The sequence below is a fragment of the Rhodococcus sp. 06-418-5 genome (genome assembly GCF_002258285.1).
In the GTDB taxonomy this organism is placed as follows: domain Bacteria; phylum Actinomycetota; class Actinomycetes; order Mycobacteriales; family Mycobacteriaceae; genus Rhodococcoides.
In genome coordinates, this window is record NZ_NOYE01000025.1 from 285425 (window position 1) to 400767 (window position 115343).

Consider the following 115343-nt stretch of genomic DNA (forward strand, 5'->3'; position numbering starts at 1 on the left):
GCGACCGCCACTAGGTTGTCATCGGAAGCATCCGGTGACGTGTTCACGAGTCCGAAGACCTGCCAACGCGGCCGCACCACCGGTGCGGTCGCTTGTCGACTCCGTGGGACATGGTCGACGAGGTGCAGACCGTGTTGGGACAGGTCTGTCGTCTTCGTCTGCGCTCGTGTCACGAGAGCCGCAACGCCTGACGTCGACGACCTGCAAGGAACGTGCCAACGAGATGCGCCGAATGTCGGTGACTGCTCTGACCGCGACCGCCCTCCTGGTGTTGGTAGCGGTGTCGGTGATCGCGTTGATGCTCGGCACCGCACATGTCCCGTGGCGCGAGGTTTGCCACATCGCATGGGCAGAGATCACCGGTGGCACCATCGCTACGGACGATGTACCCAACTACCGCATCATCGTCGATTCACGCGTGCCTCGAGTGCTGCTGGCCATTCTCATCGGCAGCGGCCTCAGCGCTGTCGGACTGGTTGTTCAGGCGATGGTGCGCAATGCCCTCGCGGACCCGTACGTGCTGGGCATATCCTCCGGTGCGTCCGTCGGTGCGACGTCGGTGGTGCTGTTCGGTACCTTCGGTGCCCTCGGGATCTACGCCCTCTCCACGGCCGCGTTCGTCGGTGCGTTGGCTGCGACGTTGCTGGTGTACCTCATGGCCAGATCTGCGGCGGGGCTCGTTCCTCTGCGGCTGGTTCTCACCGGAACTGCTCTTGGGTACGGCTTCTCGGCCATCACCACTGTCTTGGTGTTCCTCGCCCCATACGGCGACGGCGCACGCAGCGTCATGTTCTGGCTCCTCGGAAGCCTGTCGGCGGCAACCTGGCAGATGGTCCCGCTCGCGGCCGTCGTCACCGTAGTGGGCTTGGTGATCATCGCTGCCTGCGCCCGCCGCCTCAACGCATTGTCGATGGGCGATGAAGTCAGCGCCGCTCTCGGACTCGATGCCTCGAAGTTTCGGATGCTGTTGTTCGTTGTCGCGGCGGCGATGACCGGATGTTTCGTATCCATCTGCGGCGCAATCGGATTCGTCGGACTCGTCGTCCCGCATGTCGCCCGAATGCTCGTCGGTGCCGACCATAGACGCTTGATCGTGGTGACCCCGGTCCTCGGATCGGTCTTTCTGGTCAGCGCCGACCTTCTCGCCCGAACCTTGGTGCCTCCGCAGGAACTTCCGCTCGGCGCGATCACCGCGGCGGTCGGAGTCCCGGTGTTCGTGCTGCTGATGCGCCGCCGCGGTGCCCTGATGGGCTCCGACTGATGCGCGTCGAGTACGACGCTGTCGACGTCACCATCGATGGTGCCACGATCGTGCACGACGTCACCGTCTCGATCCCGTCGGGACATTTCGTCGGGATCGTAGGACCCAACGGCAGCGGAAAATCGACACTACTGCGATGCCTCTACCGGGCGCTGACCCCGTCGGCGGGGGCGGTGCGGGTCGATGGCGTCGACAATCTGACTGTCAGCATGCGCCTGAACGCTCTGCAGGTGGCCGCGCTCACCCAGGATTCGCCCCTGCAATTCGACTTCACCGCCGCAGAAGTCGTTGCGACGGGCCGACTTCCCCACGGACGTGCATTCTCGAGAGACCGGGCACACGATCACCTCGTCTGCCGGGAGGCGATGCTGCTCGCCGACGCACAACATCTGTCGGAGCGGAGCTTTCTCTCACTGTCCGGCGGGGAGCGGCAACGAGTCCTGATCGCACGCGCGTTCGCGCAGGAACCGAAGGTGCTGGTACTGGACGAGCCGACCAACCATCTCGACGTCCACCATCAATATGCCGTGCTTTCCGCCGCGAAAAAGCTCGGTGTCACCGTCGTCGCCGCCCTGCACGACCTCAACCTCGCAGCCCAGTACTGCGACCAGCTGTTCGTGCTCGGTGCCGGGCGGCTGGTGTGCTCGGGCACCCCCGCCGAGGTCATCACCGCCGACGTTCTGCGCCGCTGGTTCGAGATCGGTGGCCACATCATCACCCACCCCCGACTGGGCGTCCCCCAGATCATTTTCGACGAGAAAGAGTACCGATGACACATCCGAGACGGACCTGGGCACTGATCGCTGCAACCACCCTGGCGGTGAGCGCCTGCGGCGCGGAGGTGGAGACCGCAGCAGAACCAGGCGGCGCGGTCGTCACCGTCACCAACTGCGATGAGCCGTTGACCGTCGATGGCGTTCCGAAGCGCGTGGTCACCAACGACACCGGAATCACCGAGATGATGTTCGCGCTCGGCCTGGCCGACCGAGTCGTCGGCTTCTCCGCGCAGGCCTCCAAGGACGGGGACATCGAATCCTCGCCCTGGAAAGCCGATTTCGAGGTCACACCCGATATCGGTGACACCTTCACCCGTGAAGCGGTCCAGGCCGCGAATCCGGACTTCGTCTTCGCCGGCTGGAACTACGGATACAAGGAATCGACCGGTCTGACACCGGACTGGGTGCGCAGCATCGGTGCCACCCCGTATCAGCTCACCGAGGCATGCCGTCAACCCGGCACCACACAGCGCGGAATCATGGACCCGCTCGACGCGCTGTACGCCGATATCGAAAACCTCGGCGATATCTTCGACGTCCGTGACCGCGCCGACGATCTCGTCGCCGGGTACCGCGAACAAGTTGCAGAAGCGAACGCGACAGCACCGGCCGGGCAGGATCCGGCACGAATGTTCCTGTTCGACAGTGCGACCCCGGAACCGTTCACCTCCGGCCGTACAGCAGCCCCATCGCAGATCTTCCGAGAAGCCGGCGGCAGCAACATCTTCGACGACATCGACAACTCGTGGACCACCGCCTCCTGGGAGGCCGCAGCTCAGCGCGACCCGCAAGCGATCGTCATCGTCGACTACAACTCCGACGCGGGGGAGACCGTCGAGGCGAAAATCGAACAGCTACGGCAACATCCGCTGATGTCGGGTACGACCGCAGTCCGTGAGAACAACATCACGGCCCTTCCCTACGCGGCACTCGTCGAAGGCCCACGCAACCCGCAGGCGGTGACTTTCGTCGCGGATTTTTTGCGGTCGAAGGGTCTGTAACAGCGATCACGGCACGCGACGCTTTCACCCTGGTGACCGGTACATCGGAGCAACTCGAAACGCCGTGGATAGGAGATGGACACAGTGGCATTGGATCGATCCAGACCGACAGTCATCGTATGCCGCGGATGCTGCTGCGGCACTGGCGACAAGCATCCGGACATCGACCACGACGCCGAACTCGAGAGTTTGCGTCACCTGGTCGATGGTGTCGCTGACTTTCGCGTCACCGAGTGCCTTGGACCATGCGAACGATCGAACGTTGTCGTGGTTGCCCCATCGAGATGCGGACATCGAACCGGTGGCCGACCAACGTGGCTCGGTTTCGTTCTGGGCGCAGGAATGAAGGAGCAGATTGCAGGTTGGCTCTGCAACGGAGGACCTGGGCTTGCCGAGATTCCGGCGTCTCTCGCTTCGCACTGCTTCGAGCAGCGTCGAAAATAAGCTCAGGGCGACCGACTTCCCTGACAGTGTCCTCCCCGTCGCTGCGATCAGCTGTTCCGTCGAGTCTGCCGAAGAAGTCGCTGAAACACTCAGTTGCGCAATCGCGTTCGTCGACGCAGACAAGCTCTACCCGAGTAGAAATTGCGGTATGGCCCCACTCGACCGACGCGTCGCACGAGACAAGATGGTCGCGCTCGCAGCTGGCGCGGAATTCCTGCGACGTCAGTTGTCCGAGTAGTACGACCGCGCCGACGGTGAGGGCGGCTCTGCGCAGGGACGCGGACAGCCGCTCGCGGTCGCCCCTGCCGTCCGAAGAAGCCAGGAGCGGTAGCACGCCCAGAGTCACACCCATGACCAGAAATCCGGAACCTGCGCGATACGGACCGCCGCACTCGCTGTAACGAGTGAGCCACGTGACAAATACGCGACGGCAATGACGTTGGCCAGACCGACGGCCGCGGCACCCCATACCGCAGGGGAGGCAACGTGTTTGATTTCTTCGGCGAGTCCGCTCGACGTTCCTCCGAGCCGTGGAAGAGATCATCGGAGTGTTCCGGAATGCGACGCGCACTCGAGTCGATCAGGTGCGGGGGAGTTCGATCGACAAGTCGTGCCGGAACAGGTTGCCGGGATCCCACGCCGCCTTGATCTCCTGCAGCCTCGAGTAGTGGTCCCCGTAGTACAGCGTGGACCACGGTACCCCCGAGGTGTTCCAGGTGGGATCTTTCAAGTCGGAGTCCGGATAGTTGATGTAGGCGCCGGCGTTGGCGTCATTAGGTACCGGAACGCCACCGGTGTCGGCGTAAATGTCGCGATACATGTTTCGGGACCACTCGACATGGGCGGCCTCGTCCGCAGGATTACGCCAGGCGGCGACGAAGACGGCCTTCATGAACGAATTTCTGGTCGGCATCGCCGTCGCGTCGGCGGATCGTTCGTTGATTGCACCACCGGCAGGGAAGAGCTCGATCCCCGAGTCCAGGCTCTGAAAACGCGGGTCCGACAGGTACCTGTGCAGGGTGCGCAGCTGATCGTCGGTGTGTGCCCGACGCAAGTTCGCACTCTTGTATTTACCCGAGAACGGTGCCCGGCCACGGGGTGCCGACAATTGTGTCGAAACATCCAGAAACGGTCCTTGCGAAGCGGGCACTGCGACGGGTGGTGGCCACACACCCTCGCCCAGTGCGGCGACGAATTCGTCGAGCAGCGCGCGCGCGTTGGGCAGGTCGGCATCGAGCCGTGGGGTGAGTTGGCACAGGTGTGCGCTGGCGAAGAACTGCGCGTAGAGGGTCGCAAACCTCGACCCGGGTTCGCTGTTCCGCTCGAAGAATCGTTGAAAATTACCGACGAACCGCACGAAAGCGTCTTCGCTGACCACGGGCAGTACGACCTGTGTGCTGAGCAGGTTCGCCGGAGGGGTCGGTAGGGCCAGTGTGGGGTCGGACCCATCCACGTCGTGCGTGCGGAGGAGGTACCGGGTCACGACGCCGAAGTTTCCTCCGCCGCCGCCCGTGTGCGCCCACCACAGATCCGAGTTCCGACCGTCGCGAGTTGCCAGGACGGACGAGGCGCGTCCGTCGGCGTCGACGACGACAACTTCCACACCGTAGATGTGGTCGACAACAGACCCGAAGGCGCGCGACAGGGGACCGAAGCCGCCTCCCGCGGCGTGGCCTCCCATGCCCACGCCCAGGCAACTTCCGCCGGGCAGCGACACACCCCAGCCTCGGTACAGCTGCTCGTACACTGTGCCCAGATCGGCTCCGGCCCCGACGGAGAAGGCGCTGTTTTCTGCATCGAACTCCACAGTTGTGAGCCGACTCAGATCGATGATGGCCTGAGTAGAGGCGTTGTCGACGAAGTTCTCGACGCAGTGTCCACCCGATCGCACGGCGATGCGTAGACCGCGCGCGACCGCCGTCCCGACCGCGGCCACGGTCTCTTCGGTGTTCACGGGCACGAAGAGAGTTTCGGGCTGCGCGAGGAATCGTGGGTTGTAACCGCGCTGCACCAACCGCAGGAATTCCGGGTCCGGCGGGTTCAATTCCGTGACGGTTGTCGACGCGACGAGCGGATCGGCGGACGCGCCGAGGGGACGCAGGTTCGGCAAAGCGCCTCCGGCCAGGGCGGCAGCACCGAACAACAGGTGGCGTCGCGTCAGTTTGGGCATCGCACGAGTGTACTTCCGACGCGTATGCAATCGGTCGTTACTCTTCGTCAGCCGAACAGATCGGCTGACGCACGGCACCGATCGGTCTACGCTGCGGGTATCCCTATGCGCAGTCGCATCCTGCGACGGCCAGCGCTACCGGTTGATGCTCGGTTTCGACGCTCGGCGTCCTCGGGGGCATGGTGGTTGGTTCCATTCGGGGGAGTGCACGTGACATTGTCCGTCTAATCGGCAAACTATCTAGTCGGTGGTTCGGTAGTCGCCTCCAGGAATTGACGGCTGTGCGGATCCTGTCGTTTTGGACCCGATCAGTCGCTGTGGGTATTCGACGCTGTGCCTTGGCGGGCTCTCGGGCCGACACGCTGATCCGCGCGGTCCCTGAATGTCGTGAATCCGGTTCGAGCTAGCACTGTCCTTCTCGGTCCAGGGCGGTCCGAGCGTGCCGATGCGAGAGAAGTTCGGTGTCACGAGAGTGTCACAAGTCGGTACGATCGAGCATGGACTCGTCCGGACGACGATGCACGAAAACCGTTGCAAATAAACAAATTCAAGGTCCATCGAAGTTCATGCAGATCCACTTCTAGGGACTTAAAATCCGCACAGTGTCGGTTCGAGTCCGACTGGGGGCACCAGAGTCCATGTGGATCCGTTCTCGATTGCAGCACAACGTATTTCGAGAGTGTCGATGTACTGGGTGGACGCTAGCGGATGTGTACGGACCCCGAGGAGCAGCGGATTCTGCTCGTTGTCACAGAAATCGTGCGTTCGGCCGAGTTTGTGCTGCTCAGAGCGCTTTCGCAGGAGTGGGTATTGCCTCGAGTGTCATGGCTCGGTGTCACAGAATGTCACAAGTCATCACGAACTGGACGCGTGCGGCATTAGTCCGATCTGGCAAAAGGCTGCGCCGGTGACTCGATCTGTCGCGGCGCGGCAACGTCATCCGGAAGTGTCATTCGAGTAGATGAAGGGGCCGCTGGCCGAAGTCGAAGGGCACCGGATTTGTCTGGATGGGTCGCTACAGTGCAGGAACTCGCAACGATCAGAACAGAGGTGTCACGGGTGGCGAAGCGTCGAGGTTTTTTCGCGGAGATGCAGCACCAGAACCGGCTACGCGAACAACGTGACCGCCAGCAAGCACGGGCCCACGCTCAGGCGACTGCTCGAGCGGTGCGGTTGTCGGAAAAGGCGAGGCGCGATTGGGAGCGCGCGTGCGCCTCCGCCGACCGCGCGGCGAATCAAGCTTCGGCAGCCGCGGTCAAAGAACGCGCCCGCTTGCACGTGGAGGCGCAACTGGCAGAGGTCGAGGCGCGCAACGCCACCTTGGCAGAGAAGTACGAGGCGATCGACGGCATCCTGGCGGCCACACTGGACGTGGACGATTACGTCGACCTGAACGCTTTACGACAGAAGATCGAGCATCCGCCGTTCGATCGACCGGATCTGACTACACCGACACTTCCGCCTCCACCCCTACCGCTCCCACCGGAGCCGGTCTACGTCGAACCAGCTGCACCCGAGGGTCTCGGCTCCCTACTGGGGGGACGAAAACGCCATGTAGCAGCTGTGGAGCAAGCGCAGGCGATGTACTGGCAGCAGCGACAGGGATGGGAACATGTTGTCGCTCAACGCAATCACGCCCAGGAGGCCAACGAGCGCGCACACGGTGTCACCGAAGCGAACCGGCTACGGGCCCTTTCTGTCGCTCAGTCCGAGTACGAGGCGGAGTGTGCTGAACGCCGCAAACAGGTGATGCAGGCGAATGTCCAGTTGGAACGGCTGATGGTAGGGCTGCAGGAGGGTGAACCGAATGCGCTCGAAGAGTATGTTTCCATCGTGCTCGGGAATTCGGTGTACCCGGAATGTTTCGAGGTCCAACATGACTTCTTTTTTCACGGCCAGGATCGAGAACTCGAACTGACCGTTTCAGTACCCATGCCCTCGGATCTACCGACCGAGAAGTCGTTCAAGTACACCAAAGCAAGTGACACGATCACCAGCACGCCACTACCGCTGAAGGCGCGCAAGGATCGATATGCCACCGCAGTGGCCGAGGTCGCAGTCCGCACCGCACACGAAATTTTCGAGGCGGACCGTGACGGTGTGGTCAGCACGTTGTCGATGACAGTCGGGGTCGACACCGTGGACCCCGCCACTGGCCACCCCACTCGAATCACACTGGTTGAACTGGCGACAGACCGAACTGTCTTCGAGCGGCTCAATCTATCGGGCGTTCAGGCGGCCGCTACGCTCAAGCACTTGAATGCCGGTGTATCGAAGAATCCACATGACCTGATACCCGTGGGCAACACACGGGGAGTTCGCGGGTGAGTACCTATCAGAAAGACCCTGTCTGTGATCACACGTCTAGGACGCGATGACAGGCCCAGACGACACTATCCGGGCTCTTCGAACCACTCTGGTAGCCAAAGAGCGCGAGCTCAACGATCTGTTGGATCGGCTCAAAGTGGTCGAGCAAGAACGCGACGAGGCGCGATTGCACGCTGCGCGATGGGGCTCCTCACCAGAGCCAGCTTCGGGGCCCGCGCCTACTGGCGTGGTGGAGACCGACGACCGGATCGTGTTGCAGGAGGTGGGCATCTACACCTACCAGCACCCCCTGGAGAACGCCGAGCAATTCCGTGAACGATTGGCCACGGTTCGTGACGAGATCAAGGCTGCGGTCGTCGGCGGAGGGGCCATAGTCGCGTCGGACATGTTCAGCTTCAACAACTCTCTCGTCAAAGGCCGCAAGATGACTTCGGATCTGTCGAAGCTCATGCTGCGCGCCTACAACGCCGAGGCCGACATTTGTGTTCGTACCATCCGGGCGGGAAACCTCGCGACGGCCGTGAACCGTCTGGAGAAGGCTGCCGCGACGATCGCCAAGCTCGGAGACATGATGCAGATGCATGTCGCCGAGACCTATCACAGGCTTCGGGTAGAAGAACTCGAGCTCACAGCCGACTACATGATGAAAGTACAGGAAGAAAAACTCGCTCAACGTGAAGAGCGCGAGCGTCTCCGAGAGGAACGCAAGGTCGAGCAGGAACTGGCGGCGCAGCGGGAAAAGCTCGACAAGGAACGAGCGCACTATCAGAACGTGCTCGACTCCCTCGCCGGCCGCACCGATGCGGAGTCTCAGCGTATTCGAGACAAGTTGGGCGAACTCGACCAGGCCATCGCACAGAACGACTATCGTCGTGCCAACATTCGCGCTGGCTATGTTTACGTGATCAGCAACCGCGGTGCATTCGGACCGGATGTGGTCAAGATCGGTATGACGCGGCGGCTCGAACCGATGGACCGGGTCCGCGAGTTGGGGAGCGCCTCGGTACCGTTTCCATTCGATGTGCACGCGTTGTACTTCTCCGACGATGCCGTTGCCCTGGAGGGAGCGCTCCACGCTGCTTTCACGACTCGTAGACTGAACCACGCAAACCTCAGGCGAGAATTCTTCTTCGCCGAACCCGGCCAAGTGCGAGAGGTGTTGGCTCAGAAAGTGGGGAACCTGTTGGAGTACACGGAGGAACCCGAAGCGACGCAGTACTTTCAGAGTCGTGGTTCCTGGCCGACCAGCGTGCTGTCGCGGCCGGAAGTGTGATCAAGGCTTGGTTGGTGTCCGGTGAAACCGGCGCCAATAACGCTGTCCTGGTGCGCCCTTAGTACATGACGTTTCGTTCGTCGAGGCTGCACATGCATTGCTTTTCGTTGTGCTCGGAAGTCCGGGCGTGTTTACTGGTGTCTGGTGATCTCGCGCCCGTCGGCTTCGTTCGGCGGTTTCCCTAGTGCGCGGGCTTTCATATGTGGTTGCAGGAAGTCGAGGGTCGAACCCTCGAACAATTCGTGTACGACGGCGGGTCAGTGGCCGGTGCAGATTCGATGCGGCGATTACCGCCGTTCCATCGAGATCTGTTCGACGACTTTGTCTTCACCGCGTCGGCGGTAGCGGTGGGGGAGAGCGACTGGAGTAGATTCCCTATCGCGTGTATGGGCTATCTGTCTGCTGTCCACGGTGATCTTGCGTTGGTGCCGCCGCTGATCCCACCCGATACCGCGGCTGTGGTGGCGGGGGTGCTTTCCCGATTCACAAGGTTCAGATCCGGTGACAAGCGCGTCGCGGACGGGTCGCGCATCAACGAGGAACAGTATCGACTTGCCGAGGAGTTGTTCTTCGGTCTCGGTGCTGATCGTGGAGACGGCGTATGCGCGGCGGGGGCGCGTGCGCACAGCCGGATGTTGTCGGCGCGCATCGCGGACGGGTTCGTCCACCCGGCGATTGGGGCTCACCTGTGGAGTGATGTCCCCGCCGCACCGATGGCGCACCCGAACAGCGGTCCCGAGATCACCGTGCTCGAATCCGTGCAGACATTCGTCGCGACGTGGCGCGACTTCCCGGCCGAACGACCAGGCACCGAACGCGACATACTCACCGCCGCAGGGTGTGTGGGTTGGGCGGGCGTTGTGGCACCGATGGCTGCCGGTGACTCCAGCGGGTGGTTCGTACGCTCACCCGAGGGTGCTGGGACCGTCGGGGCTGAGGGCACTGTCGTTGGTGACCATGCCTCGGTCGATGCGGGCGATGACCCGGAATGAGGCCGGCGTCGTACTCAGTGATCGTGCAGTGACGGCAAACCGTCTCGGCTCCGGTACCGGCCGGGGAGGCTTCATCGCTCTTGTCGGTCAACTCGTCGATGCGATCGACCGGCAGGATCGGTGGGCAGTGGCGCGCCGCGCGACAGGTCGTTTGCTCGACGAGTTGTTGTCCGGGCAGTACGACGAATACTTCGGGGTGCATACCACTTCGGCGGAGTGCCTCGGTCTCGACAATGCGCCGGTTGTGCTCGTCGACGACGGTCTGGCTATCGTCACTGCGCCTGTGATGCGCCGACACGTCGGTGTGGTGGGTGCCGTGTCGGCGCTTCTGGTGCAGGCCGAGGGTCGTGATGGCCCGTGGTTGGTGGCGTCGTTGACGCAGGACACGCTGTTGGACAGTGCGTTTCGGGGGCGGGTTCAGCACGAGGCGTTCGAGATCGACGCTGACCTCGAGATCATCGCTGCCCATGGTCCTCTCGATGCTCGCGCATCATCTATCGACTGGGTCGACGGCTCGGTGCTCCTGCGGCAGAGCGACACCGGTGTGACGACCGTTGCCGATGCGCGCGCCGAGGCCGCGACGTGGCCGCGGGAGAGTTGGCACTGGCTCGCCGACGACGGTCTCACGTTCGCGGGGTTGTATTTGCGTAGGTGCCACCCGGAACTGGTGCGTGAGTTCCCGCACCGCCGCGCCGGAGGTCGACGCCATGACTGACGGGATTTGTCCGACCGATCCGATGAACGTGCCGGCGGCGACCGCTCCGGGCGAGCTCACCGCCGCGCAGATGGACGACGTCCGCATGGCGGCGCACTTCGGGCGTCGCAGCCATCTCGCCGTGATCACGAGATTGCGCAACCACATTGAACTGCTGGTCACTTCTCGAGGCCGTTCCGATGATCGACTGGGTCCGCACGAGCGTCTTCAGGGACCAGCGTCACGGGACGAGACGATCCGCGTTGTCGTCGCGTGCAGCTTTCGTCCGTACACCGACGATCTCGGCACCTTCCCGCCCGAGACCGGACCGGTCTTCGTACGGGTGCGTGTTGTCGGTCGACGACTACCGCCAACGGAACCTCCGCTGCGGACTGTCGGTCCTCCGGATGCACCGAGCCCGGTGACCGAAGCGGAGGGTTGGGTCCGTGCCGCGCTCGGTGTAAGTGGGCCGACTACGCCTACGAATACAGCGACCACCGAGAACCGACTGCTCCGGCGGCTTGGTTCCGGTTCGGGGTGATCCTCGACCGCACCGCCGCGCCGATGCTCGCGCCCGATAACTTCGACTGTTCTCGGATCGACGGCCCGACCGAGAACGGCGTTCGCAAACTCGCGCCCAGTGCGGGCAATACGTTTCTGCAACAACATCTCTCGGAAGCCGGTCCGTATGCGGCTACCGCCCGTTATCTTGACCCGAGGACAACTGCCGACGGTAGATGGCGAGTCCGTGTCGACAGCCACAGCGCCTACCCCGCCACCCTCGATACGTTCACTGCTCTCGCGAACAGGCTCCGTATCCGCGGTGTGGTGGACACCCGCTTCGTGCCGCTCTCGCTCGACCTCGAAGGCAGGACTGCAACGTTGGTTTACCAGCTCACCGGCAGCCCTGCTCTCTACGACGCCCACGTACCCATCCCGACCAAACCTGAACTGCGCGTACCGCCGACTGACCAAACGTGGGGCGCGCGGTATGGATATCACCCGCCGGTCTTTCACTCACGGCCGATCAATGGGCGTCCGGCCTGTGTGCATTCTGGAGTGAGATGGTGGCCTATGGACGCATCGGCGACGTACGTGCTCCATGGGCAGGGCGGGGGTAGTGTCGACGCAAATTTCCGTCAAGGTTCCTTGACGGCGCGGTAACTGAGGCCCGACTGCCCGGATCTACCGTGTGGTTATCGATCATGCGGACCGATCGAGCACATGGAGTCGGATGACCGACTCCTGGATGAGTGGACCTTCCGAACCGCGAGGCCGGTCAGGCTGAACTATTTTCAGAACCAGCCGGTACACTTCACCAGCCACCGGCATCTCTTCACGAGTTCGATTCGAGGGAAGCTATGTAGGGCTCGAGCGTCCGCTCGACGAGCACGTGCCGTTCTGATCGAGGCAGCATCAGGCACTGCACGGTGAGCCCATCGATCAGCGCGAAGATCTGCGCGGCTTGAAGTTCGGAGAATTTCTGGCCGACGAACCATTGGCGAATTTCGCAGTCGAGCTTCGCCGAGGCTGCAGCCAGTTGAGGGTCGACAGCCGAGATGGCTGCATACGCAAGCCAAACAAGCGCACGGCGTTCGCGCCGATCGTCGAGGGGGAGCCACTGCTTCACGAAGTCCGTAAGCGTGCCCGGCCCCGCGGCCTCCACGTCCGCAAGGAACTGCTCTCCTGCATAGTCGAAGCCGGCGCGCACCAATTCGTTCTTCGTCCGGTAGTAGTACTGCACCTGCGCGGGCGACACTCCCGCCGCGGCGGCGACACTACGAACGCTCAAGGCTCCGATGCCTTGTTCGGCCAGCACTGTCAGCACACCGTCGAGAAGTCGAGCTTCCTTCATCTGCCGTGCTGTCGTCGTCTGGATCCGAGCCACGACCAACCGGTCACGGCGACCTCGATTGCGCCGAGCGCCGCGATCACCACACCGGCCTGACGAAGCCCAACGATGGGTGTCTCTACGTCACGGAAAGCGAAGAACAGCACTAAACCTCCCATGATCATGACTGCTCCGACGGCTGGTGACGCAGTGTGCTTGCCCATTGTTTCCTCCTTCTCTGTACGAGCGTATTGTACGAATGTACAGTCAGTTTAGGATGGCAGTCAACAGCTCGGTCGGACGGCTGAGCCCAGAGTGAGTGGCACACCTCGGCGTCGACGCCCCTGCGTGAGCGGAGGCGCTCGTGCGAGCGGGTGAAGTCAAACTCCTTTGTCGAACAACGCTTTCTAGCGTCCACTGGTAACCCTCCACATCGGAACTCGCCCTATTCCCGCGGGCATCGTGGCCTCAACAGGAGCTGCCGAACTCCGATCGGGCAATTGGTTTCGCCGACGACACGAGAACGAATCCCTGTGGCAAGGCATCGACCTGATGGCGTGTTGCCGAGACTTGAGCAGCTTGCGTGCTCGTATCACCGTCCGTGGAGGCGATGACGATGAATAGCGAACGGGGATCGTCGGGTAGTCGAACCACGGGGTCGGCCGTCCAGGGACCTTCGGGCGCAGCCAGGGATACTTGAACGGACCCCGATCGCGGCTTCGATGCGTGCAGCTCACCAAGGGTTGTGTTCTGCTGGTCCTGGGCATCTCGCAGCAAGCAATTGTGTCACAGGAACTCCTTAGCTCTTGGCGTTGGTCATGGCGTCACGCGTACCTCAGGGCCGGGACAGTTCGACAACGGTCGCCGAACGAAGCCACTTCGGGGGAGGTGTACGCGTTGTTTTCGTTGCGCCGCAAACTGATAGGCCCGACGCAGTACCTCTGCGACGATCAGATTCGGAGGTGGCTTGACGGGTCGCCGTTGCACAGATAAAAAGACCGAAACCGGATTCTCAGCGATCGAACCGGGGGATCAATCGATCACGGGCGCGAATACGGGACGTTGTGCCGGTAACGACGGTGCCAAAGCTGTTACGGACCGCGCTATCTCGCTGGAAATCGACTTTCGTCACCCCACGGAAAGATTGTCCGTTGGCCGAATTGTTCGACAGTGCTGAAGCATTCGCCTACTTGACTATGGTCCTGGCATCAACTCCGCCAGGATTTGTTCAACCGTCGATGACTCCACAAACTGGTTCATGATCTGAAATAGTGATGGCTATCATCCAGTACAAGGAAGGTCTACTTAGACCGTTGACACGGACGACAAACCGCGGCAGCACAGGGCGCATCGGCACCGCCCGCCCGTCGACCATCGATTCCTGGGCTTCGACACGCGCGTATTCCCGTACGCACTGGTCATTCTCACTGTGTGGCTGGTGTGGGCCGTCATCGTCCCGGCCGTCGACTCGGCAGTATCGAGTGAAAATCCCACGGTTGCCGGAGACAGAATCTCCGTCACCGAGACCTTGTCTTTCGTCCCGGCGGCCGATTGGAACATCGATTCGGGCTTCCGAGTCGGTGAGCGCGGTGCCGACCCGACTTCGTTCCCGTCTGTCGGATTGACCCGCAGCAGCGTGAATTTCTCGGTCGTAGCCGACTCGTTCGACGGAACGCCGGACGAACTACTGACACAAATCGACGCGGTCAGCGCAGGCGAAACCGGCTACTCGTTCCTTGCGATCTCGGGGGCACGGCGCAACGTCGTCACCGACGGTGGGCTCACAGGTGTACAGGTCGATTTCAACACTCCGACCTCCGCCGGATCGGTCACCACATTCGTCGTCGACGGCACCGGAATACGAGTACAGATCGTGGGCCCGCCCGATCAGATCGCCAATCGAAGTCAAGAATTGCAGGACATGCTGTCCAGCATCGGAACAACCGAGGGGGAGCAGCGATGAGCACCGACCTCGTGAATGTACGTGCGGCGGCACTGGAGAAGACCGCGTGGGGCGAGAAGTTTCGTTTCTTCCAACCGCGCAACATCGTGTTCTGGATGTTCCTGTGGCTGTGCGGAACGGGTGTCGTCAAGGCATGGCAGATGCTCTCGCCGCTCTCCGGATACTTCGGACGTGCGCTGCTCATCGCCAGCATCATCGGTGTGATCAGCGCGGTGATCTGGGGTTGGTGGTTCCGTCACGTCGACCGATACGAACGCCAACCCGTCAACCTTGTGCTCACCGGATTCGTTTGGGGCGCAACAGCAGCAACGTTTGCCATCGCGGTACAGGCCAACGACGCGCTCGGCTCGTTGTATGCCAAGTGGTTCGGTCAGGTCTGGGCGCAGGACTGGCATGCCGGACTGTCGGCACCGTTCGTCGAGGAAACCGCCAAGGGCGTCGGGATCGTTGTCCTGATCGCGCTCGCGCCGAGGTTGGTTCGCACACCGACCGATGGTCTGCTGCTCGGTGCATTCATCGGCCTGGGATTTCAGACCAGCGAGGATCTGTTGTACTCGATCTCGGGCGCGACACAGGGATTCGGCTCGCATCAAACCGACGGCCTCATCGGGTCCATCGCAACTCGCACCTTCTCGGACATCGTCTCGCACCCGCTGTTCACTGCATTGTTCTGTGCAGGGGTCATCTATCTACTGGGCAGTCCAGCTCAACCGAGGCGAATCGGGCGCGGCATAGCTCTGATCGTTGCTCCGATCGTCGTTCACGCTGTGTGGGATTCGATGACGGCGCTCGCCGGCGGCACTGCTGTCGTCGTCGTTGTGCTCATGGTGGGAGATTTCCTCTTCGCTGTCACTGCGTTGTGGATCGCTTTCGTCTGGGCCCATCCGCGGGAGGCGCACTTCGTACGCGATGTTCTCGGTCCGGAAGTCGACGCAGGAGTTCTCACCGATGACGAAGTGACAGCAGCGGGAGGCTGGCGGCAACAGCGTCAGTACGTGAAAGCAAGCACCGATCGAGCAGACAAGAAGAAGCGCCGTCACCTCGTTCGCGCCGCACTCGATCTCTGTGCGGATCTCGCAGTCAGCAAAGGTCTCGACAGTGACAGAGTCGTTCATTCACGGGCCGAGATCGCGCGCCTGCGCGAGGGCACCAAGGCGGACCCGCTGACCTCGGATCGACTCGCGTCGAACTGATTGGCCCAGGCGGGGACCGCATCGCGGTCGGCACGCCGTCGACCAGGTGCTCTCGCCGGCCGACAGTGCGGACAATGATTCGGTCAACCGAGATTGACGCTGCGACAACTGCCGTTCGCGCTGTGAATGCGGCCACGGGCTAGGTGATGCTTGTGTATCGCGAGGGGCGTTACCTGCAGTACAGCCATGGTCGCCGATGGACGGTCATTGCGCCTTGGTCGAGCGTTTCTGTGTCTGCTCGTCGAGGCGTTGTCGTTGCCGGATCCCGTAGGCGGCGTCGGTGACGGCGGTGTCGTCCTCGAGTCCTGAACCGAGTGCACCGCCGATGGTGGCGATCGATGCCAGCAGCCAGGCGAGCGTGAGGTAGTCGGAGAAGCTGACCGCATGTCCGAGCGTGCTGGACAGCAGCGGAGGGGGTAACGCGATCGATGCGGTGAGCAGAAGCAACCCGAACAAGGCGACGTGCAGAACGAGGACACCGATGACCAGGGTGACGACGGTGGCGGTGTTGTACAGCACGGATCGCTCGCGCTCGTTCGGCGATGTGGGCCGCTCCCACAACTGGTGATCGAGGACCAGCCACAGAACCATGGCCGTGATCGACAGCAAGGTTGCTGCGCTCATGCGCCACGGGCCCATCGTGTCGGCGAACTGCCAGATCGTGTTCGTCGCCAAGGCGAACGCACCGGTGGCGAATGCGCCGACGAGAACTTTCGACAGCCCGGTGACCAGTCGCCACGGCCGGTTCGCACGCACCATCCCCGACAGCAACCGCAGCCGTCGCAGACCCCGGGGAGCGAAATATCGCGTACCGCTGTCGATCTGCTGGGAGGGAAATCGCCGCTGCGCACCGGCCGGCGCGAGTGTCGGTTCACCGAGGACGAACGCGATCGCGAGTTCGGCGACGGCACGCACCCGGTCCTCGATGCGAATCCCGCCGACGGCGGCGATGGAGACGAGCGCGAACAGATGTGCGGCGCTGACGTCGGCGACCACCGGCACGGTGTCGTCGCGCCGCGGTAGATCAGTGAGGTAGACGACGACATCGTCGTTCTCCGCAGACGCCATCGACTGCGTCGATGGCGTCTGCGAAGTCGGCCTGCTCATCGGAGAGGTACGGCTCGCTGCGCACGGACACAGTCCATCGGCGCTCGTTGCGGTCTCGGTGTCGCAGGCGTTCCGGCAGCTTTTTTGCGAGCTTGTGAGCGAGAGCAGTGGGTTTGCCGGGGTCGGCGATCAGCAGGACCGAGATGGCCTCGGCAATTTCAGGTGGTCCTGCTCGTGGCCCTTGATCGTGTTCGTTACCCGACATCGTGTGAGCGTACGCGCGTCTACCGGCTGAGGGTGCGGAACTGCAGCAGGCGGCACACAGAGCCCGCGGGACACTGTCGTGTCCATGAATTCGATTGTTGCTCAGAGGGATTGGAGACGGTATCGGCGCATCCGCTATCGACTTGATGTATACGCGCAGCGCAGCTTGCAGGTCACCTTGATGCCACACCACCGCCACAGACCCGTCCGCGTCAGGTACGAGATGCGGGCGGCGTAGAGAATCGACAGGTACCGCCCATTCGTCGTGTGCATCAGCATGTCGAGGTCGCCCGGCAAAACCCGAAATGTCGCGTCGATCGAATCCAAGACGAGCGCCGGCTCGCGGGAGCGCGACACCGGGATCATCGCCCGCACCCATCGCAGCGCCATCAGCACCTCGATCTCCCGTCGTCTTCGCTCACCCAGGCTTTCGATGTCGTGTTCATCGTGGAGGACATGAACCGACGGCGACAGGGTCAACAAGGCGCGTGAGAGGTGCGACCGGTCTGCACGGCGCGCAAGTGCACTGGCGAGTCAGGGCATGCCGCGTTGGGCTCTGCGAGCGAGTCGAACGCAGACACCTTCCAGGACTATCTTTGCAGTGCGTAGGGACGGGATGGTGACGCGGCAAGACTTCGGTGCGTGAGAAACGGTCAGCGATTGAGGAATTCGACCACACGGGGTGCGAACTGCTCGTGGAACTGAAAGATGCCGCCGTGTCCGGAGTCGGGGTAGATGACGAGTTCGCTGCCGGCGATGCGTCGGTGCATGTCTTCGGACAGGACGCTGGGCACCATACGGTCGTTGTCTCCGTTGGCAATCAACGTCGGTTGGGTGATCTTGGACAGATCGGACGGTGCCGACCGACCGTATTTCTTGATCGCGGACAGTTGCGTGCGAAACGCCGAGATGCTGACGTCCTTGTCGCGGTTGTGGGTGCGCTCTTTCAAGCGTTCGACGAAAGCCTTGCCCGCGCGCTTGCCGGTTGCGTTGCGGTTGAAGAACAAGAACTCTTTCGGGTCCGATCGGGTGAGTGTTGCGCGCAGGATGTCCCAGTAGGTGACGCCGGCGACCTTGTCGATGTGCTGTCCACCACGGGGTCCGGTTCCGGTGAGGACGAGTTTGCGGACGAGTTCGGGGTGCTTGACGGTGAGGTCCTGGGCGATCATTCCGCCGAGTGAGAAGGAGAAGATGTCGACGGTGTCGAATCCGAGTGCACGTATGAAGGTGTAGGCGTCGGCGGCGGCCTCCTCGATGGTGCTGGGGACCCTGCCGGAGGATGCACCGACGCCGGTGTTGTCGAAGGCTATGACGTGTCGGTTCTGGGCGATGGGATCGACGATGCGCGGATCCCAGTTGTCGAGGTTCGCGGCGAGGTGGACGAAGAACACGACGGGGATGCCGCCCGTCGGTCCGAGTTCTCGGTACGAGAATGTGGTGCTGCCGGCGGTCACCGAACGGACAGGAGCCTGCGCGTAGGACCTGATGATCGAGGTGTTGTCGTTGCTCATTGGTCTTTGGCTTTCTGGTTGTGGGGGAGGGTGACGACGGTTTTGCCGCGGACCCCGCCTTGGCCGAGTACACGCAGGGCCTGCGGTGCCTGTTCGAAGGGATAGGTGGCTCCGACGACGGGGCGGATGGTGCCGTCGTCGACCAGTGCTGCGATACGGCGGAGCTGTTCGCCGTCGGAGTGCATGAACATGAACTGGTAGTGCACACCCAGTTTCCGAGCCTGTTTCCGGATCTTGCGGCTCAACGCTGTGATGGCCAGTCGTAGAACGGGATTGAGGCCGGCGTCGCGGGCGAAATCGGGATCGGGAGGGCCGGTGATGCCGATGGCCTTGCCGCCGGGCTTCAGGACGCGCAGGGACTTCTCGAGGTTGTCACCGCTGAGGCTGTCGATGACGAGGTCGTATCCCGAGAGGAGGGTCTCGAAATCCTTTGTGTGGTAGTCGATCACGAGGTCTGCACCGAGGTCGTGCAGGAAGTCGGCGTTCGAGGCACTCGCGGTGGTGGCGACGGTCGCTCCCAGGTGCTTCGCCAATTGGATCGCAACGGTGCCGACTCCGCCGGAGCCGGCGTGGATGAGGACTTTCTGGCCGGGTTGTACCTTGCCGTTCTCGACGAGAGCCTGCCAGGCGGTGAGAGCGACGAGTGGGAGCGAGCCGGCTTCGGCAGTGGTCACCGTCGTGGGGCGCAGCGCGATGTCCGTTTCCGCGATGGCGACTCGTTCGGCCAGCGTGCCGACGTGGTCGGTGCCGACCCGCGAATAGATCTCGTCGCCCGCGGCGACGCTGCGCACTTTCGCTCCGACCTTCAGGACGGTGCCGGCGACGTCGTATCCGAGTGTGCGCGGAAGCGAATACGGCAGGATCTGTTTGAACTCGCCCAGACGGATCTTCTCGTCGAGTTGGTTCAGTCCGACGGCCTCGACGCGGACGAGGACTTCCTTCTCGCCGATGGTCGGCTCTGCGACGTCGCGGAGCTCGAGAGGCTGCTTGTACTTGGTGAGAACGAACGCTTCCATGGTCGACTTCCTATTTCGGATCAGGCTTCGCTGGAACGCAATTGGGGGTACATGGCCTCGATGGGCCCACTGAGTCCGGCCTTCACTCCGGCGGTGAGGTCGTCGGCGACAACCTCGAACCGATCTGCTTCGACGGCGTCGAAGACGGACCGCACCAGTTCCTCGGGGGTCAGTTTCGGTCCGTCGGCGTGGGCGGCCATCGCCGTGTCGACGTAACCCATGTGCACGCCGGTGACATGCACCCCGCGAGGTGCGAGTTCGAGTCGAAGTGAGTTGGTGGCCGACCACAGGGCGGCCTTCGATGCGCTGTATGCGCCGCCGAACGCGGCCCAGCTCGCCACCGAGTGGAGATCGACGAGTGCGGATCCCGAGTGTGCGGCGAGGATCGGGGCGAATGCGCGGGCGAGCAGGACGGGGCCGAAGAAGTTGGTGTCGAAATTGGCTCGAATGTCGGCTTCGGTGACGTCTAGCAGACTTGCGCTGGGTGGGATCGCTCCAGCGTTGTTGATCAGTACCGTGACGTCCGGGGCGTCCTGCACTGCGCCGGCGATGGAGGTCGGGTCGGTGACGTCGAGGGTCAGTGGGACGATGCGGTCGTCGTCCCAGGTGCGCGGCGAGCGAGCTGTGGCGTAGACCTTGCGGGCACCGCGTTCGAGGGCGTCGTGCACCAGCTGGGTGCCGATCCCGCCGTTGGCACCGGTGACGAGTACTACTGAGTTGGAGAGTGTGGGCATGCTGTGTGCTCCTGAGTGTGTACGCAACAAGGTTGACTATACTTATAACTGAGTGCAATCAGAAATATTCCTGGAGGGGTTGTCGATGTCGAGTCCCCACGACGGGCCTGTGAGCCGGCGGGAGCGGAACAAGCAGGACAAGCTCGCGCGCATCACCGCGGCGGCGAGCGAACTGTTCGCTGAGCGGGGGGTCGACGAGGTGACGACGCAGCAGATCGCCGAGAAGGCGGACATCGGGACCGGAACGTTGTTTCTGTATGCGAAGACGAAGGGTGAGCTATTGCTCCTGGTCCAGAACTCGACGTACGGTGAAGCTCTCGAGCGCGGTCAGGCGGCGGCGTCAGTCATCGAGGACACGCTCGATGCTGTGATGGCTGTCGTGCAGCCCGTTGTCGAGTGCAATCGGAAGCAGGTCGACAACGGGCGAACATACTTGCGCGAGATCGTGTTCGGTAATCCGGAAGAGCCGCATCACGCTGTTGCTCTGGGACTGATCGCGGAGACAGAGGGCGAGATAGCCTCGATCCTGACGCGCGACGGCACCGTCGCCCCACAACGGGCGGCTCTGGCAGCCCACGTCGTGTCCGCCATCATGTTCGCCGCCATGGCCGCGACGATCAACGTCGACAAGTCGGTCGAGGACGTGGTAGCCGAGATCGAGGCCCAGGTCGCTGTGCTCCTGACCTGAGCAACCCCGTCCGCGGAAATTTCGTCTGTATCGATGGATCCGGCGGTGACTTATCGGCGTGGATATTGTCCTTATCCACATGATCATCGTTGCCGGATACCTCACCGTGAACCCGACCGACCGCCAGCACTTTCTCGACGACTGCGCCGAGGTGGTCCGCGTCGCTCGCGCCGCCCCCGGGTGCATCGACTTCGCACTCGGGGCGGACCTCGTCGAACCAGCTCGAATCAACGTGTACGAACGCTGGACGACCGAGCAGCAGATGCACGACTTTCGCGGATCCGGTCCGGACCCCGAGCAGACCGCCGCGATCATCGCCGCCGACGTTCGCGAGTTCACGTTGCTCGACGCATAGCTCGCTCCAGCCGGCTTCGACTCACTCGGCTACCGGACGATCCATGCTTCCGACGTCGAAGAGAATGTAACTGGGCCAACGCAACCAAACAACGAAAACTGCTGCAGCACAGAATATGCAGACGTCTACGTGATATTATCCGTCGTATCGGCAGTCTCCTCTAGTCGGTCGTGCGTACTCGCCTCCAGGATGTGATGACGGTGCGCAAACTGTCGTTTCCGCGATGTCGTGGGCACCATCTGGTCGGTGTTGAAGATTAGTTAATCGTTCGGCTTCGCCGGCATCATCGCCGCCAGCAAATTCCCAACCTCCTTTTTTGACATCGCTGTGTATCACCGCGACGGCCTCGTGGTCCGGCTCCGCAACTTCAGGACGGATCGCGCAGGTAGCCGGGTAGTGAAATCCCGGCCGCACAGTGGCAGTGACGAAACCTGCCCATTCGACACCGAAATGCGCAAACGCGGTGGAGCCTCCAGTTGCACGGTCCTAGTGACTCGAAGGCGATGTGGGTTCGTGACGACTGAGACTCGTTGTCACGGGCCCGCACGCAGCCTCGATCGTCAGGACGCTCTCCGTCCACCCGATACCGTGGCTGTCCGGCACCGATCGGGACTGTCCGGTGTCGGAGGATCGGCGGCAGTTCGGTGTCACGAGAGTGTCACAAGTCGGTACATTCGGACATGGAATGGCACAGACGGTGATGTACGAAAAACGTTGTGGGTAAACAACTATCGAGTCCAGTGTAGTTCAGGTGAATCCACTTCGAGGGACTTAATCCGCACAGTGTCGGTTTGAGTCCGACTGGGGGCACCAGAGTCCATATGGATCCAGATTTCTGGATCGGGACAGTGCTTTCGGGTGGTTGCGTGGACTTCGGTGGCTTCCCACAGATCTGAGTGGACAACCGAGACAGCGGATTTCAGATCCGCGTACTCACTTCCCATCGTAAAAACTTCGTACTCGTGAAGGTCAGGCCTTAGTTTCCTGGCGGACCGTTTTCTTCGCGTGTGGCTCGGTGTCACGAGGCTGTCACAACTGGACCTGGCTGAACTGTTCAACCTCCTCGACTCCCCCGGCCTCTCATCTTCACTCATCGAAGAATTTGCCACTGTTCCCGCCACGGTAAGCACGAACCCAGCGAGGATGATCCATGACGCGCAGCCGAGGCGTGCGGCAGTCCACGCCGATGCGATTGCGGCAGTTCGCGATTGATTGCCGGTACGGCTGAGCCATCGAGCGGATCACGGCCGCTCGATGGCTCAGCAGGGTCAGATGGTGCAGCGCGCACCTTCATCCGGCAGTTCGAGATCGATCAGGTAGTCGGCGACCGCTCCGTCGACACAGGCGTTGGCGGAGATGATCGTCCCGTGCTGGTTGGCCTCGACCGTGAGCAACCGCGCCCCGAGGGTGTCGGCCAGGCTGATGCCGCCCTCGTGAGGCGTCACGGGGTCCCCGGTGGCCGAAACCACGAGCACCTCGGGAAGCCCGTCGATGTCGGTGGCGTAAGGGTATCCGAGTGTTGGCTCGGCCGGCCAGAACTCGCACCCGTCCTGCACAGGGGGAGTGGATCCGGGGTCGAGGAACGGCACTGCCTCGTTGAGATCGTGGCCGAGCTGGGTCATCTCTTCTTCGGTGAACCGTTCCTCGTCGAGGCAGTTGATGGCGAAGAGCGCCTCGAACGAATTGGTGTACTCCCCATTGTCGGACCGGCCGTAGTACCCGTCGCGAATCGCGAGGAGAGCGTCGGGTCGTCCGGCTTCGAGCTCCGTCAGCCCCGCGATGATGGCGGGCCAGCTGGCTTCGGAGTACAGGCCGGAGACAATGCCTTCACCAGCGGCGAGGAAGCCGACCTCTCGTCCGTCGGCGGCCACCAGCGGCTCCTCCTCGAGAGGTTGGAGGAGCTCTTGCGCTGCGGCGGTCGCCTGCGCCGGGTCGGTTCCGAGCGGGCACGCGGCCTGCGTCATGCAGAAGTCGGCGAAACGCTGGAACGAGGCCTGCAGTCCTTCACTGAGCTGGATCCTGCGATCCGCGGTGTCCATGAGCGGATCCACCGCGCCGTCGAGAACGAGAGCACGGACATTGTCGGGGAACATCTCGGCGTACACCGAGCCGAGTCGAGTGCCATAGCTGACTCCCGCATAAGTCAGTTTGTCGTCGCCGAGCGCGGAGCGGAGCACATCCATGTCGCGAGCGACATCCCGGGTCCCGAGATGGGCGAGTACCTCTTCGCTTCCGGAGCCGTCGGCGCATTTGTCGACGATGGCGCGCGCGGATTCTTCGGTCCACTCGCCGAGAGCCGACAGGGGTGCGTCGGCGTCGCGCTCCTCATCGGAGTAGCAGTCGATTGCCGGTTGGCTGAGACCGACTCCGCGGGGATCGAAACCGACGATGTCGAAGCGCTTGGGTATCGGGCCTCCCGTCCACAGGGCATTGACGAGCGGGGCGAGCGTCGTCCCCGCCGCTCCGGGACCGCCCGGGTTCAGCAGGACGGAGCCGATCGGGTTGTCGTCGGTGGCGGAAATGCGCGAGACGGCGATCTCGATGGTCGTGCCGTCGAGGTTCTCGTAATCCATCGGCACCGTGAGCATCGCGCATTCCGCCTTCTTTGCCGCCTCAACGATCTCGGGAACGGGAGGCTGGGAGTCCACGATGCCGGCATCGCACGCCCCGAACTCGAGCTCCTGCTTCATGAACCGGTCAAGGCCCACCTCGCTCTCGCTGTCAACATTGTTGGGTGCCACACCGGAGCATCCGGCGAGCAGGAGCACTGAGGCAGCAGCGGCAGCCGCCGCCATCACCGGCTTCGGCCATCGCCGTCGTTCGTCGTCCTTCGGTCGGACATCTGTGGGAGTCCTGTGGGTCATGGTGGTGTTCCTTCGGTTGGGATCAGCTCGCGAGTTCGTCGATCCAGCTCGATCGCATCCGTAGAGCTCGCTCAGTGCTGCCGATGACAGCGGCGAATCCGATGAGCAGGTTGACGTGGAGCGGCAGTCGGATGGGTGAGGTGAACACTCCGATCGAGTCGGCGATGGGGGGAATAAGAGAGAGGGATGCGATGATCTGCGGCACCTCCACGCAGAGGCCGCCGATGACGAACACGATCGAGATGAGACCGATGACGCGGCTCGGACCGGGGTGCCGGTGGTGCAGTCGAGCGCGGCGCCCCTCTGCGGATGCGGGATCGGGAGTCAGCTGCTGTTCGGTGCCGTCCTCACGCACGTAATGGCAGCGCTTGAGCCCGAATCCAGTGGCCGCGACCTCGATGCGTCCTCCGGGGACGGGGAAGCGGGTCGGCATTTTCGCGTACGACTGCAGTGCGCCGTCGACGTAGAGGCGAGCGCGCACCTCACCGTCCTTTGCGTCACCCATGTGCCGCACATCGACTGCGTAGACCGACGTCGTGCTGTCGGGTGCGGTGAGATTGATCGACCGGAGCGATCTGCCGAACATCTGCCACCAGCGGTACCGGCGGAGCGGTTCACCCGATCCGGCGCGAATGCGGCGGTAGCGCCACTGGTTGATTCCCATCTGCTCGATCCTCGATCTTTCTAGTACAGCGTGATAGTCGATGATGACGCTAGCACACTGTGATGGAACATGGTCGCGGAAATGCAGACGCGAATGCTGAGGAGGAGCAACCAGGCGCGTGCCCAGATCCGCTGGGCCGCAGCGATGCTGGGCGAGACACCCACGGTGTGCTCGAGCATGGCTCTACAGAGCGCAACGTAAGTCGCCGTGGTCGGCAATCGCGTAACCGAGCGGTACTTCGAGCGTCGTGCATTCAACCCTGGCGTCGGCAGTGCCTGTGGCAGCAGGGTCGCACGAAGAGAAGTCGAGCATTTGCTGTTCGTAACGTGTCGGTGCAGGCGAAGGCTGCGGCTCGACCGGGGACGGTGCGCTGCACGAGGTGAGTGCCCGGAAACCGGCCATCGTCACTGCGGCGGTTTCGAGCATTGCCGTCCGGCGGCCCCGATCCTTCTGGCTCCGGTGAGATCGACTGTGAAGCATCGTAATTCCTCCCTCAGATGCTCGGCGGCGTAGGTGCGAGCGCTGTGTGGTTCTCGTCCAACGACGCCACTAGCACAGCGTGATAGATGGCTTGAGGTATCACGCTGTATTAGGGTCGGGAAGGTGTCGGACAATGTGGAAACTCGAAACAGCGAACCCAGCACCAAGGACCGAATTCTGATCGCAGCCGCGACGATGGTGTCCGAGGATCCGGGTACCCGGATCAGCGTCCGAGCGGTCGCCGCGCGAGCAGGGGTCAGTACCGGATCACTGCGTCACTTCTTTCCCACGCAGCGAGCGTTGATGGACGAAGTCGCCGCGGGAATCACCGGACTGGTGGCGAGCAAAAATGTCATCGAAGACGCCACTGTGCCTGCCGAGGAGCGACTGTTGGCGTGTATGCAGCAGGTGTTGTCGGCCACCGGGACCGGTGAGCAAGCCCGAGATACGTGGCGACGGACATTCGGCACCTACCTCAGCGCGGAGCTCAACGCCGATGCCATCGACACGTATCTCGCTTTCAGCGCGGCCGGACTCCGGCACATAGAACACTGGCTGGACGTCCTCCACAAAGAAGGTGCCCTGCCGCCGGGTGATAACACCCAGCGCGCCGCCTATCTCAACGTGATACTGGACGGGCTCTCCGTAGCACGAGCCCTCCCGACCGACGCTGCTCGACTTCGCTCGGAAAAAGACGTTCTGCACCACGCCATTTCGATGCTTTTTAACACCGCTGCACCCATACCGAAGGGCGACTCGGACTGACTTCGACGACGAGCTTCCGATCCACATCCACTGTGCTTCCGCATCATTGCTGACTGCGGCCGCCGAGGTGTTGGGCGAGAAATTTTTCCACCGCGCGGTAGTAGCGAATACTGTTCTCCGGGTTGACGAATCCGTGGCCCTCGTCGTCGAACACGAGGTAGTCGACGTCGACGCCACGTGACCTCAGGCGCTCGACGACGTTGTCCGATTCTGCCTTGACGACCCGAGGATCGTTGGCACCCTGTGCAATCAGGAGTGGCGCGCGTATCGCGTCGAGCTTGGAGATGGGGGATCGTGCGAGCATGTCGGCCAGCTGATCGGGGTCGGCGGGGTCTCCGACGAAGCGGTGCCAGCTGTTGATGATTCCCGGGCCGATGAAGGCCGGTTGGGTGCGCATGAAGTTCGACAGGTCCGAGATGCCGACGCAGTCGATCGCCGCGGCAAACGTGTCGGGGGTGAACGATGCGCCCACCAGCGCCGCATAGCCGCCGTAGGAACCACCCATGATGGCCACTCGCTCGCGATCGGCGTATCCCGCCTCGACCGCCCAGTTCACTGCATCGATCAGATCGTCGTGCATCGCGCCCGCGAATTGGCCGACCCCGGCGTTCGTGTGCGCTGTGCCGTATCCGACGGACCCGCGAAAGTTGACCTGCAACACTGCATATCCGCGGTTCGCCAGCATTTGCGCGATGGGATCGAAGGTCCACGAATCCCGATACCAGGGGCCGCCGTGCACCAACAGAACCATTGGCAGACTCTCGGGTTGCACGCCTACCGGAAGCGTCAGATACGACGGCAGAGTCAGCCCGTCACGCGCCTGGACGTTCACCGGTGCCATCGGGGCCATGTCTCCGGGATCCAGGTGTGGGTAGGGGCGGAAGAGTCGGCGACTCGATCCGGTGTTGTGATCGTAGTAGTAGGTGACGGACGGATCGCGGTCGTGGACGAAGCTGACAATCCACTTCTGTCCGCTCTCGTCGGAGGACAGTGCTCCGATGTCACCGTCGAACAGTTGCTCCAGATTCTTCAGGATGTCTGCGAAACCCGGTTCCAATGCATGGATCACCTGGCGTTCTCCCAGGTACCGAACACCGATGAGCTCTCCGGTTGCACTGTCGCAGATCAGCGGTGGCGAGGTCTGCTCGACGGCTCGTCGCGCACCGTCGAGTTCGAGTGTCGGGTGACTGTCGACGACGGTCTCCTCGCCGGTCTCCAGGTCGAGTCGAATCAGATGGGCCAAGTCGCGCCCGCGGTTGGACCCCAGCCACATGCCGGTACCGTCCGCAGTGATCTGCATCGGGCTGATGCCCATCGGGTAATCGGTGCCATCGAACGAGGCCACCGTGGCTTCTGCACCGGACTCGTCCAACCGGGTGATGTCGATGGTGCCGTCGGCGGTCATCGCGAAGACGAACACCTTGCCGTCGGCACCGAGCATCGGATACCGGCCGACGCCCGGGCTCTGCCGGATCATCGTCAGTTCACCTGTGGCGATCTTGATTTCGTACAGATCGAACTCGGCGATGCTTCTCGCATTGATCAGGACGGTATACACCCCGGCCCGACCCCGCACCGGTTCGATGGCCACTGCGCGGGAACCGGGAAACGGCGTCAGATCTACTGCCGCGGCATCGGAATCCTCCAGGTCGACGCGGAACACGTGACTGTTCTCGTCACCACCGGTGTCCTGCAGATACAGCAGCCAGCGGGGGTCGTCCGTCCACCGGAAGTCGTGCACACTGCGAGTCTCGTCGGCTGTGACGCAGCGTGGTTCGCTTCCGGGCAAGAGGTCCTCGATCCACACGTTCAGACGGTTCTTCCACGGCGCGAGAAACGCCAGCCTGGTGCCGTCCGGTGACAGCGTGGCACCGGAGCGAACGGGTGGGCCGAAGAAGTCCTCGACCGAGATCAGTGGAGGTGCAGTCATGATTCGTCCTTTCGTTCAGCTGTTATAGAGCGCAGCGGGCGTCGGCCGGTGGGGATTGGAGATCGACGAGGTAGCTGGCGACTATGTCGTTGACGCAGGGGCTCGTTGCGCCGAACGCCACGGTGTGTTGCTCGCCGTCGACTGGAAGAAGCGAGCCGCCCAAGGTGTTCGCCAAGTTGACGCCTCCCTCGTACGGTGTGGACGGGTCTCCGGTGATCGAGATGGTCAGTGTGTCGGGTAGTCCGTCGATGTCGGTGGCGTAGGGGATGTCGAGAGTCGGTTCCGCAGGCCAGAATTGGCAGGGGTCTCGTGCGCCGTCCGGTCCGAGGCCTGCGTCGGTGAACGGTGCTATCTTCTGGATCTGGCGCTTGAGGTCCACTTCTTGTTCCGGAGTGTTGCGCTGTTCGTCCATGCAGTTGATCGCGTAGAGCGCCTCGGAGAAGTTCGGGACGGTGCCGTCGGCGTCGCGTCCGCCGAAGATATCGTTGATCTTGAGAAGCGTATCGGCCTGTCCTGCTTGGAGTTCGGCGATGCCCTTGGTGATGACCGGCCATGCCGAGGAGTCGTAGAGCCCCGCGATGACGGCCCCGTAGGCGGCGTCGAAGTCCATGATGCGGCCATCGCCGGTGACTATCGGATTGTCGATCAACGGTCTGACGATCTGTTGAAAGTTGTCGACGGACTTGCTCGGGTCGGTGCCCAGCGGGCAGTCCGGTGCGCTTGCGCATGCGGCGGCCATGTCGTCGAAAGCTTTCTGGAAGTTGGCGTATTGGTAGATCCTGCGCTCTGCGGTGCCCTGGCCCGGATCGATTCCGCCGTCCAGAACCATCGCGCGCACGTTCTCCGGGAACATCTCGGCGTAGACCGCACCGAGTCGCGTTCCGTAGCTCTGGCCGAAGTAGCTCAGGGTGTCGTCGCCGAGCACGGCCCGGAGAATGTCCATGTCGCGGGCAGCATCTCGGGTGCCGATGTGTTCGAGGACGTCGTCGCCGCCGGATCGTTCGGAGCATTGGCTCACCAGCTGTCGTGCACTGTCCTCGGTGAGGGTTCTCGAGCCGGTGAGGACCGTGGTGTAGGCCTGTCCTGCCTCGTGTTCCTCGTCGGTGAAGCAGTCGATGGCCGGTGTGGACGCACCGACGCCGCGGGGATCGAATCCAATGAGGTCGAATCGTTCGGTGAGAGGGCTCTGCGCCCAGGTGGACGTCGCACCTGATGCCGCCATGCTCATTCCCGGCCCACCTGGTCCGCCGGAGTTGAGCAGGAGCGAGCCCACTTTCTCGCCGCGTGCGGGTGCCTTGAGCAGTGCGATCTGCGCCGTGCGCCCGTCCGGATCGTCGTAGTCGAGTGGCACGTCCACGCGGGCGCACTCGAATCCGGGGTCACTGGAAAACAGTTGCTCGTCGGTCGTGGTGGTGCCGTAGCCTTCGCACGGCTCGAATGTCACGCTCTGGTCGTAGAACTGCTGCAGATCGGCCGACAGCTCAGAGTCGGCGTGCGGTTCCGGCGGCGACTGGCTGCAGGCACCGAGCAGAAGCATCGACGCTGACACTGCAGCGAAGAGTTTCGCTCTCCTGTTGTCGAATAGGGGCATGGTCGGTCGACTCCTGTCGAATTCTATTGTGCTGATGTACTATTCGGGATCGGTAGCGTTGAGTGCCGCGACCTGTCGCAGTACGTCGCGTTGGGCGGGGTTGTACAGGTCTTCCACGGCGACTGCGAGTGCGTGAGTCACCCGTTGCCTGTCGCCGCCGGTTTCTGTGTCGGCGAACAGGGCTGGGAAGCGAGTAGCCAGCCGGCGAACGTGCGGGGCCATTCGTTCGGCAAGATCCCGGGTGGTGGCGCTGTCGGCGTCGGCCGGCAGGTCGTCGAACTCTGGATCTGTGGGCAGCTGCGGAGTGGACCGCAGTAGGTCATGGTAGGCGTCGAGGGCCGTGGGGCTCAGTACGGTGCTGGCGAAGGTGATGAACTGCCGGTCTGCTGTCGTCAGATGTGCTGCAGCAGGACCGAGTTCGGGCGGCAGATCGGTCGGAAGGGAGTCGTGGAGAAGCATCGCGATCTCCAACCGTGCTCTCTGCAGGCGCTCGATCGTCGCGCCGAGTTCTGCATCCAGGGTGCGCAGTGCCTGTTCCGGATGGTCGCGTCCGTCACCCTGAGCGGCTATGTCGGCCAACGAAAATCCCAGTGCGGACAGGCGTTTGATCTGCAGCAGCCGTACGAGATGCGTGACGCTGTACTGTTTGTAGCCGTTCGAGGCACGCTCGGGCTCATCGAGTAGTCCGACATCGTGGTAGTGCCGCACCGACTTGAGGGTGATGCCGGCGAGATCGGCGATCTGCCGAGTGCTCCAGCCCATGTCGCTCTCCTCCGGTTCGATCAGGTCGCAATCAGTGTCGACTGTGACCTAACGGCATAGTCAAGGGACAACTCGTCCTGCAGGGGCTACGCAGGGTTCGAGTGAACCAACTGCGCTGTGGAGCGACGGAAGGCCCAGACGGTCACGAGCACTGCTGCTGCAAGTAATGGGGTGCCCATTGCGATCCGAGCAAACGCGAGCCACCCGGTGGCATCGGTATCGTACAACCAGTCCTGAACGACGTAGCGGGCACCGAACAAAACGGTGAATGTCGATGTCGCGATGTAATGGGCGCGGGCGACCGAGCGATTGGACCGCCACGTGTACTCGTTGCCGTGCAGCGCATTCCATAGCAGTCCGGTCAACGGTCGTCGTGCCAGTATCGAGGCCAGCATCAGCGCTGCGCCGGCCAGGCTCAGCCAGATTCCGATGAGGAAGTAGCCGCCTGCCGAACCTGTCCAGGCGGCGATACCGCCTGCGACGACGACACCCAGCAATCCGCCACTGGCCTGCGCGAACGGCTCGCCTCGTCGGACGCGAAGAACAGTGATCACCAACGCTATGGCGATCGCGACGCCAACGGCGATCGGAAGGGGCACCAGAGCGTTGGCGGTGACGAAGGCCACGACCGGAATCGCGGTGTAGATCATTCCGTTGGTTCCGCCGAGGCCGTCGAGCAGAAGCTCTGTGGCATTGACCGTTTCAGTGGTCTTGCGACCGGGAACTGTCTGCGTCTCGTTTTTGTCGTCCGATGTCGATTCCGGCCTGTTCATGGTGACCTCCTCGTCGATGCTTCGGTTCGCTCTGTGCATCCCCTACTGTCGTCTCGGCGACCGGGGCACAACAGTGCGCACAAACATTGGAAATGGTGACAACATCACCGTCGGGACATGACGGATGTCATGTCCTGGCAGTGTGACCATCAGGTCGGTGGCCCGAGAACAGCGTCGACTGTGCAAGAGAGCGTTGTGGTTTTGCCTGAACCGCCAGAGGAACTTCAGGCGGTCCGCGGCTCGGCCGGGTAGCGAAACCCGGCCGTACAAGGGCAGCTACGACTCTTGCCCTTTCGACGCCGAAGTGCGCAGATGCGAAGTTGTCGCGGTGTAGCCCGCAGTTGCACGGTCGTACTGGCTCGGGGGCGATTTGGGTTCGTAACGAATGAGCCCCGTTGTCACGAGTCCGCACGGAGCGTCGATCTCCAGGACGCTTTGTGTCCACCCGATACCGAGGGTGTCCGATACTGATCACGACTGTCCGGTGCCGACGGGTCGGCGGCAGTTCGGTGTTACGAGAGTGTCACAAGTCGGTACGTTCGTGCATGGACGGGTTCGGACGTTGATGTACGAAAAGCGTTGCAAATAAACAACTATCGAGTCCAGTGTAGCTCAGGTGAATCCACTTCCAGGGATTGAAATCCGCACAGTGTCGGTTCGAGTCCGACTGGGGGCACGTTGGTCCATAGGGACCCGAAGACTTCGTCCAAGTAACGAGTTTCGGTGGATGCCGTGAACAGTGGCAGTCCTCAATGGACTTGTGAGGCATCGGATCTGGATTCCGCTTGTGGTTCCAACTGAATCAGTCGCGATTTGGTGCGTGTGTGCAGTCTAAGCACGATGCCGTCCGCTCGGCAGCGACTGCGTTACACGGGTCGAACGAGCCCACCGAGGCTTCCGAATTTACGAAATGTGACTGGCCACGTTGATGACGCGACCCGCAGGGTCGCGTACGAAGAACCGGCGTATGCCCCACACTTCGTCACGTATCTCCCTCACGATCTCGAACCCTTCCGTTTTGGCTCGAGAGTAGGCCGCGTCCGCATCGCCGACCTCCATCGAAATGTCGACTGCTGTGATTTCGGGATCCACAGCAGTCGGACTATGCCATGCGACGATCAATTGTGTGGTTGGCGTGCTTATCGACGCGAACATGAGCATGCCGTCTTGGTCCATCGCGACGCGAAAACCGAGAAACTCCTCATAGAACTCGCGCGCGGCGGCCGGGTCGTCTGTCACGATCACGGCCATTGCCCTGCGAATCTCTATGGTTACAGTCCCCGGTGCGGACGGTCGCCGCGTGGTGTCGTGCCGCCGGGCTGCCTCGCGGACCTCGGTGATGGCGGTGCGAATCATGACGCCGTATGCGTCGTCGGTCAGTGCGTCGGCGTGTTGTTCTGCCAGGTGAAGGTGCTCGGCCGCGATGTCGAATGCACCACTGCGCCGTAGGTTGTCGGCGATGTTCAGGTGCAGGCTCGGGTAGAAGTCCGCGACACTCAGCGACGAGTGGTGACGGCGGGCGCGTTCGTCGGAGAGTGTGTCGGCGGCGTCGAGGGCCCTGGTGTCCCAGATCAGCGCTTCGGCCGGGTTCTCGTGGAGGTCGGCCAGGTAGTGAGCGAGGGTGCAGCGGTGAAACGGGTCGCCGGCGGCACCGATTTGTTGCCAGAGGGCCAGTAGTTCGCGGCGGGCCGTGTCGGTGTCACCGCTGCGGCCGAGCGTGACCGCCTGGCTGATGGCATCCATGGTCGGGTCGGATGCGGTGGGGGTGTCGGTCATCGGTGTAGCTCCTTACGGATCTGAGTTTCGTGCGAACGGCGGTTTCTATCGTCCGGCTTCGACCTGGTTCAAGGTCAACTTCGGGGGAGTGCCGTGTGCGGGTTCGAGTGTGTTTCGACCGTCGTCAGAACGGGCGGGCGGGCGCAGCGATGAGGCGTCAGCGCCCGATACAACGGCTCAGCCAGGGGTGGGCTTCGCAATCCACCTCGCGTACAACGGCAGTACGAAGATTCGGCTGCTGTCCAGCGGCGACGTCATCGGCAGCCCCGAAGATACGCTCGACACCGCGTGCGGGCTCTTCCTCGTCACCCCGACAGCCAGTCAGCTACCCCCTGGACGAAATAACGGCTCAGAACACCAAGTCAGGGCTCATGAATTGAGGTTACGAGGACTGGGAGCACCTGCGAGGGGGCCGGGTCGGGGTTTCGGAGAACAAGTCGAGTGTGCCCACTCGCTGAGCATCGGGCACCGAAGCAGGCCAAGTACCCGATCATCGGATCGTCGAGACGCGGTCAGTCGCTCTCGCTCTCAATCGATCCTGTCGAATCGCATCGACATCCATGTTCTCCAGGTGTCACCGTCGGACCGTTCCCATCGAGTTGTCATGTGGCGGGTCCCGGCTCGGAAGTGGAACCAACTGCGAGTACCGTTGCCCTCCAGAAGGAGAAGGTCGTTGTCGTGCAACGTCAGTCGCATGACCCCGGGTTCGGAGGCTTCGTCGAATGCATACATACGCCAGCCCCCGTCGGGGTGTGCCCCGCCGATCAGTTCGTGCGCGAGGGTGCGGTGGCCACCGATCGTGACGTCGACGTCGTGCGAAATCCACTGTCCACCCGGCAGCGCGGTGTAGGAATCCGTACCCTTTATCTCACTTTCGGGATTACCGTGTCGATCCGCGACGGTGCCCGATGTCCGCCACCGGCCCAGAATGGGATCCAAAGTGGCGAGTGAAACGCTCATTTGCCGGTGTGGATCGCTGCGTCCAATGACGCCAGCGAATCGTCGAGGAAGCTCATCGGGACCGCCGGCATCCCGCCGATCTCCTCTCGCATTGCTGCGGAGGTGTCGCTCCAATCGTAGGTGAGGGTCACCCGAGTTCCGTCGTCGTGCGGTGCCAGGTCGTAACGCCACCACCATCCGCCTGCGTCGAGTTCGCCGTCGCTTCTCACCAAACACGGTAGCCACGCGATGATGCGGTCTTGCTCGAACGCTGTGACGAGGTTGTGCATCACGTAGTGTCCACCCGCCGCGTCCAGAAACATGTTGACCGCGAACGTGTGGCCCGGACCGGTGATCGGGGATGGGTCGACAGCGCCGCGGACCCAGTCGGTCGGTTCGGTGTGTTGGTGATTGTCGGGGTTGGTCAAGAACGCGAAGATGTCCGACGCTGCCGCGTCGATAGTGCGGTTGCTGGTGAATCGCTCGATCGGGGACTTTGTGTCGGTCAGTGATTGGGACAGGATCACGTTGTTGCCGGCAGGGTCGGTGATCACGGCGAGCTTGAACTGCCCCGAGGGCACTGTGAATGCCTCGGCGTCGATGCCGCGAGAGCCGATGTCGAGCAGTGCGGCGTCCAGATCGGGTACTCCCAGGACGACATCGTGCCCGCCGGCCCGTGTGGGGTCGTGGTAGATCTGCATTCCGCGCCCGTCGCCGAGGTCCCATTCGGTGTCGGGGTCCATCGGTCGTCGGTCGAAGGTGCGGCCGAACAGCTTCGTGTACCAGTCGATAGCGGTGTTGTGATCGTCGACGAACAACACCGGCAGAGTATGGATTATCTGCATACCAAATCCTTCGCATCGGTGGATATAGAACGTTGCTATGGGTTCTGACCGAACGAAGTCCGAAAATTCACCGTGCAGGTAGAACGGGGGCTGCCTGGAACGGGAGAGAAGTTTGTGGACGCAGTGGTACTGCGGCGCTGGCCGCTCAACGCAATGCGTCGGACGGCTTCTTGGTGGGGCGGGGGGACATTCGAGGGTTCCGGTCACCGAATCAGGCGTGCACCTCGTCGATCATCGCGCTGAGCATCACTGCGAGCTCTGGGACGCGATCACTGCAGAGTGAGGGTCGAGCCGTGCATAGTTCAACGTCCGCGAATCAAGGGTCAACTCGCCCTGAACAGGAACCTGGTCGGCTCGACCTGGTCTCGGGTCGGAAATGCGTAAGCGGGTGGGACGCAGCTCCCAGGCCTGGAAGGGTGGGCCACCGGACGTCGGTGCCGCGTACGGTGCGTCGAGTTCGTCCCCTCGAACCTCGGTCGGCCAGCCGAAGACGTCGAGCATGGCTACCGAGGCACGGTGCACGTCCTCCGCCGTTGTGAGGCGCTCGGCAACACCGTCGACGACGAGATGCACCTCGCCGAGGTCGATGGCCAGCGAGACCCCGTTGTCGTTCTGCAGATGGGCAGTTTTCGACGCCGATGCTTTGGTGGCGAAGAAGAACGACGTCTCGCCCCACGCCGCGAACACCGGCCGGGTGTGGACACCGCCTCGACGACCACGGACGTTGAGCCAACTCGTCGTCTCTCCGGATCGCAGTGTCGCTGCAATGTCCGACCAGTTTGCGGCTCCGTCGCTTTCCTTCTCGCTGGTGGTGCCGCGGCCGGTGCGGGCAATGATCTTCGTTTCGATGTTGTCCATACTCGGTGAGACCTCGGGTGGGCACCGAACTCATCGCGGCTGCCCAACTCGAGTATGAAAGGCGGCAGCCCAACTCGTCGACTGCAGTTCTCAGTCGCGACCGAACCGACCTATCACGCCGAACTCGGCGGGCGGCAAGTTAACCCGAACCGTTAACCGCGAATTGTTCTGCGGTCCAACGTAACACGAATGGTAGCCCGGTCATGGCGCCGATGAAGTGGTCGCCTGCCACGGGCTCGTAGTGCACGTTGGCACCCTTGCTACGCCACTGCTCGATCAGGGCAGTCACGCCGGCCTCGGGGATGAAGCGATCGCCGATCCACTTGCTCGCGGAACCGTGGAAGAACGCGACCGGTGCCGACGGCGCGTCCGTGCCCGGACGGTTCGCGGCGATCACCCGCCGGGCGATGTCGGAGTCGAACGGGTCGGGCTCGGACGCCAAGTCCTCGATTCGCATTCGTGCCAGCCCGCCCAAGGCCAGGGGGAGGACGGACATGTCCTTGACCCAGGACGCCAACAGCAGCGCCTTCGGGCCGAACAGTTCCACCATCTCGGGGTGCTCACGCGCGAGACCCATGGTCGCCGCACCCAGCAGCCCGGCCGCGATGGTGCCGTTCATGGTGTCCAGCAGCATCGAGAAGTCGGTGGGCGTTCCACCGGCGACGGCACCGACCAACCTCACGTCGGGCGCGTACCTCGGCTGCAGCTGCGCCGTCCACGTGGTGGCGATCGCGCCGCCGCTGTAGCCGTAGGCCACTACTGGGCTGTCGGCGAGCTCCGGGGCGACGACTGTCATCCCGCGTAGCGAGTCCAGGACGGTATGCCCGGCCATCGTGCCTTCGGAGTACGACATCCGCGGGCCTTGGTGATCGGCGACGAGGACGGCGTATCCGCGGGCGAGCCAGAGCGGCATGACAGGTGGGAGGTCGGCACCGACGCCGTGTACGAGCCGGTACGACGGCGTGCTCTTGGCTCCGAGGGAATCGATGGCCACGTTGTGGGCGACGACGGGCCGCGGTCCGCGCCTAGTCCACGGCCGTTTCGGGATCAGCAGCGAGGCGGTGACGCCGGCGGGGAGACCCCGTGCGTCGGTCGATCGCACCATGAACTGATGCAGGGCGGTTCGCGGCCGGGGCACCAGACCGCGGGTCGTGCGCTGCCGGATCACCGCGCCGGGTGCTAGGTCCTCGATGCCGGGAGGGGTGAGGAAGAAGGCGTCGTTGTCGATCGGGGTCGGAAGGATCGCGGCATGGGGATCGTCCGGAGGCTCCAAGGGCAGTCGTCGAGTCAGTACGCGATCGAGCACACCGAACACAGTCATGATCCCCCGACATTCTTCTCCAGCCGCACCCATCCCCGCGGTCACCGTACAGTGCGCGGCGGTCGGTGAACGCAATATTGGATTAGTCCGACAACAGGTGTCAGTGCCGGGCGCTCAGAAGCTCGGCACCGAGCTCCCCGGCCGACAGCATCGGCAGCATGTGGTGACTGCAGCCGGTCAGGACGACTTTGTGCGCGTTCGGGAGAACCTTCCCGACAGCGTCGGCAGCACGAGAACTGTTGTGCACCTTGCTCTCGCAGGCCTAGACGACAGTGACGCGCGCGGACAGCGTCGACCATCGATCTGAATTGGAGTGCCGTGGATCCACCGGGCTTCGCCATCACGGCGACGGCGGCAGCACTGGTGTTGCTCGGGATGGCCCGGGCGCGGGCAAGTCGGGGCGGACCTCCAGGCCCGTAGGCACTGTGACGACCTGCAGGCCGTGCTTTCGGTCGGCGGTGGTCAGCCGGCCTTGACGCGCAACCGCTCGACTTCCGAGCGAGAGTGGCGCACGGCCTCGGTGTCCGATCCCTTGTCATGGGCCAAGTCATGCGCGAGGTCGAGAATTGCCCGACGTAGGTGCTTGCGTGCTCGACGGGACTTGTGGTGGGGCGCGGACTTGATGAACGCCTTGCGTGCTTTCTTGTCCAGGATGCCGTCGACCTCGGCGTCGGTCACGGTTCCTGCTTCGACTTCGGGGGCGAGGATGTCGCGAACGAACTGGTACTCGCGCGGTGCTGCTCGCCGGAACGCGATCGTCAAGACGGTGAACCCGAGCACGATGGAGCCGAGCATGACGGGGAAGGTCAGGATGCCGCCTCGGCCGAGACCGCCGGCGTCGTCCCAGGTGAAGTGCAGAAACATTCCGACCAAGACGAATGCCACACCGCGTCCGATCCGGCGTGGCTGGGCCGCTGTGCCGAGGATGTAGATGACACCGGTGCAGACGAGGGCGCTGAACAGCGGGTGGGAAACGAAGCTGACCGCTATGCGCGTGAACGACATCTGCACGGCGTGGTCGACCGGATCGGTACCGAAGGCCTGAGCTGTGGAGTTGGCGGCGTAGAGGAAGTCCTCGAAGATCGCGAATCCGAGCCCGATGAACGCGCCGACTATCAGACCGTCGTTCGCGGTCCGAATCAACCGCGGCGCAAGGCTCATGAGGAGTATGAATCCGCACAGCTTCGCGGCCTCTTCGGTGATCGGTGCGGTGGCTCCGGCTGCCCAGTTGGCACTCCACACTTGACCGAAAAGCTTGTTGTAAATGCTGATCATTGCGTTGTTCGCGGTGAGGGCGAATGCAAAGGTGGCCGGAATTGCGCCCCACAGGAGCGCGGCGAGGATGAGTCGGCCCGGTTGGCGTTCCCATCGGTCGATATGACGGAACCAAGCGAACCACGCCAGCCCGCACAATCCGCACAGCACTGCCGAGATCGCGAAGGCGTCGGCGTACAACCCGGTTTTGGGTGCGAAGTACGCCCACACCTGGAACGCGCCGATGACGGTCAGCACGACGAACACCCAGAAACACAGATTGTGGGGTTGCACGAAGTGGAAGCGTTCACCCCAGCCGGAGATCTCCATTGCTCTGGCCTGCCGTTGGCGGGCCTCGGAGCTGTGTGTGGTGTCGGTGCCGGTCTCGCTCATGAGTTGTTCCTGTCGACGGTCCGGATGCTGGCGATCATGGTCTGGATGTTGTCGACGGCCGCGGTCATCTGAGCGGGAGGCCCGTAGGCGGTGATCTTCAGCCCCCTGCCGGCGATGACGAATGCTGCGACCACACCGTCCCCGGTCACGCTGCTGTATGGCTGTGCGACACCGCTCTCGCCTGACGTCGTGGTGAGAGTGGTCCTGTCGCCGTCGACTCTGAAGGTCGGGTCGTCGGTGCGGGAGGTGACTTTCTCCACTTGGTCCAGCAATTCATCCGGTGTGCCCTCGAACGTGTCCGACGAGACCTGGAAGGTGACGCCCTTCCCGGCGACGGTGGCGTCACCGGAACGACGGCTTTCGTCGTCGACACGAAAGCCGGCCTCGACATCCCAGCCGGTGGTCGGTGTGAAGACGATGGAGTCCGTCAGCGCGAGTTGCTCACCGGCGAGAACCGGGTCGTCCCAGCCGATGGCCGCGTCGACACGGGGAAGGATCACGGTCAAGACGACGAAGATCGCGACGACGAAGAGTGCCGGTGGAAACGTGCGACGGTCGAGACCGAGCACACGGTGCTCCGCCGGGACCCGATGTCGTTGTCTCGCAGCAAGAATTTGTGTCACAGTTACTCCTCGGCCCTCGGTGTCGATCACGGCGTGACGCGTACCTCGGGGGCGGAGCAATTCGAAAACAGTTCGACGAGCAAAGCAAGGCCGTAGAGGTGCGATGGCTTGTTTCGGTTGCGCGGCATCCTGATAAGCCCAACACGTATTACTTCTGGGTCGATGATATTCGGAGTCGGCCTGTCTTCTTGCCGTTAATCAGCTAAAAAGACCGAAACCGGATTCTCCGCGATCGAACCGGAAGATTGCTCGATCACGGCGCGAGTTCGGGATGGGGCGTCGGCATTGTCTCTTGCACAGCTGTTCCGGGACCGTCGGATCCGAAATTCGTTGCGCGGTTGTGGAGTCCGGCGGCACAGGGCACCGAAATCACATCGATGGTGACGAATGTCGATGCGGTTCGTCGATGGACGCTCCAGTGCGTCGACTCTTCGGTCCGGCGTGATCGGCACGCTGATATGAGGTCGGTGGCCAGGCCGGCAAGCAACGAATCTGTTCGTGGCACTACTCGCCTTCCGTCACCGTTCACACGACGGTGGCAGCGTATGCTACGAACACCACGAACATGGCCGCGCCGCCGAGAGCTGCGCCGATCATTGCCTCGCGGCCGTTGGTCGCCATGCCCTTCTCGTCCCGGCTCACCCCGACCCACCCGCACACCACGGCGGCGACACCTGTTGGGACAGCGACGAAGTCGCCGATGAAAGGTACGAACGCACAGACCAGGGCCACGATGCCCAGGATCATCGCGGCACTGCCGGCACCGTTGCGAAACAGCGGCCGTGTGCTGTATTCCTCGGCCATGCCGCCTCCCTCTGTGCGGTCTTCGTATTCGTCGCGTACGGCGCGACGAGTAGACCTACCGAAAAGATACCCTCGATATGCGCTGAGGCACGATGGCACCGATGCACTGCATCTCGTCGCTTCTGTGCTCTCGGGCCGAGCGAGCCAGCTAGGCTCGTTCGGTGACGGACTCAACGTGGGACGGGTACGTCCGTGTGCGCGGCGCTACCGAGCACAACCTGGCAGCTGTCGATGTCGACATACCCCGCAATGCCTTCGTCGCGTTCACGGGGGTGTCGGGGTCAGGAAAGTCGTCACTGGCCTTCAGCACCCTGTACGCCGAAGCACAGCGACGCTACTTCGAGTCGGTTGCCCCCTACGCCCGCCGCCTGCTTCAGCAAGTGGGCGCACCTCATGTCGCGTCCATCACCGGCCTTCCCCCGGCCGTTGCACTGCAGCAACGCCGGGGGTCGCCCAGCTCGCGCTCCAGCGTCGGCACCATCACCACGATGTCGAACCTGCTGCGCATGCTCTACTCCCGGGCCGGTACCTATCCCGACGGTGCGCCCATGCTCCCGGCGGAAGCGTTCTCACCCAACACGGTCGCCGGTGCCTGCCCGCGATGCGGCGGTTTGGGCGAGTTCCATGATGTGACAACGCAATTGCTGGTTCCCGACCCGTCGCTGAGTATTCGGGAGGGCGCGATCGCGGCGTGGCCGGGTGCCTGGCAGGGGGCGAACCTGCGCAGCATCGTCGCCGGCATGGGGATCGACATCGACGTGCCGTGGCGCACGCTGAAGAAGAAGGACCGGGAGTGGCTCCTGTTCACCGACGAGCACCCCAAGGTGTGGATCGAACCGGAAGAGGGACGAGTCGACCACAGTTACGAAGGCAAGTTCTGGAGCGCCCGCAGCCATGTCATGCACGTTCTGACCGACTCGAACAGCGAGCGCATGCGAGAACGCGCTCTGCAATTCACCGAGACCGTTCGCTGCCCGATGTGCTCCGGCAGCGGACTGCGCGCCGACGCGCTGGCCGTCACCATTGCCGGCCGGTCGATCGCCGAGATCAATGCGCTCTCGCTGACAGAACTTGCCGCATTACTGCGCCCCATTGCCGAACAGTCGGGGGAGACCGCGGAGGTGGCGGTGCGCATCACCGCAGATCTGTTGGCCAGGATCGACGTGTTGCTCGATTTGGGCTTGGGATATCTGGCGCTCGGGCGTAGCTCGACGACTCTGTCGCCCGGCGAGACGCAGCGGTTGCGAATTGCCACTCAGCTCCGGTCGGGTCTGTTCGGGGTGGTGTACGTGTTGGACGAACCGTCCGCCGGACTGCATCCCGCGGATGCCGAGCCGCTGCTCGACGTCCTGGACCAGCTGAAGGCGTCGGGAAACACCTTGTTCGTGGTCGAACACGACATGGACGTGGTCCGGCGCGCCGACTGGGTGGTCGATATCGGACCCGCGGCCGGCGAGGGCGGTGGACGGGTGCTGTACAGCGGCCCCGTCGCAGGCTTGGAGGAGATCGAGGAGTCGGTCACCAGCAGGCACCTCTTCGGCCGAGCGGAATCCGTGCAGCGGCAGGCGCGCCCCACCCAGGGCTGGCTCACTCTGGCCGGGGTCACCCGGCACAATCTGCGGGAGTTGACGGCAGAGTTCCCACGCGGGGTCCTGACGGCGGTGACGGGTGTGTCGGGCTCCGGTAAGTCGACACTGGTCAGCCAGGTCCTGTTCGAGGTGGCGCGCCACCGACTCGAGACCGCGACAGACGACGATGACGCACAGATCGAGGTCGACGTGGCCGAGACCTCCGGAATCGAGTCGTTCACCCGCCTGGTCCGGGTGGATCAACGACCCATCGGCCGAACCCCCCGATCGACTCTGGCCACCTACGTCGGAATGTTCGACGTCGTTCGCAAACTGTTCGCCGCCACCGACGAGGCCAAGGCCCGCGGATGGGCACCCGGACGGTTCTCCTTCAACGTCGCGGACGGACGATGCCCCACGTGCCAGGGCGACGGTTTCGTCGAAGTGGAGCTGCTGTTCCTCCCCGGCACCTATGGCCCCTGCCCCACCTGCCACGGTGACCGGTACAACCCGGAAACTCTCGAAATAACCTGGCGCGACAAGACAATTGCCGAGGTACTGCACATGTCGGTGGACGAGGCAGCGATGTTCTTCGCCGATATCGCGGGAGTGTCCCGCAGTCTGGAGACGTTGCACGACATCGGGCTCGGCTACCTTCGACTCGGTCAACCCGCCACCGAGCTGAGCGGCGGCGAGGCGCAGCGCATCAAGATCGCGACCGAATTGCAGCGCACCCGTCGCGGTACTGCCCTCTATCTACTGGACGAACCGACCGCAGGGCTCCATCCCGCCGACGTCGCCCTGCTCATGCGCCAGCTGCACTTGCTTGTCGATGCAGGCAACACCGTGGTGATGGTGGAACACGACCTGGATGCCATAGCCTCCGCCGACTGGGTCATCGATCTCGGTCCCGGCGGCGGCGACAATGGGGGCACTGTCGTTGCTACCGGAACGCCCGCCGAAGTCGCGTCGTCCCCGGACAGCATCACGGGACCGTATCTGGCCCGACGGCTCCAGTCCGGGACTGTCGCCGCGTCGCGTTGAGCCCGAGCAGCAGCCTCACCGCTGAGTCTCGGGGCGTGGTTTGTCTATGCGTTGTACCACGGGCGAGTCGAGCCCATGAATGGTCTTTGTGCTCTCTACAAACCGCAGTGTGGATGCCATCGTGGTTTGTCACAGTGAGACGCAGAATCGACCGTGGGGGAATGCCATGGAACCGCCGCCTTCGCTCGTCAAGTTGGTCGTGGTCTCCGGACTGTTCGTGACCTGCCTGTTCGTGGGCGCGCCGCTGCTGTTGATCGTCGCTTTCGGACTGTTGGCGGCCGCACAGTGTGTGCTGGTTCTGACCGATGTCGGTTCGGGATGGCAACAGTGAGCGGGCGACTCGGGCCGGTCTGACACCGCAGCGGGTGGGACGGTCCATGCCCGGACCTCCGCGAATGGGGACTTTGTGCTCTTTTTCCTCCTGCCGGCCCGGACCATCCTGTGGATACACCAGTCTTCGCCGCCCGATCTTTCGACGGAGGTGCCCGATGCACAACTCTGGATCGTTCGATTCTGTGCGAGCCGATCCCGTACCGGACGTCGTCTGGCGCGACCCTAGTCCGCTCGAGCCGTGGTGGGAGAGCGTCATCGGTCCCGCGCGGTCCCGTCGGCCGACACCACCCGCGCAGGAAGCCGATGATCGCGATGGGTACGAATGTCGATTCGGTGCCTCCGCGCGCGGGACGGGGTAGCGTCGTTCGCTGCTATCGGTAGGCCCGGTGCCCTCCGGTGGCGTCGGTACACGGTCGATACACGACAGCGCCGAACCCGACAGGCTCGGCGTTCTCGTGTTCCGCGCGGACGGCTACCGTCCGCTGCGATGCATACCCGTGAAGCGTCCTGTGCCCATGGCCGTTGCAACTGCGCCGAGCCCGAGCACGACGATTCCGACCAGTACGTTGGACCAGATCATGCCGTTCGTGCGCTCGAGATCAGCGATGATCCACGGGGACACGATCAGCCAGATCCCCAGGAGCGGCACCACGAAGGACACCCCGTGGATTCGTCCGTACGCGGCTCCGAGTGCAAGCGCGAGGACTGCGATCGCAGAACCGGTGATCAGGTTGGTCATGGCGAACGCGGCACGGCCGTCGGCGGCTGTACTCGACAGCGGCGCGACACCGAGAATCCAGGCCGAGCTCGCCGCGTACAGACCGGCCAGCAGTAGCAGCCCATCTGTCACTTGTCCCACGGGCCTGTTGAACACCGCGTCGTAGCGATCGCGCAGTGCAGCGATGTCGGGATGTGCGTGCATGGACGCACTGGTCGTTGTGGACATTGTTCGAGTCCTTTCGAGTGAGTAGGTGAGTGTCGATGTTCAGGGGCCGCGGTGCTCGCCTGTAGGCCTCGGTTCACCCGACTACACGGTTCGGGCCGACGGGCGGCGGCACCCTCAGTTGGTTCCGACCCCGTTGGGTTGGACCCCGTTGCTCCTGACCTCGATGTGGCGGACAGGCGTGTCCGGCTCGGATCCGGCAAGTGTCACATCGACCGTCAGAATCCCGTTGTCGTAGGTGGCTTCGATTGCGTCGTCCTTCGCTCCGGCAGGGAGATCGATCGTGCGGTGGAAGCTGCCGTAGCGGAACTCCGATCGCGTGCCCTCCGTCTTCTGCTCTGCACGTTCGGCTTTGATGAAGAGCTTGCCGTCGTGCACGCTGATGTCCACGTCCCGTTCCGGATCGATACCGGGCAGCTCCGCCCGGAGCACGTATCGATCGTCCTCCAGGGTTTCTTCGACCCGAATCATGTGACCTTCCAGCGCACTCCACGGCGGCATGGCCTCGAATCGTGCCATCAGGTCCGACCAGTCCGGTAGCGCCGGCCACGACGGAATCAGTGGCGTGCGGTTGGCGAGAACGGTCATCGTACATCCTCCTCGTGTTCGTGAATGTGTACTCGATCGACCCGTCGGGCCGACCCACTGACAACTACAACACCGTGACGAACTGCCGGGTAGAGCCCAAAGTCACTGACCGACAAAGCGAAAGACGAACGGGAACGGATCGCGCCCACCTCGGGACTTCGAAGAGCGAGCAGTTGCGATTGGGCCCCGAGTTCGCCGCCTTCTCGGCTGCACCGGTTTCACGAGCGAAGGATGCGCCCAGGTGAGTCGGGATGCCGTTATCCAGGTTGTCCGGCGTTCGCAGGCACGAAGACGACCGGGACTTCGGCGCGACGAAGCACCGTACGGCTGGTCGATCCGACGAACAGCGGCGAGGTCGCACCGCGGCTGCATGCACCCACCACGACGAGCTGTGTATCGAACGCGTTCTCGAGCAGCGCGTGTGACGGGCGGTCGTGTGCCGCATGAGTCGTGACCACGACGTCGGGGTACTTCTCGGACCACGAGGCAACGAGGCGCTCGATCCAACGCTTCGGGGCAGAACTCCGACGAATGCGTGGACCGAGATCGATGTGTCGGACGAACCCGGCGCGTGGTTCGGTGGCCTCGTACGCGTGCACCGCGTGCAGCGGGACCCCGAGTCGTGAAGCCTGGTCGAAAGCGACGGCGAGGACTGCGTCGTCCTTCGGGGAACCGTTCACACCCACCACCACAGCTGCGGCAGCGTCGGGCACGGTCGTTGCTCGGGTGAATCCGTGCGGAACGACAACAACGGGGCACCGGGCGTGAGTGACGACATCGGTACTGACCGAACCGTGTACTGCGCGTGCGACGCTTCCCTTCCGACGCGACCCGAGGACGAGCATCCGGGCAGTGTCGGCGTACTCGTTCAGGACCTCGTCCGGTGGTCCGGGTTCGAGTACTGTCTCGACGTCTGCGTCGTCACCCAGAACGGACATTGCGACAACTCGCGCGGCGGCCAACGCGGACCGTGCGCGAGCACGAGCACCCGACGCGGTACCGCCGTGCGCATTCGCTGCTCCGGCTCGTGCGATGTCTCGATCCACGCCTGCACAGACGAGGAGCAGCGTGGTGTTTCGACCGACCGCGTCGGCGGCGGCCCATCCCAGAGCATTTCGCGACGATACAGAGCCGTCGATACCGACGACCGTCAGATTCCTTCGATTGTCGACAGAGCTGGTCATGCATCGATTCTCGGTGGTCGGATCGACCGGAAACAGGGCCTTCGGACCCTGTTCACACTGCAGAGGGCTCGAATTGGGCACGGGTCACGGCCGGCACCGAGGCGCTCGAAGGTCCAGGTGATCGAGAACAGAATGCTCTGGCAGACCGAGTTGTCCTCGGATGCAATCGGTTGGGTTGCTGCCGGAGTTCACGATCGTGGACGCGACCAATGGGACGACCTGGTGGCGGAGACGTCCGCTGCGGAAGTGTCACGGCGGCCCGCCGGAATCAGAATCGTCACCGCGGCTCCGATGATTGCGGGCAGGGCGAAAGCCAACAGCTGAGTGCTGGTACCTGCACCGGCGGCGACGAACAGTCCACCGTAGGTGGGGCCGACGATCGCGCCGAGTCGCCCCACCGCGAGTGCGACTCCCAATCCTGTTGTCCGGCAGGCCACGGGGTAGTAGCCACCGATGAAGGTGTTCAGCAGGATCTGCGTCCCGGTCGTACCCATTCCTGCGATCAGTACCAGAACGTACACGATGCCGATCGGGGGAGTGGTCGCGATCAAGGCCAACGATACTGCTGCACAGACGAATCCGAGGGTGGTCACCGGTTTGATGCCGTAACGATCGGCCAGGTGAGCACCGCCGAGAGCGCCTACTGCACCGCCCACATTGAGCACCAGCAAGAAGGACAGCGCGGCGCCGAGTGGGTATCCGGCCGACCTCATGACAGCGGGCAACCAGGTCGCGACACCGAACAACACGAGCAGGCACAGCAGGGTCATCACCCAGAAGGACAACGTCACTCGCGCACGGTTCGCGGTGAACAGCGCGCCGATTCCGCGATCCGTCGATGTCGGGTCGCCACCGGCACTCTCCGATGCTTCCTCGAGTCCGTAATGGGTCGAGATCCTCTGTGCTGCATCCGTCCTGCCCCGCGAGTTGAGGAACGCGGGTGATTCGGGAAGATGTCTGAGCATTGCCGGCAGAATCAACAACGCTGGGATCATCCCTGCTGCGAACATCGCTCGGAAGCCGAACGCCGGGACGAGCCACAGCGACAGGATCCCCGCCGCGATACCGCCGACACTGGTGCCCACGAATCCCATTGCGACCGTTCGTGCTCTCGTGTCCAGTCGGGAGAATTCGATCAGCATCGATGCAGCGGTCGGCATCAACACTCCTGCTCCGACGCCGACGACGAATCGCGCTGTTCCGAAGATCTCGGGTGAGGGTGCAATCGCACAGCATCCCATCGCGGCCGAGAACAACGCGACCGCGGCGATCAAGGCGCGTCGCCTACCCCAGCGGTCCGCGATGCTGCCCGCGGCGAGTGCCCCGGCGAGCATGCCGACTCCCACCACGGATCCGAGTACCCCGACGGTCGCCGGATCCAGATCCCACGGCTCGTACGCCAGGAGCGACGGAACCACCGTGCCGTACATCAGAAGGTCGTACCCTTCCAGCGTCAGCGCCGCCAGACAGAGTGCGACCACGGGAGAAAAAGTGTTACGTGACATGTGTTTCCGCTCGCAAGAGGGTCAGATGAAGTGGTCGGACAACCAGGCACCGATATCGGCGGCAGCCAGTGAAGCGCCGGTGCGTGCGCCCGTACGAATGGGTCCGCCGAAGTGGGTGCCCTCGATCGCCACACGAGACTTGTCGATCGAGCCCAGAGCCTCGACCATCCTCGACGCGTCCTCCGGGAAACACGCCTGATCGCCGGTCAGTTCGACGAACAACGACGGGACCGTCACCGACGGTGCGCACCGAACGAAGCCGGCGTTGGAGCTCAGACCGGACCACGTCGACAACCAGGCATCCGGCGTCGACAAGCGCGCGAAGCCGACGAGTCCGTAATTCGTCAGATCCGGCCGACGGCCGAACAACGAACCGTACGGTCGAGCGTTCGGACTGAGCGAGAGGTCGGTGAATCTCAGGTCCGCGTCGGTGCGATAGACGGTCAATATGCGCGGCGCCAACGCATCTCGACGGTCGGCAGGATCACCGCTTGTCTCGAAACGCCGTCGGGCCTCGGATGCTTCGGCGACCCGTGACCGCGCGAGCGCGTCCAGCCGAGCGACGCGCTCGTGCTGCGCGGCGCGATACCGATGAACGAAGTCCTCCGGATACGACGAACTTTCCGGTGCGTCGACGAATCCGTTGGCTGCATCGAAGGGATCGAGCGACGGGTCGATGGACATGGGGTCGGATTCGTCGACGACGGAAGGATCGATCAGTCGCAGCAGCAGCGCACCCTGTCCGGGGTGCGGAGCCATGAAGATCGCACCGTCCGGCACCGGCATCTCCGCCGACGCGAGATCGATCGGCCGACCGGACGGGGTGGCCGTCAGTCGATGCTCCGGCGCAAGACCGGCCTGCTCGTGGTAGAACGCGAACAGGGTGCCGCCACCGGAGTGTCCCAGCGTCACAACGTGATCGAACGACCGTGAACGCAGGAATACCTGCCCGGCGGCTGCGTCGAGCAATGCCTGCTCGTGTACCAGGGAGATGTCGTTGTTCACCGAACGCGTGCCCTGGGTCCAGACCGCGTATCCGCGGGCGAGGAGTTCGGGCACCAGTACGTGGTGCGTCAGATCCTGTCTCGGGTGCATCAACGCCACGACGACGTCGGCACCGGGAACCGTTCTCAACACTCCGCTGACCTTGGCGCCGTCTGCGGTGGTCAGCTCGTGGGTCGAGGTGACGGTGTTGCTCGGTGCCTCGGCGGCGTCGATGTAGCGACCGGCCCCGAGACGGGCCGCAGTCATGATCCCTCGACGCGCAGAGCGTCTTTGTCCCACTGTGTGATTCGAGAGTCGGACAGGCCCGAGACACTGCTGTACCAGACTGCGTGCCTGCATCCGGTCGCCCGACGATCGATCACGATGTCCCCGTCCGAGACTATGCGGAAGTACGGGCCGACATGGTCCACGCGCACGGCCGGATCGATGTCCGCAACCGACGCGATCGTCGTGTTCTCCGGAATGTCGAGGACGTACAACGTGGTCACGACACCCCCACCTCGTTCTCGGCCGACCAGTCGGCCGCACGCTCGACGATCAACTCGGCCTTGCGGGTCAACAGGTTCGCCATACTCGGGTCGGGTCCGCGAACGACGTCGATCAGGGCGTCGATCGTCAAATTCGCGTCGAGGTCCTCCTGCGGCGTGACCGGACGCATCGCGCGGGTGAGCTCGATCATGTAGCCGTTGGGATCGTGGGTGTAGATGGACTCGATCGTCTCGTGCTGGATCTGCATCTCCACGGGCCAGTCGCTGCCGTCGAGCCGTCGTCGATACTCCATCAGGTCTTCTTCGCTGTCGACGTGAATCGCCAGGTGACGCGAGCGGATGAAGAAGATCGGTACGTCGTCGGCGAAGCGTGAATACGCATCACCCTGTGGTCCACCGTCGAACGGCTCGAGACCGAAATAGTAGAAGAATGCGAGGCGATCATCGTTGCCGATGTCGAAGAAGAAGTGGATGAAGTCCGGATGCTTCTCCGGTCCCCACCCCGCTGCGCAGATGGAATGGACGACGGGGAACCCGAGCACGTCGCGGTAGAACTCGACCGTTGCTGCCGGATCGAACGTGGGATAGGCGACATGGTCGACGCCCCGAACCTTGTGCGGCAAGTCGGACATGGAGATTTCCTCTCTACGAAGTGACGATCTACGACGCGACGACGGCGTCCGCGCGGAGCAACGAGCCGGCATCCGGTAGATCGACGGACAGGTCGAGCGCACGGAGCAGGCTGTAGGCACCTGCCGTGGCGGCCGAGAGCACGGGAATCCCGAACTCGTCCTCGGCAGCCTGGACGAGAGGCAGGGACGGCATCTGTACACACGCGGAGATCACCAGTGCGTCGGCACCGGTGAGATCCAAAGATCTGGCCGCGTCCATGACTCGTTCGCCAGGGATGCAGCCGACTTCGGCGTTGTCGGAGACTTCGAGGGCACGCCAATCGAGTACGCGAATACCTTCGGCCTCGATGTACTCGACCACCTTCTCCGCGAGTGGTCGCATGTACGGCGTCACGAGAACGATGTTGCTCGCGTCCAGAGCGCGCAGGCCTTCCACGAGGGCTCCCGCGCTCGACCGGACGGCTGCATCGGATCCGCCCGTGGCGAGTTGCTCGGCCACCAACCCCTCGACGCGTTGGTGTTCCCCGGGCCCCGCGACCATCAGGGCGACGAGGCAGGCATAGAGAACGGCGTCGATCCCGGCATCACCCAATTCGAGGATGCACCGCTCTCGCTGGGCGTTCATCGCTCGCAGTTGCTCCGGTGACACGGCCTGCATGCGCATCCGCGAGGAGTGGAACGAGAACCGCGCCTGTCGATGTCGCGCCAACAGGGCCGGCATCTCCGTTTCCACGGTGACGTTGGAGCTCGGAACGACCAAGCCCACACGGTGAATACTCATGCACTGCCTTTCGGTATTTGACGTTGATGAAGAGTATTCGACGTTTGCGATGATTCGTCAAGTGGCGTCCACCAGCGGAAGTGAACGGCAGTATCGAGTCGGACGGAATCGAGAGAGGTGACAGCACTCACATTCATGCTTGACATGTCGTCGGTCACGTCGAATACTCGACGCAGACGTAAGCAGTGTTCGAGGGTGCCTCGCTCTCACACGCCAGAACGTCTTCGACTCGGACCTAAGGAGCACACCGGCATGACCTATGTGATCGGAGTGGACGTCGGCGGAACGTTCACGGATGCAGTACTCGACGACAGTTCCGGCACCGTGGTCGCGGCCAAGGCGCCCTCGACTCCACCCGACTATTCCCAGGGCGTCATCGACGTTCTCGAAGCGTTGGCCGAGCAGCTCGGATGCCCGGTGCAGGAGATGCTCGCGAACACCCACCACATCGCGCACGGCACCACGTCCTCGCTCAATGCTCTGGTGATGGGCAACGTCCCGCCGGTCGGGTTCCTGACCACCAAGGGGCATCGGGATTCGATCTACATCATGAACGTCGAGGGCCGTTACCTCGGTGGATCGCCCGAGCAACTGCAGAACGTGTTGGGGCAGAGCAAGTCCCACGGTCTGGTTCCCAAGCGGCATGCACTCGAGGTCACCGAACGGCTCGATCGAGACGGCAATGTCGTCGTTGCCCTCGACGAGGAGTCCGCGCGCGTCGCCATCCGAAGCCTCGTCGACGACGGCGTCTCCGGCATTGCGGTCTCGCTGCTCTGGTCGTTCCGTAACCCGGTGCACGAGCAGCGTATTCGTGAACTGGTGCACGAGATCGCGCCCGACATGTTCGTCTCGCTGTCCTCCGAGGTGAGCCCGCGCATCCGTGAGTTCGCCCGCAACGCGACCACGATCATGAGCACTCAGATCGGTCCGGGACTGCGCGACTACCTCGGTTCGTTGGAGAAGAAGCTGCGTGCCCTCGACCTCGCCGGCCCACTGCTGGTGATGCAGAGCAACGGCGGTGCCGTTGCCGCAGCCGAGGCCCCGAAGAACGCCATCAGCACAGTCGGTTCCGTGTTGACCGGCGGCGTGGTCGGTGCCGTGTCGCTCGGAAAGCAGCTGGGCCACGAGAACATCATCGCCACCGACGTCGGCGGAACCACGTTCCTCGTCGGCTTGGTCGTCGACGGTGAACCGGTACGCGCGTCGAGCACCATCATCAATCACCACCCGATCAACGTGCCCACCCTCCAGGTACACGCCATCGGCTCCGGCGGCGGCGCCATCGCCTGGGTGGATGCAGGCGGCAATCTTCAGATCGGACCGCACAGCGCGCAAGCCGTACCCGGTCCCGCCTGTTACGGGCAGGGCGGAACCGAACCCACCAATGCCGATGCCAACCTCGTCCTCGGCATCCTCCCCGAACGCGGATTGCTCGGCGGTCGCAAACCACTCGACAAAGAGCTTGCGCGCGAGGCCATTCGACGCCGAATCGCGGAACCGCTCGGTCTGTCCATCGAGGATGCGGCGGCTGCGATCTACGCCGTGCAGAACGCGCAGACCGGCGATCTCCTGCGCAAGACCGTCGTCGAAGCCGGACACGATCCGCGCAACTTCGTCCTCTACGCATTCGGCGGAGCCGGACCGTCGCACTGCGCCGCGTATGCCGCCGAGGTCGGCGTCAAGGAGGTCATCGTTCCGCTCGGGCAGGTGGCATCGGCGTTCTCGGCCTACGGTCTGGCGTCGTCGAACATCGTGCTCGCGGCCGAGCTGTCCGACCCGGCCGCGATGCCCCTCGATCCGGCCCGCGCCGAGGCCAATTTCGAGAGCCTCGAGAAGCGGGTGCGCGACGCCCTCGGTCGGCAGGGTCTCAATTTCACATCCGTCGAGGTCGAACGTGAAATCGACATGCGGTACACGATGCAGCTGGCCGAGGTGGCCACGACCGTTCCAGGAGGCTCGCTGGACTCGGCGAGTGTCGCCCATGCCTCGGACCTCTTCGAGCAGCGGTACGCAGATCTGTACGGCAAGGACAGTGGGTTCCGCGAAGCCGGCATTCAGGCGATCACCTATCGCGTTCGCGCGACGGGCGTGCTGCCGTTCTCGCCGACTCTGCCCGAATTGAAGTCGGCCGACTCCGCCGACGCATCGGCGGCCCGCATCGGCTCCCGAAAAGTCAACCTGGACGGTCGAATCGGCTACGTCGACACCGATATCTACGACTACAGCAAGCTCGCTGCCGGGCACGTCCTCGCCGGCCCCGCCATCGTCGAAGTCCCTACGACGACCGTCGTCGTCCCGCACGGAACCACCGGAACTGTCGACCGCCTCGGCAACCTCAACATCGTCGCCGGCTGAGACCACAGGAGAACCGCACCATGACATCAGCAATTCCCGGGTCCGAGATCTTCTCGTCCCGCCCCGTCGATCCCGACGCTCTCGCGCGCGCCCTCCCGCCGACCCTGCCGGTGCATACCGTCACGCAGCAGCAGATCGACGACCTCGATCCGTTGACCTACGAGGTCATCCGGCACCGACTCTGGTCGGTCACCGACGAGATGGGCGAGGCACTCAAACGAATGTCGGGCTCACCCATCGTCACCGACGCGAACGATTTCGACTTCGCGATCAGTGACGAACTGGGACAAGAGGTTCAGGTCGGCCTCTACAACACCATGCTCGTCGGAGCCGTGGACCTGGCGATCTACTGGACCCTGCAACATCGCGCCGCCAACCCCGGAATCGCGCCGGGTGACATGTTCCTGTGCAACGACCCATGGGTCGGCGGGGGACTGCACCAGAGCGACGTCATCGTCTACCAACCCATCTTCCACGAGGGCAAGCTGTTCGCCTGGACCAGCGCGATCTGCCACGAACCCGACCTCGGCGGTTCCGGACTCGGGTCGTTCGACCCGTCCGCGAAAGATGTGTTCTCCGAATCGCTTCCGACTCCACCGGTCAAGGTCGTCCGCGACTACGAACTCCAGCGCGACATCGCCGATCTCTGGGTGCGACGCTCCCGAGTTCCGATGCTGGTCGGGCTCGACCTGCGGGCGAAGATCGGTGCGAACACCGTCGGACGCAATCGCATGCTCGCCGTCATCGAGCAGTACGGTGCCGACACCGTCAAGGCCGTCATGAAGCGCATGATGACCGACGCCGAAGGCCGACTGCGCAGCAAACTCTCGTCGCTGCCCGACGGGACGTGGAAGGCCACCGGCTACCAGGACCAGTCGCACACCGGTGATCGCGACGTGCACAAGATCACCGTCGCGATGAGCAAGACCGCCGACCATCTCACGTTCGACTTCACCGGCACCGACAAGCAGACGGGCGTCATCAACTGCACCTACGCAGGAATGCGCGGCGGCGTCATGCTCGCCTTGCTTCCGATCCTCGCGGGTGACATTCCCTGGTCCGCAGGCGGATTGATGCGATGCTTCGACCTGGTCTCCGAAGAGGGCACCATCAACAACGCGAGCTTCCCGGCGGCGGTCAGCCGTGGTCCCATCGGACCGGCGTGGCTGACCGGAACCCTCATCGCCGAATGTCTGTCGCAGATGCTCGACCGATCGGTCGACCTCGGCAAGAGCGTGCAGGCTGCATGTTGCGGCACCTGGGACACCGCCGTGATCGCAGGCCTCGACGAACGCGGAGAACAACCCGTTCCGTTCCTCAACATCATGATGGAACCGATGGCAGGCGGTTACGGCGCACGCCCGACCGCAGACGGCATGGACACCGGCGGACTCTTCTGTATTCCGATGGGGCGCATCCCCGATACGGAAATGACCGAGTTCCTCTACCCGCTGCTCACGCTGTGGCGTCGTGAAGAGCCCGACTCCGGTGGACCCGGTCGTCAACGAGGTGGCGTCAGTGCATCGCTCGCTGTCACGCCGTACGGCACCTCGCTCCCGATGGGCCTCGTGCTTGCGTCTGCGGGTAAAGCCGTGGCGCAGAACAACGGTCTCGCCGGCGGATACCCGGGTAACACCGGACTCGAAATCCTGGCACGCAGTACCGACGTCATCGAGCAGTTCGCAGCGGGAAAGATTCCCGGGGCCCTCGAAGAGCTGGGCGGCGGAAAGGAATTCGGCGCGTGCTACGCCGAAAGCTACGTCGCTCCGGGTGAAGTGCTGTACATGCACTGGCAGGGCGGCGGCGGTTACGGAGATCCGTTGCATCGCGATCCGGAGGCCGTCGTGGTGGACCTACGCGAAGGCAAGGTCACCGCGGAGGGCGCGAACATCGTCTACGGCGTGGTGATCGACGGGGGAAAGGTGGACGTGGCAGCAACTACGCGACGACGTCGGGACATGATCGACGAACGGCGCACGCGTTCCACCCAGCATTCCGACGCCCCCATCATGGATCTTTCGCTGGCCAGGCGGCTCGACGACAACCTGTCCGAGGTGACCGTCGGGGACGTTCGGGTCATCGCCTGCGCACAGTGCGGGCGACTGCTCGGTGACGAGAAGAACAGCGGTGTACTGGATCTGGCTCGCTACGAGGGCCCGTCCTCGGCGGCCGGACCGCAGGTGACCTCGGATCCGGCCGAGTACGTCGACACTCCCATCGTCTTTCGCCAACTGTGCTGCCCCGGATGCTGGACGGCCGTCTACTCGGGAATCGTCCCGGCCGACCACCCCGATTATTCGTTGGAGATCTCGCGATTGCTTCCTGCGGTGGCTCAGCGATGACGGTGACCACCGAGACGACCCACTCGGACTGGGACGGCAGGCTGGTGCGATACCCGCAGGACCGAGCACAGCACTATCTGCAGAGCGGTTCGTGGAGTTCGCTACCGACCAGCCGACGGTTCCGCGACATCGCTGTCCGGTATCCCGACCGGCTCGCCGTCATCAGCGCCGAGGGGTCGATGACCTTCGCCGAACTCGACCGTCGTACCGACGCCATCGCCGCCGGATTGGTTCGACTGGGTCTGCTGCGCCTCGATCCGGTGCTGTTCCAACTGACGAACCGGCTGGAGACGGTGCTGGCGTGGTACGGCTGTCTCAAGGCCGGGCTCGTTCCGGTCGCCACACTGGCCGCGCACCGGATGCACGAGATCGCGCACATCGGTGCCGCGGTGGGTGCGGTCGCGCATGTGGTGGAGGCCGGTCTGCCGTCGTTCGATCTGGTCTCGTTCGCCCACGAGCACGCCGCGGGCAGCCAGACCGTTCGCCATGTTGTGACCGTCGGAGCAGCAGAGGGTGGCGAGCTGCGCCTCGAGGACCTCGGGCAGGGCATCGACCCCACCGAGGCCCGAGCAGTCGTCGAAGCCATCGAGGCCGAGACCGATCCCGAGGACGTCGTTGCCTTCCAATTGTCCGGCGGGACAACGGGAGTACCGAAGGTCATTCCGCGGATCCATGCCGAGTACTGGAACAACGCACTCATGTACGCGCAGCGGCTCGAGTGGACATCGGACAGCCGCGTCGCCCATCTGATTCCCATCGTCCACAACGCAGGGATTGCCTGCGGTCTGCACGCCTCGCACTCGGTCGGCGCGTGTCTCGTACTCGCCACCGCCGACGTCCGATCGGCGTTCGACCTCATGGAACGCGCGGAAGCCACCGAGGTGTTGATCGGCCACGGTCACTACCAGGCCGTGTCGAGTCCCGAGTTCGATCGCGTGCGTGAGCGTCTGCGGCACGTGATCCTGTCCGGTGCCAAAGTGTCACCGGCACTGATGGACCGCGTCGACGACGGTCGAGATCATTGGGCGGGTCAGTTGTTCGGAATGTCCGAGGGGTTGCTCACCGTCACCCCGGTCGCCGCTCCCCGCGACGCCCGGATCGCCACCGTCGGCACCCCGGTCTGCGCGGAGGACGAGGTGCGCATCCTCGATCCCGGTACGGAGATCGAGCTGCCCGACGGGGAAGTCGGGGAACTGTGCTGCCGTGGTCCGTACACGATTACCGGGTATTTCGGTGCCCCCGAGCACAATCGAACTGCCTTCACCTCCGACGGTTTCTACCGGACCGGCGATCTGGCGTCGATCTCCGTCGTCGCAGGCGAGCGGTACGTCACGATCGAGGGGCGGATCAAGGACCTCATCAACCGCGGCGGCGAGAAGATCAACGCCGAGGAGGTGGAGCTGCTGCTGCTCGATCACCCAGCCGTTCGTTCCGCGGCCGTGGTCGCGATGCCCGACCCTCGACTCGGCGAGAAGACGTGCGCGTATCTCGTCACCGACGGGGTGCCATTGACGATGGCCGACGTACAGGAACACCTCACGGGGCTCGGCGTGGCCAAGTTCAAGTGGCCCGAACGTCTCGAATGGGTGGACGAGCTTCCCCGAACCAACGTCAACAAGATCGACAAGAAGCGTCTGCGGCTCGACATCGCCGCGAAGCTCGAGAGGCAACGATGAAACTCGACCGCGTCGTAGTCATCGGCGGAGGCCCGGGCGGGCTCTACGCCGCACGGCTGTTGAAACTGTCCAATCCCGACGCGGAGATCACGGTCTACGAACAGAGTTCACCGGATACCACGTTCGGCTTCGGAGTGGGGCTGGCGTCACGGACGCAACGCAACCTTCGGCAGGCCGACGCCAGATCCCTCGATGCGATTGTGGCCGAATCCTATTCGCACGAGATGTCCATGCAGGTCGGCGACAGCACGGCCCGCTTGGCCCACGGCGATCTTCTCGCGATCGGCCGCGCCCGACTGCTGTCCGTGCTGCAGCAGCAAGCACACGACGCCGGGGTTCGACTCGTGTTCGGCGAACGTCACCGAGCGCACGAATTCGATGCCGACCTCGTGATCGCATCGGACGGAATCAACAGCGCGACACGCACGGCCGACGACCGATTCGGTGCGGACATCACCACCGGAACCGGCCTCTACCTCTGGTGCGGAACGGATTTCGCACTGCCGAGTGCCATCTTCGTGCCCGTCACCACCGAGCACGGCACGTTCGTCGCTCACGCGTATCCCTATGCGGCAGATCGCAGTACGTTTCTGATCGAGACCGATCTCGACACGTGGCACCGGGCGGGCTTCGACGTCACGACAGCTGCCACGGATCCGGCCGACAGCGACGAGGCGTCGTTGCGCTACCTCGAGAAGGCATTCTCCGAGACACTCCAGGATCACAGCCTCATCGGCAACCGGACCAGGTGGATGCAGTTCCGAACCGTCAAGTGCCGAAAGTGGGCGGTGGACAACACAGTTCTTCTCGGGGACGCCGCCCACACAGCCCACTACTCGATCGGATCGGGAACGAAGCTCGCCATGGAGGACGCCATCGCCCTCGATGCCGCACTGGCGTCGGCTGCGACGGTCGACGAAGCCCTCACCGAGTACGAACGGGTACGTCGCCCTGCGGTGGACCACCTCCAGCAGATCGCGGTGCGCAGTGAACAGTGGTGGGAGTCCTTCCCGCAGCGGATGGATCTACCCGTGGACCAGCTCATGGTTGCGTACATGACGCGAGCCGGGAAGGTCGGTCTCGAGCGGTTTCTCGACTCTGCCCCCGAGGTGGCGTGGAAGGGAATTGCCGGCTACGCACAGGTCCCGGCAGACTCGGAGGTTCCCGTCGACGTATCTCGGTGGATCCTCTCGCGGCCCATCGACCACGGTGGGCGGTCGTTCCCCGACCGGTTCGCCCCGTCCGCTCTTCGCGACGATCCGACGACGACGGTGGTCTCCGTGGACGTCGAGTCTGCGTGGAACGAGAAGGCGACGGCCGTCGTCGACGAGGCCAAGGCGAGCTCAACGGTGTGGTTGACCGGGTCCGAGGAGCGTGATCACGTCCTCACCCGTCTCGATGTCGCGGAGCGAATGATGCGCAACACCAGCGCACTCGTCGTCGTCGATGTGCCGAAGGAGTGCATGCCCGACGCGGTGGCAGGTCTCGTCGGTGCGCGCACCCACCTGGTGTCTGTCGGTCCTTGACGAGAGCGACGGTTATTCTTCGGTCATGACACGCGAGGACTCACCACGGGGATCGGCGCGCAATCCGCGTCGGGAGCTGGTCGAGAAGCAGATTCTCGACCAGGCCACGCGGTTGTTCGCGGAGAAGGGTTTCGCCAGTACCACCCTGCAGGACATCGCCGACGCCACCGGTCTCACTCGGCCGGCGCTGTACCACTACGTAGCGAACAAGGACGAGTTGCTCTCGCGACTGATCAGCGAGAGCACCGAGACGCCGGCCGCTGTTCTGCACGAGATCAACGAGCGATCCGACCTCGGGCCCACGGAGAAGCTGCGGAAGATGGCGACCGCGATCGCGTTGAATCAGGCCCAGAGCGCCGATCGCTTCAAGCTCATCATCAGATCGGAAGCCGATCTCCCCGAAGAGATGTCGCACACCTACCAGCAGAGTCGCCGGCACGTGCTCAAGGAGTTCGTGACGGTCGTCGAAAGTGGTGTCAAGGCAGGGGAATTCCGGCCGGTCGATCCGCGCACTGCGGCACTCGGCATCATCGGCATGCTCAACTGGGTCGCGTGGTGGCACCAGAGCGGTGACCCCGACGCCGATCGGAGGGTGGCCACTCAACTCGCCGACATGGCACTGCGCACCGTTGCTCAGGACAGCGGCAAGCCCGTCGTACCGGAGGGGCCCGAGCGGGCCATCTCGATGCTCCGCGAGGATCTCGACTACCTCGAACGCATCCTGGCTCGGGATCGAACCCGGTAGAGCGTGAAAGAGTGGCTCCGCAGTGTGACACTTCGCCGCTCATATCCCTCTGCACGACCGAACGGTTCGGTGCACCCCACAGTTCTCGGATCGGACCCGTATGGCCGCGCCCAGCGCCTTTCGGTGGCGGGCGGGAGTTGGATTGGAAAGTCAGTTCGCTCCGAGTAGTTCGGCCATCTGTGCATAGAAAGCTGCGGGATCGCCGGCGAGAGAGGACTTCACCATAGCGGTCCATTCGTCGACGATGATTTCGATGGAGCCGGCCGCCAGACCGTCCAGGGCGGCACGCGGCACTGTGCGGGGATCGATCTTCGGTCCGTCGTATCCGGCGGCGATGTCGGTATCTGCAGCGCCGAGAAGTACGCCCTGTACGAAAGTTCCCTGCGGTGCAAGTTCCAGGCGTACTCCGTTCGTCATGTTCCATTCGGCGGCCTTCGCGGCAGCGTAGGCACCGGATCCCGTTGTGGCGAACCATGATAGAGCCGACAAGATATTGACGATCGAACCGCCACCCTGTGCTGCGAGCACCGGGGCGAATGCCCGAACGACGTGCAGTGTGCCCCAGAAATGTGTGTCCATCTCGCGCCGAACCTCGGTGAGGTCACCGGTGACGAGCGCGGCGCCGGTGGAGATGCCCGCATTGTTGACGAGCAGTGTGACATCGGACGCCGCCGACGCCGCTGCTCTTACCGATTCGCTGTCGAGCAGGTCGAGCGTCAACGGCACCACCCGGTTGTCGTCGAAGTCGAGCGTTTCGGGTCTGCGAGCCGTCGCGTAGATTTTTTTCGCGCCTCGATCGAGTAGTTCGAGGACGAAGTGACGGCCGATGCCGCGGTTGGCTCCGGTGACGAGGGCGATCTGGTCGGAGAAGTCCATGGGACCTTGCTTTCTTCGCGAGTTTCGTTTTTTCGGTCCTGATCGGTCCGATATCGACAAGGCTAAAACTTCACGTTAACGTCAAGGGCAAGTCCGAAAATCGAACGTTGCTCCGAGGGAGATACTGGATGCGTATAGGCGAGGTGGCACACCTGGCAGGAGTGAGCACGCGAGCTCTTCGCTACTACGAAGAGCAGGGCTTGCTGGCGTCCGAACGCACCTCCAGCGAACAACGTGTCTACGCCGAGTCTGCCGTCGAGCGGGTGAAGTTACTCCAGCAACTCTTCTCCGCTGGTCTTTCGAGTCGGAAGATTCTGCAACTACTGCCGTGTATAGACAGCGGCCAGAGCTCGCCCGAGGCCTTCGAGATCATGAGAATCGAACGAGATCGAATCACCGCGGCCATGGCAGATCTGGCCGCCACGCGTGACGTCCTCGATCGGATGATCGACATTGCACACAACCCGACACCCGAACACTGTCCTGCGCTTCGAGACACCCCATGGGCACCGTTCGAGGCCGACGCATCTGCTATGCATCGATGAACTGCCCGACTCCATCCGCACCCGCGTCGATTGCTTCGTCGATCGTTTCTCCCACTGCGGCCGCACCGACCGCAGTCATGATCGTCCCGGCGTGATCGAGTCCCGGCATCGCGGTGATGGACGTCAGGTCGAGCGCGTCGACGATCTGGCTCGAGTACATCGGCGCGGAATCGGTGCCAACGCTCCACTGCGCGTGCAGGAATCGAATCGGCATCGTCAGTTCCCGGAACCGAGAGGCACCGAAGAAGACGTCCGTGGCGTCTGCGACGACCGCATCGGACGACAGCCGGACCGATCCGTCGAACAGATCATGTTCGGCGTACGTTCGCAAGAGCGGATCGGCGGGGTCGAGTAGCGGCAACGACGTCGAGACCAGGAATTCGATGTAATCGCCGATGTCGTTCCAGTGCTGCTGAGTTCGAGCGATCCTGTCCGAGAAGACCGCGGCAACGTTCTCCTGCGTGAGGCCGGCGGGCGGAGCCACCGGCACGCCCCCGTCGACGAGGATGAGACTCTTCACCCTGGACGGGTACCGGGCCGCGAACTCGACCGCCACGAATCCACCCATCGACATTCCGCAGACGTGCACCGCGTCGAGCCCCAATGTATCCAAAACGGAGTCGAGATCGTCTGCGTGCTGCGCCAACGACGACGGTCCGGTGACGTCCACGCTGTCACCTCTGCCGCGAAGGTCCGGGGCGACGAGTGTCAGGTGCGGAGACTCGGCGCGCAGCCAGCTCCACAGCATGCGCTGGCTCGAGACCCCGTGCACCACGAGGATGGGCTCGCTGGTGCCGGTGTGTGTTTCGACGGCGAGGTGCCCGCCGGATACCGGTACTCGATCGATGGTCATGTCTGCAGACAGTATGGGAAGCCCATCGCAGGCGACATGGATCTCACACCCACTGTGCTTGTCGAATTATGGCTGGATCATCCGTACCGCGGCGCCAGGTCGGCCGGAACCGCTCGCGGAAAGGTGCAACGATGTGGGTCGGCGCTGGGTAGGACGCATCACCTCAGCGGCGCAGGTCTTTTCGCATGATCACCCGCGGGATACCGCCGGATACCGACGTCGTCTCGGCTGCGAACTCGAAGCCCGCCGACTCGAACAACCCGCGGGTGCCGACGTAGGCCATCGTGAGGTCGACCTTCGCACCCTTGTTGTCCACCGGATAGCCCTCGATCGCGGGAGCGCCGTGATCGGCTGCGAACCGAACCGCACCGTCCAACAACGCATGCGCAATCCCGCGTCGGCGGTGTCCGGCCTTGACTCGGAAGCACCAGACCGTCCAGACCGGTAGATCGTCGACGTGCGGAATCTTGTTGGACCGCGCGAACGGTAACTCCGAGCGTGGCGCAACCGCAGCCCAGCCGACCACCTCGTCTCCGTCGTAGGCCAGCACGCCCGGCGCGACTTTTCGACGGGTCAGCTTCTCGACGTACGCGGCGCGTTCCGGGCCGACGAGTGACCTGTTGGTCGCGGAATCGATGCGGTGACTCAGGCACCAACACACCGACGAGGTCGGATTCTTCGGGCCGAGAATCGCACGCACGTCCGCGAACGACGTCGCAGGCCGTACCGAGAAGCTCACCCGCCGACCATACCCAGCGGCGGTGCTGTACTACTGGTCCAGCAGGCGGTGTGTTTCGAGACGGTACGGTCGAGGGCGTGAAAACTTCGATCGTCGGCACCGGTGCCGTGTGAACATCTCCGCGAGCGACCGTGCATTCCTGGCCCGGGCCGTGGATCTGGCAACGGACGCAGTGCGAACGGGCAACGATCCGTTCGGCTCGCTGTTGGTGTCGGACAGTGGTGAAGTGTTGGCCGAGGACAGGAACAGGGTCGGCGACCTGAACGATCCCACCCAGCACCCCGAGATCGCACTGTCGCGGTGGGCTGCGACCAACCTGGACGCCGATCAGCGTCGATCCTCGACGGTCTACACCTCCGGTGAGCATTGCGTGATGTGTGCTGCGAGCCACGGAATCGTCGGACTCGGTCGCATCGTCTACGCCACATCGACGGCTCAATTGCTCACGTGGCTCGAAGAATTCGGTGCTGCACCACTGGCAATCACGGCGTCGCCCATCGAACAAATCGTGCCGGGCATAGTTGTGGACGGTCCGGTGGCCGAGTTCGGCGACACCGTTCGCGATCTGCACAGGCAACGTCACGCGTCGGCTCGGTAGCGCACTCGCGAACGAAGAGGGGAAGACTGTGCCGTACGGCATCGAGGGCGGATCAGCGCGTCCTACTAGAGCGATGACGACTGCGCTCGCGGCCACCGGCGGCGTCGGCGTCGTACTCGCGTGGCTCGAGTTCGTCCTCATCCGGCAGCAGCTCGCGGTGGGATTGTGGGTCATCGCCGTGGCTGTCGTGTCGATCGCTCTGGTGCGCGTGTCCCGCGCCGGTAAGCCCGCCGCGCTGGGAACCGCGCTCGGCGGTGTCGTCGTGGTCGCTCAGGCGGCATGGTTGGTGACGGGCCTTCACGCACTGTGGGTCACGACCTTGACCGCGGCAACGGCGCTCGGCTTCTTCATGCTCGCGTCGGCATGGGCAGGCCGTTCGAGGGCCTCCACGCGGAGGGTGGCCACCGCAATCCCGGTCAGCGTCGCTGCAGCTGTTGCATTGCTGGTCTCGGCGGTGGTCGTCGGCACGGCGGCCAGTCCGGCTCCGCTGATTCGATCCCTGCATGCAGTGGGGCAGAGCAATTCCTTCGAGGCCGACGCCCGGACTGCGACGACAGTGGTCGACGGTGCGCGCCTCACCAACGACGTCGAATACGGCTCGACGCTTCCGAATTCGTTCCTCGACATCTACATCGCCGACGACGATCCATCGGTCAGCCGGCCCACATACATCACGATTCACGGTGGTGGCTGGATCGTCGGCGACAAAACGGACGGTGCTCCCAGCGCAGATTCCGCCGGTGCGTCGTGGGCCGGCCCCATGCTCGACGCCGGCTACAACGTGGTGTCGGTGAACTACGCGTTCGCACCGAGTTACCGATTCCCCACGCAGACAATACAACTGGGCCAGGCCATGCAGTTCCTGGAAACGAACGCCGACCGTTACGGACTCGACATGAGTCGCGTCGTGCTCGCCGGAACCAGCGCGGGTGGTCACATCGTGGGCAATTACGCCGCCGTGCAGACCAACTCCGAGTACGCGCGAGCACTGGGTATCGAACCCACCATGGACCGAAGTGCTCTGAAGGCGATCGTGTTCGAGAGTGCAGCCCTCGACGTCGGTAGAGCGGGCGCACCGCAATCACCGAGCCCGTCGAACGGTTTCTTCTTCGACATCGCCGCCCGAAGCTATCTCGACACCACCGACACCGCTTTGCTTGCGCAGGCGAACATCATCGACAATGTCACCGCCGACTTTCCACCGAGTTTCATCTCCGACGGCAACACCGGGACTTTTCCCGACCAGGCAGCCGAACTGAGCGCCCAGCTGGACAGAATGGGCGTCGCCAATCGTCTGAACCTGTACAGCAAGAATCAGGCGAGACTCGACCACTCGTTCATGTCGGTGGATTCACAGTGGACCGACGACTACAGCCGCCTCAAGATCGAGTTTCTCCGCGGCATCGTCTGATTCATCGCCCTTCAGCTCGGTCCGAAACGTTCCGTTCGGATGTTCGCGGCCGAGTGGCCCCGCTCCACCAGCATGTCGGCCACGGTGTCGACGAAGCTCGTGGGACCGCAGATGTAGCAGCGTGGTTCGAACTCCGCCGGCCATCCGTGGGCGTCGAGGTCTTCGATCGTGATGCGGCCGAGGGGGCGTGCGTTACCTGCAGGAGCGCGCCGCGTGTGGATCATGGTGATGTCCACGCCCGCCGGAGGGCGAGCCCACTCGTCCGCGAAGTAGACCTCCGCGGGCTCGCGCACCGAATACAGCACCCGGAACGGCACCCGTCCACCCGTTGCGGACGCCTGCGCGCGGACCATCGCGCGGAGCGGGACGATGCCGGAACCGCCACCCACCAACAGGATCGGCGGGGACGGTCTCTCGGAGGGCTGGGACGGCCGCCAGACGAACCATCGGCCCACCGGACCGCGGATTTCGATGCGATCACCGGCTTCGACGACGTCGACCAGGTAGGGCGACACCTCGCCGTCCGCGACGTTCTGCACCGCGATCTCGATGCGCGACGTGCCGTCGGGTGCCGACGCCAAGGAGTAGCTTCGCTGTGCGCTGTAGCCGTCCTCGGCGGTGAGCTTGACGTCCACATGCTGCCCGGCAAGGTGGCCGGGCCAACCGTCGACGTCGAGAACGAGGGTGGACGCAGTGGGTGTCTCACGCCGCACGGCCGCCACCGTGGCGACGAGCCAGGGTTTCGCCCCGGCCGCCGATGTCACGTCAGTCGCCCTGGTATCGCTGCTCGCGCCACGGATCTCCGTAGTCGTGGTATCCACCACGCTCCCAGAAGCCTTGCTCGTTCTCCACCGTGAGCTCGATGCGTGAGATCCATTTCGCGGATTTCCAGAAGTACAGATGCGGAACGAGAAGCCGTGCGGGACCGCCGTGTTCGCGAGCCAGGGGAGCGCCGTCGAACTCGGTGACCAGCCAGGCCTTCCCATCCCTGAGGTCTTCGAGCGGGAGGTTGGTGGTGTAGCCGTCGAAGCCGTGCACCACGACGTACCCGGCATCGGTGTCGAGTCCGTCCAACAGAACGTCCAGGCTCACGCCCGTCCACGTCGTATCGAGCTTCGACCACTTGGTGACGCAGTGGATGTCGACGGTCGGGCTCTCGTGCGGAAGTGCCGCGAATTCGTCCCAGGTCCAGCTTCGAGTGTCGCCGCGTTCGGTGGCGATCGAGAAGGACCACGTGTCGGTCGCGACCACGGGCGCGGGCCCGATCGCGAGGACGGGAAAGTCCTTGGTCAGGTATTGACCGGGGGGAGTGCGCCCGTCGTCGCCGCGTCGTCGGCCCACGAAGCCCTTCGAGATCAATGCCATGGTGCCAAATTGTGCGCTCGTGGTCGGGAGTCTGACAAGTCGGACGCGCATGTTCTCGGGAGGCCCGCGAATACGTCGACGATTCGACTGCGGAGGGAAAGTGCGAATTCGACCGCCTGCCAGTAGAGAATCCCGACGACGATCGACAGGGCGAATGCCAGCCAGGGATGGTCGTCGCGCAGCGGCAGATAGACCTGGAAATGGGTGAGGTAGATGAAGAGGGAGGCGCTCGCCAGAACTCCTGCCACCCGGCCCAGCAACGCGGGGAACGGAACCGACGACAGCCATACCACCATGCACAGGCCGATGGTGACGATGATTTCTCGTTGCGTGTCTCCGAAGAAGAACCCGGGAACCGTGGCCGCGATGACTACCGTCACCCACAGTCGTTGCCGAATCGTATTTGCCTGCGCCGCAGCCCAACCCAACGCGAACAACCAGAAGACCACCGACGCGGTCAGGATGCGGTTGGGGCTGTCGTCGATGTCGACCAGCCCGTACCGGGTGAGGAGTCCGAGGCCTACGAGGCCCATCGGGAACCAGAACGCATGACGACGTTCGAGCCGATCGAGCCACGGAACGGACAGTGTCGCGGCAGCGGCGAGCACGATGTACACGATCGCCTCGACGAACCAGTACCGCCATTCCGCGGACCACCCGTCCGGGCCCAGGATCCCGTTGAGCAGAAATGCACTGGTGATTCGATAGTCCCCGGTGAGGGCAATGACGAGTCCGATCCACACCATGCTGGGAATCGCTATCCGGGCGACGCTTCGGAGCACACGTCGTGTTCGTTCGGTGCGATCTGCAGCCCCGAGGTGAAAGCGGGCGAAGTTGTAGCCGGCAATACCGAGAAGCACGTGAGCCCCGCCGAGTACCGCGAACAGGTGAATGTGCGAGCCGACGATCAGCAGGATCGCGAGGGCGCGCAGCAGAACGTTCGTCTCCACTCGGCGCCAGCCGCGGCGTGAGCGCGGACCTCGATCGAAGTCTCGAACCGGTGTGGTGTGCCAGTTCTCGGGCAGATGGCCGAGCATGGCCTCCAGCCGCAGGGACATTCGGACGTACGACAGCGAGTCACCGCCCAAACTCACGAACGTACTGTCGTCCTCCACCTGTGAGCAGTGCAGGATCTCGGCGAACAGAGCCTTCACATCGGCGGTAGGTGGGACGGTGTCCGATGTGACGAGATCCTGCCGGGCAGCGATGTCCGCCACCGCTCGCAGATCGGGTTTGCCGGTGGGCGTTCGCGGCACTCGGTCGACGAGACACACCCGAACCGCTGCAGCGGGAAGACCACTGGTGTCCGCGGCTGTGCGGCGGACGGCGTCGATGTCTCCGCCCTCCATGACGACGACCAGCTCGTCGACACCACCGGCGCAGCATGCCGTGAACCCATGTTGCGCGAGCGCTGACTCGACGCGCTGCAGGTCGATACGCAGGCCGAAGACCTTCGCGAATCGACTTCGGCGGCCCACCACCTCGTAGAATCCGTCGTCCGTGAGTCGCGCGAGATCGCCGGTGTGCAGTTCGCCGGCGAGGGTGTCACCGAGGCGAAGGTCGTCGGGACTCTCGGCGTAGCCGAGCATGACGTTCGGCCCCGAGTAGACGAGTTCGCCTGTCCCACTGGGACAGTCGTCGACCGTCTCCAGTCGGAAGGCTCCCCCGGGAATCGGACGGCCGATGGTGTGTGGGTGAGTGACGGCCAGATCGGATGGCAGATAGGCCATTCGGGCCGTTGCCTCGGTCTGCCCGTACATGACGAACAGGTCCCATCCCCGACGTCGACCGAGCTCTGCGTATTTTCGGACGCGGTCCGGCGGCATCTTGCCGCCGGCCTGCGTGATGTAGCGCAGATCGGGCAGATCCAGCTGATCGAACCCCATCCGGTCGAGCAGATCGAAGGTGTACGGCACACCCGCGAACGTCGTTCCGCGCTGAGTCCGCACGAGGGTCCAGAAGTCGGGATCGGTGACGGACGAATCGGTCAGAATCAACGCGGCACCGCGTAGGAGGTGGCTGTGCACGACCGACAATCCGTAGCAGTAGTGCATGGGCAGGGTCGTCACTGCTCGGTCGGTGCCGCGGATGCCGAGATATTCGGCGATCGACTCGGCGTTGGACTGCACGTTTCGGTGTGAGAGTCGGACGAGTTTGGGTGAACCGGTGGAGCCGGACGTGCTCAGAAGCAACGCGAGGTCGGGGTGCAGGTGGCGCGCGGGCCGTCGGTCGTCCTTGTCGACGACGCTGCGGCCGTCGAGGGTGCGCACCACCACATCGGGCCGGTAGGCGTCGATCAGGCCATCGAAGTGGGCGGGATTCTCGCCTGGAGCCATCAGCACCGGATGCCCGGCCCGCAGCGCCGCCAGATACGTGACGAGAACGTCGACGTCGTTGGAACCGGCGATCACCACGAGACGACGCGTCGTTCCGAGTTCCGATGCCCGATGCTCGACGCGTTCGTCGAGGTCACGGTAGGTGAGCGTCTCGTCGGTCGTGATCAGAGCAGGGGCGTCACCGAAGCGGCCGAGGTCGCGCGCGAAGCGCACACCGGGGCGGTCGAGGTAGGTCATCTCGCTGAGCACCGACGGAGTCTATATAAGGAATGCCGAACCTAACTAGACGGCAAAGCGCAGCATGCTTCAGGCGTCGGTCGCCGGCTCCAATGCGTCGGCGAGCATGTGCATTGCCGCGGTGGTGGACAGTGCACGCACACTTGCCCGGTCGCCGGGGAGATGAAGGGTGCGGGTGACAGTCGGTTGGCCGGTGGATGCGATGGCAAAACAGACGGTGCCGACCGGCTTCGCCTCGGTGCCCCCACCCGGGCCCGCGACGCCGCTGGTCGATACCGCGATGTCGACGTTCAGTCGGTTCAACGCGCCTTCGGCCATCAGCGCGGCCACCGGCTCGCTCACGGCTCCGTGTTGCTCGATGACCTCGGCGGGGACGTCGAGCAGGCCGGTCTTGGCCTCGTTGGCGTAGGACACCACCGCGCCGATGACGTACGCCGACGATCCTGCGCGATCGGTGAGACGTGCGGCGATCATCCCTCCGGTGCACGATTCTGCCGTGGCGATGCGATGCCCGGACAGACGGTGTGCCACGATGTCGTCGATGGTGGAACCGTCGGTCGAAAAGACCTGTGTGCCATGGATTTTTTCGATGAGACGTTCGAGATCGGCGTAGGCAGTTCTCGCCGACTCGGTATAGCGGGTCACCATTTCGAGCTCGCCGAGGCTCAGACAGGTGGTGATCTCGAGATCGCCGAATCCCGCAATTTCGCTTTCGGCTGTCCGCAGGGTTGCGGCGAGGTCGGCCTCGGACAGTCGATAGCCGCGAATGGTGTCCTGACGCATGTGCGTGCGGCGGGCGAGAACCTCGGCGACGGGTGCGCTGTCGAGTGCCTCCGGCCACATTGCCTGCAGTTCGCGAGGTGGGCCGGGCAGGATGAGGACGGCGGGCAGTGATCTGGAGTCGTCGGCGGGTATCGCTACCCCGGGTGCGGTTCCGGTCGGTGAAATCGACTGCGCGCCGAGGGGAACCATCGCCTGCTTTCGGATACCGGCGCGCAGCGGCTCGGAGTCGGCTGCAGAACTCATTCGGCTTCGCCACCGCTGCACGATCGCGTGGATGCGATCTTCGAGCTCGGTGTCCAGTGTCAATTCGCGACCGTACAGCGCGGCGACGGTCGGGACAGTGAGGTCGTCGGCGGTCGGACCCAAACCGCCGGTGGTGACGATCAAGTCGACGCGTTGATCGGCCAGGAACCGAACCTGGGCAGTCAGATCGTCCGGGCGATCACCGCAGACGGTGATGTGGGCGACGTCGACCCCCATCTCCAGAAGTCGCTGAGCCAACCACGGGCCGTTCCGGTCGGTGACGCGACCGGCCAGAACCTCGGTTCCCGTGACCACCACACCTGCTCGCACAGTCATCCCTCGACCTTACTGATCGGGGCGCGGGCGATGACTTTTGCGGTTGGCCCGGGTCCAAGACATGACATTTACCGCTACCGAGGAGGCAGCCATGACCACCACCCACACCACAACGCCGGGCAAGATCGCCCCCCGGATAGGCCTCGTTCTACAGATCCTCGTGATCGTCTTTCTTCTGTTCGACGCGATCAGCCATATTCTGAATCTCCAGGTGGTGAAGGACGCGTCGGTCGACCTCGGTCTGCGCGACGAGATGGCGCCGATCACCGGCATCGTCATGCTCGTCATCTTGGTTCTCTACGCAGTTCCCGTGACGTCGATCCTGGGTGCCATCGTGCTCACCGGCTATCTCGGCGGTGCGGTGCTGACCAATTGGCGCGTCGAGAAGCCGCTGCTGAGCACAGTGTTCTTCGCGATCTACGTGGGCATCGCAGCGTGGGGAGCGCTGTGGCTGCGGGACGAACGAGCGCGCAGCATCATTCCGTTGCGCCGAACCTAGAGCTCTCCGCAAACGCGTGCGTTCGCTCGGGTGGCCGAGCTTCTCCCTGTCCGCCGCAAACGCGTGCGCGTTCGCCGAATGCTCGCGGAATCGTCGATGAACCTGCGCGCGCCTGGCGAATGCGCGCGCGTTTGCCGCGACTTCGTTGTCCACGAGTCGAACTCGGGCAAGCCGGCCGTGCAATTCGAGCTCGAATCCGGCCACCGGTCAGGTTGCTTCTTCCGCGCGGCCACCGCCCGTGAACAGATGGTCGTCCATCCGAGCGTCGACGGCGATGATCGTCAGGTCGAGGTCCGGTGCTGTGGTCGATTTGTCGCCAAGAGCGCCGACGTAGGCGCAGATGCCGGTTTGGACGTCCAGTCGCACGGTTTCCGGTGGTCCCGGGACCCAGTGGTCCGCCTCGAAGTCGTAGTGCCCGCTCAGCAGAGCACAGCACTCGCATCGGGCGTCGTATCGGTTCGTCGTGACGACAGTCGCCTGCCAGGCCGGTCGGCCGTGATGCTCGACGGCCCTCACCTCGGACAATTCCGTCACCGTCTCGGTGGACGAATGATCGTGAGCAGAGCGGGTGAGTTCGATCGGGTTGAGCATGGCGATCCACTGGTAGTTCTCGTAGAACGGATCGTCGTAATCCACGAGCCATGAATCGGTGATGGACGGTAGAGCAGACACGAGGCCGTCGGAGTCGAACGTCGGTGAAGTGTCCGACGGCCAACGCCCCTCCGCCGGACTACATGCACCGTTCGAGTGCTGCACGACCGTGTCGGCGAACGGCACACCAGCGCACACTCTTTCGACAACCTTGCCCTTGGCGTCCTCCACGCGCATATTTCCAGGACGACGAATCCATGCGTGCACCGGCAGTGTGTGGCGAGAAGGTAGGAGCTCGAACTCGACGGTCTTCCACCGCCACGGTGACGACTGCGCCAACCTGCGAAACTGTTCGATGGACGGGTTCGTGATCACGTACCGATCATGCCGTCGACTCGCGGTTCAGTTCTGCACGTTGCCGTTCTCGGGAGGGTGTGGCACGTTCTCGTCGTCCACGTGTGCGCCCTCGACCGCGTCCGTTTCGGCGGTGTGCTCGCGTGGGCCGTCGTTGCTGCCTTCGGACGGAACTGCATCGCTTGCGTCGGTCGGCATTGTCATGAAGTCTCCACAGGGTCGGGGCGAGGAGTCGCCATAGGTTGGACAACGTGGGTGTGCCCCAGTGAGCACAGAATTACACCCGCGACACGCATCGTTCCGAAAACGACAAGGACCGTATGACATCGACAGGCGCACGGGGCTCGGTATGGTCGACGGTTGCAGTGATCGTCGGGATTGTTGCTGTCGGCACGGTTGTTGCCGGACTGCTGCACGAACCGCAGCCCGACCCGATCACGATTCCAGGTTGCGCGGAGGTCGTTCAGCCCGAGGACTCGGTGCGAGTGAACTACGCATTCGCCATCGAGGGCGACGCCGACAACTCCGAAGTGCCGTGGAGATTCGACTCCAAAGCACAGTCGATGACCGATGCCCTGATCGCGGCACTTCCCACCGGAGCGACCGTCGAACCCGAACCGTTCGCACCGACCTTCGGCTTCGACGCGGGCGCAGTACGGCAGTCGCTCGACGGCCAGGCCGACGCGCTCGGAACCGTCACCGTCGGCAACCGGACCGGCACGCTGACAGTCACCGTCGGGTTGTCCGATCAGCCCGTTGGTCCGTGCCTCGCGGGCTTCGTCGACCAGCGGTCGACGCAATCAGACGGAACTGTGCTCGACATCCAGGACAGCACGCACACGACTCGCGTCGTTGCGAGCGCGATCGACGGCACCCGAATCGATGTGAACGCCAAGGGTGTATTGACGCTCGAGCAAGTCATCGATATCGCTCTGGCACCCGGCCTTCGCGCAAGCACACCTGCCTGACGAACTGGGTGCTCCTACGGGCCGCAGCTGTGCGTTCACTACCGTCACTCACCGGCGGCATCCCGCGGATGACACCCGATGGTGAACAGTCACGTCCGCGCGCGTCCAGTGGCCTATCTTGAGTTCGATGCGAATAGCTGTGGTGGAGGACGACGACGGACTCGGTGATGCGTTGGTGGACGCGTTGACCGAGGTGGGGCACACGGCTGTCCGCATGCGCCGCGGTGCCGACGCCCTGCTCGGCTATCACGAGATGGACATCGTGCTGCTGGATCTCGGACTGCCCGACATGGATGGCCTCGACGTTCTTCGAAAGCTCAGGACGCTGAGTTCGGTTCCGGTGGTGGTGCTGACGGCGCGAGACGACGAGCGCTCGGTGGTGCGGGCCCTGCGCGGCGGTGCCGACGACTACGTCGTCAAGCCGGCTCGATTGGGTGAATTGCACGCGAGACTCGAGGTGGCCGCGCATCGTCGAAGCGCGGCCACCGAACCCACGGCCGACAGGCTGACGCTCGGTGACATCGTCGTCGATCTCTCCGGCCGTGCCGTCGAAGTCAGCGGACGCGCTGTTGCGCTGACCACCAAGGAGTTCGACCTGTTGGCTCATCTCGTGACGCGACGCGGTGAAGCAGTGAGCCGGGAACAGTTGATGGACGCCATCTGGGGTGACGCCTACGTCGCGATCTCACGAACGCTCGACGTACACATGACGGCGTTGCGTTCCAAGCTTGCTCGCCCGGGTGCCATCGTCACGATCCGCGGCTTCGGCTACCGCTGGGATACCTGACGTGCGGCGGCGTGTCCTTTTGGTGTTGATGATCTACTCCACCGTGGTCGTGCTTGCTCTGTCGGTTCCCCTCGCGCTGTTGGTCGGTCGCGAACGAGCCCAACGATTCGGCGAGAATCGGGCCGCCGCAGCATCGTTCTTTGCGGAACTCAGCTCGCGAGAAGACGAATCCGGCGTAGCCCGTATCCGAGAATCGTTGCAGCGCTACAACAGTCTGTACGACGAGGGAGTTGCCGTCGTCGATCGCACCGGAGGGGTGCGGGCGGAATCAGGTCTGGACGTGCAGCGTGTCGACGTCCAGCAGTCGGTGGCAGGAGCGCTGCGCAATCAGCGCGGAGACCTACCGTCGAGTCTGACGCCGTGGTCGGATTCCTCGGTGTTGATTGCCGCCCCGGTCGGTGGGGGAACGCAAGTGGACGGCGCAGTGGTGCTAGAGGCGTCCACCGATTCTGCGCGCAGGGACGTCGCGATTGCCTGGGTGGTCATCGCTGTCGGTGCCATGCTGATCCTCGCGACGGTCGCGGTGATCGCTGTTGCGTTGTCGCGCTGGGTCGTTCGTCCGCTGAGCGCATTGTCCTCACGAGTCCATTCGTTCGGCGACAAGTTCCACGATCAGGTGTCGGTCGAGGGGTCGCACCGACTCGAGCCGGTGCCCTACGTCGGGCCACCGGAGGTGCGTGAGCTGTCCAGTGCCTTCGAGGCCATGGCCGACGACGTCGAGGCCGCCACCGCTGCGCAACGTCGATTGGTGGCCGACACCGCCCACGCTCTCCGGAACCCGCTGGCAGCATTGCGAATTCGGATGGACGTGCTGGGAATGCGGGTGCCGGATTCGGCGACCGATGCGCACCGGCGGACCACACTCGAGGTGGATCGTTTGAGCTCCGTGGTGGAAGGTCTGCTCGTTCTCGCAGCTGCCGAAACCCCGGCGAGCACCCGGTCTCCCGGCTGCGATCTCGGTGCGGTTGTCGCAGATCGAGTCGAATTCTGGTCCAGCACGATAGTCGTGGCGGGAATGACCGTTCACGTCTCGGAGCCGGATGCCGATGCGGATTGTCGCGTTGCGATGTCCGAGGACGACCTGACTCGAATTCTCGACGCTCTGCTGAGCAATGCAACCAAGTACGCCGGCTCCGGCTCCGGCATCGAGATCGACTATCGAAGCAGTGATGCGGACGTCACGATGTGGTTGTCCGACAACGGACCGGGCGTGCCCACCGACGAACTCGGCAAGGTCGTCGATCGGTTCTATCGAGCGTCCGGTTCGCACGGCGACGGTACCGGTCTGGGTCTGTCGATCGTCCACGCCCTGACCGAGCGAGCCGGCGGATCCCTTCGGGTCATGGAGCGTCGGCCAGTGGGACTGCGGATCGAACTGCGCCTTCCGAAAGTCGTTTCCTAAGGGAGTGTTAGGAAATCCGAAACGGCTTGGTTCCGGGCTGTGCTTGCCGTCACAGTAGGGAGGCTTCGGTTGCCGATCGTTGACCGGCAGCCCAATTGTCCGCTGAATGTGGAAGGACCAAACCATGGCCAACGAGGCCACCTCGATCACCGGTTCGACGCTCCCGAGTCCACCCGTTTCCTCTCGCGCTGCCACCCGCCGTGCCGTCTTCAACACGCTGCGGGGGTCGTCCGGAAATCTGGTCGAGTGGTACGACGTGTACGTCTACACCGTCTTCGCGACGTATTTCGAGAATCAGTTCTTCGACTCCGCCGACAAGAACTCCACCATCTACGTGTACGGGATCTTTGCGGTCACGTTCTTGATGCGACCGGTCGGGTCGTGGTTCTTCGGCCGCTACGCCGACCGCAACGGGCGCAGGGCTGCACTGACGTTCAGCGTCTCGATGATGGCGGCGTGCTCGCTGGTCATCGCGCTCACTCCCGGACGGGAGAGCATCGGCGTATGGGCCGCCGTGATCCTGATCCTGTGCCGGCTGGTTCAGGGCTTCGCCACCGGTGGTGAGTACGGTGCGTCGGCGACGTACATGTCCGAGGCCGCCACGCGCGAGCGTCGGGGATTCTTCTCGTCGTTCCAATACGTCACCCTCGTCGGTGGGCATGTGCTCGCACAGGTGACTCTGCTGCTGATGCAGGTGTTCCTCGAGCGCGAACAGATCGAGGACTTCGGTTGGCGCATAGCCTTCTTCATCGGCGGAGTCGCGGCAGTGGTGGTCTTCTGGCTGCGCCGCAGCATGGACGAATCCTTGACCGAGGATCGACTCGACGCCGTTCGCAGCGGTGCTGACAAAGCCTCCGGTTCCTTGAAGGAGTTGGTCGCCAACCACTGGCGGGCGTTGCTGATCTGCTTCATGGTGACGGCCGGTGGCACCATTGCGTTCTACACCTACAGCGTCAACGCACCCTCGATGGTCAAGACCGCGTACGAGGACCGGGGGATGACCGGTACCTGGATCAACCTCGCCGGCCTGGTCTTCCTCATGCTGCTGCAGCCCATCGGCGGAATGATCAGCGACAAGGTGGGCCGCAAGCCGCTGCTCGTCTTCTTCGGTATCGGAGGCGTGCTGTACACCTACGTACTCATCACGTACCTACCGGCGGCGACGTCGGTGGTGCAGTCGCTCGCCCTGGTGTGCGTCGGCTACGTCATCCTCACCGGCTACACCTCGATCAATGCGATCGTCAAAGCAGAGCTGTTCCCCTCTCACGTCCGCGCACTCGGCGTCGGCTTGGGATACGCGCTCGCCAACTCGGCCTTCGGCGGCACAGCACCATTGATCTACCAAGCCGCGAAGAACGGCGGGCACGTGGGTTGGTTCATCCTCTACGTGACGGTCGTGATCGCCATCTCGCTGCTTGTGTACATCTTCGTACTGCGCAACAAGTCCGAGACCGTACTCGACCGAGAGCAGGGTCGAGCGTTCCAGTGACCTGTGACGCCCTACAGTGACTGACATGGCCGAGCATGCAGCGTCGTTCTCGCGTAGAACGGCGCTGCAGGCCGGTCTGTTGGCACTGAGCGCTGCTTTCGCGGGTGCCTGCGCCTCGGATCCGCCGATGCAGCTGCGCCTCGCTGCAGGCGAGGTCGGTGGCTTCTTCTGGGAGTTCGCCGGACTGCTGTCCGAATCTGTCGCGAAAACCGCTTTAGCACAGATCGTTCCGCTCACCTCTGCCGGCTCCGTCGACAACCTCGAGGCATTGGGTTCTCGGCAGGCCGAGCTGGCACTGACGCTCATGGACGCTGCTTACAGTCATCCGAGCGGAGAGCTGGCGGCAGTCGGGTGCGTCTACGAGAACTACTTCCAAGTGGCCGTGCGAGCAGACTCGACTATCGAGTCCGTGGACGATCTGCGAGGACGAAACGTGAGCATCGGTGCCCCGGGATCCGGTGCCACCGAAGTATCTCAGCGAGTCCTCCGTGCAGCGGGTGTTTCGGAAGACGGTGCTGTCGAACAGGTTCAGCTCTCGATGAGCTCAGCGGCAGATGCCCTGACGGCCAACGAAGTCGACGCCGTGATGTGGGCGGGCGGGTTGCCGACACCGGCATTTGCCCAGCCTCGAGCCGCGATTCGTCTACTCGATCTGGGTACCGTCGTCGCTGATCTCAGACGCGAATTCGGTACCGCGTACGAGGCTGTGCTGGTACCGGCAAACGTGTACGGCGAACATCCGGAGGTGACCTCCGTGGGCATTCCGAATCTTCTCCTGGCACATCCGGACGTGCCGGACCGCGTTGTCGCTGCGCTGGTGGGTGTGCTTCTCGATCAGTCGTCCGGGCTGGTTCCCAGCCAGGCGATCGGCAGCCAATTTCTCGATGCGCGGTCGCTGGTCATGACCGGCAGCATCCCCCTCCACCCCGGAGCCGAACAGGAATATCGCAGACGGCACGGTTGATGATGCGTCTCCATCAACCGTGCCGCCCCGATCTGTTGTACACATTGTTGCAGCACAAACGTATTCGAACTTCAGACCGATCGAGAGCCGATCGCATCGTCATGCAGGCCTTCGGGTTCGGTTCCGGGCAGCTCTGGATCGCTCGCATCGAGCGTCGCTGTTCGATCGGCGTCACCGTGAGAGATGGAGGCTGCAATGACGGCCGAGACGGCGCAGCCGATTCCGAGGTACGCCGCGACCAGGTACCAGCCGCCGTCGTTGAAGCCGACGAGCAGTGCAGCGATGAACGGAGTGAGGCCGCCTGCAATGGCACTGGCAACCTGGTAGCCGACTCCGGCACCGCTGTAACGGTATTCGGCACCGAACATCTCGGTGAACAGTGGCTGCTGCGCGCTGACGACCGAATCGTGCCCGATATTGAAGAGGACTACGGCGAGGATCGCGGTACCGACCAGAGAATTGTTGTCCATTGCCATGAAGAACGGAGCCGCACAGACTGCGCCGACAATGGAGCCGAAAACATAGATCCTCTTGCGGCCGTAGCGATCCGACAGGTAAGCAAACGTCGGAATCGTGACGATTCCAAGCGCACCGACCACGAGGATGATGTCCAGCATGAAGCCGCGGCTGATCTCGGTGTGATTGGTGGCGTAGCTCAACGCGAAGGCGGTGACGATGTAGCCGATGAACAGCTCGGCAAAGCGTAGTCCGATGATCTTCAGGAATGCGGTCGGGTGCGCCTTCAGTGCCTCGAGAAGGGGGATCTTCCTCTGCTTCTTGACATCCGAATTCTCGACCTTCTCGGTGAACTCCGCTGTCTCGTTGACGCTGGAGCGGATCCACAGGCCTATTCCTACGAGGACGATGCTGGCGATGAATGGGATTCGCCAGCCCCATTGGTTGAAGTCGTCGTCGCTCAGCGTCGCACTGAGAATGGCTACCGAACCAGTTGCGATAAGTAATCCGACCGAGTATCCGACCTGTACGCCGCTGCTGTAGAACGCCTTCTTTTTCGGGGGCGCGCTTTCGACCGCCATCAAAGCCGCCCCGCCCCACTCACCGCCGACGGCGAATCCCTGAATTGCACGTAGCACGACGAGCAAGGCCGGGGCCCACCATCCGATGGAGTCGAAGGTCGGTAACAGGCCTATCCCAGTCGATGCCAGTCCCATGACGAGCATGGTGATCACCAGCATCCGTTTGCGACCCAGTCGATCTCCGAAGTGGCCGAAGACGATCCCGCCGAGCGGACGGAAGAAGAACCCCACCCCGAACGTGGCGAATGCGGCCAGGGTTCCGATTGCGGGGCTCACGTCGGGGAAAAATGCCGTGTTGAAAACCAGCGCCGCGATCAGGCCGTAAAGGATGAAGTCGTACCAATCGATGACGGCACCCGCGAAACTGCCGAACGCGGCTTTGCGGGCCTGCCGTTCCTGTTCGGGTGTGAACGCTATTTCGGTCATGGTGGTCCTGGGGTCCTATTCGTGAACGAACGCCGTGCGTTCAGGCTGCATGAGGCATGGAGGCTCTTCACTCCACAACATGGATCCCGCAACTGGGATACTAGATGAGTGTGACACGGGGCACGTCAGCTCGCAAGGGCCTCTTTCAGAGCGCTTGGAGTTTGTGTCGCATGCGATCTGCGCGGGAGCCCGTCTGTGCGCGTGTGCGCTGCGCAAGTGCGACCAGGTACATCTCCCGGGTGCGCATGATGTGTACTTCGAGTAGCGGTTCGAGATCTCCGGCGTTACCCGAGTCGAAAATTCTGGCCATGTGTTCGTGCTCGGAGAACGACCGCTCGGGTTCGGTGGGTGAGAGAAACGTGAGGTGGGTGCGGAGCGCAGCTACCCGTGTGAGGTTCATGCGATATGCGTTCTGCAGGTACCGATTTCCGCAGTTTTCGAAGAATGCCTCGTGAAAGCATGTATCGGCTTTCCCGTAGCGCTGCGAGTCCCGGGATGGGCGCGCCTCGTCCATGTCCTCGATGGCGGAACGGAGGTCGGCGAGGGTGGCCGTGCGATTGCGCTCGAAGGCCAGCGACGCGGCGCGGACTTCGAGTGTGGCGCGAAACTCGCACAGCTCGGCGATTTCGTCCTCGGTCGGTTGGAACACGTACGTTCCGGATTTCGGCACTACCGTGACCAGGCCTTGGAGTTGTAGCAGTCTCATTGCTTCACGGACCGGAGTTCGGCTGACGCCCAATGCTTCGGCCACTGCGTCTTCGGACAGGGCCTCGCCCAACTCGAAGTTGCCGTCGATGATGGACGCTCTCAGTGTGTCGGCCACCGACGACGCCAGTGACGGGGCCTGTGGGCGCACGGTACGTGCCATGAATTCTCCCGTTTTCGCTGCTTACGGTCTCGACTCTACCGGCATGTACGTCAGGGAGATCATGATGCAGCATGCAAACGTTGCATTCCAGTTAGCTTGAATCTAGGATCCTAGTTAAGAGGGATTCGATCCTTCTTCTCGATCTCCACCTCTCCCGCGGTTCGCGACCAGTTCACCGCCGATCACACCAGGAGCAGCTTCGTGCATGCAGCCGAAACACTCGAAACTCTGATTTCACCCGGTGCCCCCATTGTTCGAGCCCCGGGCGCGTTCGACTCGTTTTCGGCGCGACTCGTCGAGAGCGCAGGATTTCCTGCGGTCTACATGACAGGGTTCGGTGCGACAGCATCCCGGCTCGGGATGCCGGACATCGGCTTGCTCACGCAGACCGAGATGACCGAGCATGCGCGAAACATGGTGCGCAGCACTTCTATCCCCGTCATCGCTGACGCCGATACCGGCTACGGAGGCCCGTCCAACATCGACCGAACCGTGCAGGAATACCTCCAAGCAGGTGTCGCTGCCATCCACCTCGAAGACCAGGTCGCGCCCAAGCGGTGTGGTCAAATGGCGGGAATTCGTCTCATGCCGGTGGCAGAAAGCGCCCGGCGCGTCGAAGCTGCGGTGGCGGCCCGCAAGGCTGGATCTCTTCTGGTGATCGCACGGACAGACGCGCTGGCGGCCACCGGCCACGAGGATGCGATCGCCAGAGCAAAGCGATACCGAGATGCCGGTGCTGACCTTGTTTTCGTGGATGGGGTGAAGACGCGGTACGACGTCGATTACGTGGCCGAGAATCTCAACGGACCCAAGGTGGTCTCTCTGGTCGACGGCACCGAAGCGGCAACCCTGTCTGCATCCGAGCTGGAGGAGCGCGGGTTCTCGGTGGTCTTCTATGCCCTCACTGCACTCTTCTCGGCGGCCACGGCGATGCGAAAGTCGTTGTCGGACTTGAATCGGACCGGACGGATCACCGCCGGCGACGACGCGATCACGTACGCGGAGTATTCCGACATCGTCGGACTGCAATACCACCAGAAGCTCGACAACGAATTCGGCGCTCTCTGAACCATTTCGACCACACCGAGGAGTCAGACCATGCCGAAGATCGTCATTACCGACTACGAATTTCCCGACCTGAAACCAGAGCTGGATGTGCTCGACGGTCACGACATCGAACTCGTCACCGGACCGTTCGCGTCCCGAGAAGACTTGGTAGCTGCGTGCGAGGATGCCGACGCCGTCATCAACCAGTACACGATCATCGATCACGAGTTCATCACGCGCCTGAGCAAGTGCCGAGTGATCTGCAGATACGGAATCGGGGTGAACACCATCGACGTGCCGTCGGCGACAGCAGCCGGAATCATGGTCGCGAACGTGCCCGACGGGTCGCTCGACGATGTATCCGATCACGCTGCGGCACTCATCCTGTCGCTGTCGCGGGGCCTTGGGAAATACGACCGAGCTCTTCGAGCGGGTCAGTGGAACTATCAGTCCGCGGCACCGCTGCACAGGTTGCGCGGTGGAGTCTTGGGTTTGGTCGGGTTCGGAAACATTCCCCAGCGGCTCGCCGCGAAGATGCGGGCCTTCGGCATGGAACCCATTGCCTACGATCCGTACTTGACGGCTGAGCAGGCGGAGGAATTGGGGGTTCGACCGGTGGATCTGGCCGATTTGATGCGGCTGTCGGATGTGGTCTCCGTACATGCCCCACTGACCGAATCCACGCGCGGCCTCATCGGGAGGCCTGAGCTGGAATCGATGAAGCCTTCTGCCTTTCTGGTGAACACCTCTCGTGGAGGCATCGTGGACGAGGACGCGTTGGCCGATGTTCTGCGGACAGGATCGATTGCGGGTGCAGGACTCGACGTGTTCTCACACGAGCCGCTTCCCGCGAATCACGAGTTCGGATCGTTGGACAACACTGTTCTGTCCCCACATTGCGCGTGGTATTCCGAAGAGTCGGAGGTAGAGATTCGCTCCAAGACTGCACGCAATGCGCTCGAAGCATTGACGAACGGACGCCCAGTGTATTTGGTCAATACCGAGGTCGAACCGCGACACTTGGACCGGGTCACGGGCTGAGCTGTTGAAGCGTCGGGCACCGGCAAGCCGCGTGGGCGGCTCACCGGTACCCAACGGGCGCAGTGTTCCTACAGTCTCGCTGCGAGTCGGTGGTAGGCCGCGTTCCATCGCAGTGTCTGTTGGAATCCACGCGTGGTGGTGCCCGCATCGATGGTGAGCAGTTCGACGCCGATCATGTCCGAGAATGCCTCCAGCACAGGCAGGCCGATGGCGGTGCTCAGAACCGTGTGGTGGGGCGCACCGGCCGTCAGCCAGGATTCCGCCGACACCGCGAGTGAGGGCTGCGGTTCCCACACAGCGCACGCCACGGGTAGTTTCGGCAGCGCCTCGTCGGGCTCGACGACGTTGATCACGTTGGCTGTCAATCTGAATCGTTCACCGACATCCGAGAGTCCGACGACTACACCGGGTCCTGGATCGGCAGTGAATCGCAGTCGCACCGGGTCTTCGCGGCCACCGATGGACAGTGGATGGATCTCCAGGGTGGGCCGCGAGGCGGTGATCGACGGGCACACCTCGAGCATGTGTGCGCCGAGGATCTTCTCCGCACCGGGAACGAGGTTGTAGGTGTAGTCCTCCATGAACGACGTTCCGCCGTCGAGTCCCTCGGCCATCACCTTCATGCCGCGCAACAACATCGAGGTCTTCCAGTCACCCTCGCCGCCGAAGCCGTATCCGTCGGCCATGAGGCGCTGCACTGCGAGCCCGGGCAACTGACGAAGTCCGCCGAGATCCTCGAAGTTGGTGGTGAAGGCCCGGAATCCGCCGTCGGTCAGGAACTGCCGCAGCCCGGCTTCGACACGGGCACCGTAGCGGAGGGATTCGTGACGGTCACCGCCCTTGTCGAGGCTCGGTGCGATGTCGTAGGACGAGCGGTATTCGTCGATCAGGTCCGAGATCGCCGAGTCGCTCACTCCGTCCACCCACTCGACCAGATCGTTGACGCCGTAGGTGTTGACGGAGACTCCGAATCGCAACTGCGCTTCGACCTTGTCGCCTTCCGTCACTGCGACGTCGCGCATGTTGTCGCCGAAACGTGCCAGGCGCAGTGATCTCAGCTCCGCGCGGCCGAGGGCCGCTCGCACCCACTGCTCCGCACGCTCCACAACCGCGGGATTGTCGACGTGGCCCGCCACGATCGTGCGCAGAACCCCCACCCGGGACTCGACGTGCCCGAACTCGCGATCACCGTGGGCGGCCTGATTGAGGTTCATGAACTCCATGTCGATCGTGGACCAGGGCAACGACATTCCCGCCTGCGTATGCAGGTGCAGCAGCGGAACGTCCAACGCATCGAGGCCGGCGATCCACATCTTGGCGGGGGAGAAGGTGTGCATCCACGTCACCACGCCCACGCATTCGTCGGCGGCATTGGCCTCGCGCATGGTGCCGAGGATGGACGACGCGTCGAGCAGAACCGGCTTCCAGACCACCGAGACAGGAAGTGCCGCATCGAGTTTGTCCGCGATCTCGCGAGACTGGGCTGCTACTTGTTCGAGGGTCTCGGGCCCGTAGAGGCTTTGACTACCGGTGAGAAACCAAACTTCGGACATGGGAGTACCTCCGTGGAGAGAAGATTCGGCGCGCCGGTCAGCGCTGGCCGTAGACGTTCTGATAGCGGTCGTAGAGCGCGTCGACCGATGCGCTCGGAATGCGAAGTGGCTGTCCCAGTTGGTAGGACAGATGTACCGATCGCGCGACGTCCTCGCACATGACAGCCGCCTTCACCGCCGATCGAGCGGTGGGTCCCACCGCGAACACACCGTGGTTCTGCATCAGCACGGCGGGAGATCGACTGTCCGCGAGGGTGTCGACGATGCCGCGGCCGATCGAGTCGTCGCCGATCGTGGCGAAGGGTCCGACCGGGATGTCTCCGCCGAACTCGTCCGCGCACATCGTGGTGACCACGGGAATCGGTTCTCCTCGGGCCGCCCACGCAACCGCGTACGGCGAATGTGTGTGCACCACACCGCCGATGTGATCGAGGTGTCGGTATACGTAGGCCTGCGCTTCGGTGTCCGATGACGGCGCATGGTCACCCTCGACCACCTTGCCGTACAGATCGCACACCACCATGTTGCCGGGCGTGAGATCGTCGTACGAAACGCCACTGGGTTTGATGACCATCAGATCCCGGCCCGGAACCCGCGCCGAGACGTTGCCTGCCGTCCACACGACCAGTCCGTACCGCATCAATTCGGCGTGCAGGGTGCAGACGTCGCGGCGGATCTGCTCGATGGCCTCGCGCACGTCGTCGACGACGGTCATCGTGCATCCACCTTTCGGGTCAGCGCGTCACGTCGGAGTGCTCGCAGACGGCGCATGGTCGGCACGTCCCGGCCGAACCGGTCGTGCAATTCCAGATAGATCTCGAACAGGGAGTCGTAGGCTTTCGATCGCGATTCGTCGGGCACGAAAGCGGCCCGGTGTACCTTGCCCATCGACTTCGAGGCGACGGGCACGTCCGGGTAGCACCCGGCCGCCACCGCCGCGTGGATGGCAGATCCCAGAGCAGGTCCCTGTGCGGAGGCGATGACCGACAATGGCATTCGCAGCACATCGGCGTAGATCTGCATGAGCAGCGCGTTGCGTGCCAACCCGCCGGCGACGACGAACTCCTCGACCGGGACGCCACTGTTGCGGAAGGTTTCCACGATGACGCGGGTTCCGAATGCCGTTGCTTCGAGCAGCGCACGGTAGGTGTCCTCGGGACGCGTGGCCAGCGTGGTCCCGACGACCAGGCCGGAGAGCTCGTGATCGACCAGAACCGACCGGTTCCCGCTGTGCCAATCGAGCGCGACGAGTCCGTGCTCGCCCACGTCCTGCGCCTGCGCGAGGCGGGTCAGGTGCTCGTGCACCGACTCACCTGCCGCAGCAGCAGCCTCGCTGTACGCCGCGGGAACCGATGTGCGCGTGAACCATCCGAAAATGTCGCCTACGCCGCTCTGCCCTGCCTCGTAGCCGAACGATCCGGCGACGATTCCGCCGTCCACAACCCCGCACATGCCGGGAACTTCCTTCAGGACGGTCGAGCTCATCACGTGGCAGGTCGAGGTCCCCATGATGGCGACCATTCGGCCCGGTTCCACCGCTCCGGCCGCGGGTGCCGTCACGTGCGCATCGACGTTGCCGACGGCGACGGCTATGCCCTCGGGAAGTCCGGTCCATCGCGCAGCCTCGGCGGTCAACGTACCTGCACGAGAACCCAACTCGCCCAGAGGCTGATCGAGCTTGTCGGCGACGAAGGAACCGAAGCCCGGTGCCAGTTCGGTGAGGAAGTCCACGGACGGGTAGTGCCCGTCCTGATAGATGCCCTTGTAACCGGCGGTACAGGCGTTGCGTACGTAGTGTCCGCACAGTTGCCACACGATCCAATCGGCGGCTTCGACCCATCGGTCCATCGCGTCGTAGATCTCGGAATCTTCCTCGTGAATCTGCAGTGCCTTGGCGAACTCCCATTCCGAGGAGATCAGTCCGCCGTAACGAGGCAGCCAACTCTCGCCGCGACGCGCGGCGAGTTCGTTGATGCGGTCCGCCTGCCCCTGTGCCGCATGGTGTTTCCACAATTTCACGTACGAGTGCGGTCGATCGGCGAAGCGCGGATCTTCGCACAGCGGAGTGCCGTCGGCGTAGGTGGGCACCATGGTGCACGCGGTGAAGTCGGTGGCGATGCCGACCACCTGCTCGGCCTCGATGCCCGCAGCGGCCAGCGCGGCGGGTACCGCCCGACGCAGGACGTCTCGATAGTCGTCCGGTACCTGCAGGGCCCATGCGTCGGGCAATCGGACCGTGCCGTCGGGCAGCGTCTCCTCGAGCACTGCGTGTCGGTAATCATGTACTGCCGAGGCGATTTCGGTGCCGTCGGACACCCGAACGACGACGGCGCGTCCGGACAGGGTGCCGAAGTCGACCCCAACCGTGTATCGGTCAACCGGCATTCAGATCTCCTTCGTGGGTCACCGACTGTGACGTGTGCAACACAGTGTGAGCGCTAACATCGTGTCGAGTCAAGTGTCTGCATCGCGAAGTGGGCGGATCCGACACGATGCGTTCGTCTCGGGTGGTCCTTGCCGCCTATGTCCGGATCGGAGTTACTCGCAGCGCTCGCATGCGCGCCTGTGCATACTGGTGTGATGCGGGCCACATGCGCGATCAGTTCGATGATCTCGGCCCGCCGGTCGCGCAACTCACTCACCGAAGAGGAGAACTCATGGCAGACAACAGAGCAGTGACGTACGCAGGACCGGGCAAGGTAGAGGTGCAGGACATCGCTTTTCCGGGCCTGGAGTTGACCGACGGCCCTGGTGTGAATCCGGCCAACGTCGGACGCAAGTGCGAGCACGGAGTGATTCTGAAGGTCGTCTCGACCAACATCTGCGGCAGTGACCAGCACATGGTTCGTGGGCGCACGACCGCGCCCGAGGGTCTGGTGCTCGGCCACGAGATCACCGGCGAAATCGTCGAGGTCGGACGCGACGTCGAGTTCCTGAAGGTGGGGGACATCTGCTCGGTTCCGTTCAACATCGCCTGCGGGCGGTGTCGAAACTGCAAGGAGCGCAAGACCGGAATCTGTCTCAACGTCAACCCCGATCGACCTGGCTCGGCCTTCGGCTACGTCGACATGGGCGGGTGGGTTGGCGGACAAGCCGAGTACGTCATGGCACCGTACGCAGACTTCAACCTGCTGAAGTTCCCCGATCGTGATCAGGCTCTGGAGAAGATTCTCGACCTGACCATGCTCTCGGACATCTTCCCCACCGGCTTCCACGGAGCGGTCACCGCAGGAGTCAAACCCGGTGCGACGGTGTACATCGCGGGCGCGGGACCGGTCGGCCTCGCTGCTGCGGTCGGTGCGCAGTTGCTGGGAGCGTCGGTGGTGATCGTGGGCGACATGAACGCCGACCGGTTGGCCCAGGCGCGAACGTTCGGCTGTGAGACCGTCGACGTGGGCAAGGGTGCACCGCAGGATCAGATCGAACAGATTCTCGGCGTGCCAGAGGTCGATGCCGCGGTGGATGCGGTGGGCTTCGAGGCCCGCGGTCACGGTGGAGATTCGTCGAGGGAGGCCCCGGCCACGGTTCTCAACTCGCTCATGGAACTCACCACGGCAGGCGGCGGCATCGGCATCCCGGGGTTGTACGTGACCGGCGATCCCGGCGGCGTGGACGAGGCTGCTCAGCGCGGAGCTCTGTCGCTCAGCCTCGGCACCGGTTGGGCCAAGTCGCTGTCGTTCGCCACCGGGCAGTGCCCGGTGATGAGCTACCACCGCGAGTTGATGAATGCGATTCTGAAGGAACGTGTTTCGATCGCGAAGGCGGTGAACGCGACGGTCATCACCCTCGACGACGCACCGCGGGGCTACCGCGAATTCGACAGCGGAGTCGCTCAGAAATTCGTCATCGATCCACACGGCATGATCGCGAGCTGACACCGACCCTGCCGGCACGGTCACAGTCGAGAAGAACGCGACGGTGACCGTGCTGCGCCGAGTTCGGCAGATGTTCGTGACACCTATGCTGGGGTGATGTTCCTACTCTTCGGTTTCGGCAGCAAGCGCAAACACGTCGGCCCAGGCTCGACGCGGACCTGCCCGCGGTGCCACAACACCACGCAGTGGGCGCGCATGAAGCAGTACCAGCAATTCACGCTGTTCTTCGTCCCCGTTGCTCGGTGGAAGCGGGTCGAGTTCGAGCAGTGCGGAATCTGTGGCGAGGCAGTGTCGGTGTGAAAGCCTCCAGAATCCTCGGCTCGTGAACATCGCCGAGGACTACGCGGCATGGAAAGCGCTCGGCCCCGGTGGGCTACCCGCCAACATGGTGGGGTGGGCAATCACCAAGATCCTCACCCCGCTCGGTAGGGATCCGTTGACCGTGCGTGGCGTCGACGCCGCATCGTCGGCGCGGGAGCTGCCAACCCGGCCCGGTGTCGATGTTCGACGTCCTCGAGTCCTGTGCGCGTGCAGATTCCGATCGTCTTTACCTGGGCACAAGTCATTTCGAGAAGCGCGGGCAGGCTCTGTACGTGGTCGCCGAGGCCCGACGACCCGGTGTGGTGAGACAAGCCGGTGGGGAGATCGCTCACGTCCACCCCAGCGACGGGTCGCTGCACGTCGTCGCGCAGCACGGCGATGCCCAGCGCATCATCGATGCCGGTTGGGGAGAATTGCATCCGCTGGCCGGCCGCCCACCGATCGGACTTCCCGAGCCCTACGTCCTGCTGTACTCGCCTCGAGACCGTCACGACGTCGAGCAGATCACCCGGATCCTCTATCGCATTGTCGAAACTGCTGTCAGCACAGGCTGATCGCTCGATCGCCGAGCGGCGCTCGGGAGCTCGGCAGCCCACGCGAGCTGCCGAGCCTCCGATGACGACTCACGCCGGTGCCAGCACCACCACCGAGTTGTGTCCGCCCATTCCCAGGGACGATTTGACGGTCAAGCCGGGCTCCGCAGCGGTGAAACCGTCGAGCAGCAACGGGTGCGCATCGGATACCTGCGGGGCTGCGGGCACTAGTCCACGCTCGAATCCCATCACCGCAGAGATGGTTTCGATCGCCGACGCCGCGCCTTGGCAATGTCCGGTCAACGGCTTCACCGAATACACCTGCGCGTGGGAGTCCAGCACCGTCTCCAACATGGTGGTTTCCGCTGCATCGCACTGCGCGGTGCCGGGTCCGTGGGCGTTGAGATACCGCACCTGCTCGGCGGTGACGTCGGCGTCGGCCAAGGCCTGCTCGAAGCAGTCCCGCACCTGGGTGAGCGCAGGGTCGATCGAGGTGGCATGAAACGCGTCGTGTGTCATCGAACCGCCCAGCACCCGTGCGTACGACGCCGAACTGCGCGTCGACAGTACGAATGCCGTTGCGGCCTCGCCCATTCCGAAACCGCGGCTACCTTCTTGGAACGGCCGGCAGCCTTCCTGCGGCTCCACGTCCACGACACCGACGCCGAGCTTGACGAAGTGGTCGATGTTCTCCGGAGTCAGGGACAGATCCGTGGCGACGAACACCACGTCGTCGACGAATGCCGTATCGAGCCACATCTTGGCGGTGAGCAGACCGGCGTTGCCCGACGCGCACATCGCCGAGACGTTCATCGCCGGGCCGTGAAAGCCGTATTCCTGCATCAACAGCGACACCGGGGTAGACGGCATCAGCGTCAGGTAGTCCCGAACACGGCGTTCTCCGCCGTCGCGCAGATAGAAGTTGCGCCACTCGTCCACTTCACCCAGGACGACGGCATGGATCAGACCCACCCGTCGACCCGGCTGCCAGCCACGCGCCAACGCATCTTCGACGGCTTCGCGTGCGGCCCCGCGAAGTGCACGCCCGAATCGACTCGATCCGTCGTTCTCGTCCCCGCCGTCGGGAACTTTCGCGAGCCACACCGGATTGTGCCCGGGTCTGGTCTGGTCGTGGTGCAGGGTGGCCGCCGCCTTGCCGGTGAAGAGGCCGTCCCACAGTGCGGATGCGCCCCAGCCGTAGCCGGACAGTGCGCCGATCCCGGTGATGTCGATGCCATGAGAGCTCATCGTCGAAATCCATTTCTTTTCGAGGTACGCGAACCGGATTCGGCTCACTCCTCGATTTAGCCCGGTAAACCGGCACCGGGTCCAGCCGAGAAAGAGGCATAGCGCCCGAATCGGGCGGTACACTCCAGAGGTGCCTCGGTAGGTGGTTCAATCGGGTGTTGACCGTCCGTCTACGAACGCGAGGACCGAGCATGGAATCAGGGGAGCGCAACAGCGTCGGCGACCCTGATTCACGTGCCGCGTCGCCAGGACTGGCGGATCGATATCGGGTTCTCGTCGAACATTCACCGGATGCGATCGGAGTCCACCGACGAGGCGTGATGGTCTACCTCAACCCCGCCGGACTGAAGTATCTCCGTGCCCGGAGTGCCGCCGACGTCATCGGCCGCCCGATCACGGCGTTCATCGCCCCCGAGTCCGTTGGGCCCATGCTCGAACGGATCGCCGCCCTCGACAGGCACGGCACCGCCAGTGCAGCGTCGGAGGCGACGGTACTGGCCCTGGACGGGACGGTCCTGACAATGGAAGCGGTGTCGGTTCGCACGGTGTGGAACGGCGAGCCGGCGTACCAGGTGATACTTCGGGATCTCACCGAGCACAAGGCTGCGCAGAGGGCGCTGCAGAAGCAAGCTGCACTGGTCGAGCACGTCAGCGACGCCATCATCGGGGTATCCGCCGACGGTCTGGTGTCGAGTTGGAATCCCGCCGCCGAGTCGGTCTACGGACGACCGGCCGAGGACGTACTCGGGCGTAGCGTCTCGCATGCGGTGGGGGTGCCGTGCGATCCGGCGGCCATTCTCGGTCTCGGTGGTCGGCTGTGCGAGTCGCATCGGCACGCGGACGGATCGGCGCTGGCCGTGATGGTCTCCGCAGCCCAGATGCCCGACGGTTACGTGTTGGTCTGTGCCGACCAGAGCGCGGTGCGCAGAGTCGAGGAACACTTCACCGCCGTCGTGGAATCGCTGGAGGCGGGGGTGGTGGTCCTCGATCACTCCGGCCGCATCGAATCGGCGAACCTCGCAGCGAAGACGATTCTCGACATTCAGGTCGGAATGGCGACGGCAGGACAGGCGTCGGTCCTTCCGTTTCGCGTGTACGGCACCGACGAGGGGCCGATCGAGCCGCACGAGCACCCGGTCGCCGTCACCAGCAAGACCGGACAACCCTGCCAGGCCGTGATCGGAATCGAACGGTGCCGGGACGGCCGACACTTCTGGTTGTCCTTGACGGCGACGATGCTCAACGCATCCGACCCGACCCCCTCGGTCGTCGCGACGTTCGTCGACATCACCGACACCTATCGGATGAGCATGAAGCTCGAGCATGCGGCCACACACGACGACCTGACCGGCCTGCCGAACAGGCCGTTGATCCTGGCTCGTCTGGACGAGCAGTTGGCCGAGTCCGATCGCGAGGACTCGATGGCCGTGCTGTTCATCGACCTCGACAACTTCAAGACCATCAACGATCTGTACGGTCACACTGTCGGCGACGCCGTTCTGGGTGTGGTCGCAGACCGTCTGACGCGAGCCCTTCCGGCCGAGGCCTTCGTGGGGCGTATCGGAGGCGACGAGTTCGTGGCCGTCGTTTCGCACTGTGTGGGGACCGAGGCCGACGACGTACGCGCCGAACTCGCCACACCGATCACGGTCGCGGGGCGGGTGTTGACGGTGACTGCGAGCATCGGCGGCGTGACCGTCGACCGCGACGACACCCGAAGTGCCCTGGACATACTCGACGATGCCGATCACGAGATGTACCAGGCCAAGCCGATCACGCAGTACATTTCGCATTCATAACAACATCGGTAGCAATCTGTTGTTTCTGTTACCGAAGGTGCGCATGGTGCGTGCGACTCGGACATACTTCGTCGGTGATATCGACCGCGCGCAGGTTCCTTCTCGTCGTACCCATGGTGATCCTGGCGGTCGCCGGGTTGCTGTTCTCTGCTGCAGGAACCGGTGCCGCTGCGCCCTCTGTGTGGCGCTACACGATGGTGGCGTTCGGTAACGACAGCGATCGAGACATGGATGTCTACGAATCCGGCGACGGCACCGATTTCACAGCGCTGCAGACAGCGGCGTACCGACCCCCGTCCGGAGTCGTGCGTGACGCGAGCATATTCCGGCACACCGACGGTATGTACTACGTGACGTACACGACCGGCGGCGGTGCGAACATCGGCTTCGCGCGCAGCAGTGACCGCGTGAACTGGACGTTCTTGCAGAACTTCCCCATTCCGTTCTGCTGCGCTTTCCTCCCGGGCACCGGAGCCGGTACCGGCTCGGCCAGCCCATCCGGGTTCAGCGGATCGGCCGGCTTCTCGGACGGACCGTCGTTGTCTCCGTTCACCACGAAGGCGTGGGCACCGGAGTGGTTCGTCGAGGGAGACCGTGTCAGCGTCATCGTGTCGCTGTCCACCGGCGGTGGGTTCGTGCCGTATCTGATGACGGCCCTGGATCCGGGCCTGAGGATGTGGAGCTTTCCGGTTCCGTTCGTCGGCATCGGAGCCGACCACATCGACACCACTGTGGTGAAAGTGGGGCCGACCTATCACGCGTTCACCAAGAACGAGACCCACAAGGTCATCGAACACTGGACGGCGCCGTCGTCGATCGGTCCGTACACCCTCGTCCCCAGCCGCGATTTCGGGCCACTGAAAGAAGGTCCGACCGTCATCGAATTACCCGACGGTACATGGCGGTTGTACTACGACGACTACACCAACCGAAAGTACTTCTACTCCGACAGCACCGACGGGTTGAACACCTGGTCCGAGCCTCGGGAACTCCCGGGTGTGTCGGACACCGTCCGTCACGTCGGTGTGATGAGAGAGCCCGCCTGACAGTGGTTTTCGCGTCAGTCGGTGGCTCCTGCGAGTGCCCGTAGCCCGGCCGCGATGAACTCCCCGGTGGCCTCCGCGGCATTGCCTGCACCGGCCCCGGTGTCGGAGCCCGACAGCGCGCGGTGGGTGATTCCCTCACCGATCACTCCGAGCTTGAAATTGGCCAGGGCGAGGTAGAAGCCCCAATCGTGAAGTTCTCGACCGGATTCCACTGCGTAGTGTTGTGCGAGGTCCGCCGCGGACGGGTATCGATCGCTCGTCCATGCAGCGTCTGCGCCGAGGACCGCATCGAAGACCGGTTGGCGGTAGATGCACATCAGTGCGACGTCGGTCAGGGGATCACCGAGCGTCGACATCTCCCAGTCCACCACCGCAGCAACGGAACCGACGTCATCGGCGTCGAGAATGGTGTTGTCGACACGATAGTCGCCGTGCACGATGGACGACGCAGATCCCGCCGGTACCGCCGCTTCGAGCGCGCGATGCAATCGGTCGACATCGGGCAGGTCGCGAGTCTTGACTCGGTCCCACTGCCGAGCCCACGTGGCGACCTGCCGCGCGACGAAACCGTCGGGTCGGCCGAAGGTACCCAGGCCGACGGCGTGCGGATCCACCGCATGCAGTCGCGCGAGAACTCGAACCAGCTCCGCGGCGTTGGCAGTGACCTGCTCGTCCGTCAGATCGTCGAGATCTTCCCGCGTGCGGACCACTCGGCCGGGGACGAACTCCACGACGGTCATGGGCGCACCCAACGTGGAACCGTCTCGGTCGAACGCGACGGTTCGAGCGACCGGTACATCGGTGCCCGCCAGCGCCTCGGTGACGGCCCATTCCCGGGCCATGTCGTGCGCGGAGGGCGTCAGCCCACTGGTGGGAGGTCGACGGACGACCCAGGTCGAGGTGTCGTCGTACGCCCGGTAGGTGAGATTGGACCGACCGCCGCTGATCATCTCGACCGACAATGCGCCGTCGACGTCGATTCCGTGTTCTCGAAGAAACCTCTCCAGCGCAACGAGATTCATACCGGGCAGTTCGCTCACGCCTGTGCCTCCCGCGCTGCGCGCTTGGCAGCACCGATCGTCCGCTTGGCGATGGCCCACCGGTGTACCTCGGACGGGCCGTCGTAGACCCGGAACGGGCGTACTTCGCGGGAGAGCCTGGCCAACGGAAGATCGTCGGAAACCCCGAGACCGCCGCACATCTGGATACTGCGGTCGACGATACGGAAGATGGCCTCGGCAGCGAACGTCTTCGCGATCGACGTCTCGTTGGCCGCGTGCCCACCTCGATCCAACTCGAAGCACGCCACCGTCAGCAGCGCCCTGGTGGCCGCGATGTCGATCTCGTTGTCCGCGACCATCTTCTGCACCATGCCGAGGTCTCCGAGCTTTCCGCCGAATCCCTCGCGCCGGGCAACCTGCGCGACGGCGATGTCGTGCGCACGGCGGGAGGCTCCGAGCCAGCGCATCACGTGCGTCATCCGGGCAGGGCCCAATCGAACCTGGGCGTACGCGAATCCCTCGTCGACGGCACCGAGCACGTTCTCGTCGGGCACGAACGCGTTCTCGAAGAACACCTCGCAGTGACCGCCGATCATCGCTTTGTCCAAAGTACCGATGTGTCGGCCGACCCTGATTCCCGCGGTGTCGGCGGGTGCCAGGAACATCGTGGCCCCGCCGCGATCGCCGGGCGCGCCCGAGGTGCGGGCCATGATGATGAAGAAGCCTGCGCCGTCGGCTCCGGTGATGAACCACTTGTGCCCGTTGATCTTCCAGCCACCCTCGACTCGCTCGGCGGCGGTGGTGAGTGCCGCGGGATCGGAACCGGCACCCGGCGCGGGTTCGGTCATCGCGAAAGCCGACCGCACGTCGCCGCGCGCGAGCGGAGCGAGAAACTGCTCTTTCTGCGCTGCCGACGCGATGTGAGCGAGCATGTGCACGTTGCCTTCGTCGGGGGCTCCGAGGTTGAGGGCGATCGGACCGAACAGCGAGTATCCGGCTTCCTCGAACACCGGTGCCCGGTCGCTCATCGACAGCCCGTGGCCGCCGTACTCGACCGGCGCGTGCGGCGCGAACACGCCTGCGTCCTTGGCGGCCGCCTGCATCTCGATGCGTAGATCGTCACCTCCGGCGTCGGCGACGTTGCCCAGGAATCGGTCTTCGATGGGAAGCACATGATTGCGGGTGAACGTGCGTGTCCGATCGATCAGCTTCTCGATGTCGGGGTCGTACGTCAGATCGATGGCCACGATGCGCTCCCATTCCGATACCGACCGAACACTCGCTCGGTCACTGGAAGATTGGCACAATCGGTCGGTCGGGTCAAGGATCCCCGGGTAGCTATCGGTGCCCGCCGGTCGTGGCACCCACCGTGCGACGGGCGATGTCGAGATAGACCGCCACCAGCTCGCTCGGAGTCGACGGCCCGTCCGGTCGATACCACGTCGCTACGCCGACACACATCGTCGTCACGGCTCGACTGGCGTCCCTCGGGTGCGGTGTGTCGAACAGGCCCGCATCGACACCGGCGGCGACGATCGCGTCGAGCAGTCGTTGCTCCTCGTCCCGTTTGGCAATGTAGGCGGAGCGGTTCCCGGGATCCAGGCTGCGGATTTCCGTCGAGCACACGAATGCGGCGTCGCGCCTGTGAATGTGGAACAGCAGTAGCGATTCGACGACGGCGTCGAAACGGTCACTCGGCGACGTACCGGCACCGGCCTCGGCCGATCGAGTTCGCTCCAACAGCTCGTCCATCGCCGCGTCCATGATGCCCACCAGAAGAGCCTGCTTCGACGGAAAGTGGTGGTAGAGCCCGGGAACCGACAGTCCGGCTTCTGCTGCGATCTGCCGCACCGATGTTCCGTGGTAGCCCTGTTCCACGAACGTCTTCAACGCCGACGACAAGGCAGGGGAGAGGTTCGAGCCCTCGTACGTTCGCCAGGTGGATGTCGCGGTCATGCGCCCACCGTAGATGGCCGGGCGGCGGGTGTGGTCCCGGAAGCACCCGGTTGACACTTCTGTTGTGATCCGTAACACTACCGAGTAACGACCGAGCGAGTGTTCGGTCGGTCGATCTCGGTCAGGCCAACGTTCGATGGAAAGAGTCCTCGATGCCCCTCACCATCCTCGATGCCTGGCGCGCCCGGGTGTTCCGGTCGCCCGACCGGCCTGCATTGGCGTACTTCGATGCCGTTCTCACCGCCCGCGAGGTCGACGAGGCCTCCGACGCTCTCGCTGCCGCGTTCGCGGACCGCGGAGTGAATCCCGGTGACCGCGTCGGCATCTACCTGCAGAACGTTCCGCACTACGCACTGACGTTCTTGGCGCTGTGGAAGATCGGTGCCGTAGCTCTGATCCTGAATCCGATGTACCGCAACCGAGAACTGCGACACCTGCTCGACGACGCGGAGCCCGTAGCGCTCGTGTGCGACGAGTCGGATCTCGGCGAGCTCGAAACCTCGTTGCAAGGCAGTACGATTCGGTTCTTCGTGAGCACCAGCGGACTGGATCTGCAGACTCGCAACGATCCGCGAGTGTTCGCCGCGACGACGCGGGTCACGCCCACACCCGAGAACGACATGCTCGGCCTCGTCGAGGCCTACCGCGGTCGAATGCCGGAGGACACCGCACCGCAGCCGGACGATCTTGCGCTGTTGGCATACACCTCCGGAACCACGGGGCCGCCCAAGGGGGCCCGGATCTCGCACGCCAACGCGTTCGCGACGGCCTCGGACTTCGGTGAGCGTGCGGGTACGGAGGACGGCGACGTCGTCTTCGCCGTCGCGCCCCTGTTCCACATCACCGGGGCCATGCTCGATGCTGCTGTGGCTCTGGTGCGCGACTGCGTGCTCGTGTTCGCTCACCGCTTCCACGCAGGCGTCACACTGGACGCTTTCGTCGAGCATCGAGTCACCTACACCATCGGATCCATCACCGTGTTCAACGCGATCTCCGAGAGCCCCGGCGCGGACCGCAGACATTTCGCCTCCGTCAAGGCGCTGTACTCCGGCGGCGCACCCATTCCGCCGGCCACCGTCTCCGCGTTCGAGGCGAAGTTCGGGTGCTACATCCACAACGCGTACGGAATGACCGAGACCACCGCAGGCGTGATCGCGGTACCGCCAGGACTCCGGGCACCGGTGGACGCGTCGAGTGGATCGTTGTCCGTCGGACTGCCCCTCCCTCGCGTGCGGTTGCGCACACTCGATCCCACCGGGCTACCCACCGAAACGGGAGTAGCCGGCGAGTTGGAAGTGTCCGGGCCGCAGGTGGTCTCGGGGTACTGGCAGAACCCGGAGGCGTCGGCGTCGACGATGCCCGAAGGTCGCCTGCACACCGGGGACGTAGCGATCATCGACGAACAGGGCTGGGTCTATCTCGTCGACCGACTCAAGGACCAGATCAACGTCTCCGGATACAAGGTCTGGCCCCGAGAAGTCGAGGACGCCCTCTACGAACACCCGATGGTGTTCGAGGCAGCCGTGGTCGGTCGTCCCGACACCTATCAAGGGGAATCGGTGGTCGCGTACGTGTCGGTCCGCAGTGGTCCGGCCGTGACCACGGACGAGCTGATGGCCTTCGCGCGCGATCGGCTCGCTGCCTACAAACGTCCGAAAGAAATCCACATCATCGACGAGCTGCCCAAGACGCAGACCGGGAAGATTCGTCGCGCAGCACTCAAACCTGTTTCAGCACAGACTCACTCGAGCGAAAGTGGCACCCCATGACCGTCGGATCACCCCGCGACACCCGCTCGACACCGGACATCTCCTCGCGGAAGAAGTCGTTGTTCGCCAGCACGATCGGCAACGTACTCGAATGGTACGAGTGGAGCGCCTACGCAGTGTTCGCGCCGTTCATCGCCGCGGCGATGTTCAGCCAGAGCGATCCGGTCTCGGCCCTGCTGTCGACGTTGGCGGTGTTCGCCGTCGGATTCCTGATGCGGCCGCTCGGCGGCATCGTGTTCGGCCGGATCGCAGACAAGAAGGGGCGCAAGTTCGTTCTCGTCACCACCATGCTGATGATGGCCGCCGGAAGCCTGCTGATCGGCATCATGCCCACCTACGGAGCGATCGGGGCCTGGGCATCGGTACTGCTGCTGCTCGCCCGCGTCATGCAGGGTTTCGCGCACGGCGGCGAGTCGGCGACGGCCTACTCCTACGTCGGCGAGATCGCGCCACCGAACCGTCGAGGCATGTGGGGAAGCGTCGCGTTCGTCGCGATCTTCGGTGGCTCGGCACTGGCATACACGGTCGGTGGCGTCATCACCTCGACCCTGTCCGAATCTGCTGTCGGTCAATGGGGTTGGCGCATCCCGTTCCTGCTGGGTGCACTCCTGGCGCTGTTCGCTCTGTACCTGCGCAAGAACATGGACGAGAGCGACGTCTTCGATTCGGAACAGAACAAGGTGAAGCAGGCCCCGATCGCACGCAAGACCGTCGTGAAGGCGATCGTATTGATGATCGGAATGACGTCGGGAATCACGGCGGCGCACTACACCTGGACCTCCTACGTCTCGACGTTCGCCATCACACAGCGTGGGATGAACCCCGACACCGCGTACTGGATGCTGGTCATCGCTCAGTTGATCGCGTTGGTGTCGCTGCCGTTCTTCGGTCGTCTCTCGGATTCGATCGGTCGTCGGCCGATGCTGGCCGCCTTCGCCGTGCTGATGTTCGTTCTGCAGATCCCGCTGACGATGATGATCTCGACGCAGTGGTGGACGTTGCTGCTCCCGTCGACGGTTGCACTGCTCGTCATCGCCGTTCCGGCTTCGATCCTGTCGTCGACACTGTCGGAGAGCTTTCCCACCCGACTCCGCACGCAGGCAATCGGATTCGCCTATTCGTTCTCGGTGGCGGTATTCGGCGGAACTGCGCCCTATCTCAACCAACTCTTCCTCGGCCTCGATCTGGGCTGGGTGTTCGGCGTGTACATCATGTTCCTGGCCGCGATGACCGGTGTCGCGTGCTTCTTCATGAAGGAAACCAAGGGAATTCGACTCGAAGATGTCTGAACCGACTTCGGTCGAGCTTGCTCCTGACGTGACGTGAGGTTCTACCGTCTGATTCATGAACAACAACGGTCCGATCACCTGGGGAATCGGTGACGTCGCGCGTCGAACCGGCGTCACCGAACGTACGTTGCGGTACTACGAGGAACTGGGTTTGCTCGCCCCCGACCGAGACGGCGGGGGCAGGCGTCGGTACGGCGGGGGAGACCTCGATCGGCTGTACCGAATTCGGTTGCTCCGAGAATTGGGTACACCGCTTGCCGATGTCGATCCGGAAGCGATGGACCTCCAGCACCTGACGCGGCAGCACCTGACCGACCTGGACCATCGGATGGCACAGCTCGCCCGGGTGCGCGAACGGGTTCGGGCGGTCGAGGACCGGCTTCTGCAGGGCGCTCAGCCGGGAGACGACGCCTTGTTGGACCTGCTGTCGGGCCTGTCGACCGACGAGCCGGCGGTGACCAGGCGTACCACTTTGCTCGTCTATCGAGACATCGCGGCAGCCCATTCCTACCTCGTCGACGTGCTGGGACTCGCACCGGGACCGATCGAATACGACGGCGACCGAGCAGTCCACGGCGAGGTTCACGCCGGTGACGGTGTTGTCTGGTTGCACCGCGAGGCTCCTGAACATCGGATGGTGTCGCCCCTGACCAACGGCATGGTCACCGCCTCGCTCGCTGTCCTGATCGACGACGTGGACACCCATCATGGACGGGTGTCCGCAACCGGCGCAGCAATCGACTACGCGCCCACCGACATGCCCTACGGCGTCAGGGAGTACGGCGTTCGTGATCTCGAGGGTCACCTGTGGTCCTTCCAGACGCCGATCTCGGAACCGGTGGCGTCCTGAATCCGTTTGCCCCTCAGCGGATTCGTCGGTGATCGAGCAATGAGGTCGATGCAGTATCGGCGAGGTCACTGCCTCCCAGAAGACGCATGAGCAGAAGGCCGTCGAGCATCGCCACGGCAGCTGCCGCTTCCGTTCGTCGATGGTGCGCGTCGCCGACCACGAAGCCCCCGAGCCATTCGATCCAGCCCTCGACCAAGTGCGAGGCCACAGATCTGTAGGGCTCGAGTCCTGCTGTTGCTTGTCCGATCGCCTCGAAGTACAGACCGAACAGCGGATCGTACTCAGGCTGTGCCACAACCGGCCACGCCGTCGCGACCAGCGCGCGGTGATCCCTCATCGGCGTCGAGAACGCCGCGGCCAACACGGTTTGCAATCGATCTCCGACTACCGACAGCACAGACGTGACGAGGTCGTCCTTCGTCGGGAAGTAGTAGACGACCGTGCGATCGCTGATCTTCAAGCGCGCTGCGAGTCTGCCGAAGGTCAAGCGGCTCAGGCCCCCTTCCAGGGCGGCCTCCAGTGCCACGGACAGCATCTCCTCGCGTGAATGTCTCTTGACCACTCCTTGATTGTAGTGGCCACTACAGGTAGCTTGAGTTGTAGTGACCACTACAACTCAAGGGAGACGTCATGCCTACACGTTCGACTCCATTGCTCGCACTGTCGGTTCTGCGATCGACCGCCGGAGTGGTCTCGTGGGTGAGTCCAGCGCACTCGTGGCGTGCCTTCGGTCTCGGACCCATGCGTCAAGCCGGAAGTGCGGGGGTGGCGACGCGTCTGTTCGGAGTTCGCGATCTCGCGCTGGGAATGGCACTGCACCACCCATCCGCAGACGTTCGCAGAGCAGCCGTGGAGGCCGGGATCGCGATCGATGTTCTCGACGTCGCGGCAAGTGTGATCGGACGTCGTGCGGGCGCGCCTGCGGCGAGTCTGGCCGGAGTGGCCGCCGGCGCAACGCTGTTCGTCGTGCTGGGCGTGACGATCATCGCGGACTCGGATTCCTGGTGATCATCCGGTCAGCGCGTCGGTATCGGTCGCCGCCTGTCGTACATCCTCGGTCGGGGTGACGTATTTCGTGAAGCACGGCTAGCTTGGACGGCATGCGTCGGCTGGGCGCGGTGGATATCCGACAGAAGGGCGAACTCCCATGACCGATGACACGCTGGCCGACTTCGAGCGAACCGAGTTCACCGCGGACGGGCGGACCGCGCCGGTATATCGCATCGGAACCGGACCGGCCGTGATCGTGATGTCGGAAATGCCGGGCATCACTCCGAGGGTCGCGGACTTCGCGAGAACCGTTGCCGGAATCGGCTGTACGGCCGTTGTTCCGCACCTGTTCGGAGTCGACGGCAAGGATCCGCTGGCCGCCCCGCTGGGACCGCTCGGCACCGTGGCCACCATGTCCCGCGCGATGGTGCCGGCGTGCATCAGCCGCGAATTCACCATCCTGGCCACCGGCAGATCGTCGCGCATCGTGGTGTGGTTGCGCGCTCTGGCAGCGCAGGAGCACGAGCGCTGCGGCGGACCGGGCGTCGGTGCCATCGGAATGTGCTTCACCGGCGGATTCGCTCTTGCGATGGCGGCGGACGATCGACTGATCGCACCGGTGCTCTCGCAGCCCTCACTTCCGTTCGCGGCATCGAAGTCTCGCGGTAGGTCCATCGACATCACCCCCGGCGACCTCGACAAGGTGAAGAGTCGTTGTGCAGCAGGCGAGCTCACGGTCCTGGGGATGCGTTTCGAAGGCGACAAGATGTGCCCGCCCGCGCGATTCCAATGGTTGCGCGAGCAGCTCGGCGACGCGTTCGTCTCGGTGGAACTGCCCGACTCCGCCTTCAACCCGGAAGCATTCGGACCGCCGCATTCGGTCGTCACCGAAGGACTGATCGATGCTCCGGGGGAGCCGACACGGCAGGCGTTGGATCAGGTGCTCGACCTGTTCCGTAGTCGGTTGCTCCCGACAGAGTGAGTAGATCGCTGTCTCGCCCCTGCCGAGTACCGAGCAACTCGGTCAGCGAGCCACGAATTCACGACCACGGAACGGTGGCCTGTAGAACCGCCTCCTTCAACGCGCCGGTCCGCAGTGCCGTCACCGCCTGGTAATCGGGATCGGCCACCATGTCGCTGAACGCCTTGCGCGAGGGGTACTGCACCAGCAGAACCGCATCCCAGGCCTGACCGTCGTCGGCTACCAATGCCGTCGAGCCGTCGCCCGCATACAGCACCGTCGCGCCGTAGCGCGGGAGGAACGTCTCGTCCAGTGCTTTCGCATACTCTGCGTACGAATCGCGGCCACCGTCGGCGAACCGCAGCAGGTTGAGCATCACCACAGGCCCACCGGGGTCTTCTTCCAGATAGCGCCTGAGGTCTCTTCCGCGGGGATCGACAGCCATCGATCGAGTATGCGTCAGCCGACGATCCGATGGAGAGGAAATTGCCACCGACGGCACCACGCATCGAAAATCCAGCACGGACGGCGGCGAAGGGCCTCCGAATGCAGATGCAACCGACAGTATCGGTGACACCGCCGGGCAGTTGGCCATGGCGGTTGTCATGGGAGCGCGCTCGATTTCGTTGCCCGGGTGACAGGTCCTCGGGACAGTCGACCGCTCGTTCAGCGAGTCGATCCGCTGTTCGATGCCGAGACGGTGGTTCCATGGTCAGCGGTAGAACTTGTAGAGCGGGAAACCAGTGACTCGATGAATGGGAAGTGTGTCGTCCATGGCCGATGTTGAGAAAGTGACCGTATTCGGAACTGGAGTGCTCGGTTCGCAGATCATGATGCAGGCGGCGTACCATGGGAAAACCGTTGTGGGATACGATATTTCAGACGAATTGTTGGCCAAACTGCCGGATCGCTGGGGATGGATGCGCGGATACTACAAGCGCGACCTGAAGACCTTCGACGAGGCACGTTTCGACGAGGCCATCGAATCCATCACGACCACCACCAGCGTCGCGGAAGCCGTTTCGGACGCCGACCTGGTGATCGAAGCGGTTCCGGAGGATCTCGAGCTGAAGAAACGTGTCTGGTCGGATATCGGCGCGTCCGCCCCGCCGAGAACTATCTTCGTGACCAACTCGTCGTCGCTACTGCCCAGCAGCTTTGCGGAGGCCACCGGGCGGCCGGAGAAATTTCTCGCACTGCACTTCGCCAATCTCGTGTGGCGGTACAACACAGGTGAGGTGATGGCAACTGCTGCAACAGATCCCGCTCACTTCGACACCGTACTGAACTTCGCTTCCGAGATTGGTCTCGTTCCCGTTCCGGTCCGAAAGGAAGTACCGGGATACGTGTTGAACAGTCTGTTGATTCCGCTGCTGCAAGCAGGAGCCAACCTCTACGTCGGCGGTGTTGCCAATCCTGCCGACATCGACAATGTGTGGCGAATAGCCACCGGGGCGCCCGCCGGCCCGTTCCAGATATACGACACGGTCGGCTTCAACGTCGCAGCACACATCGCGCGCGCAAGCGGTGGCGAGGATCAAGTGAAATTCGCCGATATGCTTCAAAAGGGCATAGACGCGGGAAAGACAGGCCTCGGGGACGGAGAGGGTTTCTACACGTACGATTCCGACGGCCGGCGACTCGATGCTGTCGAGTCGTGGAACATCAACTGAAAGCGCTCGATCACTGTCTCGTTCCGATGGAAGAGACTGTTGTCGAGGTATGGCCGGACAGCTTCCCGTCGTAGCCCGTCGCGCACCGCAGCGATGGCCGCCGAGCCGGATCAACCGAGTTGCCGCAGTTGAATCGCGGTGTCGAGCGCCAGCCGATGCCACGCCGATCGCGGATCTCGGCCGGTCAGTTCCTGGGCTCGGCGCAGTCGATAACGCAGCGTTTGCGGATGCACATGCAACTGTGCCGCTGCGGCCGTGGCGGTGCCGGTGGCGATGAAGGCCGAAAGGCCCTCGAGGATATGCGCATTCGCGGCCTCGATGAGCGAGCCGAGTACGGTGCGCACCACCTCGCTCGTGTCCGCGGTGGGCCGCGCGGTCAACAGTGCCAGCAGCTGCCCGTCGCCGGTGTCGAGCACGGCACGATCGTCGAACGCATGATCCGGTGCCGTGTCCAGAGCATCGGAAGCGAGCCTCCAGGCGCCGCTGACACCGGCAATGGTCGACAGCTCCACGAGGCATCCACGCACACCGGTCGCTCGGGACGCGCCGTCGGCACGGTCTCGACCGATCGAGGACGGCAGCAGCAGGATCGCCCGCTGCTCGCGTCGGGTGCACAGGTGACTGCGCGTCGTCGACGGCGCGGTGCGATCGGGCGGCGCGAGTCCCAGTGCGAGAACCAGAGATTCGATGGTGTCATCGGTCAGTGCTCTGCCCGCGCTTGTCATTTCCACCACCAGTAGATTCGGGTGACTGGACAGTTCCAGGTCGAGTTCGCGGGCGCGATCGGCCACCGCTCCGGGCGAGTTGTGTCTGTTCGCCAGCAGGTCGTCGAGCAAGAGGGCGTGAGCCTGCGCCCGATTGGATGTGAGTTGTTCGCGCGCAACGATGTACGCGCCGATGATCTCCTCGGATATCGCGTCGATGGCGTCGAGCACGCCCAGGCTGAGATCGGCGATGTCCGGTGGGTCGAGCGCATCGAGGTACTCGGTCGCCACGTGCCGAACGAACACGCTCGATGCAACTCGATAGGCTCTGAGCACGTCGGCCAACGGTCGGCCGTCGGCGGCGCGGGCCGCACCGATCGCGCGAAATCGGCTGTGATCACGTCCGTCGAGAGCCGGATCTCCGCCTGCCCACAGCGTCATCAGGCGACGCAGCGACCAGTAGGCGATCGCCTCGACATCGGCCGACTGCGGACCGTCCAGGGTGCGGTAGACCGGAATTGCATCCCGCACGGCCTGCACTGCCGACGCCACCACAGCCACCAGTTCCGCTTCGATCTCGGCGACCACCGCGGCCCGGGCTCGGTACATCGCGGCATCGTCTCATATTTGTCGGTGACTGATGAACCGTATTGTCAACGAAGCCGATTTCCTTGAGTTCCGGCGCCCACGACAGCACAGTCGAGGGAGACAGACGGGTCGAGCAGAAGAGTGGGGCAATGGACGCAGACGTGATCGTGGTGGGTGCAGGCTTGGCCGGACTGGTGGCGACCGCCGAACTGGCCGACGCCGGAAAACGGGTGCTCCTCCTCGACCAGGAGCCCGAGCAGAACCTGGGTGGACAAGCGTTCTGGTCGCTGGGCGGTCTGTTCATGGTCGACACCCCGGAGCAGCGACGCATGGGCATCAAGGATTCCGCGGAGCTCGCGTGGCAGGACTGGCTCGGCACCGCGACCTTCGATCGCGGCATCGACGATCCGGCCGGCGAGGACTATTGGGGACACCAGTGGGCGCGCGCGTACCTCGACTTCGCGGCCGGGGAGAAGCGCTCCTGGCTGCACGCGCAGGGCGTGCGGTGGGTGCCCATAGTCGGGTGGGCCGAACGTGGTGGCTACCTCGCCGAGGGACACGGGAATTCGGTTCCGCGGTTCCACCTGACCTGGGGTACCGGGCCCGGGGTTGTCGCACCGTTCGAGCGGCGCGTGCGGGAGGCCGCCGACAAGGGATTGGTGCGCTTCGGTTTTCGTCACCGCGTCGACGAGTTCATCGTCAGTGCAGGCACAGTTGAGGGAGTTCGCGGCGCAGTTCTCGAACCCAGTGCCGCGGAACGAGGTTCGGGTAGTACCCGCGTCGAGGTGGGTGAGTTCGAGCTGCGTGCCGGAGCCGTGCTCGTCACCGCGGGCGGCATCGGAGCCAACCACGACATGGTGCGGGAGAACTGGCCGGCACGGCTGGGAACGGCTCCGAAGTCTCTGATCTCCGGAGTCCCCGAACACGTCGACGGCCGCATGCTCGGCATCACCGAGAAAGTCGGTGGACGTCTGGTCAACAAGGACCGCATGTGGCACTACACCGAAGGCATCAAGAACTGGAATCCGATCTGGAAGAATCACGGAATCAGAATCATTCCCGGCCCGTCGTCCATATGGTTCGACGCGCGTGGTCGACGGTTCCCGGTGCCCAATTTCCCCGGATTCGATACCCTCGGAACGTTGAAAGCCATCCAGGACAGTGGATTCGACTATTCCTGGTTCGTTCTGACGCAGAAGATCATCGAGAAGGAGTTCGCGCTCTCGGGATCGGAGCAGAATCCGGACATCACCGGAAAGAACCTCAAGCTCGTCCTCGGTCGAGTGCTGCCCGGTGCCAGCGGACCGGTCGAGGCGTTCAAGAAGAACGGAGAGGATTTCGTCGTCGCCGACACCCTCGCCGAACTCGTCCAGGGCATGAACAGGATCTCCGGCGAAAATCTGATCGACCTCGTCGATCTGAAGCGGCAGATCGAGGCCCGCGACCGTGAGGTCGACAACCCGTTCACCAAGGACCTGCAAATCTCCGCAATCCACAACTCGCGTCGTTCGCGCGGAGAACGCATCGCGCGTACCGCCTCGCCGCACAAGATCCTCGATCCCAAGTCGGGTCCGTTGATTGCCGTGCGTCTGAACATCATCACGCGGAAAACGTTGGGCGGCATCCAAACCGACCTGCAGGGCCGGGTTCTCGATGGCGACGGACACGCGATCGACGGGCTGTGGGCGGCCGGTGAGATCGCAGGATTCGGCGGCGGCGGTGTGCACGGGTACCGCTCACTGGAGGGAACCTTCCTCGGTGGGTGCATCTTCGGCGGCCGGCAGGCGGGACGCGCGATCGCCGCGCAGGCGTGACGGTGGCCCTCAGAATCGGTCGTCCCGCGCTGCCGGGTCCGGCGGAGATCGCCACCACGGCGTCGGCGTCTCCCTGGTCGCCGGTGACGGCGTCGTTTCTCGGCGTCAGCACCGTGCTCTTCGACGACGGGCGATCGGCGATCCTCACCGACGGCTTCTTCTCGCGACCGTCGCTTCCGAAAACCCTCGTACGACCGCTGCGGTCGGACATCGGGCGCATCGATGCAGCCCTACGCAGAGCGGGGATCACCACGCTCGACGCGGTGCTGTGTGCCCACTCGCACTACGATCACGCACTCGACTCGGCGGCGGTAGCGCTGCGTACCCGTGCAGTTCTGGTCGGCGGTTCCTCGACCGGCTTCATCGGGCAGGGCTCCGGGCTCTCGGACGACCGAGTCGTCGTGGTCGAGAACGACGAGACAACGGTGCAGGGCAACTTCGCCGTCACGTTCGTCGAATCGGTTCACTCGTATCCGGATCGGGCGCACGGCAGGATCGAGCGGCCACTGACCCAGCCGGCTCGGGTGCGTGAGTACCGATGCGGGGAGGCATGGTCGATGCACATCGAACACGTTCCCAGCGGCCGGACGGCACTGGTGCACAGCAGCGCCGGTTTTCGTTCCGGCATGCTCGAAGGTCGCCGTGCCGACGTGGTCTACCTCTCGATAGGGCAGCTCGGTCGACGGCCGCGCGCGTTCATCGAGCAGTACTGGCAGGAGACGGTCGTGGCGGTCGGTGCCCGACGCGTGGTGTTGACGCACTGGGACAACTTCTTTCGCTCCCTGGACGAACCACTGCAAGCGCTCGCGTACGTCTTCGACGACATGTCTGCCTCCGTCGATGTGCTGAACGCCTGCGCGCGGAGAGACGACATCGACCTCGAATTGCCGACCCTGTGGCGACGCGCGGACCCGTGGGCGGAACGGGCCTGACACCGACCCTGCACGCGGGCTGACGATCACAGATCGTCGAGGGTGACCAAGCCGTCCTGCAGCGCCCGGGCCACGAGCGACGCTTTGGTCGGTGCCGCACGACCGACGGTGGCGTACTTCGCGCGAATTCGAGACAGGTGGGTATTCACCGTGCCGAGTGCGATGTGCAGAACCGCGCACACTTCTTGTTTGGAGTCGCAGCGCAACCACGCACCCAGGACCGCGATCTCGCGGGCGGTGAGGCCGGGATCGGCGGACCTCGTCGCTTCCTGCCGTGACCTGGGAGTCTCGGTACCGGGATTTGCGACGGTCCTGGCGCGCACGGTCGATGCACTGCGGCGCGGCGCGAATCGCTGCCCCGGATGGACCGCGGTACCGGACGCGACCTGAATCGTCGTGGTCGACAGACCTGTACTCGTCACTTGCATTGCATCCGACCCCTGCTGTCCGACTTGGGTGTTTCGGACATCCGACCACGCCGGCAAATATGAAACAACACCAACGGGTTCGAGGCAGAACGCGGCATTGGAGGCTCCTGTCGATCCAGGTTTATCGTTTTGTAAAGTCGGGTCTTCACGGGGCCATTGTTATAGTTCACTGTCCACCGGATCGAAACCGTAGGCGGTCGTCGTTGAGCCCGAAATCCACACCCCGCGAACAACTGCTGCGGGCGGGCTCACGATTGCTGACCGATCTCGATATGTCGGTGCTCGCACGATCGCTGTCTATCGCCTCGGTCGTGGAAGAAGCCGGGTTGTCGCACCAGACTTTCCACAATGCGTACCCCGGGTCCTCCCGTGCCGGGGAGCGTGGTGGCAAGGAAGCGTTCGTCGAGGACTTGCTCGCGCACGTGACTCTGCAGTACACGAAGCCCGGCGATGCAGAGCATGCCTCGTCGGATCTCGCGTCCTACTTCGAGCAACTGACCTCCGGTCTGCTGCGCAGGAGAATGATCGGCGCGATGATCGCCTCCGACCACGCCGGAGCGAGATCGTCGTTGGCACCCGAATTCGATGCCATGGACGCCGCAGTCGAGGATGCCGTCCGGCACAAGCTTCGTGCACTCGGGGGTTCGGTGAGAACGCCGCTGACGGTGACCGGACTGTCCCATGTCCTCGTCGCCCTGCTCGACGGTCTTGCTTTCCGTGAGACCCTCAGCCCGGGAACGGTGCCCACGTCTCGTGCGTCCACGGCTGTCGAATCGCTGCTGGAATGGGCGGTGGACCCAGTTCACTCGGATCGTCGTGAACGCACAGCGGGACCCGTGGACGTGCCCGCTTCTCTCGACGGTTTCGATCATTCGAGGGCCGACATCGAATCCGACGTCATCGCGGCGACCGAGAGGTTGTTCGCGGCACACGGATATTTCTCGGTCACCCTCGCCGACATCGCCACTGCTTCCTCGCTCACCGTCGCCGATCTCAAGCGCCTGTTCCCGAGCAAGGTCGACATCATCGTTGCCGCACTGACGCCCGAGTTCGAGCGCGTCCTCCGGCTGGGTCGTGCGGACGCCCGACTGGAGGTGGAACCCATTGCGGCTCTTAAACGTTCGGTCGGTCGGCTCGCGGAGTTCGTGGCGCGCAACCGCTCGATGAGCTCGGGGATGCTGTTGGCACTGAGCTTCGAGCAGTTTCACGAGCCGAGCACTGTCACCACCATTCGGGAGCAACTCCCGCTGCCCTCGGCGCTCACCCCGATCCTCGAACGTGGCCAGCGTCGAGGCGACTTCGGTACCGAGGCGTCGGCAAGCGAACTTGCGACGATACTCGCCAACAACGTGGTGATCAGGTCCGTCTCACGGTCCGAGGAAGGTCCGGAACAAGTCTCCGACTACGTCCTGCGGGTGTTCCTGTCGGGAATACGAGCACGTTGAGCGAGCCTGCGGGCCTGAACTGCTACGCGTCGGCGTCGACCCGGGGTACCTCGAAGGCGAGCAGTGCTACGTCGTCCTGCAGACCGTCTCCGAAGGAAGCCAGAAGTGACGTGAGATCGTCGACGATCTTCGGCGCAGTCGTCGGACCTCTTTCGGCAGCAAAAGATTCGAGGCCACCGTCGTCGTCGAAGCGTGTTCGCCCCGGTCCGACGATTGCCTCGGTCAACCCGTCGGTGTAGAAGGCCATGACGTCGCCGGGTCGCAGTGTCACCGATGCCGACGCGAAGTGCGGCTCGGCCAATGCTCCCACCAACTGACCACCGGTGGTGTCGACGAAGTCCACGACGGCGTCGTGACCGATACGCAGTGCCGGCGGATGTCCTCCGCTGGCGAGGTCGACCACCGCGCCGTCCGGGCCCGGAGTGATGGTGCCGAAAACCACTGTGCAGAAACGTGGGTCGTCGCCGTGGAACTCGTGGTGCAGAACGGTGTTGAGGTTCTGGAGTACCGAGATCGGGTCGCGGTCGAACACCGCCGCGGCGCGCAGGGTGTATCGGGTCAGCGAGGTGACGGCGGCGGCTCCGGCACCCTTCCCGCTGACGTCACCGAGGAAGAATCCCCATGTCCGATTGTCGAGGGGGAACACATCGTAGAAATCGCCACCGACCTCGTCGATGGATGCGGGGTGATAGTGAGCCGCCACGTTCATACCCGTCGGAGCGGACAGGATCGGGGGGAGCAGGGTGCGTTGCAGGGTCGACGCCAGAATCTGCACTTGCGTTCTCTCTGCCTCGGCCTGCTTGCGCGCTTCCTCCGAGGCGCCCAGTGCATCCTGTGATCTGTCCAGAGCGGCCTCGGCGCTGTCCTGCGCCGCCTCGGCGTTGTCACGGGCGTCGATCAGATCTCTTTCGCGGACGTTCCGCTCGGTCTCGTTGTGCAGCGTCATCGTCACCGTCATGGGACCTGTGGGCGTGCGCAGGGCGTTGGCGAGTATCGACACGGCGATTGCATCGCTCCTGTCGGGTGCGACGGTCAGCTTCGCGGAGGCTCCGATCGGGGAGTCGGCCCGTGAATTCGACGCGACATCGATCAGCGCCGTCAGTACGGGCTCGAACTCGATCGTGAACAGGTCGGTGACCGACGTTCCCACGAGAGCGTCACGACTGCGTGCGGTGATCCGGGCGGCGGCAGCATTGGCGTAGAGGATCCGTGCCGTGGCCACATCGACGGAGAACACCCCGCACGGTGCACTGTCGAGCAATTCAGCAGCAGTGGCAGACATGGGCACTCCCTTCGTTCATGACGAGCGGGTGGCAGAACTGGAGCGGCTTGCCGAGACCGGATCGGTCCACACCGCAGTCACGATGGTCCCGAACCCCGGCCGGTGATCGACGAGGAGGTCGTCCGACACTGCGGCAGCGAGCTGCAACCCATGGCTGCGATTGGTCGTCGGCGTCGGTGGCCGCCACGTTCCGGTGTCGGAAATCGTGACAGTCAGGGTTCGATGTTCGTACGCGGCGGTGACCGTCATCGTTCCGGGCTCGGGCACTGCGTGGTAGGCATGCTCGACCACGTTCGCGAGCGCTTCGTAGACCCCGAGGACGATGTCGTCCACCAGTGAGTTGCTCACTCCCAGTTCGAGAACCCAGTGATGCAGCCGGCGTCGAAGCGCGGTCGCCACGGCCGATTCGGCCGGTGCGGTGTGGCTCCAACGCTGTGGAGTGGGTCCGGGACTGCTCTCGGTCATCGTCGCTGTCCGAACCGGTACCGGCCGGTCATCGGTCGACTTCCGAGTCGAGAGCTGCCGACCGCACGTGAGCCACCGCGTCGGGAACGGTCGTGAAAGTGGCCATCACCCGATCGATTCCGCTGAGCTGCACGGGCCGAACCACGACTCCATCGACCGCCACGAGCGCCATGAGCGAGGCATCGGGCAGTCGATCGCAGACTCGCACCAGTATGGTGATGGCGCTCGACGACAGGAAGCTCACATCCGTTAGATCCACCACGAGTCCGGCCCGGGCTGTGTCTGCCGCCGGGAACGCAGCAGCCGACAGCTCCGGTATGGTGTCGAGATCGAGTTCGCCTCGAACGGTGAGCACGGTCGTCGCGTCGTGGTCCGCTGCCACGATCTCGAAGGCTGCTCCGGTCGGCTCGTCTGGCATGGGTTCGACGTTACCTGTTGTCGAGTCGAACTCACGACCGAAACGCGTCGACGAACAGGTCGCCTGCGCCCAGTACCTCCAGGACCATACGCACCGATCGTGCAGGCGCGAGCACGGCGATCTTGCCCGGATGCACGTAGGTGGCATCGATGATTGCGTTGGCAACGCCGGAGTACATGAACGACACCGCCGACAGATCGACACAGACCCGATCGGAGGCGGCGGCCAGGCGGTCCAGGCTGTGCACGAACTCGGCTCTGGTCGACATGTCGAGTTCGCCCGACGCTCGCAGAATGTTGTGTCCGTCCGGTCGAACGACGGTCTCGACCCGAAACACGCCCTCGTCGTCGCGAATGGAGCGTTCCATCGTTGCAGTGCTGGTCAACATATCTTTACCTCTTCCCCGAAGCGTTCGTCCCGGTCGGTCTGCCCGCGCGGTGCACAACGCTGAGTTGTTGTGCTTTCAACGATGCCAGTGCCTGATTGCAGGAGACTCCGCCGCACATCTCGAACGAGTAACGAAAGATCTCGTTTCGATAACGCCGTCACCGGGTCAACACGTCGATGAGCGAACCGGTGATTTTCTTCTTCATCCAGCCGTGTACACCTCGCTGGCCCAGCGCTGCCCGGGCAGCGTTGAGGCCGGCGGCTCCGTGCACTCCTCCACCGGGGTGCGCCGATGCCGACCCGAGAAACAGTCCTTCCACCGGCGTTTCCGCCCGCCCCAGCCCCGGCGTCGGTCGAAATATCAACTGCTGCTGCAGCTGCGCGGTTCCGCCGTTCACCGCACCACCGTGCAGATTGGCATCGGCACCGTACAGATCGCTCGGTCGTTGGACGACCCGCCCGACGACCGAATCGGTAAATCCCGGTGCATGGGCGTCGAGGACTTCGTCGACCCGATCCGCCACGGTGTCGGCGGCCGCGTCGTCGACGACGCCCCTCGGCAGATGTGTGTAGGCCCAAGCGCTTTCGGTGCCCTCCGGTGACCTGCTCCGATCGGCAGTGGTCATCTGGCCGAACAGCATGAACGGGCTCTGGGGAAGAACTCCGGTGGTGAGATCTGCCGCCCAGTGCACGAGGCCGTTGTCGTCCGCACCGAGATGGACGGTGCCGGCGTCGGCCAAAGACGGTGAGTTCCAGGGTATTCGACGATCGAGTGCGTAGTTCACCTTGACCACCGGGGTGTCCCACTCGAAGGTGCGCAAGTCGTCGTGCACTCGGCGCGGCACGGCGTCGAACGGAAGCAGTGAACCGTACAGAGCCGGTGCGGACACGTCGGCCACGATCGCCCGACGCGCTCGAAACGTGTCTCCGGCAGCGGTGTGCACCCCGCGAGCGCGGCCGCCGCGTACCTCGATGTGCTCGACCGCCTGACCGCACTCGAGCGCCGCACCCGACGCGGCACCACGACGAATCAACGCGGTCGTCAGCGCAGACGATCCGCCCACAGGGGCCGGAAACCCGACGTCCTGAGCCAGCATCGTGAGCAGCCAGCCCATCATGCCGCTCACCGGGGCATCGGTCGGGACGTCACCGTGCATGGCGTTGCCCAGCAGCAGGCAGCGAGCAGCCTCGCTGTGAAAGAGCTCGTGAGCCATCACCCGGGCGGGAAGGGCCGCGAATCGCGCGAAGCGCAGTGTCTCGGGCACCCCCAAGGTGTGGACGAGTCGAGCCGCTGGGACGACGGGTGGAAACGGTCCGAACAGCGAATTCATGAAGGGCTCGCGAATGCGCTCCCACTGCTCGAAGAGCCGCAGCCAGGTTCGGCCGTCTCGCGCGTCGTGTTCCGACAGCCGCGCAGCGGTGGTCTCGACGTCGTGGTGAACGACCGGAGCGTCGGTGTCCTGCGGTGACCGCGCATGGCCGTACACCGCGGGGGAGTGCGACCACTGCAGCCCGTGGCTTTCCAAGTCGAGTGCAGTCATGGCAGGCGAGGCGAGCGCCAGCGGATAGAAGGCGCTGAAGAGGTCACTGGTGAAACCGGGAACGAGCTCGGCGCTGCGCACAGCGCCGCCGGGATGTTCGGCAGCCTCGAGGACCACGACGTCCCAGCCGGCGTCGGCCATCGCTGCCGCCGCAACCAAGCCGTTGTGGCCACTGCCGATCACGATCGCGTCGACCTCGGTGGTGGTCATGAGACTGCACTCCTCCGGTCGGTATCGGTCTTGTTGGTCAGCAGGTTACCGACGAAGTACAGCGCTACTCCCACGGCGAGGAGCAATCCGGCGCGCAGCCACGTTGCCGCGGACTGCTGGGTCAGTAGAACTGCGCACGTGATCAGTGCCAGCACGGGGAGTGCGGTCGGCGTCCGGAAATGACCGGAGTCGGCCCGATCGCTGCGAAGCACCAGTACCGCCACGTTGGTGCTGATGAAGACGAACAGCAGGAGCAGCACGACCGTCTCCGCAAGCGCAGCGACGGAACCGGTGCTGCACAACACCATCGCGACGACGGTGGTGGCCACGATCGCTGCCCACGGAGTTCTGCGGCCCGGCAGAACCTTGGCCAATGCGCCGGGAAGCAGACCGTCACGAGCCATGCCGAAGGTCAGTCGCGAGGCCATGATCATGGTCAGCAGTGCGCCGTTGGCCACGGCTACCAGTGCGACGAGGCCGAAGACCCACGGCGGAATGCCCGCATCGGCAGCTGCGACGACCTCGAGCAGCGGACCGGTCGATTGCGCCAGGGTGTCGGCGGGCACGACGGTGGACACTGCGAGACCGACGAGCACGTACACCACCCCGGCGACGGTGACAGCACCGAGAAGAGCCCGTGGGTAGACCCGGCGCACGTCCTCGACTTCTTCGGCGATGTTCGCCGACGTCTCGAATCCGACGAACGAATAGAACGCGAGCAGAGCCGCGCCGAGCACCGCGAGCGTCGGAGTCGTCGCGTCGGTGAATTCGAGGACCCTGGACGGCGTGCCGTCACCCCGGCTCAGCACGAGACCGGCGAGGGCGACGATCAGCACCAGACCCGATACCTCGACGACCGTCATAGCGAGGTTCGCCCGCAACGATTCGGTGATCCCGCGAGCGTTGAGCAGCCCGACCAGAAGCAGGAAGACCACTGCGGCGGGGACGGCTGGCACGTCGAGGAACACGCCCAGGTAGTCGCCCGAGAAGGCAAGCGCCAGGCCGGCGGCGCTGGTGACACCTGCGGCGAGCATCGAGAATCCCACCAGAAACGACACGAGCGGTTTTTTGTACGCCCGCTGCGCGAACACGGCTGCGCCGCCTGCTCGTGGGTACTTGGTGACGAGTTCTGCGTACGACGCAGCGGTCAGCAGTGCCATCAGCAGGGCGACGAGCATGGGCAGCCAGATCGCTCCGCCGACCTCGCCCGCTATCTCGCCGACGAGAGCGTAGATTCCGGCACCGAGCACATCGCCGAGAATGAAGACGAACAGCATTTTCCCCGAGACTGCCTGTCGCAGTGGGGACTTGCTCACGGAGCTGTGGACCGCTCTGCGAGCAGGGCGAGCCGACGGAGCGCCTCGGCGTTGCGTGGATGCGCCAACAGATGCTGTATCCGATTCGGCACCAGGGCGAACGGCGCAGTGATCGCGTGCTCGATGATCTCGATGCGGCAACCGGTGGCAATCGGGTGTAGCCGCACCGTGATCGACGCTTTGCCGAACGGCAGGGCGCGCGCTTCGAGTCGTATCTCTCGTTCGGCGTGAATTCCCACCGAACCAGTCACGTCGCTCAGCACCGCGGGCCAGGTGCCGACGGCATGGTGAATCGTGGAACCCGGTGCGGGCCAGGTGTTGTCGACGGCGCGAATTCGGGATGCACCGACCACCCAGGTTGCGTACGTCCAACCGTCCGCGAGGACTCTCCAGACGTCCTCACAGCTGGCTGTGGTTTCTCTGCTCGTGGGCACGATTCGGCCTCCGGAATCTCTTGTCGTTTTGTGTGAGCACGTGATCCGCGCTCGCCGACACTCCGGGACTGGAAGTGGGGCACTCTGGGTGCTGCGATCGCACGGTAGAACGATCCGACATTGCCGTATGCCCCGAAACGGGCCGGTTCAATCGGTGCGGCAGATCGAGGAGAAGTCATGTCCCACCGCAGCGCTCTGGCCTCGCGAGATCGAATCGGTCAGGCCAAGGGGATCATCATGGAGCGCTTCGACGTCGACGCCATCCGCGCGTTCGACATGCTCGGTGCGCTGTCACAGGAAATGAACGTGCCGGTATCGATGTTGGCGGCGCAGCTGATCAGCCGTGAACACCCGACCGAGCCCGATCTGCCGAGCTGACGTTCGCCCCACCAGGTGCGCGACCACCTGATTTCGGGTCGAAAGGCACTTGTCATACTGAGGTCATGTCGACAATCGCGTACGTGATCGCAGGTTCGGAAGCCACCGGTGGAGCCGGTCTGCAGGCAGACCTCAAGACATTCGAGCGGCTCGGGGTCTACGGAGTCGGCACCATCACGTGCATCGTCTCGTTCGATCCGAAGTCCGACTGGGGCCACCGCTTCGTTCCCATCGACAGCTCGGTCATCGCCGATCAGATCGAAGTCGCCACTGCCGCACACGATCTCGATGTCGTCAAGATCGGCATGCTCGGCACACCCGCTACCGTCGAGACCGTGGCGAGCTCACTGCGTCTGCAGCCGTGGCGGCACGTGGTGGTCGATCCGGTGTTGATCTGCAAGGGTCAGGAGCCGGGCGCGGCGCTCGACACCGACAATGCGCTTCGGCGCGACATCCTTCCGCTGGCCACCGTGATCACCCCCAATCTGTTCGAGGCACAGACATTGTCCGGAATGGACGCCATCACCACCGTCGACGATCTGGGCGAGGCGGCCAAGCGAATTGCCGAACTCGGACCGCGGTACGTGGTGGTCAAGGGGGGTGCGGGGTTGCCCGGCGACGAGGCCGTAGACGTCGTCTGGGACGGTTCCGAACTGACCGTGCTGCGCGCCCCCAAGGTGGGCGAGGAGCGGGTATCGGGTGCCGGATGCGTGTTCGCCGCGGCCATCACGGCCGAGCTCGCGAAAGGCGTGGACGTGCTCGACGCGGTCGCCACCGCCAAGAACTTCGCACACGCAGGCATCGTCGGACGGCTGACGAGCCACGCCCCGTTCGCCGCAGTGAGTTGGCACGACTGAACCATCGGCCCGATGTTTGTCGACGGCGCTTTACGGGAACCGCGCTGTGAAGGCGGTGAACGCTCCTCAGGACCGGTCTGCGGTCAGTGGCCGTCACTCATTCATCTCGAGAGGTTCACATGGCGCACCAGAACACGAGCGATTCCGACGCCGGCGCACGCGACGACGATCGGACGACCCGCGGCCACGCGGGTGAGGCGATAGTCGACACGCGAAACTGGCCCGGATACATCTTCATCGGAATTGCATTGGTGAGCCTGGGTCTCACCCTTACCGCCGCCGGCTACGGGTTCTCCGGATGGGTGTGGATCGGTGCGATCGCCGCGCCGGTTCTTCTCGCGGCCGGAATTGCACTGGTTCTACTGGAGCGCAAACGTGTCAAGGCTCGGGAAGGCAAGTCGCTGACCGACCCGGCGGGACACTGATCGTCGCCGGGTAGGCCGGTACAGCCGGCCGACGCATTGGTCGACCGGCTCAGCGGCGTGCGCGAAGAGACTCACGATCCTTCTTGCCCTGCGACTTGTCGGCCCGCCGTTGTGCGAATCGACCGGCCGACTTCAGGCCTCTGGACACGACATTGTCCTTGC

105 protein-coding genes, 2 pseudogenes and 1 riboswitch (2 of these 108 running past the window's edge) are annotated in these 115343 nt (G+C 63.8%); of the genes and pseudogenes, 47 read left to right on the forward strand and 60 right to left on the reverse strand.

Features of this window, described 5'->3' with window-relative positions; all coding sequences use genetic code 11:
* Nucleotides 1–81: riboswitch (cobalamin riboswitch) on the forward strand (it extends 148 nt beyond the left edge of the window).
* Nucleotides 82–223: 142 nt separating this feature from the next.
* From CH274_RS20005 to CH274_RS20015, 3 genes are read left to right on the forward strand one after another with little or no spacing between them, the layout of a single operon-like run.
* Nucleotides 224–1261, forward strand: coding sequence for a FecCD family ABC transporter permease (locus CH274_RS20005; protein WP_094658622.1), 1038 nt, complete (start codon nt 224–226; stop codon nt 1259–1261).
* Nucleotides 1261–2034 (forward strand): ABC transporter ATP-binding protein, encoded by a 774-nt coding sequence (locus tag CH274_RS20010; RefSeq protein WP_094658624.1) that lies wholly within the window; start codon nt 1261–1263, stop codon nt 2032–2034. The genes CH274_RS20005 and CH274_RS20010 overlap by 1 nt, the downstream gene beginning before the upstream one ends.
* The gene (locus tag CH274_RS20015; RefSeq protein ID WP_094658626.1) at nt 2031–3038 is read left to right on the forward strand and encodes an ABC transporter substrate-binding protein; all 1008 of its coding nucleotides are present in this window, start codon (nt 2031–2033) and stop codon (nt 3036–3038) included. Before CH274_RS20010 ends, CH274_RS20015 begins: the two co-directional genes overlap by 4 nt.
* Before the next feature lie 1024 nt (nt 3039–4062).
* On the opposite strand, the gene CH274_RS20035 is transcribed toward CH274_RS20015, so the two are convergent.
* Nucleotides 4063–5652 (reverse strand): FAD-binding oxidoreductase, encoded by a 1590-nt coding sequence (locus CH274_RS20035; RefSeq protein ID WP_094658628.1) that lies wholly within the window; start codon nt 5650–5652, stop codon nt 4063–4065.
* Nucleotides 5653–6711: 1059 nt separating this feature from the next.
* On the opposite strand from CH274_RS20035, the gene CH274_RS29785 reads away from it, so the two are divergent.
* The 4 genes from CH274_RS29785 (at nt 6712) to CH274_RS20055 (ending at nt 10960) form a co-directional block, all read left to right on the forward strand.
* Nucleotides 6712–7980 carry a hypothetical protein gene (locus CH274_RS29785; RefSeq protein ID WP_256993645.1) on the forward strand — a complete coding sequence of 423 codons (1269 nt, stop codon included), beginning with the start codon at nt 6712–6714 and terminating at the stop codon, nt 7978–7980.
* Nucleotides 7981–8365: 385 nt separating this feature from the next.
* A complete protein-coding gene (locus tag CH274_RS20045) occupies nt 8366–9253 on the forward strand; it encodes a DUF4041 domain-containing protein (RefSeq protein ID WP_256993646.1) in 888 nt (295 codons plus the stop codon).
* Nucleotides 9254–9531: 278 nt separating this feature from the next.
* On the forward strand, nt 9532–10245 hold the full coding sequence (locus CH274_RS20050; protein WP_143546617.1) for a hypothetical protein: 714 nt from the start codon (nt 9532–9534) through the stop codon (nt 10243–10245).
* 28 nt (nt 10246–10273) lie between these two features.
* Nucleotides 10274–10960 (forward strand): hypothetical protein, encoded by a 687-nt coding sequence (locus CH274_RS20055; protein WP_143546618.1) that lies wholly within the window; start codon nt 10274–10276, stop codon nt 10958–10960.
* 1315 nt (nt 10961–12275) lie between these two features.
* Here CH274_RS20055 and CH274_RS20070 read toward each other — a convergent pair.
* Entirely contained in the window at nt 12276–12794 is a 519-nt protein-coding gene (locus tag CH274_RS20070) for a TetR/AcrR family transcriptional regulator (protein ID WP_094616736.1), read from the reverse strand.
* Nucleotides 12791–12994 carry a DUF5708 family protein gene (locus CH274_RS20075; protein WP_094658637.1) on the reverse strand — a complete coding sequence of 68 codons (204 nt, stop codon included), beginning with the start codon at nt 12992–12994 and terminating at the stop codon, nt 12791–12793. The genes CH274_RS20070 and CH274_RS20075 overlap by 4 nt, the downstream gene beginning before the upstream one ends.
* 1214 nt (nt 12995–14208) lie before the next feature.
* Here CH274_RS20075 and CH274_RS20090 point away from each other — a divergent pair.
* Together CH274_RS20090 and CH274_RS20095 are read left to right on the forward strand one after the other, a co-directional pair.
* Nucleotides 14209–14733, forward strand: coding sequence for a hypothetical protein (locus tag CH274_RS20090; protein ID WP_143546619.1), 525 nt, complete (start codon nt 14209–14211; stop codon nt 14731–14733).
* The gene (locus CH274_RS20095; protein WP_094658644.1) at nt 14730–15926 is read left to right on the forward strand and encodes a PrsW family intramembrane metalloprotease; all 1197 of its coding nucleotides are present in this window, start codon (nt 14730–14732) and stop codon (nt 15924–15926) included. Before CH274_RS20090 ends, CH274_RS20095 begins: the two co-directional genes overlap by 4 nt.
* Before the next feature lie 204 nt (nt 15927–16130).
* Here the strand turns inward: CH274_RS20095 and CH274_RS20100 are convergent.
* The 5 genes and pseudogenes from CH274_RS20100 to CH274_RS20120 all read right to left on the reverse strand — a co-directional run bounded on the left by CH274_RS20100 (nt 16131) and on the right by CH274_RS20120 (nt 20498).
* Nucleotides 16131–17238: pseudogene (locus CH274_RS20100) on the reverse strand (hypothetical protein).
* Between the two features lie 134 nt (nt 17239–17372).
* On the reverse strand, nt 17373–17720 hold the full coding sequence (locus tag CH274_RS20105) for a hypothetical protein (protein WP_094658645.1): 348 nt from the start codon (nt 17718–17720) through the stop codon (nt 17373–17375).
* 170 nt (nt 17721–17890) lie between these two features.
* Nucleotides 17891–18748 (reverse strand): alpha/beta fold hydrolase, encoded by an 858-nt coding sequence (locus CH274_RS20110; RefSeq protein WP_094658647.1) that lies wholly within the window; start codon nt 18746–18748, stop codon nt 17891–17893.
* Complete coding sequence (locus CH274_RS20115; RefSeq protein WP_094658649.1) at nt 18745–19764, reverse strand: NADP-dependent oxidoreductase; 1020 nt, start codon at nt 19762–19764, stop codon at nt 18745–18747. Before CH274_RS20115 ends, CH274_RS20110 begins: the two co-directional genes overlap by 4 nt.
* Before the next feature lie 20 nt (nt 19765–19784).
* Nucleotides 19785–20498, reverse strand: a complete 714-nt coding sequence (locus CH274_RS20120) for an SDR family oxidoreductase (RefSeq protein ID WP_094658651.1) — start codon at nt 20496–20498, stop codon at nt 19785–19787.
* An 85-nt stretch (nt 20499–20583) separates the two neighbouring features.
* Between CH274_RS20120 and CH274_RS20125 the strand changes: the two genes are divergently transcribed.
* Nucleotides 20584–21186 carry a TetR/AcrR family transcriptional regulator gene (locus CH274_RS20125; protein ID WP_094658653.1) on the forward strand — a complete coding sequence of 201 codons (603 nt, stop codon included), beginning with the start codon at nt 20584–20586 and terminating at the stop codon, nt 21184–21186.
* Between the two features lie 79 nt (nt 21187–21265).
* Nucleotides 21266–21541 carry a putative quinol monooxygenase gene (locus tag CH274_RS20130; protein ID WP_094658655.1) on the forward strand — a complete coding sequence of 92 codons (276 nt, stop codon included), beginning with the start codon at nt 21266–21268 and terminating at the stop codon, nt 21539–21541.
* Between the two features lie 1268 nt (nt 21542–22809).
* On the opposite strand, the gene CH274_RS20135 is transcribed toward CH274_RS20130, so the two are convergent.
* Nucleotides 22810–24405 (reverse strand): alpha/beta hydrolase, encoded by a 1596-nt coding sequence (locus tag CH274_RS20135; RefSeq protein WP_094658657.1) that lies wholly within the window; start codon nt 24403–24405, stop codon nt 22810–22812.
* A gap of 22 nt (nt 24406–24427) precedes the next feature.
* A complete protein-coding gene (locus CH274_RS20140) occupies nt 24428–25069 on the reverse strand; it encodes a hypothetical protein (protein WP_094658658.1) in 642 nt (213 codons plus the stop codon).
* A gap of 603 nt (nt 25070–25672) precedes the next feature.
* Between CH274_RS20140 and CH274_RS20150 the strand changes: the two genes are divergently transcribed.
* Nucleotides 25673–26314, forward strand: coding sequence for a TetR/AcrR family transcriptional regulator (locus CH274_RS20150; RefSeq protein ID WP_218829228.1), 642 nt, complete (start codon nt 25673–25675; stop codon nt 26312–26314).
* A 43-nt stretch (nt 26315–26357) separates the two neighbouring features.
* On the opposite strand, the gene CH274_RS20155 is transcribed toward CH274_RS20150, so the two are convergent.
* The 12 genes from CH274_RS20155 to CH274_RS20215 form a co-directional block, all read right to left on the reverse strand.
* Nucleotides 26358–28244 (reverse strand): S9 family peptidase, encoded by a 1887-nt coding sequence (locus CH274_RS20155; protein ID WP_094658661.1) that lies wholly within the window; start codon nt 28242–28244, stop codon nt 26358–26360.
* Nucleotides 28245–28266: 22 nt separating this feature from the next.
* The gene (locus CH274_RS20160) at nt 28267–29835 is read right to left on the reverse strand and encodes an alpha/beta hydrolase (RefSeq protein WP_094658663.1); all 1569 of its coding nucleotides are present in this window, start codon (nt 29833–29835) and stop codon (nt 28267–28269) included.
* 39 nt (nt 29836–29874) lie between these two features.
* Nucleotides 29875–30597, reverse strand: a complete 723-nt coding sequence (locus CH274_RS20165) for a MerR family transcriptional regulator (protein ID WP_045196233.1) — start codon at nt 30595–30597, stop codon at nt 29875–29877.
* 86 nt (nt 30598–30683) lie between these two features.
* The gene (locus tag CH274_RS20170; RefSeq protein ID WP_256993647.1) at nt 30684–31370 is read right to left on the reverse strand and encodes a DUF3159 domain-containing protein; all 687 of its coding nucleotides are present in this window, start codon (nt 31368–31370) and stop codon (nt 30684–30686) included.
* 903 nt (nt 31371–32273) lie between these two features.
* Nucleotides 32274–33146: a VOC family protein gene (locus tag CH274_RS29925; RefSeq protein WP_094658667.1), complete on the reverse strand. Its 873-nt coding sequence runs from the start codon at nt 33144–33146 to the stop codon at nt 32274–32276.
* Between the two features lie 528 nt (nt 33147–33674).
* Complete coding sequence (locus CH274_RS20180) at nt 33675–34106, reverse strand: hypothetical protein (RefSeq protein WP_094658669.1); 432 nt, start codon at nt 34104–34106, stop codon at nt 33675–33677.
* Nucleotides 34103–34930, reverse strand: a complete 828-nt coding sequence (locus CH274_RS29930; RefSeq protein WP_306436610.1) for a VOC family protein — start codon at nt 34928–34930, stop codon at nt 34103–34105. The genes CH274_RS20180 and CH274_RS29930 overlap by 4 nt, the downstream gene beginning before the upstream one ends.
* A 246-nt stretch (nt 34931–35176) precedes the next feature.
* Entirely contained in the window at nt 35177–35788 is a 612-nt protein-coding gene (locus CH274_RS20190; RefSeq protein ID WP_094658671.1) for a hypothetical protein, read from the reverse strand.
* A 139-nt stretch (nt 35789–35927) separates the two neighbouring features.
* Nucleotides 35928–37109, reverse strand: coding sequence for a lipase family protein (locus tag CH274_RS20195; protein ID WP_094658797.1), 1182 nt, complete (start codon nt 37107–37109; stop codon nt 35928–35930).
* A gap of 462 nt (nt 37110–37571) precedes the next feature.
* Entirely contained in the window at nt 37572–38756 is a 1185-nt protein-coding gene (locus CH274_RS20200; protein WP_094658673.1) for a PrsW family intramembrane metalloprotease, read from the reverse strand.
* Nucleotides 38753–39325, reverse strand: coding sequence for a hypothetical protein (locus CH274_RS20205; protein ID WP_052049387.1), 573 nt, complete (start codon nt 39323–39325; stop codon nt 38753–38755). The genes CH274_RS20200 and CH274_RS20205 overlap by 4 nt, the downstream gene beginning before the upstream one ends.
* Before the next feature lie 579 nt (nt 39326–39904).
* Nucleotides 39905–40183: a hypothetical protein gene (locus tag CH274_RS20215; protein WP_032394877.1), complete on the reverse strand. Its 279-nt coding sequence runs from the start codon at nt 40181–40183 to the stop codon at nt 39905–39907.
* Between the two features lie 161 nt (nt 40184–40344).
* Between CH274_RS20215 and uvrA the strand changes: the two genes are divergently transcribed.
* Nucleotides 40345–42795, forward strand: coding sequence for an excinuclease ABC subunit UvrA (gene uvrA, locus CH274_RS20220; protein WP_094658676.1), 2451 nt, complete (start codon nt 40345–40347; stop codon nt 42793–42795).
* 166 nt (nt 42796–42961) lie between these two features.
* Nucleotides 42962–43126, forward strand: a complete 165-nt coding sequence (locus CH274_RS29350) for a hypothetical protein (protein ID WP_155290795.1) — start codon at nt 42962–42964, stop codon at nt 43124–43126.
* A 474-nt stretch (nt 43127–43600) separates the two neighbouring features.
* Here the strand turns inward: CH274_RS29350 and CH274_RS20230 are convergent, their stop codons facing one another.
* The 8 genes from CH274_RS20230 to CH274_RS20265 form a co-directional block, all read right to left on the reverse strand.
* Nucleotides 43601–44074 carry an SPW repeat protein gene (locus CH274_RS20230; RefSeq protein WP_032394849.1) on the reverse strand — a complete coding sequence of 158 codons (474 nt, stop codon included), beginning with the start codon at nt 44072–44074 and terminating at the stop codon, nt 43601–43603.
* Nucleotides 44075–44188: 114 nt separating this feature from the next.
* Nucleotides 44189–44659: an Hsp20/alpha crystallin family protein gene (locus CH274_RS20235; protein ID WP_045196189.1), complete on the reverse strand. Its 471-nt coding sequence runs from the start codon at nt 44657–44659 to the stop codon at nt 44189–44191.
* A gap of 257 nt (nt 44660–44916) precedes the next feature.
* The gene (locus tag CH274_RS20240) at nt 44917–45843 is read right to left on the reverse strand and encodes a universal stress protein (RefSeq protein ID WP_143546620.1); all 927 of its coding nucleotides are present in this window, start codon (nt 45841–45843) and stop codon (nt 44917–44919) included.
* 188 nt (nt 45844–46031) lie between these two features.
* Nucleotides 46032–47348 carry an MFS transporter gene (locus CH274_RS20245; protein WP_094658682.1) on the reverse strand — a complete coding sequence of 439 codons (1317 nt, stop codon included), beginning with the start codon at nt 47346–47348 and terminating at the stop codon, nt 46032–46034.
* 21 nt (nt 47349–47369) lie between these two features.
* Nucleotides 47370–48599, reverse strand: coding sequence for an alpha/beta hydrolase (locus CH274_RS20250; RefSeq protein ID WP_094658684.1), 1230 nt, complete (start codon nt 48597–48599; stop codon nt 47370–47372).
* Nucleotides 48596–48841: a hypothetical protein gene (locus tag CH274_RS20255; RefSeq protein ID WP_032394846.1), complete on the reverse strand. Its 246-nt coding sequence runs from the start codon at nt 48839–48841 to the stop codon at nt 48596–48598. The genes CH274_RS20250 and CH274_RS20255 overlap by 4 nt, the downstream gene beginning before the upstream one ends.
* Entirely contained in the window at nt 48838–49473 is a 636-nt protein-coding gene (locus CH274_RS20260) for a VOC family protein (RefSeq protein ID WP_032394845.1), read from the reverse strand. Before CH274_RS20260 ends, CH274_RS20255 begins: the two co-directional genes overlap by 4 nt.
* A 28-nt stretch (nt 49474–49501) precedes the next feature.
* Nucleotides 49502–50254: a maleate cis-trans isomerase family protein gene (locus CH274_RS20265; RefSeq protein WP_094658686.1), complete on the reverse strand. Its 753-nt coding sequence runs from the start codon at nt 50252–50254 to the stop codon at nt 49502–49504.
* A 252-nt stretch (nt 50255–50506) separates the two neighbouring features.
* On the opposite strand from CH274_RS20265, the gene CH274_RS20270 reads away from it, so the two are divergent.
* The 5 genes from CH274_RS20270 to CH274_RS20290 are packed head-to-tail and all read left to right on the forward strand — an operon-like array spanning nt 50507 to nt 58898.
* Nucleotides 50507–52609: a hydantoinase/oxoprolinase family protein gene (locus tag CH274_RS20270; RefSeq protein ID WP_032394843.1), complete on the forward strand. Its 2103-nt coding sequence runs from the start codon at nt 50507–50509 to the stop codon at nt 52607–52609.
* 20 nt (nt 52610–52629) lie between these two features.
* Nucleotides 52630–54951: a hydantoinase B/oxoprolinase family protein gene (locus CH274_RS20275; RefSeq protein ID WP_094658688.1), complete on the forward strand. Its 2322-nt coding sequence runs from the start codon at nt 52630–52632 to the stop codon at nt 54949–54951.
* A complete protein-coding gene (locus CH274_RS20280; RefSeq protein ID WP_094658690.1) occupies nt 54948–56627 on the forward strand; it encodes a (2,3-dihydroxybenzoyl)adenylate synthase in 1680 nt (559 codons plus the stop codon). The genes CH274_RS20275 and CH274_RS20280 overlap by 4 nt, the downstream gene beginning before the upstream one ends.
* The gene (locus CH274_RS20285) at nt 56624–58153 is read left to right on the forward strand and encodes an FAD-dependent monooxygenase (RefSeq protein ID WP_094658692.1); all 1530 of its coding nucleotides are present in this window, start codon (nt 56624–56626) and stop codon (nt 58151–58153) included. The genes CH274_RS20280 and CH274_RS20285 overlap by 4 nt, the downstream gene beginning before the upstream one ends.
* Nucleotides 58154–58178: 25 nt before the next feature.
* Nucleotides 58179–58898: a TetR/AcrR family transcriptional regulator gene (locus CH274_RS20290; RefSeq protein ID WP_179275811.1), complete on the forward strand. Its 720-nt coding sequence runs from the start codon at nt 58179–58181 to the stop codon at nt 58896–58898.
* 150 nt (nt 58899–59048) lie between these two features.
* Here the strand turns inward: CH274_RS20290 and CH274_RS20295 are convergent, their stop codons facing one another.
* The gene (locus tag CH274_RS20295; protein WP_032394839.1) at nt 59049–59774 is read right to left on the reverse strand and encodes an SDR family oxidoreductase; all 726 of its coding nucleotides are present in this window, start codon (nt 59772–59774) and stop codon (nt 59049–59051) included.
* Between the two features lie 128 nt (nt 59775–59902).
* On the opposite strand from CH274_RS20295, the gene CH274_RS20300 reads away from it, so the two are divergent.
* Entirely contained in the window at nt 59903–60319 is a 417-nt protein-coding gene (locus tag CH274_RS20300; protein ID WP_032394838.1) for a MerR family transcriptional regulator, read from the forward strand.
* On the opposite strand, the gene CH274_RS20305 is transcribed toward CH274_RS20300, so the two are convergent.
* Together CH274_RS20305 and CH274_RS20310 are read right to left on the reverse strand one after the other, a co-directional pair.
* Nucleotides 60306–61172: an alpha/beta fold hydrolase gene (locus CH274_RS20305; protein ID WP_094658695.1), complete on the reverse strand. Its 867-nt coding sequence runs from the start codon at nt 61170–61172 to the stop codon at nt 60306–60308. The genes CH274_RS20300 and CH274_RS20305 overlap by 14 nt on opposite strands.
* 163 nt (nt 61173–61335) lie before the next feature.
* The gene (locus tag CH274_RS20310) at nt 61336–61911 is read right to left on the reverse strand and encodes a GNAT family N-acetyltransferase (RefSeq protein ID WP_094658697.1); all 576 of its coding nucleotides are present in this window, start codon (nt 61909–61911) and stop codon (nt 61336–61338) included.
* Nucleotides 61912–62020: 109 nt separating this feature from the next.
* Here CH274_RS20310 and CH274_RS20315 point away from each other — a divergent pair, with 109 nt between their 5' ends.
* Nucleotides 62021–62509: a nucleoside deaminase gene (locus CH274_RS20315; protein ID WP_032394835.1), complete on the forward strand. Its 489-nt coding sequence runs from the start codon at nt 62021–62023 to the stop codon at nt 62507–62509.
* A gap of 73 nt (nt 62510–62582) precedes the next feature.
* Nucleotides 62583–63920 carry an alpha/beta hydrolase gene (locus CH274_RS20320; protein WP_094658699.1) on the forward strand — a complete coding sequence of 446 codons (1338 nt, stop codon included), beginning with the start codon at nt 62583–62585 and terminating at the stop codon, nt 63918–63920.
* Between the two features lie 11 nt (nt 63921–63931).
* Here CH274_RS20320 and CH274_RS20325 read toward each other — a convergent pair whose 3' ends face one another.
* The 4 genes from CH274_RS20325 to CH274_RS20340 form a co-directional block, all read right to left on the reverse strand.
* Nucleotides 63932–64684 (reverse strand): ferredoxin reductase, encoded by a 753-nt coding sequence (locus CH274_RS20325; protein ID WP_094645517.1) that lies wholly within the window; start codon nt 64682–64684, stop codon nt 63932–63934.
* Nucleotide 64685: 1 nt separating this feature from the next.
* Nucleotides 64686–65285 (reverse strand): sulfite oxidase-like oxidoreductase, encoded by a 600-nt coding sequence (locus CH274_RS20330; RefSeq protein WP_094658701.1) that lies wholly within the window; start codon nt 65283–65285, stop codon nt 64686–64688.
* Entirely contained in the window at nt 65276–67858 is a 2583-nt protein-coding gene (locus tag CH274_RS20335) for an AMP-binding protein (RefSeq protein ID WP_094658799.1), read from the reverse strand. The genes CH274_RS20330 and CH274_RS20335 overlap by 10 nt, the downstream gene beginning before the upstream one ends.
* Before the next feature lie 69 nt (nt 67859–67927).
* Nucleotides 67928–69220, reverse strand: a complete 1293-nt coding sequence (locus tag CH274_RS20340; RefSeq protein WP_094658703.1) for a competence/damage-inducible protein A — start codon at nt 69218–69220, stop codon at nt 67928–67930.
* 91 nt (nt 69221–69311) lie between these two features.
* Between CH274_RS20340 and CH274_RS20345 the strand changes: the two genes are divergently transcribed.
* Nucleotides 69312–69719, forward strand: a complete 408-nt coding sequence (locus CH274_RS20345; RefSeq protein WP_094658705.1) for a DoxX family protein — start codon at nt 69312–69314, stop codon at nt 69717–69719.
* A 207-nt stretch (nt 69720–69926) separates the two neighbouring features.
* On the opposite strand, the gene CH274_RS20350 is transcribed toward CH274_RS20345, so the two are convergent.
* Nucleotides 69927–70685 (reverse strand): hypothetical protein, encoded by a 759-nt coding sequence (locus CH274_RS20350; RefSeq protein WP_094658706.1) that lies wholly within the window; start codon nt 70683–70685, stop codon nt 69927–69929.
* A gap of 27 nt (nt 70686–70712) precedes the next feature.
* Entirely contained in the window at nt 70713–70868 is a 156-nt protein-coding gene (locus tag CH274_RS29355) for a hypothetical protein (protein ID WP_176459362.1), read from the reverse strand.
* A 116-nt stretch (nt 70869–70984) separates the two neighbouring features.
* On the opposite strand from CH274_RS29355, the gene CH274_RS20355 reads away from it, so the two are divergent.
* From CH274_RS20355 to CH274_RS20375, 5 genes are all read left to right on the forward strand, one after another.
* Nucleotides 70985–71632, forward strand: a complete 648-nt coding sequence (locus tag CH274_RS20355; protein WP_143546621.1) for a hypothetical protein — start codon at nt 70985–70987, stop codon at nt 71630–71632.
* Between the two features lie 127 nt (nt 71633–71759).
* Nucleotides 71760–72419: a response regulator transcription factor gene (locus tag CH274_RS20360; protein WP_094658709.1), complete on the forward strand. Its 660-nt coding sequence runs from the start codon at nt 71760–71762 to the stop codon at nt 72417–72419.
* Nucleotide 72420: 1 nt separating this feature from the next.
* Complete coding sequence (locus tag CH274_RS20365) at nt 72421–73821, forward strand: sensor histidine kinase (RefSeq protein WP_256980308.1); 1401 nt, start codon at nt 72421–72423, stop codon at nt 73819–73821.
* A gap of 124 nt (nt 73822–73945) precedes the next feature.
* Nucleotides 73946–75310: an MFS transporter gene (locus CH274_RS20370; protein WP_094658803.1), complete on the forward strand. Its 1365-nt coding sequence runs from the start codon at nt 73946–73948 to the stop codon at nt 75308–75310.
* Between the two features lie 25 nt (nt 75311–75335).
* On the forward strand, nt 75336–76274 hold the full coding sequence (locus CH274_RS20375; protein ID WP_094658805.1) for a TAXI family TRAP transporter solute-binding subunit: 939 nt from the start codon (nt 75336–75338) through the stop codon (nt 76272–76274).
* A gap of 71 nt (nt 76275–76345) precedes the next feature.
* On the opposite strand, the gene shiA is transcribed toward CH274_RS20375, so the two are convergent.
* Both shiA and CH274_RS20385 read right to left on the reverse strand, forming a co-directional pair.
* The gene (gene shiA / locus CH274_RS20380) at nt 76346–77737 is read right to left on the reverse strand and encodes a shikimate transporter (protein WP_094658711.1); all 1392 of its coding nucleotides are present in this window, start codon (nt 77735–77737) and stop codon (nt 76346–76348) included.
* A gap of 145 nt (nt 77738–77882) precedes the next feature.
* Nucleotides 77883–78605, reverse strand: a complete 723-nt coding sequence (locus CH274_RS20385) for a GntR family transcriptional regulator (RefSeq protein ID WP_032394824.1) — start codon at nt 78603–78605, stop codon at nt 77883–77885.
* A gap of 201 nt (nt 78606–78806) precedes the next feature.
* On the opposite strand from CH274_RS20385, the gene CH274_RS20390 reads away from it, so the two are divergent.
* The gene (locus CH274_RS20390) at nt 78807–79673 is read left to right on the forward strand and encodes an isocitrate lyase/PEP mutase family protein (RefSeq protein WP_094658713.1); all 867 of its coding nucleotides are present in this window, start codon (nt 78807–78809) and stop codon (nt 79671–79673) included.
* 30 nt (nt 79674–79703) lie between these two features.
* Nucleotides 79704–80693 (forward strand): C-terminal binding protein, encoded by a 990-nt coding sequence (locus CH274_RS20395; protein ID WP_094658714.1) that lies wholly within the window; start codon nt 79704–79706, stop codon nt 80691–80693.
* A gap of 68 nt (nt 80694–80761) precedes the next feature.
* Here the strand turns inward: CH274_RS20395 and araA are convergent, their stop codons facing one another.
* The 3 genes from araA to araB are packed head-to-tail and all read right to left on the reverse strand — an operon-like array spanning nt 80762 to nt 84631.
* Nucleotides 80762–82246, reverse strand: a complete 1485-nt coding sequence (gene araA, locus CH274_RS20400) for an L-arabinose isomerase (RefSeq protein WP_094658716.1) — start codon at nt 82244–82246, stop codon at nt 80762–80764.
* Between the two features lie 37 nt (nt 82247–82283).
* Nucleotides 82284–82961, reverse strand: a complete 678-nt coding sequence (locus CH274_RS20405; protein WP_045196143.1) for an L-ribulose-5-phosphate 4-epimerase — start codon at nt 82959–82961, stop codon at nt 82284–82286.
* Nucleotides 82958–84631: a ribulokinase gene (gene araB, locus CH274_RS20410; RefSeq protein WP_094658718.1), complete on the reverse strand. Its 1674-nt coding sequence runs from the start codon at nt 84629–84631 to the stop codon at nt 82958–82960. Before araB ends, CH274_RS20405 begins: the two co-directional genes overlap by 4 nt.
* 272 nt (nt 84632–84903) lie before the next feature.
* Here araB and fdhA point away from each other — a divergent pair, with 272 nt between their 5' ends.
* The 3 genes from fdhA to CH274_RS20425 all read left to right on the forward strand — a co-directional run bounded on the left by fdhA (nt 84904) and on the right by CH274_RS20425 (nt 86996).
* Nucleotides 84904–86121 carry a formaldehyde dehydrogenase, glutathione-independent gene (gene fdhA, locus CH274_RS20415; RefSeq protein ID WP_094658807.1) on the forward strand — a complete coding sequence of 406 codons (1218 nt, stop codon included), beginning with the start codon at nt 84904–84906 and terminating at the stop codon, nt 86119–86121.
* A 96-nt stretch (nt 86122–86217) separates the two neighbouring features.
* Nucleotides 86218–86421: a zinc-ribbon domain-containing protein gene (locus CH274_RS20420; protein ID WP_094631541.1), complete on the forward strand. Its 204-nt coding sequence runs from the start codon at nt 86218–86220 to the stop codon at nt 86419–86421.
* Nucleotides 86422–86621: 200 nt separating this feature from the next.
* On the forward strand, nt 86622–86996 hold the full coding sequence (locus CH274_RS20425; protein WP_143546622.1) for a luciferase domain-containing protein: 375 nt from the start codon (nt 86622–86624) through the stop codon (nt 86994–86996).
* 69 nt (nt 86997–87065) lie between these two features.
* On the opposite strand, the gene CH274_RS20430 is transcribed toward CH274_RS20425, so the two are convergent.
* A complete protein-coding gene (locus CH274_RS20430; RefSeq protein ID WP_045196137.1) occupies nt 87066–88223 on the reverse strand; it encodes a beta-ketoacyl synthase N-terminal-like domain-containing protein in 1158 nt (385 codons plus the stop codon).
* 191 nt (nt 88224–88414) lie between these two features.
* On the opposite strand from CH274_RS20430, the gene CH274_RS20435 reads away from it, so the two are divergent.
* Nucleotides 88415–90022, forward strand: coding sequence for a sensor domain-containing protein (locus CH274_RS20435; protein ID WP_094658722.1), 1608 nt, complete (start codon nt 88415–88417; stop codon nt 90020–90022).
* 113 nt (nt 90023–90135) lie between these two features.
* Nucleotides 90136–91068 carry an arabinofuranosidase gene (locus CH274_RS20440; RefSeq protein ID WP_094645500.1) on the forward strand — a complete coding sequence of 311 codons (933 nt, stop codon included), beginning with the start codon at nt 90136–90138 and terminating at the stop codon, nt 91066–91068.
* A 14-nt stretch (nt 91069–91082) separates the two neighbouring features.
* Here CH274_RS20440 and CH274_RS20445 read toward each other — a convergent pair whose 3' ends face one another.
* The 3 genes from CH274_RS20445 to CH274_RS20455 all read right to left on the reverse strand — a co-directional run bounded on the left by CH274_RS20445 (nt 91083) and on the right by CH274_RS20455 (nt 94025).
* Nucleotides 91083–92108, reverse strand: coding sequence for a phosphotransferase family protein (locus tag CH274_RS20445; RefSeq protein WP_094658723.1), 1026 nt, complete (start codon nt 92106–92108; stop codon nt 91083–91085).
* Nucleotides 92105–93316, reverse strand: a complete 1212-nt coding sequence (locus tag CH274_RS20450) for an acyl-CoA dehydrogenase family protein (protein ID WP_032394250.1) — start codon at nt 93314–93316, stop codon at nt 92105–92107. Before CH274_RS20450 ends, CH274_RS20445 begins: the two co-directional genes overlap by 4 nt.
* A gap of 91 nt (nt 93317–93407) precedes the next feature.
* Nucleotides 93408–94025 carry a TetR/AcrR family transcriptional regulator gene (locus CH274_RS20455; RefSeq protein ID WP_032394273.1) on the reverse strand — a complete coding sequence of 206 codons (618 nt, stop codon included), beginning with the start codon at nt 94023–94025 and terminating at the stop codon, nt 93408–93410.
* Nucleotides 94026–94177: 152 nt separating this feature from the next.
* On the opposite strand from CH274_RS20455, the gene CH274_RS20460 reads away from it, so the two are divergent.
* From CH274_RS20460 to CH274_RS20470, 3 genes are read left to right on the forward strand one after another with little or no spacing between them, the layout of a single operon-like run.
* Nucleotides 94178–95794 (forward strand): class I adenylate-forming enzyme family protein, encoded by a 1617-nt coding sequence (locus CH274_RS20460; protein WP_094631546.1) that lies wholly within the window; start codon nt 94178–94180, stop codon nt 95792–95794.
* Nucleotides 95791–97083 (forward strand): MFS transporter, encoded by a 1293-nt coding sequence (locus CH274_RS20465; RefSeq protein WP_045196129.1) that lies wholly within the window; start codon nt 95791–95793, stop codon nt 97081–97083. The genes CH274_RS20460 and CH274_RS20465 overlap by 4 nt, the downstream gene beginning before the upstream one ends.
* A gap of 55 nt (nt 97084–97138) precedes the next feature.
* Nucleotides 97139–97933 carry a MerR family transcriptional regulator gene (locus CH274_RS20470; RefSeq protein ID WP_032394251.1) on the forward strand — a complete coding sequence of 265 codons (795 nt, stop codon included), beginning with the start codon at nt 97139–97141 and terminating at the stop codon, nt 97931–97933.
* Between the two features lie 13 nt (nt 97934–97946).
* Here the strand turns inward: CH274_RS20470 and CH274_RS20475 are convergent, their stop codons facing one another.
* Nucleotides 97947–98495, reverse strand: coding sequence for a TetR/AcrR family transcriptional regulator (locus CH274_RS20475; RefSeq protein WP_141214760.1), 549 nt, complete (start codon nt 98493–98495; stop codon nt 97947–97949).
* 68 nt (nt 98496–98563) lie between these two features.
* Here CH274_RS20475 and CH274_RS20480 point away from each other — a divergent pair, with 68 nt between their 5' ends.
* Both CH274_RS20480 and CH274_RS20485 read left to right on the forward strand, forming a co-directional pair.
* A complete protein-coding gene (locus CH274_RS20480) occupies nt 98564–98941 on the forward strand; it encodes a hypothetical protein (RefSeq protein WP_143546623.1) in 378 nt (125 codons plus the stop codon).
* A gap of 139 nt (nt 98942–99080) precedes the next feature.
* Entirely contained in the window at nt 99081–99905 is an 825-nt protein-coding gene (locus tag CH274_RS20485; protein WP_045196121.1) for a dienelactone hydrolase family protein, read from the forward strand.
* A gap of 58 nt (nt 99906–99963) precedes the next feature.
* Here the strand turns inward: CH274_RS20485 and CH274_RS20490 are convergent, their stop codons facing one another.
* The gene (locus CH274_RS20490) at nt 99964–100329 is read right to left on the reverse strand and encodes a DUF1330 domain-containing protein (protein ID WP_032394254.1); all 366 of its coding nucleotides are present in this window, start codon (nt 100327–100329) and stop codon (nt 99964–99966) included.
* Between the two features lie 328 nt (nt 100330–100657).
* Between CH274_RS20490 and CH274_RS20495 the strand changes: the two genes are divergently transcribed.
* The gene (locus tag CH274_RS20495; protein ID WP_094658809.1) at nt 100658–101557 is read left to right on the forward strand and encodes a 3-hydroxyacyl-CoA dehydrogenase; all 900 of its coding nucleotides are present in this window, start codon (nt 100658–100660) and stop codon (nt 101555–101557) included.
* A 110-nt stretch (nt 101558–101667) separates the two neighbouring features.
* Here CH274_RS20495 and CH274_RS20500 read toward each other — a convergent pair whose 3' ends face one another.
* A complete protein-coding gene (locus tag CH274_RS20500) occupies nt 101668–102870 on the reverse strand; it encodes a helix-turn-helix domain-containing protein (RefSeq protein ID WP_094658725.1) in 1203 nt (400 codons plus the stop codon).
* A 128-nt stretch (nt 102871–102998) separates the two neighbouring features.
* On the opposite strand from CH274_RS20500, the gene CH274_RS20505 reads away from it, so the two are divergent.
* Both CH274_RS20505 and CH274_RS20510 read left to right on the forward strand, forming a co-directional pair.
* Nucleotides 102999–104663, forward strand: coding sequence for an FAD-binding dehydrogenase (locus CH274_RS20505; protein ID WP_094658727.1), 1665 nt, complete (start codon nt 102999–103001; stop codon nt 104661–104663).
* Between the two features lie 2 nt (nt 104664–104665).
* Nucleotides 104666–105595 (forward strand): MBL fold metallo-hydrolase, encoded by a 930-nt coding sequence (locus tag CH274_RS20510; RefSeq protein WP_094658811.1) that lies wholly within the window; start codon nt 104666–104668, stop codon nt 105593–105595.
* Between the two features lie 26 nt (nt 105596–105621).
* Here CH274_RS20510 and CH274_RS28925 read toward each other — a convergent pair whose 3' ends face one another.
* Complete coding sequence (locus tag CH274_RS28925; protein ID WP_256993648.1) at nt 105622–106017, reverse strand: LuxR C-terminal-related transcriptional regulator; 396 nt, start codon at nt 106015–106017, stop codon at nt 105622–105624.
* 209 nt (nt 106018–106226) lie between these two features.
* Here CH274_RS28925 and CH274_RS20520 point away from each other — a divergent pair, with 209 nt between their 5' ends.
* The gene (locus CH274_RS20520) at nt 106227–107468 is read left to right on the forward strand and encodes a TetR family transcriptional regulator (protein ID WP_179275812.1); all 1242 of its coding nucleotides are present in this window, start codon (nt 106227–106229) and stop codon (nt 107466–107468) included.
* A gap of 22 nt (nt 107469–107490) precedes the next feature.
* On the opposite strand, the gene CH274_RS20525 is transcribed toward CH274_RS20520, so the two are convergent.
* The 7 genes from CH274_RS20525 to CH274_RS20555 all read right to left on the reverse strand — a co-directional run bounded on the left by CH274_RS20525 (nt 107491) and on the right by CH274_RS20555 (nt 113521).
* Nucleotides 107491–108750, reverse strand: coding sequence for a PP2C family protein-serine/threonine phosphatase (locus tag CH274_RS20525; protein WP_094631556.1), 1260 nt, complete (start codon nt 108748–108750; stop codon nt 107491–107493).
* A 15-nt stretch (nt 108751–108765) separates the two neighbouring features.
* Nucleotides 108766–109215 (reverse strand): ATP-binding protein, encoded by a 450-nt coding sequence (locus CH274_RS20530; RefSeq protein ID WP_032394258.1) that lies wholly within the window; start codon nt 109213–109215, stop codon nt 108766–108768.
* A gap of 28 nt (nt 109216–109243) precedes the next feature.
* Nucleotides 109244–109633 carry an STAS domain-containing protein gene (locus CH274_RS20535; protein WP_094645488.1) on the reverse strand — a complete coding sequence of 130 codons (390 nt, stop codon included), beginning with the start codon at nt 109631–109633 and terminating at the stop codon, nt 109244–109246.
* A gap of 31 nt (nt 109634–109664) precedes the next feature.
* Nucleotides 109665–110021: an STAS domain-containing protein gene (locus CH274_RS20540; RefSeq protein ID WP_032394260.1), complete on the reverse strand. Its 357-nt coding sequence runs from the start codon at nt 110019–110021 to the stop codon at nt 109665–109667.
* Nucleotides 110022–110178: 157 nt separating this feature from the next.
* Nucleotides 110179–111771, reverse strand: a complete 1593-nt coding sequence (locus CH274_RS20545; protein ID WP_094645487.1) for a phytoene desaturase family protein — start codon at nt 111769–111771, stop codon at nt 110179–110181.
* On the reverse strand, nt 111768–113087 hold the full coding sequence (locus CH274_RS20550) for an APC family permease (protein ID WP_256981008.1): 1320 nt from the start codon (nt 113085–113087) through the stop codon (nt 111768–111770). The genes CH274_RS20545 and CH274_RS20550 overlap by 4 nt, the downstream gene beginning before the upstream one ends.
* Nucleotides 113084–113521: an SRPBCC family protein gene (locus tag CH274_RS20555; RefSeq protein WP_094658731.1), complete on the reverse strand. Its 438-nt coding sequence runs from the start codon at nt 113519–113521 to the stop codon at nt 113084–113086. Before CH274_RS20555 ends, CH274_RS20550 begins: the two co-directional genes overlap by 4 nt.
* A 186-nt stretch (nt 113522–113707) precedes the next feature.
* On the opposite strand from CH274_RS20555, the pseudogene CH274_RS20560 reads away from it, so the two are divergent.
* The 3 genes and pseudogenes from CH274_RS20560 to CH274_RS20570 form a co-directional block, all read left to right on the forward strand.
* Nucleotides 113708–113899 (forward strand): annotated as a pseudogene (locus tag CH274_RS20560) (ANTAR domain-containing protein); the annotation flags it as partial.
* Between the two features lie 65 nt (nt 113900–113964).
* Nucleotides 113965–114756: a bifunctional hydroxymethylpyrimidine kinase/phosphomethylpyrimidine kinase gene (gene thiD / locus CH274_RS20565; protein ID WP_094631561.1), complete on the forward strand. Its 792-nt coding sequence runs from the start codon at nt 113965–113967 to the stop codon at nt 114754–114756.
* A 119-nt stretch (nt 114757–114875) separates the two neighbouring features.
* The gene (locus CH274_RS20570; RefSeq protein WP_094645483.1) at nt 114876–115181 is read left to right on the forward strand and encodes a hypothetical protein; all 306 of its coding nucleotides are present in this window, start codon (nt 114876–114878) and stop codon (nt 115179–115181) included.
* Nucleotides 115182–115230: 49 nt separating this feature from the next.
* On the opposite strand, the gene CH274_RS20575 is transcribed toward CH274_RS20570, so the two are convergent.
* Nucleotides 115231–115343, reverse strand: partial view of a hypothetical protein gene (locus CH274_RS20575; RefSeq protein ID WP_094645482.1) — the final stretch only. It continues 115 nt past the right edge of the window; only the last 113 of its 228 coding nucleotides appear in the window; its start codon lies beyond the right edge, outside the window; the stop codon is at nt 115231–115233.

What these genes read in the sequence shown, in the direction of transcription:
- CH274_RS20005 (WP_094658622.1), top strand. Translation starts at nt 224, where the DNA reads ATGCGCCGAATGTCGGTGACTGCTCTGACCGCGACCGCCCTCCTGGTG.
- CH274_RS20010 (WP_094658624.1), top strand. Translation starts at nt 1,261, where the DNA reads ATGCGCGTCGAGTACGACGCTGTCGACGTCACCATCGATGGTGCCACG.
- CH274_RS20015 (WP_094658626.1), top strand. Translation starts at nt 2,031, where the DNA reads ATGACACATCCGAGACGGACCTGGGCACTGATCGCTGCAACCACCCTG.
- CH274_RS20035 (WP_094658628.1), bottom strand. Translation starts at nt 5,652, where the DNA reads ATGCCCAAACTGACGCGACGCCACCTGTTGTTCGGTGCTGCCGCCCTG.
- CH274_RS20045 (WP_256993646.1), top strand. Translation starts at nt 8,366, where the DNA reads ATGTTCAGCTTCAACAACTCTCTCGTCAAAGGCCGCAAGATGACTTCG.
- CH274_RS20050 (WP_143546617.1), top strand. Translation starts at nt 9,532, where the DNA reads ATGCGGCGATTACCGCCGTTCCATCGAGATCTGTTCGACGACTTTGTC.
- CH274_RS20070 (WP_094616736.1), bottom strand. Translation starts at nt 12,794, where the DNA reads ATGAAGGAAGCTCGACTTCTCGACGGTGTGCTGACAGTGCTGGCCGAA.
- CH274_RS20075 (WP_094658637.1), bottom strand. Translation starts at nt 12,994, where the DNA reads ATGGGCAAGCACACTGCGTCACCAGCCGTCGGAGCAGTCATGATCATG.
- CH274_RS20095 (WP_094658644.1), top strand. Translation starts at nt 14,730, where the DNA reads ATGAGCACCGACCTCGTGAATGTACGTGCGGCGGCACTGGAGAAGACC.
- CH274_RS20110 (WP_094658647.1), bottom strand. Translation starts at nt 18,748, where the DNA reads ATGAGCAACGACAACACCTCGATCATCAGGTCCTACGCGCAGGCTCCT.
- CH274_RS20115 (WP_094658649.1), bottom strand. Translation starts at nt 19,764, where the DNA reads ATGGAAGCGTTCGTTCTCACCAAGTACAAGCAGCCTCTCGAGCTCCGC.
- CH274_RS20120 (WP_094658651.1), bottom strand. Translation starts at nt 20,498, where the DNA reads ATGCCCACACTCTCCAACTCAGTAGTACTCGTCACCGGTGCCAACGGC.
- CH274_RS20125 (WP_094658653.1), top strand. Translation starts at nt 20,584, where the DNA reads ATGTCGAGTCCCCACGACGGGCCTGTGAGCCGGCGGGAGCGGAACAAG.
- CH274_RS20130 (WP_094658655.1), top strand. Translation starts at nt 21,266, where the DNA reads ATGATCATCGTTGCCGGATACCTCACCGTGAACCCGACCGACCGCCAG.
- CH274_RS20135 (WP_094658657.1), bottom strand. Translation starts at nt 24,405, where the DNA reads ATGACCCACAGGACTCCCACAGATGTCCGACCGAAGGACGACGAACGA.
- CH274_RS20140 (WP_094658658.1), bottom strand. Translation starts at nt 25,069, where the DNA reads ATGGGAATCAACCAGTGGCGCTACCGCCGCATTCGCGCCGGATCGGGT.
- CH274_RS20155 (WP_094658661.1), bottom strand. Translation starts at nt 28,244, where the DNA reads ATGACTGCACCTCCACTGATCTCGGTCGAGGACTTCTTCGGCCCACCC.
- CH274_RS20160 (WP_094658663.1), bottom strand. Translation starts at nt 29,835, where the DNA reads ATGCCCCTATTCGACAACAGGAGAGCGAAACTCTTCGCTGCAGTGTCA.
- CH274_RS20165 (WP_045196233.1), bottom strand. Translation starts at nt 30,597, where the DNA reads ATGGGCTGGAGCACTCGGCAGATCGCCGATCTCGCCGGCATCACCCTC.
- CH274_RS20170 (WP_256993647.1), bottom strand. Translation starts at nt 31,370, where the DNA reads ATGAACAGGCCGGAATCGACATCGGACGACAAAAACGAGACGCAGACA.
- CH274_RS29925 (WP_094658667.1), bottom strand. Translation starts at nt 33,146, where the DNA reads ATGACCGACACCCCCACCGCATCCGACCCGACCATGGATGCCATCAGC.
- CH274_RS20180 (WP_094658669.1), bottom strand. Translation starts at nt 34,106, where the DNA reads ATGAGCGTTTCACTCGCCACTTTGGATCCCATTCTGGGCCGGTGGCGG.
- CH274_RS29930 (WP_306436610.1), bottom strand. Translation starts at nt 34,930, where the DNA reads ATGCAGATAATCCATACTCTGCCGGTGTTGTTCGTCGACGATCACAAC.
- CH274_RS20190 (WP_094658671.1), bottom strand. Translation starts at nt 35,788, where the DNA reads ATGGACAACATCGAAACGAAGATCATTGCCCGCACCGGCCGCGGCACC.
- CH274_RS20195 (WP_094658797.1), bottom strand. Translation starts at nt 37,109, where the DNA reads ATGACTGTGTTCGGTGTGCTCGATCGCGTACTGACTCGACGACTGCCC.
- CH274_RS20200 (WP_094658673.1), bottom strand. Translation starts at nt 38,756, where the DNA reads ATGAGCGAGACCGGCACCGACACCACACACAGCTCCGAGGCCCGCCAA.
- CH274_RS20215 (WP_032394877.1), bottom strand. Translation starts at nt 40,183, where the DNA reads ATGGCCGAGGAATACAGCACACGGCCGCTGTTTCGCAACGGTGCCGGC.
- CH274_RS29350 (WP_155290795.1), top strand. Translation starts at nt 42,962, where the DNA reads ATGGAACCGCCGCCTTCGCTCGTCAAGTTGGTCGTGGTCTCCGGACTG.
- CH274_RS20230 (WP_032394849.1), bottom strand. Translation starts at nt 44,074, where the DNA reads ATGTCCACAACGACCAGTGCGTCCATGCACGCACATCCCGACATCGCT.
- CH274_RS20235 (WP_045196189.1), bottom strand. Translation starts at nt 44,659, where the DNA reads ATGACCGTTCTCGCCAACCGCACGCCACTGATTCCGTCGTGGCCGGCG.
- CH274_RS20240 (WP_143546620.1), bottom strand. Translation starts at nt 45,843, where the DNA reads ATGACCAGCTCTGTCGACAATCGAAGGAATCTGACGGTCGTCGGTATC.
- CH274_RS20245 (WP_094658682.1), bottom strand. Translation starts at nt 47,348, where the DNA reads ATGTCACGTAACACTTTTTCTCCCGTGGTCGCACTCTGTCTGGCGGCG.
- CH274_RS20250 (WP_094658684.1), bottom strand. Translation starts at nt 48,599, where the DNA reads ATGACTGCGGCCCGTCTCGGGGCCGGTCGCTACATCGACGCCGCCGAG.
- CH274_RS20260 (WP_032394845.1), bottom strand. Translation starts at nt 49,473, where the DNA reads ATGTCCGACTTGCCGCACAAGGTTCGGGGCGTCGACCATGTCGCCTAT.
- CH274_RS20265 (WP_094658686.1), bottom strand. Translation starts at nt 50,254, where the DNA reads ATGAGTATTCACCGTGTGGGCTTGGTCGTTCCGAGCTCCAACGTCACC.
- CH274_RS20270 (WP_032394843.1), top strand. Translation starts at nt 50,507, where the DNA reads ATGACCTATGTGATCGGAGTGGACGTCGGCGGAACGTTCACGGATGCA.
- CH274_RS20275 (WP_094658688.1), top strand. Translation starts at nt 52,630, where the DNA reads ATGACATCAGCAATTCCCGGGTCCGAGATCTTCTCGTCCCGCCCCGTC.
- CH274_RS20280 (WP_094658690.1), top strand. Translation starts at nt 54,948, where the DNA reads ATGACGGTGACCACCGAGACGACCCACTCGGACTGGGACGGCAGGCTG.
- CH274_RS20285 (WP_094658692.1), top strand. Translation starts at nt 56,624, where the DNA reads ATGAAACTCGACCGCGTCGTAGTCATCGGCGGAGGCCCGGGCGGGCTC.
- CH274_RS20290 (WP_179275811.1), top strand. Translation starts at nt 58,179, where the DNA reads ATGACACGCGAGGACTCACCACGGGGATCGGCGCGCAATCCGCGTCGG.
- CH274_RS20295 (WP_032394839.1), bottom strand. Translation starts at nt 59,774, where the DNA reads ATGGACTTCTCCGACCAGATCGCCCTCGTCACCGGAGCCAACCGCGGC.
- CH274_RS20300 (WP_032394838.1), top strand. Translation starts at nt 59,903, where the DNA reads ATGCGTATAGGCGAGGTGGCACACCTGGCAGGAGTGAGCACGCGAGCT.
- CH274_RS20305 (WP_094658695.1), bottom strand. Translation starts at nt 61,172, where the DNA reads ATGACCATCGATCGAGTACCGGTATCCGGCGGGCACCTCGCCGTCGAA.
- CH274_RS20320 (WP_094658699.1), top strand. Translation starts at nt 62,583, where the DNA reads ATGACGACTGCGCTCGCGGCCACCGGCGGCGTCGGCGTCGTACTCGCG.
- CH274_RS20330 (WP_094658701.1), bottom strand. Translation starts at nt 65,285, where the DNA reads ATGGCATTGATCTCGAAGGGCTTCGTGGGCCGACGACGCGGCGACGAC.
- CH274_RS20335 (WP_094658799.1), bottom strand. Translation starts at nt 67,858, where the DNA reads ATGACCTACCTCGACCGCCCCGGTGTGCGCTTCGCGCGCGACCTCGGC.
- CH274_RS20340 (WP_094658703.1), bottom strand. Translation starts at nt 69,220, where the DNA reads ATGACTGTGCGAGCAGGTGTGGTGGTCACGGGAACCGAGGTTCTGGCC.
- CH274_RS20345 (WP_094658705.1), top strand. Translation starts at nt 69,312, where the DNA reads ATGACCACCACCCACACCACAACGCCGGGCAAGATCGCCCCCCGGATA.
- CH274_RS29355 (WP_176459362.1), bottom strand. Translation starts at nt 70,868, where the DNA reads ATGACAATGCCGACCGACGCAAGCGATGCAGTTCCGTCCGAAGGCAGC.
- CH274_RS20355 (WP_143546621.1), top strand. Translation starts at nt 70,985, where the DNA reads ATGACATCGACAGGCGCACGGGGCTCGGTATGGTCGACGGTTGCAGTG.
- CH274_RS20360 (WP_094658709.1), top strand. Translation starts at nt 71,760, where the DNA reads ATGCGAATAGCTGTGGTGGAGGACGACGACGGACTCGGTGATGCGTTG.
- CH274_RS20370 (WP_094658803.1), top strand. Translation starts at nt 73,946, where the DNA reads ATGGCCAACGAGGCCACCTCGATCACCGGTTCGACGCTCCCGAGTCCA.
- CH274_RS20375 (WP_094658805.1), top strand. Translation starts at nt 75,336, where the DNA reads ATGGCCGAGCATGCAGCGTCGTTCTCGCGTAGAACGGCGCTGCAGGCC.
- shiA (WP_094658711.1), bottom strand. Translation starts at nt 77,737, where the DNA reads ATGACCGAAATAGCGTTCACACCCGAACAGGAACGGCAGGCCCGCAAA.
- CH274_RS20385 (WP_032394824.1), bottom strand. Translation starts at nt 78,605, where the DNA reads ATGGCACGTACCGTGCGCCCACAGGCCCCGTCACTGGCGTCGTCGGTG.
- CH274_RS20395 (WP_094658714.1), top strand. Translation starts at nt 79,704, where the DNA reads ATGCCGAAGATCGTCATTACCGACTACGAATTTCCCGACCTGAAACCA.
- araA (WP_094658716.1), bottom strand. Translation starts at nt 82,246, where the DNA reads ATGTCCGAAGTTTGGTTTCTCACCGGTAGTCAAAGCCTCTACGGGCCC.
- CH274_RS20405 (WP_045196143.1), bottom strand. Translation starts at nt 82,961, where the DNA reads ATGACCGTCGTCGACGACGTGCGCGAGGCCATCGAGCAGATCCGCCGC.
- araB (WP_094658718.1), bottom strand. Translation starts at nt 84,631, where the DNA reads ATGCCGGTTGACCGATACACGGTTGGGGTCGACTTCGGCACCCTGTCC.
- fdhA (WP_094658807.1), top strand. Translation starts at nt 84,904, where the DNA reads ATGGCAGACAACAGAGCAGTGACGTACGCAGGACCGGGCAAGGTAGAG.
- CH274_RS20420 (WP_094631541.1), top strand. Translation starts at nt 86,218, where the DNA reads ATGTTCCTACTCTTCGGTTTCGGCAGCAAGCGCAAACACGTCGGCCCA.
- CH274_RS20425 (WP_143546622.1), top strand. Translation starts at nt 86,622, where the DNA reads ATGTTCGACGTCCTCGAGTCCTGTGCGCGTGCAGATTCCGATCGTCTT.
- CH274_RS20430 (WP_045196137.1), bottom strand. Translation starts at nt 88,223, where the DNA reads ATGAGCTCTCATGGCATCGACATCACCGGGATCGGCGCACTGTCCGGC.
- CH274_RS20435 (WP_094658722.1), top strand. Translation starts at nt 88,415, where the DNA reads ATGGAATCAGGGGAGCGCAACAGCGTCGGCGACCCTGATTCACGTGCC.
- CH274_RS20440 (WP_094645500.1), top strand. Translation starts at nt 90,136, where the DNA reads ATGGTGATCCTGGCGGTCGCCGGGTTGCTGTTCTCTGCTGCAGGAACC.
- CH274_RS20455 (WP_032394273.1), bottom strand. Translation starts at nt 94,025, where the DNA reads ATGACCGCGACATCCACCTGGCGAACGTACGAGGGCTCGAACCTCTCC.
- CH274_RS20460 (WP_094631546.1), top strand. Translation starts at nt 94,178, where the DNA reads ATGCCCCTCACCATCCTCGATGCCTGGCGCGCCCGGGTGTTCCGGTCG.
- CH274_RS20465 (WP_045196129.1), top strand. Translation starts at nt 95,791, where the DNA reads ATGACCGTCGGATCACCCCGCGACACCCGCTCGACACCGGACATCTCC.
- CH274_RS20470 (WP_032394251.1), top strand. Translation starts at nt 97,139, where the DNA reads ATGAACAACAACGGTCCGATCACCTGGGGAATCGGTGACGTCGCGCGT.
- CH274_RS20480 (WP_143546623.1), top strand. Translation starts at nt 98,564, where the DNA reads ATGCCTACACGTTCGACTCCATTGCTCGCACTGTCGGTTCTGCGATCG.
- CH274_RS20485 (WP_045196121.1), top strand. Translation starts at nt 99,081, where the DNA reads ATGACCGATGACACGCTGGCCGACTTCGAGCGAACCGAGTTCACCGCG.
- CH274_RS20490 (WP_032394254.1), bottom strand. Translation starts at nt 100,329, where the DNA reads ATGGCTGTCGATCCCCGCGGAAGAGACCTCAGGCGCTATCTGGAAGAA.
- CH274_RS20495 (WP_094658809.1), top strand. Translation starts at nt 100,658, where the DNA reads ATGGCCGATGTTGAGAAAGTGACCGTATTCGGAACTGGAGTGCTCGGT.
- CH274_RS20500 (WP_094658725.1), bottom strand. Translation starts at nt 102,870, where the DNA reads ATGTACCGAGCCCGGGCCGCGGTGGTCGCCGAGATCGAAGCGGAACTG.
- CH274_RS20505 (WP_094658727.1), top strand. Translation starts at nt 102,999, where the DNA reads ATGGACGCAGACGTGATCGTGGTGGGTGCAGGCTTGGCCGGACTGGTG.
- CH274_RS20525 (WP_094631556.1), bottom strand. Translation starts at nt 108,750, where the DNA reads ATGTCTGCCACTGCTGCTGAATTGCTCGACAGTGCACCGTGCGGGGTG.
- CH274_RS20530 (WP_032394258.1), bottom strand. Translation starts at nt 109,215, where the DNA reads ATGACCGAGAGCAGTCCCGGACCCACTCCACAGCGTTGGAGCCACACC.
- CH274_RS20535 (WP_094645488.1), bottom strand. Translation starts at nt 109,633, where the DNA reads ATGCCAGACGAGCCGACCGGAGCAGCCTTCGAGATCGTGGCAGCGGAC.
- CH274_RS20540 (WP_032394260.1), bottom strand. Translation starts at nt 110,021, where the DNA reads ATGTTGACCAGCACTGCAACGATGGAACGCTCCATTCGCGACGACGAG.
- CH274_RS20545 (WP_094645487.1), bottom strand. Translation starts at nt 111,771, where the DNA reads ATGACCACCACCGAGGTCGACGCGATCGTGATCGGCAGTGGCCACAAC.
- thiD (WP_094631561.1), top strand. Translation starts at nt 113,965, where the DNA reads ATGTCGACAATCGCGTACGTGATCGCAGGTTCGGAAGCCACCGGTGGA.
- CH274_RS20570 (WP_094645483.1), top strand. Translation starts at nt 114,876, where the DNA reads ATGGCGCACCAGAACACGAGCGATTCCGACGCCGGCGCACGCGACGAC.